The organism is Mycobacterium sp. 852002-51057_SCH5723018 (assembly GCF_001667035.1).
Classification (GTDB): domain Bacteria; phylum Actinomycetota; class Actinomycetes; order Mycobacteriales; family Mycobacteriaceae; genus Mycobacterium.
Genome location: NZ_LZIR01000111.1, coordinates 1 through 113441 on the forward strand (window position 1 = coordinate 1; position 113441 = coordinate 113441).

Annotated in this window: 107 protein-coding genes and 2 pseudogenes (1 of these 109 running past the window's edge); 65 read left to right on the forward strand and 44 right to left on the reverse strand. The window is 68.6% G+C overall.

The annotated features are described in order from the left end of the window. From A5764_RS27775 to A5764_RS22355, 11 genes are all read left to right on the forward strand, one after another. On the forward strand, nt 1–105 hold a 105-nt coding region (locus A5764_RS27775; RefSeq protein ID WP_156664517.1), incomplete at its 5' end, for an MCE family protein. Beyond that, nucleotides 102–1142, forward strand: coding sequence for a virulence factor Mce family protein (locus A5764_RS22310; protein ID WP_067117328.1), 1041 nt, complete (start codon nt 102–104; stop codon nt 1140–1142). The genes A5764_RS27775 and A5764_RS22310, both read left to right, overlap by 4 nt. Further along, nucleotides 1139–2731 (forward strand): virulence factor Mce family protein, encoded by a 1593-nt coding sequence (locus A5764_RS22315; RefSeq protein ID WP_067117331.1) that lies wholly within the window; start codon nt 1139–1141, stop codon nt 2729–2731. Before A5764_RS22310 ends, A5764_RS22315 begins: the two co-directional genes overlap by 4 nt. Next, nucleotides 2728–4317 (forward strand): virulence factor Mce family protein, encoded by a 1590-nt coding sequence (locus A5764_RS22320; protein ID WP_067117334.1) that lies wholly within the window; start codon nt 2728–2730, stop codon nt 4315–4317. The genes A5764_RS22315 and A5764_RS22320 overlap by 4 nt, the downstream gene beginning before the upstream one ends. A 104-nt stretch (nt 4318–4421) precedes the next feature. Then, nucleotides 4422–5582 (forward strand): virulence factor Mce family protein, encoded by a 1161-nt coding sequence (locus tag A5764_RS22325; protein ID WP_067117337.1) that lies wholly within the window; start codon nt 4422–4424, stop codon nt 5580–5582. After that, on the forward strand, nt 5576–7126 hold the full coding sequence (locus A5764_RS22330) for a virulence factor Mce family protein (protein WP_067117340.1): 1551 nt from the start codon (nt 5576–5578) through the stop codon (nt 7124–7126). The genes A5764_RS22325 and A5764_RS22330 overlap by 7 nt, the downstream gene beginning before the upstream one ends. Nucleotides 7127–7176: 50 nt before the next feature. Continuing rightward, nucleotides 7177–8013 carry an Mce protein gene (locus tag A5764_RS22335; RefSeq protein ID WP_369807358.1) on the forward strand — a complete coding sequence of 279 codons (837 nt, stop codon included), beginning with the start codon at nt 7177–7179 and terminating at the stop codon, nt 8011–8013. Continuing rightward, entirely contained in the window at nt 8010–8996 is a 987-nt protein-coding gene (locus tag A5764_RS22340) for an RDD family protein (RefSeq protein WP_067117343.1), read from the forward strand. Before A5764_RS22335 ends, A5764_RS22340 begins: the two co-directional genes overlap by 4 nt. Then, nucleotides 8993–9550, forward strand: a complete 558-nt coding sequence (locus A5764_RS22345) for a mammalian cell entry protein (protein ID WP_067117346.1) — start codon at nt 8993–8995, stop codon at nt 9548–9550. The genes A5764_RS22340 and A5764_RS22345 overlap by 4 nt, the downstream gene beginning before the upstream one ends. Continuing rightward, entirely contained in the window at nt 9517–10236 is a 720-nt protein-coding gene (locus tag A5764_RS22350; protein ID WP_067117349.1) for a mammalian cell entry protein, read from the forward strand. Before A5764_RS22345 ends, A5764_RS22350 begins: the two co-directional genes overlap by 34 nt. Nucleotides 10237–10278: 42 nt before the next feature. Then, on the forward strand, nt 10279–10980 hold the full coding sequence (locus tag A5764_RS22355; RefSeq protein ID WP_067117352.1) for a YoaK family protein: 702 nt from the start codon (nt 10279–10281) through the stop codon (nt 10978–10980). Here A5764_RS22355 and A5764_RS22360 read toward each other — a convergent pair. From A5764_RS22360 to A5764_RS22375, 4 genes are all read right to left on the reverse strand, one after another. Then, nucleotides 10973–12076, reverse strand: coding sequence for a phosphodiester glycosidase family protein (locus A5764_RS22360; RefSeq protein ID WP_231989790.1), 1104 nt, complete (start codon nt 12074–12076; stop codon nt 10973–10975). The two genes, A5764_RS22355 and A5764_RS22360, sit on opposite strands and share 8 nt — an antisense overlap. 67 nt (nt 12077–12143) lie before the next feature. Further along, nucleotides 12144–13550 (reverse strand): YhgE/Pip domain-containing protein, encoded by a 1407-nt coding sequence (locus A5764_RS22365; protein WP_067117358.1) that lies wholly within the window; start codon nt 13548–13550, stop codon nt 12144–12146. A 58-nt stretch (nt 13551–13608) separates the two neighbouring features. Then, nucleotides 13609–14334 (reverse strand): pirin-like bicupin family protein, encoded by a 726-nt coding sequence (locus tag A5764_RS22370; RefSeq protein WP_067117361.1) that lies wholly within the window; start codon nt 14332–14334, stop codon nt 13609–13611. A 9-nt stretch (nt 14335–14343) separates the two neighbouring features. Continuing rightward, a complete protein-coding gene (locus A5764_RS22375; RefSeq protein ID WP_067117709.1) occupies nt 14344–15183 on the reverse strand; it encodes a MarR family transcriptional regulator in 840 nt (279 codons plus the stop codon). Nucleotides 15184–15309: 126 nt separating this feature from the next. Here A5764_RS22375 and A5764_RS22380 point away from each other — a divergent pair, with 126 nt between their 5' ends. Next, nucleotides 15310–16443, forward strand: coding sequence for a dihydrodipicolinate reductase (locus A5764_RS22380; RefSeq protein WP_082951844.1), 1134 nt, complete (start codon nt 15310–15312; stop codon nt 16441–16443). On the opposite strand, the gene A5764_RS22385 is transcribed toward A5764_RS22380, so the two are convergent. After that, nucleotides 16440–17837, reverse strand: a complete 1398-nt coding sequence (locus A5764_RS22385) for an alpha/beta hydrolase domain-containing protein (RefSeq protein WP_067117367.1) — start codon at nt 17835–17837, stop codon at nt 16440–16442. The genes A5764_RS22380 and A5764_RS22385 overlap by 4 nt on opposite strands. Before the next feature lie 2 nt (nt 17838–17839). Next, nucleotides 17840–18945 (reverse strand): annotated as a pseudogene (locus A5764_RS22390) (sigma-70 family RNA polymerase sigma factor). Here A5764_RS22390 and A5764_RS22395 point away from each other — a divergent pair. The 4 genes from A5764_RS22395 to A5764_RS22410 all read left to right on the forward strand — a co-directional run bounded on the left by A5764_RS22395 (nt 18896) and on the right by A5764_RS22410 (nt 23390). Beyond that, nucleotides 18896–19732: an alpha/beta hydrolase gene (locus A5764_RS22395; protein WP_067117372.1), complete on the forward strand. Its 837-nt coding sequence runs from the start codon at nt 18896–18898 to the stop codon at nt 19730–19732. The pseudogene A5764_RS22390 and the gene A5764_RS22395 sit on opposite strands and share 50 nt — an antisense overlap. Before the next feature lie 267 nt (nt 19733–19999). Then, nucleotides 20000–20749, forward strand: coding sequence for a DUF2786 domain-containing protein (locus tag A5764_RS22400; RefSeq protein ID WP_067117376.1), 750 nt, complete (start codon nt 20000–20002; stop codon nt 20747–20749). After that, the gene (locus A5764_RS22405; protein ID WP_067117379.1) at nt 20746–21267 is read left to right on the forward strand and encodes a TIGR04338 family metallohydrolase; all 522 of its coding nucleotides are present in this window, start codon (nt 20746–20748) and stop codon (nt 21265–21267) included. Before A5764_RS22400 ends, A5764_RS22405 begins: the two co-directional genes overlap by 4 nt. Before the next feature lie 47 nt (nt 21268–21314). Then, nucleotides 21315–23390 carry a beta-glucosidase gene (locus A5764_RS22410; protein WP_067117712.1) on the forward strand — a complete coding sequence of 692 codons (2076 nt, stop codon included), beginning with the start codon at nt 21315–21317 and terminating at the stop codon, nt 23388–23390. A 48-nt stretch (nt 23391–23438) separates the two neighbouring features. On the opposite strand, the gene A5764_RS27780 is transcribed toward A5764_RS22410, so the two are convergent. After that, complete coding sequence (locus A5764_RS27780; RefSeq protein WP_082951845.1) at nt 23439–23582, reverse strand: metallothionein; 144 nt, start codon at nt 23580–23582, stop codon at nt 23439–23441. 110 nt (nt 23583–23692) lie between these two features. Here A5764_RS27780 and A5764_RS22415 point away from each other — a divergent pair, with 110 nt between their 5' ends. Beyond that, a complete protein-coding gene (locus A5764_RS22415) occupies nt 23693–24352 on the forward strand; it encodes an O-methyltransferase (protein ID WP_067117381.1) in 660 nt (219 codons plus the stop codon). 23 nt (nt 24353–24375) lie between these two features. On the opposite strand, the gene A5764_RS22420 is transcribed toward A5764_RS22415, so the two are convergent. Beyond that, nucleotides 24376–25359, reverse strand: a complete 984-nt coding sequence (locus A5764_RS22420; protein ID WP_067117384.1) for a nitronate monooxygenase — start codon at nt 25357–25359, stop codon at nt 24376–24378. Between the two features lie 246 nt (nt 25360–25605). Between A5764_RS22420 and A5764_RS22425 the strand changes: the two genes are divergently transcribed. Beyond that, nucleotides 25606–26046: an SPW repeat protein gene (locus tag A5764_RS22425; RefSeq protein WP_067117387.1), complete on the forward strand. Its 441-nt coding sequence runs from the start codon at nt 25606–25608 to the stop codon at nt 26044–26046. A gap of 66 nt (nt 26047–26112) precedes the next feature. On the opposite strand, the gene ilvD is transcribed toward A5764_RS22425, so the two are convergent. Continuing rightward, on the reverse strand, nt 26113–27849 hold the full coding sequence (gene ilvD, locus A5764_RS22430; protein ID WP_067117391.1) for a dihydroxy-acid dehydratase: 1737 nt from the start codon (nt 27847–27849) through the stop codon (nt 26113–26115). A 108-nt stretch (nt 27850–27957) separates the two neighbouring features. On the opposite strand from ilvD, the gene A5764_RS22435 reads away from it, so the two are divergent. The 5 genes from A5764_RS22435 to A5764_RS22455 all read left to right on the forward strand — a co-directional run bounded on the left by A5764_RS22435 (nt 27958) and on the right by A5764_RS22455 (nt 33678). Further along, nucleotides 27958–28260: a metal-sensitive transcriptional regulator gene (locus A5764_RS22435; protein ID WP_067117394.1), complete on the forward strand. Its 303-nt coding sequence runs from the start codon at nt 27958–27960 to the stop codon at nt 28258–28260. A gap of 120 nt (nt 28261–28380) precedes the next feature. Continuing rightward, nucleotides 28381–29613, forward strand: a complete 1233-nt coding sequence (locus tag A5764_RS22440; RefSeq protein WP_067117397.1) for an MFS transporter — start codon at nt 28381–28383, stop codon at nt 29611–29613. Between the two features lie 120 nt (nt 29614–29733). After that, a complete protein-coding gene (locus A5764_RS22445; protein ID WP_067117400.1) occupies nt 29734–30729 on the forward strand; it encodes an Ig-like domain-containing protein in 996 nt (331 codons plus the stop codon). Between the two features lie 116 nt (nt 30730–30845). Next, nucleotides 30846–31442 (forward strand): TetR/AcrR family transcriptional regulator, encoded by a 597-nt coding sequence (locus A5764_RS22450; RefSeq protein ID WP_067117403.1) that lies wholly within the window; start codon nt 30846–30848, stop codon nt 31440–31442. Beyond that, nucleotides 31432–33678, forward strand: a complete 2247-nt coding sequence (locus A5764_RS22455; RefSeq protein WP_067117406.1) for a molybdopterin-dependent oxidoreductase — start codon at nt 31432–31434, stop codon at nt 33676–33678. Before A5764_RS22450 ends, A5764_RS22455 begins: the two co-directional genes overlap by 11 nt. Here A5764_RS22455 and A5764_RS22460 read toward each other — a convergent pair. Further along, a complete protein-coding gene (locus tag A5764_RS22460; RefSeq protein ID WP_067117409.1) occupies nt 33662–35647 on the reverse strand; it encodes a M13 family metallopeptidase in 1986 nt (661 codons plus the stop codon). The two genes, A5764_RS22455 and A5764_RS22460, sit on opposite strands and share 17 nt — an antisense overlap. 42 nt (nt 35648–35689) lie before the next feature. Between A5764_RS22460 and A5764_RS22465 the strand changes: the two genes are divergently transcribed. Together A5764_RS22465 and A5764_RS22470 are read left to right on the forward strand one after the other, a co-directional pair. Then, a complete protein-coding gene (locus A5764_RS22465; RefSeq protein ID WP_067117412.1) occupies nt 35690–36307 on the forward strand; it encodes a hypothetical protein in 618 nt (205 codons plus the stop codon). Beyond that, nucleotides 36304–36993, forward strand: coding sequence for a hypothetical protein (locus A5764_RS22470; protein WP_067117415.1), 690 nt, complete (start codon nt 36304–36306; stop codon nt 36991–36993). Before A5764_RS22465 ends, A5764_RS22470 begins: the two co-directional genes overlap by 4 nt. 6 nt (nt 36994–36999) lie before the next feature. On the opposite strand, the gene A5764_RS22475 is transcribed toward A5764_RS22470, so the two are convergent. Beyond that, nucleotides 37000–37527, reverse strand: coding sequence for a hypothetical protein (locus A5764_RS22475; RefSeq protein ID WP_067117418.1), 528 nt, complete (start codon nt 37525–37527; stop codon nt 37000–37002). Then, nucleotides 37524–40523 (reverse strand): MMPL family transporter, encoded by a 3000-nt coding sequence (locus tag A5764_RS22480; RefSeq protein WP_067117422.1) that lies wholly within the window; start codon nt 40521–40523, stop codon nt 37524–37526. The genes A5764_RS22475 and A5764_RS22480 overlap by 4 nt, the downstream gene beginning before the upstream one ends. A 321-nt stretch (nt 40524–40844) precedes the next feature. Between A5764_RS22480 and A5764_RS22485 the strand changes: the two genes are divergently transcribed. After that, complete coding sequence (locus tag A5764_RS22485) at nt 40845–41396, forward strand: hemophore (protein WP_067117425.1); 552 nt, start codon at nt 40845–40847, stop codon at nt 41394–41396. Between the two features lie 7 nt (nt 41397–41403). Here A5764_RS22485 and A5764_RS22490 read toward each other — a convergent pair whose 3' ends face one another. Further along, nucleotides 41404–42591: a TIGR00374 family protein gene (locus tag A5764_RS22490; RefSeq protein WP_067117429.1), complete on the reverse strand. Its 1188-nt coding sequence runs from the start codon at nt 42589–42591 to the stop codon at nt 41404–41406. A gap of 249 nt (nt 42592–42840) precedes the next feature. Between A5764_RS22490 and A5764_RS22495 the strand changes: the two genes are divergently transcribed. Continuing rightward, on the forward strand, nt 42841–43977 hold the full coding sequence (locus tag A5764_RS22495) for an AI-2E family transporter (protein WP_067117432.1): 1137 nt from the start codon (nt 42841–42843) through the stop codon (nt 43975–43977). A 12-nt stretch (nt 43978–43989) separates the two neighbouring features. On the opposite strand, the gene A5764_RS22500 is transcribed toward A5764_RS22495, so the two are convergent. From A5764_RS22500 to A5764_RS22515, 4 genes are all read right to left on the reverse strand, one after another. After that, nucleotides 43990–46941, reverse strand: coding sequence for an MMPL family transporter (locus A5764_RS22500; protein ID WP_082951846.1), 2952 nt, complete (start codon nt 46939–46941; stop codon nt 43990–43992). A 49-nt stretch (nt 46942–46990) separates the two neighbouring features. After that, entirely contained in the window at nt 46991–47704 is a 714-nt protein-coding gene (locus tag A5764_RS22505; RefSeq protein ID WP_067117438.1) for an NYN domain-containing protein, read from the reverse strand. Beyond that, complete coding sequence (trmB, locus tag A5764_RS22510) at nt 47701–48486, reverse strand: tRNA (guanosine(46)-N7)-methyltransferase TrmB (RefSeq protein ID WP_156664823.1); 786 nt, start codon at nt 48484–48486, stop codon at nt 47701–47703. The genes A5764_RS22505 and trmB overlap by 4 nt, the downstream gene beginning before the upstream one ends. A 200-nt stretch (nt 48487–48686) precedes the next feature. Further along, nucleotides 48687–49232: a hypothetical protein gene (locus A5764_RS22515; protein WP_067117444.1), complete on the reverse strand. Its 546-nt coding sequence runs from the start codon at nt 49230–49232 to the stop codon at nt 48687–48689. Between the two features lie 243 nt (nt 49233–49475). Here A5764_RS22515 and A5764_RS22520 point away from each other — a divergent pair, with 243 nt between their 5' ends. The 3 genes from A5764_RS22520 to A5764_RS22530 all read left to right on the forward strand — a co-directional run bounded on the left by A5764_RS22520 (nt 49476) and on the right by A5764_RS22530 (nt 50365). After that, complete coding sequence (locus A5764_RS22520) at nt 49476–49766, forward strand: hypothetical protein (protein ID WP_067117447.1); 291 nt, start codon at nt 49476–49478, stop codon at nt 49764–49766. Beyond that, entirely contained in the window at nt 49763–50035 is a 273-nt protein-coding gene (locus tag A5764_RS22525; RefSeq protein WP_067117448.1) for a hypothetical protein, read from the forward strand. The genes A5764_RS22520 and A5764_RS22525 overlap by 4 nt, the downstream gene beginning before the upstream one ends. A gap of 87 nt (nt 50036–50122) precedes the next feature. Next, nucleotides 50123–50365: an ANTAR domain-containing protein gene (locus tag A5764_RS22530; protein ID WP_197501673.1), complete on the forward strand. Its 243-nt coding sequence runs from the start codon at nt 50123–50125 to the stop codon at nt 50363–50365. A 421-nt stretch (nt 50366–50786) separates the two neighbouring features. On the opposite strand, the gene A5764_RS22535 is transcribed toward A5764_RS22530, so the two are convergent. The 10 genes from A5764_RS22535 to A5764_RS22570 form a co-directional block, all read right to left on the reverse strand. Beyond that, nucleotides 50787–51239 (reverse strand): hypothetical protein, encoded by a 453-nt coding sequence (locus A5764_RS22535; RefSeq protein WP_067117454.1) that lies wholly within the window; start codon nt 51237–51239, stop codon nt 50787–50789. 535 nt (nt 51240–51774) lie between these two features. Further along, a complete protein-coding gene (locus A5764_RS22540) occupies nt 51775–52032 on the reverse strand; it encodes a hypothetical protein (protein ID WP_067117457.1) in 258 nt (85 codons plus the stop codon). Next, nucleotides 52032–52190: a hypothetical protein gene (locus A5764_RS28540; protein ID WP_156664816.1), complete on the reverse strand. Its 159-nt coding sequence runs from the start codon at nt 52188–52190 to the stop codon at nt 52032–52034. The genes A5764_RS22540 and A5764_RS28540 overlap by 1 nt, the downstream gene beginning before the upstream one ends. Nucleotides 52191–52192: 2 nt before the next feature. After that, the gene (locus tag A5764_RS22545; protein WP_156664817.1) at nt 52193–53386 is read right to left on the reverse strand and encodes a phage major capsid protein; all 1194 of its coding nucleotides are present in this window, start codon (nt 53384–53386) and stop codon (nt 52193–52195) included. A gap of 286 nt (nt 53387–53672) precedes the next feature. After that, entirely contained in the window at nt 53673–53999 is a 327-nt protein-coding gene (locus A5764_RS22550; protein ID WP_067117463.1) for a hypothetical protein, read from the reverse strand. Beyond that, nucleotides 53996–54235, reverse strand: coding sequence for a hypothetical protein (locus A5764_RS22555; protein ID WP_067117466.1), 240 nt, complete (start codon nt 54233–54235; stop codon nt 53996–53998). The genes A5764_RS22550 and A5764_RS22555 overlap by 4 nt, the downstream gene beginning before the upstream one ends. Continuing rightward, nucleotides 54225–54407: a hypothetical protein gene (locus tag A5764_RS22560; protein WP_067117469.1), complete on the reverse strand. Its 183-nt coding sequence runs from the start codon at nt 54405–54407 to the stop codon at nt 54225–54227. The genes A5764_RS22555 and A5764_RS22560 overlap by 11 nt, the downstream gene beginning before the upstream one ends. A gap of 575 nt (nt 54408–54982) precedes the next feature. Continuing rightward, on the reverse strand, nt 54983–56107 hold the full coding sequence (locus tag A5764_RS22565; RefSeq protein ID WP_067117472.1) for an AAA family ATPase: 1125 nt from the start codon (nt 56105–56107) through the stop codon (nt 54983–54985). Nucleotides 56108–56393: 286 nt separating this feature from the next. Beyond that, nucleotides 56394–56738 (reverse strand): hypothetical protein, encoded by a 345-nt coding sequence (locus A5764_RS27785; protein ID WP_082951848.1) that lies wholly within the window; start codon nt 56736–56738, stop codon nt 56394–56396. A 217-nt stretch (nt 56739–56955) separates the two neighbouring features. Further along, nucleotides 56956–57879, reverse strand: a complete 924-nt coding sequence (locus A5764_RS22570; protein WP_231989788.1) for a tyrosine-type recombinase/integrase — start codon at nt 57877–57879, stop codon at nt 56956–56958. A gap of 325 nt (nt 57880–58204) precedes the next feature. Between A5764_RS22570 and A5764_RS22575 the strand changes: the two genes are divergently transcribed. From A5764_RS22575 to A5764_RS22585, 3 genes are all read left to right on the forward strand, one after another. Further along, nucleotides 58205–59293, forward strand: coding sequence for a hypothetical protein (locus A5764_RS22575; RefSeq protein WP_067117475.1), 1089 nt, complete (start codon nt 58205–58207; stop codon nt 59291–59293). Then, complete coding sequence (locus A5764_RS22580) at nt 59290–60849, forward strand: hypothetical protein (RefSeq protein ID WP_197501675.1); 1560 nt, start codon at nt 59290–59292, stop codon at nt 60847–60849. The genes A5764_RS22575 and A5764_RS22580 overlap by 4 nt, the downstream gene beginning before the upstream one ends. A 151-nt stretch (nt 60850–61000) precedes the next feature. Then, a complete protein-coding gene (locus A5764_RS22585) occupies nt 61001–62830 on the forward strand; it encodes a phosphoenolpyruvate carboxykinase (GTP) (protein ID WP_067117481.1) in 1830 nt (609 codons plus the stop codon). Here the strand turns inward: A5764_RS22585 and soxR are convergent. After that, entirely contained in the window at nt 62827–63294 is a 468-nt protein-coding gene (soxR, locus tag A5764_RS22590; protein ID WP_067117484.1) for a redox-sensitive transcriptional activator SoxR, read from the reverse strand. The two genes, A5764_RS22585 and soxR, sit on opposite strands and share 4 nt — an antisense overlap. Nucleotides 63295–63355: 61 nt before the next feature. Here soxR and A5764_RS22595 point away from each other — a divergent pair, with 61 nt between their 5' ends. After that, on the forward strand, nt 63356–64078 hold the full coding sequence (locus tag A5764_RS22595) for an SDR family oxidoreductase (RefSeq protein WP_067117487.1): 723 nt from the start codon (nt 63356–63358) through the stop codon (nt 64076–64078). 11 nt (nt 64079–64089) lie between these two features. Continuing rightward, nucleotides 64090–65133 (forward strand): S-adenosylmethionine:tRNA ribosyltransferase-isomerase, encoded by a 1044-nt coding sequence (locus A5764_RS22600; protein WP_067117718.1) that lies wholly within the window; start codon nt 64090–64092, stop codon nt 65131–65133. A gap of 14 nt (nt 65134–65147) precedes the next feature. Here the strand turns inward: A5764_RS22600 and A5764_RS22605 are convergent, their stop codons facing one another. Further along, nucleotides 65148–65735: a TetR/AcrR family transcriptional regulator gene (locus tag A5764_RS22605; RefSeq protein WP_067117490.1), complete on the reverse strand. Its 588-nt coding sequence runs from the start codon at nt 65733–65735 to the stop codon at nt 65148–65150. Between the two features lie 99 nt (nt 65736–65834). Here A5764_RS22605 and A5764_RS22610 point away from each other — a divergent pair, with 99 nt between their 5' ends. The 6 genes from A5764_RS22610 to A5764_RS22635 all read left to right on the forward strand — a co-directional run bounded on the left by A5764_RS22610 (nt 65835) and on the right by A5764_RS22635 (nt 71134). Continuing rightward, nucleotides 65835–66311, forward strand: coding sequence for a DUF1772 domain-containing protein (locus A5764_RS22610; protein ID WP_067117493.1), 477 nt, complete (start codon nt 65835–65837; stop codon nt 66309–66311). A gap of 54 nt (nt 66312–66365) precedes the next feature. Further along, nucleotides 66366–66683 carry an NIPSNAP family protein gene (locus tag A5764_RS22615; RefSeq protein ID WP_067117497.1) on the forward strand — a complete coding sequence of 106 codons (318 nt, stop codon included), beginning with the start codon at nt 66366–66368 and terminating at the stop codon, nt 66681–66683. Between the two features lie 21 nt (nt 66684–66704). Next, nucleotides 66705–67085: a DUF4267 domain-containing protein gene (locus tag A5764_RS22620; RefSeq protein WP_067117721.1), complete on the forward strand. Its 381-nt coding sequence runs from the start codon at nt 66705–66707 to the stop codon at nt 67083–67085. A 58-nt stretch (nt 67086–67143) separates the two neighbouring features. Continuing rightward, nucleotides 67144–68499, forward strand: a complete 1356-nt coding sequence (locus A5764_RS22625) for an FAD-binding oxidoreductase (protein ID WP_067117500.1) — start codon at nt 67144–67146, stop codon at nt 68497–68499. A gap of 124 nt (nt 68500–68623) precedes the next feature. Continuing rightward, nucleotides 68624–70153 carry a fatty-acid--CoA ligase FadD4 gene (gene fadD4 / locus A5764_RS22630; RefSeq protein WP_067117503.1) on the forward strand — a complete coding sequence of 510 codons (1530 nt, stop codon included), beginning with the start codon at nt 68624–68626 and terminating at the stop codon, nt 70151–70153. A gap of 3 nt (nt 70154–70156) precedes the next feature. After that, on the forward strand, nt 70157–71134 hold the full coding sequence (locus A5764_RS22635; protein WP_067117506.1) for an enoyl-CoA hydratase/isomerase family protein: 978 nt from the start codon (nt 70157–70159) through the stop codon (nt 71132–71134). Here the strand turns inward: A5764_RS22635 and A5764_RS22640 are convergent. Beyond that, nucleotides 71119–71529, reverse strand: a complete 411-nt coding sequence (locus A5764_RS22640; protein ID WP_067117509.1) for a CD225/dispanin family protein — start codon at nt 71527–71529, stop codon at nt 71119–71121. The genes A5764_RS22635 and A5764_RS22640 overlap by 16 nt on opposite strands. Nucleotides 71530–71613: 84 nt before the next feature. Then, the gene (locus A5764_RS22645; protein WP_067117724.1) at nt 71614–72759 is read right to left on the reverse strand and encodes an acyl-CoA dehydrogenase family protein; all 1146 of its coding nucleotides are present in this window, start codon (nt 72757–72759) and stop codon (nt 71614–71616) included. A 71-nt stretch (nt 72760–72830) separates the two neighbouring features. On the opposite strand from A5764_RS22645, the gene A5764_RS22650 reads away from it, so the two are divergent. From A5764_RS22650 to A5764_RS22660, 3 genes are read left to right on the forward strand one after another with little or no spacing between them, the layout of a single operon-like run. Beyond that, the gene (locus A5764_RS22650) at nt 72831–73847 is read left to right on the forward strand and encodes a MaoC family dehydratase (protein ID WP_067117512.1); all 1017 of its coding nucleotides are present in this window, start codon (nt 72831–72833) and stop codon (nt 73845–73847) included. A 25-nt stretch (nt 73848–73872) separates the two neighbouring features. Continuing rightward, on the forward strand, nt 73873–75054 hold the full coding sequence (locus A5764_RS22655) for a CoA transferase (protein WP_067117515.1): 1182 nt from the start codon (nt 73873–73875) through the stop codon (nt 75052–75054). Beyond that, on the forward strand, nt 75048–76352 hold the full coding sequence (locus tag A5764_RS22660) for an amidohydrolase family protein (protein WP_067117727.1): 1305 nt from the start codon (nt 75048–75050) through the stop codon (nt 76350–76352). The genes A5764_RS22655 and A5764_RS22660 overlap by 7 nt, the downstream gene beginning before the upstream one ends. A 7-nt stretch (nt 76353–76359) precedes the next feature. Here the strand turns inward: A5764_RS22660 and A5764_RS22665 are convergent, their stop codons facing one another. Beyond that, a complete protein-coding gene (locus A5764_RS22665; RefSeq protein WP_067117517.1) occupies nt 76360–77262 on the reverse strand; it encodes an alpha/beta hydrolase in 903 nt (300 codons plus the stop codon). A 205-nt stretch (nt 77263–77467) separates the two neighbouring features. Between A5764_RS22665 and A5764_RS22670 the strand changes: the two genes are divergently transcribed. From A5764_RS22670 to A5764_RS22715, 10 genes are all read left to right on the forward strand, one after another. Next, complete coding sequence (locus A5764_RS22670) at nt 77468–79579, forward strand: molybdopterin oxidoreductase family protein (protein WP_067117520.1); 2112 nt, start codon at nt 77468–77470, stop codon at nt 79577–79579. Beyond that, nucleotides 79572–79925: a molybdopterin oxidoreductase gene (locus tag A5764_RS22675; protein WP_067117523.1), complete on the forward strand. Its 354-nt coding sequence runs from the start codon at nt 79572–79574 to the stop codon at nt 79923–79925. The genes A5764_RS22670 and A5764_RS22675 overlap by 8 nt, the downstream gene beginning before the upstream one ends. Nucleotides 79926–79945: 20 nt before the next feature. Beyond that, entirely contained in the window at nt 79946–82477 is a 2532-nt protein-coding gene (gene nirB / locus A5764_RS22680) for a nitrite reductase large subunit NirB (protein WP_255361125.1), read from the forward strand. Further along, entirely contained in the window at nt 82474–82833 is a 360-nt protein-coding gene (locus A5764_RS22685) for a Rieske 2Fe-2S domain-containing protein (RefSeq protein WP_067117526.1), read from the forward strand. Before nirB ends, A5764_RS22685 begins: the two co-directional genes overlap by 4 nt. A 209-nt stretch (nt 82834–83042) precedes the next feature. Further along, entirely contained in the window at nt 83043–83690 is a 648-nt protein-coding gene (locus tag A5764_RS29555) for a methyltransferase domain-containing protein (protein ID WP_067117733.1), read from the forward strand. A 41-nt stretch (nt 83691–83731) separates the two neighbouring features. After that, nucleotides 83732–84919 (forward strand): molybdopterin-dependent oxidoreductase, encoded by a 1188-nt coding sequence (locus A5764_RS22695; RefSeq protein ID WP_369807359.1) that lies wholly within the window; start codon nt 83732–83734, stop codon nt 84917–84919. 1 nt (nt 84920) lies between these two features. Further along, nucleotides 84921–85442 carry a hypothetical protein gene (locus A5764_RS22700; RefSeq protein WP_067117532.1) on the forward strand — a complete coding sequence of 174 codons (522 nt, stop codon included), beginning with the start codon at nt 84921–84923 and terminating at the stop codon, nt 85440–85442. A 45-nt stretch (nt 85443–85487) separates the two neighbouring features. Then, a complete protein-coding gene (locus A5764_RS22705) occupies nt 85488–86693 on the forward strand; it encodes an alpha/beta hydrolase (RefSeq protein WP_067117535.1) in 1206 nt (401 codons plus the stop codon). Nucleotides 86694–86737: 44 nt separating this feature from the next. Further along, nucleotides 86738–88147: a wax ester/triacylglycerol synthase family O-acyltransferase gene (locus A5764_RS22710; RefSeq protein ID WP_067117538.1), complete on the forward strand. Its 1410-nt coding sequence runs from the start codon at nt 86738–86740 to the stop codon at nt 88145–88147. Between the two features lie 131 nt (nt 88148–88278). Next, nucleotides 88279–89070, forward strand: coding sequence for a crotonase/enoyl-CoA hydratase family protein (locus A5764_RS22715; RefSeq protein ID WP_067117736.1), 792 nt, complete (start codon nt 88279–88281; stop codon nt 89068–89070). Here A5764_RS22715 and A5764_RS22720 read toward each other — a convergent pair. Next, complete coding sequence (locus A5764_RS22720) at nt 89067–89657, reverse strand: TetR/AcrR family transcriptional regulator (RefSeq protein ID WP_067117739.1); 591 nt, start codon at nt 89655–89657, stop codon at nt 89067–89069. The two genes, A5764_RS22715 and A5764_RS22720, sit on opposite strands and share 4 nt — an antisense overlap. 99 nt (nt 89658–89756) lie before the next feature. Between A5764_RS22720 and A5764_RS22725 the strand changes: the two genes are divergently transcribed. Genes A5764_RS22725 through A5764_RS22735 form a run of 3 tightly spaced genes read left to right on the forward strand, consistent with a single transcriptional unit; the run spans nt 89757 to nt 92178 of the window. Continuing rightward, nucleotides 89757–90311 carry an isoprenylcysteine carboxylmethyltransferase family protein gene (locus tag A5764_RS22725; protein WP_067117541.1) on the forward strand — a complete coding sequence of 185 codons (555 nt, stop codon included), beginning with the start codon at nt 89757–89759 and terminating at the stop codon, nt 90309–90311. Nucleotides 90312–90367: 56 nt separating this feature from the next. Continuing rightward, nucleotides 90368–91885, forward strand: coding sequence for a class I adenylate-forming enzyme family protein (locus A5764_RS22730; protein WP_067117543.1), 1518 nt, complete (start codon nt 90368–90370; stop codon nt 91883–91885). Beyond that, a complete protein-coding gene (locus A5764_RS22735) occupies nt 91882–92178 on the forward strand; it encodes a hypothetical protein (RefSeq protein WP_067117546.1) in 297 nt (98 codons plus the stop codon). The genes A5764_RS22730 and A5764_RS22735 overlap by 4 nt, the downstream gene beginning before the upstream one ends. A 15-nt stretch (nt 92179–92193) precedes the next feature. Here the strand turns inward: A5764_RS22735 and A5764_RS22740 are convergent, their stop codons facing one another. Beyond that, the gene (locus tag A5764_RS22740; RefSeq protein WP_067117549.1) at nt 92194–93591 is read right to left on the reverse strand and encodes a PE family protein; all 1398 of its coding nucleotides are present in this window, start codon (nt 93589–93591) and stop codon (nt 92194–92196) included. 154 nt (nt 93592–93745) lie between these two features. Between A5764_RS22740 and A5764_RS30170 the strand changes: the two are divergent. Continuing rightward, nucleotides 93746–94029 (forward strand): annotated as a pseudogene (locus A5764_RS30170) (hypothetical protein). Between the two features lie 11 nt (nt 94030–94040). Here A5764_RS30170 and A5764_RS22745 read toward each other — a convergent pair. From A5764_RS22745 to A5764_RS29740, 3 genes are all read right to left on the reverse strand, one after another. Continuing rightward, entirely contained in the window at nt 94041–95495 is a 1455-nt protein-coding gene (locus tag A5764_RS22745; protein ID WP_067117552.1) for a PE family protein, read from the reverse strand. Between the two features lie 307 nt (nt 95496–95802). Next, nucleotides 95803–96369 carry a TetR/AcrR family transcriptional regulator gene (locus A5764_RS22750; protein ID WP_067117555.1) on the reverse strand — a complete coding sequence of 189 codons (567 nt, stop codon included), beginning with the start codon at nt 96367–96369 and terminating at the stop codon, nt 95803–95805. Between the two features lie 89 nt (nt 96370–96458). Then, nucleotides 96459–96590 (reverse strand): hypothetical protein, encoded by a 132-nt coding sequence (locus A5764_RS29740; protein ID WP_255361126.1) that lies wholly within the window; start codon nt 96588–96590, stop codon nt 96459–96461. Nucleotides 96591–96795: 205 nt separating this feature from the next. Here A5764_RS29740 and A5764_RS22760 point away from each other — a divergent pair, with 205 nt between their 5' ends. Continuing rightward, nucleotides 96796–97587, forward strand: a complete 792-nt coding sequence (locus A5764_RS22760) for a crotonase/enoyl-CoA hydratase family protein (RefSeq protein ID WP_067117561.1) — start codon at nt 96796–96798, stop codon at nt 97585–97587. Between the two features lie 17 nt (nt 97588–97604). On the opposite strand, the gene A5764_RS22765 is transcribed toward A5764_RS22760, so the two are convergent. Together A5764_RS22765 and A5764_RS22770 are read right to left on the reverse strand one after the other, a co-directional pair. Next, nucleotides 97605–99071 carry an aldehyde dehydrogenase gene (locus tag A5764_RS22765; RefSeq protein WP_067117564.1) on the reverse strand — a complete coding sequence of 489 codons (1467 nt, stop codon included), beginning with the start codon at nt 99069–99071 and terminating at the stop codon, nt 97605–97607. Between the two features lie 41 nt (nt 99072–99112). Then, the gene (locus tag A5764_RS22770) at nt 99113–99883 is read right to left on the reverse strand and encodes a class I SAM-dependent methyltransferase (RefSeq protein WP_067117567.1); all 771 of its coding nucleotides are present in this window, start codon (nt 99881–99883) and stop codon (nt 99113–99115) included. A gap of 369 nt (nt 99884–100252) precedes the next feature. Between A5764_RS22770 and A5764_RS22775 the strand changes: the two genes are divergently transcribed. Next, nucleotides 100253–101407, forward strand: coding sequence for a glycosyltransferase family 4 protein (locus tag A5764_RS22775; RefSeq protein ID WP_067117570.1), 1155 nt, complete (start codon nt 100253–100255; stop codon nt 101405–101407). On the opposite strand, the gene A5764_RS22780 is transcribed toward A5764_RS22775, so the two are convergent. Beyond that, nucleotides 101391–103097: a hypothetical protein gene (locus A5764_RS22780; RefSeq protein WP_067117573.1), complete on the reverse strand. Its 1707-nt coding sequence runs from the start codon at nt 103095–103097 to the stop codon at nt 101391–101393. The two genes, A5764_RS22775 and A5764_RS22780, sit on opposite strands and share 17 nt — an antisense overlap. Before the next feature lie 21 nt (nt 103098–103118). Further along, a complete protein-coding gene (locus A5764_RS22785; protein WP_197501681.1) occupies nt 103119–104435 on the reverse strand; it encodes a DUF3068 domain-containing protein in 1317 nt (438 codons plus the stop codon). 261 nt (nt 104436–104696) lie between these two features. Between A5764_RS22785 and A5764_RS22790 the strand changes: the two genes are divergently transcribed. Together A5764_RS22790 and A5764_RS22795 are read left to right on the forward strand one after the other, a co-directional pair. Further along, entirely contained in the window at nt 104697–105815 is a 1119-nt protein-coding gene (locus A5764_RS22790; protein ID WP_156664824.1) for an acyltransferase, read from the forward strand. 128 nt (nt 105816–105943) lie between these two features. After that, nucleotides 105944–107290 (forward strand): lipase family protein, encoded by a 1347-nt coding sequence (locus tag A5764_RS22795; protein ID WP_067117745.1) that lies wholly within the window; start codon nt 105944–105946, stop codon nt 107288–107290. Here the strand turns inward: A5764_RS22795 and A5764_RS22800 are convergent. Then, the gene (locus tag A5764_RS22800; RefSeq protein ID WP_067117581.1) at nt 107232–108737 is read right to left on the reverse strand and encodes an AMP-binding protein; all 1506 of its coding nucleotides are present in this window, start codon (nt 108735–108737) and stop codon (nt 107232–107234) included. The two genes, A5764_RS22795 and A5764_RS22800, sit on opposite strands and share 59 nt — an antisense overlap. Beyond that, on the reverse strand, nt 108738–109715 hold the full coding sequence (locus A5764_RS22805) for a phosphotriesterase (RefSeq protein WP_067117583.1): 978 nt from the start codon (nt 109713–109715) through the stop codon (nt 108738–108740). 123 nt (nt 109716–109838) lie between these two features. On the opposite strand from A5764_RS22805, the gene A5764_RS22810 reads away from it, so the two are divergent. The 3 genes from A5764_RS22810 to A5764_RS22820 all read left to right on the forward strand — a co-directional run bounded on the left by A5764_RS22810 (nt 109839) and on the right by A5764_RS22820 (nt 113264). Continuing rightward, a complete protein-coding gene (locus tag A5764_RS22810) occupies nt 109839–111557 on the forward strand; it encodes an acyl-CoA dehydrogenase (RefSeq protein WP_067117586.1) in 1719 nt (572 codons plus the stop codon). Nucleotides 111558–111630: 73 nt separating this feature from the next. Next, nucleotides 111631–112329: a TetR/AcrR family transcriptional regulator gene (locus A5764_RS22815; protein WP_067117589.1), complete on the forward strand. Its 699-nt coding sequence runs from the start codon at nt 111631–111633 to the stop codon at nt 112327–112329. Further along, nucleotides 112326–113264 carry a R2-like ligand-binding oxidase gene (locus A5764_RS22820; protein ID WP_067117592.1) on the forward strand — a complete coding sequence of 313 codons (939 nt, stop codon included), beginning with the start codon at nt 112326–112328 and terminating at the stop codon, nt 113262–113264. The genes A5764_RS22815 and A5764_RS22820 overlap by 4 nt, the downstream gene beginning before the upstream one ends. Nucleotides 113265–113346: 82 nt before the next feature. Here the strand turns inward: A5764_RS22820 and A5764_RS22825 are convergent, their stop codons facing one another. Further along, on the reverse strand, nt 113347–113441 hold the 3' portion of the coding sequence (locus A5764_RS22825) for an NADP-dependent succinic semialdehyde dehydrogenase (RefSeq protein WP_067117594.1). Its footprint extends 1324 nt past the window's final position; the window shows 95 of its 1419 coding nt (coding positions 1325–1419); its start codon lies off the right edge, out of view; the stop codon is at nt 113347–113349.

Below are 113441 nucleotides of genomic sequence, written 5' to 3' on the forward strand. Positions count from 1 at the left end.
TCGGGCAACAGCATCGCGCCGTACAACCACCTAGAAACCGGGTCGCCGTACGCGATGGAGTACGTCTGGGGCCGCCAAGTAGGGGATAACACGATCAACCCATGAAAATCACCGGTACCCTCGTCCGACTCGGCATCTTCTCGGTGGTGCTGCTGCTGTTCACTGTGATGATCATCGTGATATTCGGTCAGATGCGCTTCCAACGCAACTACGCGTACTCGGCCGAATTCACCAACATCAGCGGGTTGCGGCAGGGGCAGTTCGTTCGCGCCTCCGGGGTGGAGATCGGCAAGGTCAGCTCGGTAAACCTGGTCGACGGCGGCAAGCGGGCGCGGGTGGATTTCAGCGTGGATCGCTCCGTGCCGCTGTATCAGTCGACGACGGCGCAGATCCGCTACTTGGACCTGATCGGCAACCGCTACCTGGAGCTCAAACGCGGTGAGGGCGACGGGGCCGACCGCGTCCTGCCGCCGGGCGGGTTTATCCCGGTGTCCCGGACGTCGCCGGCCCTCGACCTGGACGCGCTGATCGGTGGGTTCAAGCCGTTGTTTCGGGCGCTGGACCCGCAGAAGGTCAACACCATCGCGTCGGCGCTGGTGACCGTGTTCCAAGGGCAGGGCGGCACCATCAACGACATCCTCGACCAGACCGCGCAATTGACCAACCAGCTCGGCGAGCGTGACCAGGCGATCGGCGAGGTGGTCAAGAACCTCAACATCGTGCTGGACACCACGGTTCGGCACCGCCAGCAATTCGATCAGACCGTCAACAACCTCGAGGTGCTGATCACCGGGCTGAAAAACCACGCCGACCCCCTGGCCGCCGGTACCGCCCACATCAGCAACGCCGCCGGAACCGTGGCCGACCTCCTGGCCGAGGACCGCGGGCTGCTGCACAAGAGCCTCAACTACCTGGACGCGGTGCAGCAGCCGCTCATCGACCAGCGCGATCAGCTCAACGACTACTTCCACAAGGTCCCGACGGCGCTGAACATGATCGGGCGCGCCATCGGTTCCTACGGCGACTTCGTCAACTTCTACGCCTGCGACATCACCCTCAAGCTCAATGGGTTGCAGCCCGGCGGTCCGATCCGCACGGTCCGGCTGTTCACGCAGCCGACGGGTAGGTGCACACCGCAATGAGGACGCTCGAACCCCCCAATCGGTTGCGCATCGGTCTGATGGGCATCATCGTCACGCTGCTCGTCATCGGCGTCGGCCAAAGCATCACCAGCGTGCCGATGCTGCTCGCCAAGCCGGAGTATTACGGGCAGTTCACCGACTCCGGCGGCCTCAGCAGGGGCGACAAGGTACGCATCGCCGGCATGGACGTCGGCAAGATCGAGGGCATCAAGATCGACGGCGACCACATCTTGGTGAAGTTCAACATCGGCACCGAAAGCATCGGTACCGAGAGCCGGTTGGCGATCAAGACGGACACCATCCTGGGCAAAAAGGTCCTCGAGATCGAGGCGCGGGGATCCGAGAAGCTGCGGCCCGGGGCCGCGTTGCCGCTTGGGCAGAGCACCACCCCCTACCAGATCTACGACGCGTTCTTCGACGCGACCAAAGCGGCCAGCGGGTGGGACATCGACACGGTCAAGCAGTCGCTGCACGTGCTGTCGGAGACGATCGATCAGACCTATCCGCACCTCAGCTCCGCGCTCGACGGCGTGGCCAAGTTCTCCGACACGATCGGCAAGCGTGACGAGCAGATCAAGCACCTGCTCGCCCAGGCCAACCAGGTGGCCAGCATCCTGGGTGACCGCAGCGACCAGATCGACCGGCTGCTGGTGAACACGAAGGTCTTGCTGGCCGCCTTCAACGAGCGCGGACAGGCCATCAACGCGCTGCTGGGCAACGTCGCCGCCTTTTCCGAACAGGTGAAGGGATTCATCAACGACAACCCCAATCTGAACCACGTGCTGGAGCAGCTGCGCATCGTCAGCGACCTCCTGGTTCAGCGCAAGGACGATATCGCCGACGGTCTCACCGAGGTCGGCAAGTTCCTGCCGTCGCTCAACGAGGCGATCGCGTCTGGGCCGTTCTTCAAAGTGGTGCTGCACAACCTGATCCCGGGCCAGATCATTCAGCCGTTCGTCGACGCCGCGTTCAAGAAGCGTGGCATCGACCCGGAGAACTTCTGGCGCAGCGCCGGGTTGCCGGAGTTCCGGTGGCCCGACCCGAACGGCACCCGCCTGCCGAACGGCGCGCCGCCGCCGGCGCCGCCCGTCCTGGAGGGCACCCCCGATCATCCGGGACCGGCCGTCCCGCCCGGATCGCCGTGCTCGTACACGCCGGCCAACCCCGGCGGAAACGTCACCGTCGGCGACGAGGGCCTGCCCCGGCCATGGAACCCCCTGCCCTGCCTGGGCGCAAACATCGGCCCGTTCGGGGGCCCCGGCTTCCCGGCGCCCGTCGACGTCGCAACGTCCCCGCCGAATCCGGGCGGTGTGCCGCCCTTGCCGGGCGTCCCGATCGCGGGCCGGCCGGGTGACCCACCGCCGAACGTTCCGGGCACCCCGGTGCCGCTGCCGGCGCAAGCACCGCCGGGCGCGCGCACCGAGAATCTGGAGCCCGCGGGGCCGACTCCGCCACCGTCGACGTTCGCGCCGGCCCTGCCGCCTGGGCCGCCGGCGCCTCCTGGGCCCGGTAACCAGCTGCCGGCACCGTTCATCAACCCCGGCGGAACCGGAGGCAGCGGCGCAGCGGGAGGGGGTAGCCAGAATTGAGCACCATCTTTGATGTCCGCAACATCCGGCTGCCGCGGATGACCCGGGCGACGATCATCATCGGCTCGCTGGTGATCGTGCTGGCCCTGGTGTTGGCGTTCGTCGGCTGGCGGCTCTACCAGAAGCTGACCAACAACACCGTGGTGGCCTACTTCCCTACGGCCAACGCGCTCTACCCGGGCGACAAGGTGCAGATCATGGGGTTGCGGGTGGGCGCGATCGACAAGATCGAGCCGGCCGGCGACAAGATGAAGGTCACCTTCCACTACGAGAACCAGTACAAGGTGCCGGCCAACGCGTCGGCGGTGATCCTCAACCCGACGCTGGTGGCCTCGCGCGCGATCCAGTTGGAGCCGCCCTACAAGGGTGGGCCGGTGCTGGCCGACAACGCGGTGATCCCCGAGGAACGCACCCAGGTGCCGGTGGAGTGGGACGAGCTGCGCAACAGCATCACGAACATCATCTCCAAGCTCGGCCCCACCCCCGAGCAGCCCAAGGGCCCGTTCGGTGAGGTCATCGAGTCCTACGCCAACGGGCTGGCCGGCAAGGGCAAGCAGATCAACACCACGCTGAACAACCTGTCGCGGGCGTTGACCGCGCTCAACGAGGGCCGGGGCGACTTCTTCGCGGTGGTGAAGAGCCTCGCCCTGTTCGTCAACGCGCTGCACCAGGACGATCAGCAGTTCGTCGCGCTGAACCAGAACCTGGCGGACTTCACCACGCGGCTGGCGCACAACGACACCGACCTGGCCAACGCGATAGAGCAGTTCGACAGCCTGCTCTCCACCGTGCGCCCGTTCCTCGACAAGAACCGCGAGGTGCTGACCCACGACGTCGACAACCTCGCGACGGCGACGACCACGCTGCTTCAGCCGGACCCGCTGAACGGGCTGGAGACCGCCCTGCACGTGCTGCCGACCGCCGCGGCGAACATCAACCAGATCTACCACCCGTCGCACGGCTCGGTGGTTGCCATTCCCGCGATCACCAACTTCGCCAACCCGATGCAGTTCATCTGCAGCTCTGTCCAGGCGGCCAGCCGGATGGGCTACCAGGAGTCGGCCGAGCTGTGTGCGCAGTATCTGGCGCCGATCCTCGACGCGATCAAGTTCAACTACCTGCCGTTCGGCTTGAACATCGCCAACACCGCCGAGACGCTGCCCAAGGAGGTCGCCTACTCCGAGCCGCGGCTGCAGCCGCCCAACGGGTACAAGGACACGACCGTCCCGGGCATCTGGTCACCGGACACGCCGACGTCGCACCGCAACACCCAACACGGCTGGATCGTGGCCCCGGGCATGCAGGGTCAGCAGGTCGGGCCGATCACTTCGGGCCTGCTAACCCCGGACTCGCTGGCCGAGCTCATGGGCGGCCCCAACATCGCGCCGGTGCAGTCGAACCTGCAGACACCGCCGGGACCGCCGAACGCCTACGACGAGGTCCCGATCGCGCCGGTGATCGGCCAGAACCCGCCGCAGGTTCCGATCCCGCCGCCCCCGCCGGGGCCTGAGGTGGTCCCCGGACCGGTCGCCCCGACGCCCGCGCCGGTGGCCGCACCGGCACCGAACGCAGGAGGTGGCCAGTGAGGCGCGTGACGAGCGCGGCAGGCGCGAGGAGTAAGCCGAACAGACGGCCAGTGAGGCGCGTGACGAGCGCGGCAGGCGCGAGGAGTAAGCCGAACAGACGGCCAGTGAGCGCGTTCCGCCTGATCCGCAACCGCGCCTGGAAGGCGCTGGTGCTGGCGGTCGCCGCGCTGGTGCTGAGCTCATGCGGCTGGCACGGGATCTCAAATGTGCCGATCCCGGGCGGTCCGGGCAGCGGCTCGGGGTCGATGACCCTCTATGTCCAGGTGCCGGACACCCTGGCGATCAACGGCAACAGCAAGGTGATGGTCGCCGACGTGTACGTCGGCTCGATCAAGGCCATCAACCTGAAGAACTGGGTCGCCACGTTGACGCTGGGCATCGACAAGAGCGTCAAGCTGCCGAAGAACGCCACCGCCAAGATCGGCCAGACCTCGCTGCTGGGTTCCCAGCATGTGGAGCTCGCCTCCCCGCCCAACCCGTCGCCGCAGGTGCTCAAGGACGGCGACACGATTCCGCTGAAGAACTCGTCGGCGTTTCCCACCACCGAGCAGACCCTGGCCAGCCTCTCGCTGATCCTGCGTGGCGGCGGCATTCCCAACCTCGAGGTACTGCAGAACGAGGTCTTCAACATCTTCAACGGACGGGCCAGCCAGATCCGGGCCTTCCTGGGCAAGCTGGACACCTTCACCGACCAGCTCAACCAGCAGCGCGACGACATCACCCATGCCATCGACTCGACCAACCGGCTGCTGGTCTACGTCGGCGGACGCGCGGACGTGCTGGATCGCGTGCTGACCGACGTCCCGCCGCTGATCAAGCATTTCGCCGACACCAAGCAGCTGCTCATCAACGCCGTCGATTCGGTGGGACGGCTCAGCCAGGCCGCTGACCAATACCTGTCGGAAGCCCGCGGCCCGCTGCACACCGACTTGCAAGCGCTGCAGTGCCCGCTGAAGGAGCTCGGCCGTGCCTCGCCGTACCTGATCGGCGCGCTGAAGTTGATCCTCACCCAGCCGTTCGACATCGACACCGTGCCGAAGCTGTTCCGGGGTGACTACATCAACATCTCGCTGACGCTCGACGTGACCTACAGCGCCATCGACAACGCGTTTTTGACCGGCACCGGGCTGTCGGGGGCCCTGCGCGCTCTCGAGCAGTCGTTCGGGCGCGACCCCGAGACGATGATCCCCGACGTCCGCTACACGCCGAACCCGAACGACGCGCCCGGCGGGCCGCTGGTGGAAAGGGCGGATAGGAATTGCTGACCACCTTCGTCAGACGCCAACTCGTCCTCTTCGGGATCCTGACGGTGATCTCGCTGCTGGTGCTGGGCGTCTATTACCTGCAGATCCCGAGCCTGATGGGCATCGGCCGCTACACACTCAAGGCCGAGCTGCCGGCGTCGGGCGGCCTGTACCCGACGGCCAACGTGACCTATCGCGGCATCACCATCGGCAAGGTCACCGACATCGAACCGACCGAGACGGGCGCCGAAGCCACGATGAGCCTCGACAGCCGCTACAAGATCCCGATCGACGCGATCGCGAACGTGCACTCGGTGTCGGCGGTCGGTGAGCAGTACCTGGACCTGGTGTCGACTGGGCACCCGGGCAAGTACCTCTCCGACGGGCAGACCATCACCAAGGGGACGGTGCCCAGCGAGATCGGGCCGGCGCTCGACACGGCGAACCGGGGGCTAGCAGCGTTGCCCAAGGAAAAGATCGGCTCGCTGCTCGACGAGACGGCACAAGCCGTCGGCGGCCTGGGGCCGGCCCTGCAACGGCTGGTCGACTCCACCCAGGCAATCGTCGGTGACTTCAAGACCAACATCACCAACGTCAACGACATAATCCAGAACTCCGGACCGGTCCTGGACAGCCAGGTTCAATCGAACAGTGCGATCGAGCGCTGGGCACGCAACCTCAACACCTTGGGCGCCCAGTCCGCACAGGAGGACCAGCACCTCAAGAGCCTGCTGTCCCAGGCGGCGCCCACCGCCGACCAGGTCAACTCGGTGTTCAACGACGTCCGCGAGTCGCTCCCGCAGACGTTGGCCAATCTCGAGGTTGTATTCGACCTGCTCAAGCGCTACCACACCGGCGTGGAGCAGGTGCTGGTGTTCCTGCCGCAGGGTGCATCGATCGCGCAGGCGGTCGCGGCGCCGTTCCCCAACATGGCCGCGCTGGACCTGGCGTTGTCGATCAACTGGCCGCCGCCGTGCCTGACCGGGTTCATCCCGGCGTCGGAGTGGCGGTCGCCCGCGGACACCAGCATTCAGCCGCTGCCGACCGGGACGTACTGCAAGATTCCGATGGACACCCCGGCCAACAGCGTGCGTGGCTCGCGCAACATTCCCTGCACCGACATCCCCGGCAAGCGGGCCGCGACGCCGCGGGAGTGCCGCGACCCCAAGCCATACGTGCCGCTGGGCACCAACCCCTGGTACGGGGATCCGAACCAGATCCTGACCTGCCCGGCGCCCGCGGCGCGCTGTGATCAGTCGGTTCGTCCTGGCATGGTGATCCCGGCACCGTCGGTTAACAACGGCCTGAACCCAGCGCCGGCGGACCGTGTCCCGGGGACGCCGCCGCCGACCAGTGACCCGTTGTCGCGGCCCGGATCGGGTACCGTGCAATGCAACGGCCAGCAGCCCAACCCTTGTTCCTACACTCCCAACGGGCCTCCCGCGGCCATCTACAGTCCCCAGAGCGGTGAACTGGTGGGGCCCGACGGAGTCAAATACTCCGTCGAAAACTCGACAAAAACAGGAGACGACGGATGGAAGGAGATGCTGGCGCCAGCCGGCTGAACCCCCCACCGATGCCGAAGTTCCGTCGTCTGCGTAGGCGGCGTTCGAAGATCGATCAGAACCCGGCGGTCGCGGCCGACCAGGCCACCGAGGCGACGACCGAGGATTCGCAAGAATCCGAGGGCGGAGCCGAGGAAACAAGCCCCGAGGCGACGACCGAGGTTTCGCAAGAATCCGAGGACGCAGCCGAGGAAACAAGCCCCGAGGCGACGACCGAGGGTTCGCAAGGATCCGAGGACGCAGCCCAGGAAACAAGCCCCGAGGCGACGACCGAGGACGCGGCTGAATCCGAGGACGCAGCCCAGGAAACAGCCCCCGAGGCGACGACCCAGGACGCGGCTGAATCGGAGGACGCAGCCGACGCCGTAGACACTGGCGACGGGCGCCGTCCGTCGCGCCTGGGCCGCGGGTGGCTCGCCGGCATCGCCGCGGCCCTGGTCTTAGGTGCAGCCGCCTTAGGAGCAGGCGGCTACTTCGCATTGCGCTACCACCATCAAAGCCAGGCCATCGCGCGCAACGACGCCGCGGCGCTCAAGGCGGCGGTGGATTGCGTTTCGGCGACGCAGGCGCCGGACACCAACGCGATGACGGCCAGTGAACAGAAGATCATCGACTGCGGCACGGACGCCTTCCGCTCCCAGGCGGTGATGTACACCAACATGATCGTGCAGGCTTACCAGGCCGCGAACGTTCACGTCCAGGTGTCCGACGTGCGCGCGGCGGTCGAGCGCAACAACAACGACGGTTCGATCGACGTGCTCGTCGCGATGCGCGTCAAGGTGGCCAGCGATCAGTCGCAGAACGAGACCGGCTACCGCCTGCGGGTGACGATGGCGCTGGCCGAAGGCGAATACAGGATTTCTAAGCTTATCCAGGTAACGAAGTGACGGTGGTGGTCGAGGCGACTCCGACTCAGGCCCACGCAACGACCGCAATGCCAGACTCGTCGCGGGACACCTTGGCGCCCTGGCGTTTTCGCGTCCGTGCGTTCGCCGTCGACGTCCTTCCGGCCATCGCCGTGGCGGTGACGATGGCACTGGTCGCGCTGACCGCGTCCCAGCATCCGGTCTGGTGGTGGCTGTGCGTCTCGGTCGGCGCGCTGGCCATCCTCGTGATGTTGGTCGATCGGTTGCTGCTGCCGGCGGTCACCGGGTGGACCCTGGGCCGCGCGCTGTTCGGACTCGCGGTGGTGCGCTCCGACGGGGGAGCCGTGGGGCCGTGGCGCCTGTTGCTCCGGGACCTGGCCCACCTGCTCGACAGCGCGTCGGTGGTGGGATGGCTATGGCCCCTGTGGGATTCGCGGCGCCGCACCTTCGCCGACATGTTGCTGGACACCGAGGTGCGACGCGTGGAAGCCGACGACCCGCCGCCGAACACACGCCGGTGGGCGAGCATCGCGGTGCTGAGCGCCGCCGCGATCTGCCTCGCCGGTGCCGCCCTGAGCTATCTGGTCGTGTACTCCCAAGATCGGGGGAGCGAACAAACTCAGGCGCAGATCGCGACCGAGGGTCCGAAGATGGTCGCGCAGATGCTGACGTATGACCCGAAGACCTTGCACGACGACTTCGCGCGCGCCCAGTCGCTGGCGACGGACAAGTATCGCGGCCAACTCGTCACCCAACAGGACGTCGTGCAAAAGGGCAACCCGGTCATCAACGAGTACTGGCCCACCAATTCGTCGGTCCAATCCGCGTCGCCGGATCGGGCGACGATGCTGGTGTTCCTGGAGGGTAGGCGAGGCGCCGGGCCCGACCAGCGCTACATCAGCGCGACCGTGCGGGTGAACTTCGCCAAAGGCGGCGACGACCGGTGGCGCATCGACGATCTCGCCGTGCTGACCAAGCCAAAACCGCCGGGGAACGGGAAATGAGCCCGCGGCGCAAGTTCTCCCCTGGCGAGCAACCCCTGCTGCTGGCCCGTCCCGTCGAGGAGGATCGGCGGCCGCGCGGCTTGATCCTGGCGAGTTCGGTAGGCGCGGTGGTGATGTCGGCGGCGATCGCGGTGTGCAGCCTGATGCTCGTCTCGCACGAGTCCCGGGTACGCAGCGAGGCCAGACGAACCGAGGTGCTCAACTATGTGACGGGGTTCATGACGCAGTTCACCTCGATTGACCCCTACCACGCCAACGACTATGTGAGCCGGATATTGACCCAGGCGACCGGCGACTTCGCCAAGCAGTACCAGGACAAGGCGAACGAAATCCTGCTGCAGGTCGCCCGAGCCGAACCGGCGACCGGCAGCGTGCTGGGCGCGGGCCTGGAACGCTGGAACGACGATGGCAGCGCCACCGTAATGGTGGCAACGGAGGTCACCTCCAAGTCGGCGGACGGAAAACAGATAAGCGCGAACGCCAATCGGTGGACGGCAACCGCAACCCAGGAAGGGAAGCAGTGGAAGATCAGCAACCTGCTGCAGGTGATCTGACCGCCGACGAGGCTTCGGCGGCGACAACCGAAAAAGCCAAGGCCGAGAGCGACGAAAGCACCGAGGCTACAACCGAACCCGGCGACGTTGCGGCCGACGAGGCCGAGGCGGAGGCCAGCGCCGAGAACGTGAAGGACGGCAAGGACGGTCGCCGGCCCCGGCGCAAGCTGCTGGCCGGGAAGCGGCTGGCCATCGCGATCGCCGTGGCCGCCATGATCTTCGTCGGCTCCGCGGCGTTCGCGGGCGGGGCCGCACAGCCCTACCTGGCCGATCGCGCCACCGCCGCAACCAAGCTGAGGGTCGCGCGGACCGCGGCCAGCGCGATCGCGGCGCTGTGGACCTACACGCCGGAAAACATGGACACCCTCGCCGACCGCGCGGCGGCCTACCTCAGCGGCGATTTCGAGGCCCAGTACCGCAAATTCGTCGACGCGATCGTCGCCCCGAACAAACAGGCCAAGGTCAGCAACCACACCGAAGTGACCGGGGCGGCGGTCGAATCGCTCGACGACCCGAATGCAGTCGTCATCGTCTACACCAACACCACGTCCACCAGCCCGCTGACCAAGAACGTCCCGGCCCTGAAATACCTGTCATACCGGCTGTTCATGAAGCGCACCAACAGTCGCTGGCTGGTGACCAGGATGACTACCATCACCTCGCTGGATCTGACGCCGCACGTATAGCGCGACCGACCCACATCCCGCCGGAACACACTCTCCCAGCCCATGCCCGTTGCCTCACCGGTGTCCGAGCGGATGACCGTCGCGGCGTTGCTGTTGCTGACCTTCGCCACCGGCTTGGCCGACTCGATCAGCATCCTGGTCCTCGGCCACGTCTTCGTGGCCAACATGACCGGCAACGTGATCTTCCTCGGCTTCTGGCTGGCCCCGAGAACGAGCATCGACCTGACCGCGGTCGCGGTGGCCCTGCCCACTTTCGTGTGCACCACCATCCTCAGCGGCCGGCTGTCACGCAATTTCGGTGAGCGAACCCGAGCGTGGATCACCACTGTGCTGGCGACCGAAGTCGTGTTGCTGGTAGCGCTTTCGATCCTGGCCGGCACCGGCGCGCTGCACTACCACGACAACAGCAAGCTGATCATGATCGGCGTCCTGGCGGTGACCTTCGGCCTGCAGCACTCGAGCGCCCGCCAGTTCGGGATTCAGGAGCTCTCCACCACGGTGCTGACCTCAACGATCGTCAGCCTCGGTCTGGACAGCCGACTGGCCGGTGGCACGGGCGCGCGCCAAACGCTGCGCTTCAGCGTCGTTCTCACCATGTGTGCCGGCGCCCTGGTGGGAGCGACCATGTCACGATTCGTCGTGGCGCCGGTCTTCGCGGTCACCGCGGCGGTGGTGGCGACCAGCCTGCTGATCTTTCGTTTCGGGCCGGCTGAGGTGAAAGGCGCTGTGCCGAAGCCTAATTGAAGGCCAGCCAGCTGGGCAGCGCGCGCTCGTGGGAGTCGCAGAGCACCTGCCGGGTGTCGCACGATCCCCTTGGTGACCCGGCACCGGCCCACATGCCGCCGGTGTCGCGCCGCAGCACGATGGCCGACGAGCCACCGCCGTCGAGCAGGACCGCGGTGTCGCTGCCCAGGCCGCGGAAGAGGTCCTGAACGTTGTCCGGCGTGTAGCTGCCGCCCTCGAAGATGTACATCTCGTCCTTTTGCTTCGCGTAGGCGATGGCCGTTCGCGCCGCGCTGGGACCGCCGTCGTGCAGCTGCCCGGTGTTGCCGGGACCCAGTAGCCCGATCCCCGACACCGCGACGAACTTCTCGTTCTTGTTCAGCAGGTCCTCGATCACCGGGGTCGCGGCGTCGTAGTCGTTCTTGCCCCTGGGCCACACCACATACGGCGCGCCGCCCGACGGCAGGATCATCGTCGTCAGCGAACTCCAGCTCTCGCCCCCACCGGAGAGGCCCTGCTTGCCCGGGTAGGCGACCGTGCCGGTGACCGCCTGGTTGGCCCGCCCCTGACCGTGGGTGTTGTCGACGAAGGCGCCCAGCGGCGAGCTGCAACCCGTCTGGCGCCACGAGCCGCCCTTCTGCCCGCGCACGTCGAAGAAGTTGGCATTGATCGCGATCGTCGGTTGCCCCATCCGCTGCCACGCCTGCAGCGGCGGGTAGAGCTCGGATGCCTGCCAAAGTCCCTCGCCGGTGCGGGCGGCTGGATTGTTTTCACAGCGCGCCTGATCACCCTGGTGCGTGTCGACCAGCAGGTGCGGCGCCAGGCGGCCCGCGGCGTTCTTGATGATCATCAGGTGGCCGCCGTTGTCCATCTCGTACCAGCGCCCGCCCGCGTCGAGCAGCGGCGTGGGGTGACCGGGACCGAAGTTGTAGACCAGGTATGCGCCCCTGGTGGTGCTGATCGCGCTGGCGAGCAGGTCCCGCCCATCGGCGGCGCGCGCGACGGGCTGCCCCGTGGTGCCGGTCAGGATCGCGCAAGCCACCAGCGCCGTGCAGCAGGCCGCCAGCCGGCGCAAGCTGGCAGATGGCGTCCGCACGATGGACCTTTCGGCACTGATGTCGAGGCAACCTCACCAGCATCAGGCACACAGGTCACAAAGGAATGACGCTCAGGACCCGCTCGAATTACGTTTGCTCGCTTGCACTTTCGCTGACCGCCTCGCTTGCGGTTTCCCCCGCACCCTCGCGGACGTCTTCGCGCTTGCTGAGGCGCGCCTGGTGCTGGGCCTGGTGTTCCGCGGCGATCGCGTGCTCGACCGCGCCCGGGATTCGGTGGAAACCCTTGCGGTCGTACAGGTGCGTGATGATCCCGCCCAGCGACAGGCCGATCACCAAGCCGACCGCCGTCAACCACAACGCCTGGGACAGCCCGGCGTCGCCACGGCCACCGAGATAGACCAGCGACCGCACGCCCAGGAACACCTGGTGCATCGGCTCGAATTCGGCCAGCCAGCGGAAGAATTGCGGCGTCGCCTCCAGCGGGACGGTGGCGCCCGCCGACGGCAAGCCGAGGATCACGAAGATCAGCATGCTGACCAACAGGCCCATCGAGCCCAGCACCGACAGCAACGAACTCGACGTGATGCCCACCGCGATGATCGCGAAGACGCCATAGGACCACAATTGCCAGCCGAGCGGGATGGGCATGCCGAGGCCGTCGGCAATGGCCAGGTAGACCGCCGACGTCAGCACTGCCAGCAGCGCCATGATGCCCCACTTGAGCAGCAGCGTCTGGAATCGTGAGATCTTCACCTGCTCGGCAAAGCGGTACACCGGCCCCCATTCGGCCGGCACGTAGCCCAGCAGCGCGTCCACCAGGGTGCTGACCACGACGCTGCCGGTGAAGCCCGCAAGCAGCAGCAGGAGCGCGTAATAGAACGCCGACAGCCCGTTGCCGGTGCCGTTCGGCAGCGGGTTGTAGACCGCGGCCTTGACGTCGATCGGATTGGCAATGGCCAGCGCCGAGGCACCGGTGAGTGGTGCCCCGCCGGTCTGGGCCGCGACGTCGGCCGTAAGTCGTTGCCCTACTTTGCCGTTCGCCACCGACATGGCCTGGGTCAGGGTTTGGCCCGCGATGCTGGCCCCCAGGGTGCCGGCCCGCGGGTTGGTTGAGACGGTGATCGAGGGCCTGACCGCACGCCCCGGCGTGACCGCGCTGGCGCCGAATTCACGCAGGTTCGACGAGAAGGTCGGCGGGATCACCAATTCCCCGTACACCTGGGCGGTGTCGAGCTGTCGCTGCGCCTCGTCGTGGGACACCGCCCGGACGTCGAACTTGTTCTTGTCCAACGCGGAGCTCAGTCCGTCGGCGATCTGCGCCCCATAGGGGCCCGCGTCCTCGTTCACCACGGCGATGGGGAAATGCCGCAGGTTGGTCATCGGGTTCAGGATGCCGCCGAGGTACAGCGCGCACAGGGCCGACATCAGGGCCAACGTGACGACGACGGGTAGCGCCCAGAACCGCACGGTCCTAACTGCCTTGACATTCCGGTTCGGGTTAGGCGCCGCGTGCCGCGGCTGCGATTGAGACATGCGGGCTCCTGTCTGTCGTGCCCACTCTAAATGGTCCCCGCGCGGGCGCTTGACGGTCTCAGTCGCCGAGCGTTGCGTGCATCTCCCAGATCAGCAGTTCCGCTCGGTCGCGCGCGGACACCCGACGGGCGTCGGCGTCGGTGAACCGGACCGCGTCGCCCTCGTCGAGGTCACCGATTCCCGCTAGGCTCACCCGGCCCCGGGCGACGAATACGTGCAGGTAGGGCGCCTCGGGGAGGCTCACCGCCGCGCCGGGCCGCAACCGGGTGGCGTACAGGGCGGCGTTGCGGTTGTGCAGTGTGATGGCCGCCTCGTGCCCCGGGATCCCTGAGATGATGGTCACCAGGCCGCCCTCGAGCAGCTCGGAGCTGATTTGGTGTTGTTGGTAGCTCGGGGTGACAGCCGTCTCATCGGGGACGACCCACATCTGGACGAAACGGACCGGCTCCGTGGGGGAATCGTTCTTCTCCGAATGGAGGATGCCGCTGCCCGCCGACATGCGTTGCGCCAGACCAGGATAGATCACGCCGCGATTGCCCGCCGAATCCTGATGTGTCAGCTCTCCCCGCAGGACCCAGGTCACAATTTCCATGTCCCGGTGCGGGTGGCTGTCGAATCCCGTTCCGGGCTCGACGATGTCATCGTTGTTGACCAGCAGCAGCCCATGGTGGGTGTTGTCGGGATCGTAGTGGTCGCCGAACGAGAACGAATGCCGCGACTTCAGCCAGGACGTCGAGGTGACCGCACGGTCGGCCGCACGCCGGATGTCCACGGTGGCAGGCATGCGCTTAGCCTAATCGGGCACTGCGGCCGTGAGCAGTTCCTGCGCGTGCCGCAGCGCATCTTCGAGCGCGGGCAGAGTCAGCCCGGACGGGCGGCCCAGGTGGATTTCGATTTGGTACTCCGGCTGGCCCGCCAGCTGGCCCTGGTGCCCGAAGATCGGGAGCACGACGAATTCCGTTGAGTCCAACTCGGTTTCGAGGACATCGGTGACCGATCGCAGCGTCACCATGGTCATCAGGGTGGTCAGCCGGCGGGTCACCTGCGCGGTCGGTTCCAGCGAGGCCAGCACGTCGGCGAGCCGGTTGTGCAGCGATTGGTGGGTGTCGTCGAACCGCCACGCGCCGTAGCCGCGGGCCCGGATATCGGCGAGCACCCGTTGGTGGCCGCCGATCTCGGAGCGGCTCAGCCTTGGCATCACCCGGTGTAGCCAGGCCTGGACGGAATCGTCGTCGCGCCAGGCCATCGCCACCAGGCCGAACGGCGGGTCGATGGGGAAGCGCTGGCCGACGGCGTGCCCGCCGTCCGTTCCGTGTCCGACCGCGTCCACGGTGGTGAGGTGGCGACCACCGATCCTCGACATCGAGCAGCCTGCGCCGAGCGTGTCATGCAGGAACCGCAGCGCCTGGCGGCCGCGGTCCAGCAGCGGAAACTGCATCCGTAGCCCATGGACCAGGCCGAACAACCCGCTGCCCAGCACATAGCTGCGGTCCTCGCGCCGCGTCACCCAGGCGCGCCGTTCCAGTTCGGCCAGCACCAGCGCACAGGTCGACGTGCTGATGCCGCACGCCTTGGCGAGCTCGGCCGACGTCCGTCCGTCGGCCGAATCCGCCAGCGTGGCAAGCACATCCATCACCCGCCCGGTGGGCGGCGACTTGGCCGTCGGCTCGGCGACCGGCGCGGGCGTTGACGGGACCACCGCGACCTCCCTACGATCCGTCCAAAATGTAAGCTAGTGTGTCCTAATAGTAGGAGAACCGTGATCAAGGTGGGAGTGTGGGGGCCGGGCTCCATGGGCGTGATCGCCTTGCGCGGGGTGATCGACCACCCCGAGCTGGAGCTGGTGGACGTCGTCGTGCACAGCAACGCCAAGGCCGGTCGCGACGCCGGGGAGCTCTGCGGGATCGCGCCGGTCGGGGTGGTGGCCACCCAGGACCCGGCGCCGATGCTCGCCGGTGACGCCGATGCGGTGGTGTATGCCGCCGGCGCCAACCTGCGACCGCTGGAAGCAGTCGAGGACATGGCGTCGATCCTGCGGGCCGGAAAAAACGTGGTGTCCTGCTCCGTGGTGCCGCTGGTGTTTCCCGACGCCGTCAACGCGGCGTTCACCGACCCGCTGCGCCAGGCCGCACTCGAGGGCGGGGCGTCGTTCTTCACCACCGGCATCGATTCGGGCTTCGCCAATGACGTGCTGCCGCTGGCCCTTTCGGGCGTATCGCGGGTCATCGAGTCGATCCGGGTGACGGAGATGTTCAACTACGCCACCTATCCCGACAAGGCCGCGGTCTACGAGATCCTGGGCTTCGGAAAGCCGCCGGAGTTCAGCGCGTTCGCGGCGATGCCCGGCGTGTTCACCTTCGGCTGGGGACCCGTCCTGCACCAGCTCGCCGCCGGGCTGGGCGTCAAGATCGACAACATCGAGGAGGGCGTCGAACGCGTGCCGGCCACCGAGGCCTTCGACACGCCCACCGGCCACATCGCGGCCGGGACGATCGCGGCGATGCGCTCGACGCTCACCGGCTACGTCGGCGACAAGCCGAGGTTCGTCGTGGACCACGTGACGCGCATGCGCGACGACATCGCCCACGACTGGCCGCAGCCCCACATCCGCATCGAACCCAAGGACCTCGGCTACGGGCAGGCGTCGGGCCGCGGCCTGTATCGCGTCGAGATCGAGGGTTCGCCGAGCATGCGCTGCGAATTCGAGATGGCCGAGGACGGCGACCACGATCTCGGCGCGCGGATGGCGGGCGCGTCGCGAATGGTCAACGCCATCCCCGCGGTGTGCGCGGCCCCGCCCGGCCTGCTGTCGGCGCTGGATCTGCCGCTGGTCACCGGGGCCGGACTGATCCGTCCGGTGCCGGGCCCTTCGCCGGATAGCCGACTGTTCTAAGCGCCGGGATACGTCGCGGCGGCGAGTTCGAGGATCTCGGCGCGGTCGTCGGGCAGGATGAAGCCGGCCTCGATCGCCCTGTCGAGTGCCGTCGTGAAGCCGTCGAGGTATTGGGTGGCTCCGCCCGGGTAGAGCCGGTGCAACGTCGCGGGGTCGAAGGGTTCCCCGGAGCCGAAGATCGCCGCCATGATGCTCTCGGTGGCGCCGAGACCGGAGGTGCGAGCGGTCGGCACGTCCACCCATGGGGTTCGCACGCCGCCTTCGGCGAGGCCGTTGGCGTCCAGCTGCGGCCGGGGCTGATCGCCGTCCCGCACGCTGATCGGTGCGGCCTCGGGTGCGGGCTCGCCGGTGCCGACCCAGCGGTTCAGGGCGGCGAGCGCCGCCTGGACCACGTAATGGTGCTGCGGGGCGAAGTTGATGAAGTGCCCTAGTTGTTGGCCCATCAGCATGTTGGTGGGCGCGTAGGCCGCCACGATCGCGTCGATCGGTGCCGAGCCGCTGTCGATGGCCGCGACCTGGATCGTGTAGTTGTCGGCGTGGGCGGCGCCGGGAATCTCCCAGACCCGCAGCCGTTCGGTGTCGGGCTGCCGCGCAAAGTAATAGCCGTGCCGGGGGCCGCCGAACAGGTCGGTTTCGGTGATGACGGCGACGACCGGGACGCGCAGGTCGGTGCGGAACGCGACGGCCCCCGCCGAGTTCGCCTCCGAATCGTCGAAGATGGAAATCCCGTCCAGCGGCGCGGCGGACGCGAACCGGGAATGCACCAAAAAACCGTCGTAGCTCGCGGCGAGCGGATCGACGGCGTTGATGTAGGTGGTCAAGAACATCGCCGATTGCGACTCGCCCACGGCGATCACGTGCCGCGCGCGCAGATCACCCAGCACGCCGTGGTCCGTGGCCTCCCTGACGAGTTGTCCGACCTGTGAGAAGATGTCGTAGCAGAATTCGTCGCCCGGATGACGCAGGGGCGCATAGCGTTTCGGGTCCTGGCTCTTCAACGACATGTCCATACCCAGCAGGCTGACGCCGCCCTCCACCCCGACCCGCTGGGCCGAGACCGCGACGTAGGCGTAGCCGGCGCGGAGGATTTCGCGATGCGCCATCATCCACACGGCCGGAGCATCGATGCCGCCGCTCACGTTGAGCCACTCGACGAGGACCGTTCCGTTGAACCGCGCCCGATCGGTCGGGGTCAGCGCCACGATCCGCGTGGTGTATTCGGCTGTGCCGCTTGGGGCTACGTCCCACCGGCCGTCTCGACCCAGCTCCGACGTCGACGCATAACACGACGCCGTCCCCGAGATGAAGAACTCGGAGGCGACGTAGCCCACGGCGCCGATGTCGAAGGCGCCCAGCAACAAGAGCGGTTTTCCGGGAAGGGGCTCGACCGTCATCGTCACAGCGAACTGGGCAGCCCGAATTTGGCGAACAATGTGTCGTCGAGGAAGGCCACCACGTGTGACACCCCGTCGGTGGTCATGTCCAGCACGTGCAGCTGAAACGGCACGTGCACGTCCCCGTCCCGCATGTACATGGCGGCGGCCGGTTGGCCGTTGGCGATCAGCGGGAGCAGTCGCATGTCGCCCGGCGACTCGGCGGGACACTGCTGATGGATCAGCGTGATGATGGCCCGCGGGCCCTGGTACCAGCCCACGAAAGGCGGCATCTCCCAGATCGCCTCGGCGGTGAAGAGCTCGACCAGGCGGTCGATGTCGTAGGCCTCGAATGCCGCGATGTAGCGGGCCAGCCGGTCCTGCGCTTCCGGTGACTCGGGTGGCGTCAACCGGTCGCCGGAGCTGGGCTGGACCGCTTCCAGCTGGGACCGGGCCCGCTGCAGCAGGCTGTTGACGGCGGTGGTGGTGGTGCCGATTGCCGCCGCCACTTCGGCGGCCTTCCACTGCAGCACGTCGCGCAGCAGCAACACCGCCCGCTGCCGGGGCGAAAGGTGTTGCAGCGCAGCAACAAACGCCAACCGCACCGACTCACGCGACCCGACGATGACCGACGGGTCCGCCGGATCGTCGGTGACGTCCGGCAGCGGCTCCAGCCAGGGCACCTCGCGGCGTTCCACCAGCTCGGCGGCCGGATCCGAGCTGGAGGCTCCCAGTCCCGTCGGCAACGGCCGGCGCTGGCGGCCCTCCAGCGCGCTCAGGCAGGTGTTGGTGGCGATGCGGTGCAACCACGTCCGCATCGACGACTTGCCCTCGAACCGGTCATAGGCCTTCCAGGCCCGCAGCAGGGTCTCCTGCACCAGATCCTCTGCATCGTGCACCGACCCGGTCATCCGGTAACAGTGCGCGAGCAATTCACGACGGTACGGCTCGGCATTGGCGGAGAAATCCCCGCCGACCGCCGGGCCGCCTCCAGGGTTTTCGGTCAGCACGCTCACGGACACGAGCCTACGCAGTGCCTGCGACACGCTAAAACCCTTGAGACATTACGCTGCACGTTAATGACTACGCGCACTGAACGTAATTTCGAAGGCGTCGGTGGCGTGCGCATCGTCTACGACGTCTGGACGCCGGACGCGGCGCCGCGGGCGGTGGTCGTGCTGTCGCACGGGCTCGGCGAATATGCGCGCCGGTATGACCACGTCGCCCAGTGCTTCGGCAAGTCGGGCCTGGTCACCTACGCGCTGGATCACCGGGGCCACGGGCGCTCCGGCGGCAAGCGGGTGCTGGTCCGGGACATCTCGGAGTACACCGCCGACTTCGACACCCTGGTCGGCATCGCCACCCGCGAACACCCCGGCCTCAAGTGCGTGGTGCTCGGGCACAGCATGGGCGGCGGGATCGTGTTCGCCTACGGGGTCGAACGCCCGGACAACTACGACCTGATGGTGCTGTCGGGGCCGGCGGTGGCGGCCCAGGATCAGGTGTCGCCGCTGATGGTGCTCGCCGCCAAGGTGCTCGGTGTGCTGGTACCCGGTCTGCCGGCGCAGGAACTCGACGTCGACGCCATCTCCCGCGACCCCGCGGTGGTGGCCGCGTACAACGCCGATCCGCTGGTGTATCACGGGAAGGTTCCGGCCGGCGTCGGCCGCGCGCTGCTGCAGGTCGGCGAGACCATGCCGCAGCGGGCGCCCGCCCTGACCGCGCCGCTACTTGTGGTGCACGGCGGCGACGACCGGCTCATCCCCGTCGAGGGCAGCCGCCGCCTGGTCGAATGCGTGGGATCCAGCGACGTCGAGCTGAAGGTCTACCCGGGGCTTTTCCACGAGGTCTTCAACGAGCCGGAGCGCGACCAGGTGCTCGCCGACGTGGTCTCCTGGATCTCGAAACGGCTGTGACGGGCCGTCGGCTCTGCCACCGACCCAGTGTCGTATCGCTCCAGTAGTTTTGGCGGCATGACTCGCGCCGGCGACGATGCAGCGCGAAGCGATGAGGAGGAGCGGCGCAGATGACCCCGCCGGCGACGATGCAGAGCGAAGCGATGAGGAGGAGCGGCGCAGATGACCCCGCCGGCGACGATGCAGAGCGAAGCGATGAGGAGGAGTGGCGCAGATGACCGACGCCGGCGACGATGCAGCGCGAAGCGATGAGGAGGAGTGGCGCAGATGACCGACGACAAAATGCTGGCTCGCATCGCCGCGCTGTTGCGTCAGGCCGAAGGCACCGACAACCCGCACGAGGCGGACGCCTTCATGAGCGCCGCGCAACGATTGGCGACGGGGGCCTCCATCGACCTGGCGGTGGCGCGCTCGCACGCGGTCAACCGCTCGCCCGCGCAGGCGCCGACGCAGCGGACCATCACCATCGGGGCCGCGGGCACCAAGGGCCTGCGCACCTACGTGCAGCTCTTTGTGCTGATCGCGACGGCCAACGACGTGCGCTGCGACGTGGCCTCGAATTCGACGTTTCTGTACGCGTACGGCTTCGCCGAGGACATCGACGCCACCCACGCCCTCTACGCCAGCCTGGTCGTCCAGATGGTGCGGGCTTCGGACGCTTATCTTTCCTCGGGTGCGCATCGGCCCACGCCGACGATCACCGCCCGGCTCAACTTCCAGCTCGCCTTCGGCGCCCGCGTGGGTCAGCGCCTGGCCGAGGCCCGCGAGCAGGCCACTCGCGAGGCGACCAAGGATCGCCGTCGCCCGCCGGGAACCGCGATCGCCTTGCGGGACAAGGAGATCGAGCTGCGCGACCATTATCAGAGCACGTCTAAGGCGCGCGGCACCTGGCAGGCGCACCGGGCGTCGGCGGGGTACTCGTCGTCGGCGCGACGCGCGGGTGACCGGGCCGGGCGGCGCGCGCGGCTGGGGAACAGCCCCGAGCTGCCCGGCGCCCGGAGCGCCCTGCGCCGGTGACCCCGGCCGGCGCGCAAGAGCCGTCTACGAGGGATTCCCAGCGCGCGAAGGTCTACGCGGCCGAGGAATTCGTCCGGACGTTGTTCGATCGCGCCGCCGAGCATGGATCCCCCGCCGTAGAGTTCTTCGGCGCGCACCTGACGCTGCCGCCCGAGGGCCGGTTCGGATCGGTGGCTTCCGTGCAGCGCTACGTCGACGACGTGCTCGCGCTGCCAGCGGTCCGGCAACGGTGGCCGCGGGTGCCGCCGCTGCGGGTTCGCGTGCGGCGGGCCGCCACCGCGGCGCACTACGAAAACCACGACGGCGCGGGCGTCATCGCGGTTCCCGACCGCCACACCGGCGACTGGGCGCTGCGCGAGCTGGTGGTGCTGCACGAGGTGGCGCATCACCTGTGCCGGGCCGAGCCGCCGCACGGTCCGCAGTTCGTCGCGACGATCTGTGAGTTGGCCGAGCTGGTGATGGGCCCGGAACTCGGGCACGTGCTGCGCGTTGTGTACGCCAAAGAGGGTGTGCGTTGAACAAACCGGTCGACCCGGATGTCCGGGCGCGCGAGGTCGAGTCGCAGATGACCGACGACGAGCGGTTCTCGCTGCTGGTCGGGGTGATGGGGGCCAGCGAACTCTTTCCGGCGCGCGACGAGCGCATCCCGCCCGGCGTCCCGATGAGCGCCGCGTATGTGCCGGGGGTGCCCCGGCTCGGCGTCCCGGCGCTGCTGATGAGCGACGCGGGCCTGGGCGTCACCAACCCCGGCTACCGACCGGGCGACACGGCCACCGCGCTGCCGGCCGGGCTGGCGCTGGCGGCCAGTTTCAACCCGGCGCTGGCCCGCGCCGCCGGCGAGGTGATCGGTCGCGAGGCGCGCAGCCGCGGGTTCAACGTGCAGCTCGCCGGCGCGATGAACCTCGCCCGCGACCCGCGCAACGGCCGCAATTTCGAATACCTTTCCGAGGACCCGCTTTTGACCGCGACGATGGCCGCGGAATCGGTGAACGGCATCCAGCGCCAAGGCGTCGTTTCGACCGTCAAGCACTACTCGCTGAATTGTAACGAGACCAACCGGCACTGGCTGGATGCAGTGATCGACCCGGACGCGCATCGCGAATCCGACCTGCTGGCCTTCGAGATCGCCATCGAGCGGTCCCAGCCCGGAGCGGTGATGACGGCCTACAACAAGGTCAACGGCGACTACGCCGCGGCGAACGACGTCTTGATCAACGAGGTGCTCAAGGGCGACTGGGGATACCGGGGCTGGGTGATGTCCGACTGGGGCGGCACGCCGACCTGGGAATGCGCGCTCAAGGGCCTCGACCAAGAGTGTGGCCCGCAGATCGACGCGCTGCTGTGGCAGTCGGAGGCGTTCGGTGAGCCCCTGCGGGCCGCCTACGCGGGCGGCGGGCTGCCCGCCGAGCGCCTGTCGGACATGGTCCGGCGGATCCTGCGGTCGATGTTCGCGGTCGGCGTCGACCGGCACCAAGCCACGCTCGCACCGGACTTGGCCGCGCACAACGAGATTGCGTTGCAGGTCGCCCGGCAGGGAATCGTGCTGCTGACCAACCGCGGGGTGCTGCCGCTGGCGCCCGAGTCGACCGCCCGCATCGCTGTCATCGGCGGTTACGCCCACCTCGGTGTTCCGGCCGGCTACGGGTCGAGCGCCGTCGTGCCTCCGGGCGGCTATGCCGGCGTCATCCCGATCGGGGGCGCCGGCCTGGAGGCCGGGATGCGCAATCTTTACCTGATGCCGTCGAGCCCGCTCGCCGAGCTGCGCAAGCAGTTTCCGCACGCGCACATCGAGTTTGATCCCGGCCTCAGTCCGGCGGAGGCGGTGCTGGCGGCGCGGCCGGCCGACATCGCGATCGTGTTCGCGGTGCGCGCCGAAGGGGAGGGCTTCGACGGCGCCGACCTGTCGCTGCCGTGGGGGCAGGACGCTCTGATCGCCGCCGTAGCCGCGGCCAATCCGAACACGGTCGCGGTGCTGGAAACCGGCAACCCGGTGGCCATGCCCTGGCAAGACTCGGTGAACGCCATCGTCCAGGCCTGGTATCCGGGCCAGGCGGGTGGCCGGGCCGTCGCCGAAATCCTTGCGGGCCGGGTCAATCCGTCGGGCCGGCTGCCCATCACCTTCCCGGTCGACCTCGATCAGACGCCGCGCCCGGAACTGTCCGGCGCCGGCGCGCCGTGGGGGGAGCCGACCACCATCGAGTATCTCGAAGGGGCCGATGTCGGGTACCGGTGGTTCGCCAAAGCCGGCCACACCCCGCTGTTCGCGTTCGGACATGGCTTGTCCTACACCAAGTTCGGCTACCGCGACCTGGTGGTCACCGGCGGTGACAGCGTCACCGCCAGCTTCAGCGTCGTCAACCTCGGCGACCGCGGCGGAGCAGACGTGCCGCAGGTGTATCTGACCGCGGCCCCCGGGGAGCAACGCCTGCGGCTGCTCGGCTTCGAGCGGGTCGAACTCGAGCCCGGTGCGACGCGCCGGGTGACCATCGAGGCCGATCCGCGCCTGCTCGCCCGCTACGACGGCGGCGCGAAAGCCTGGCGCATCACGCCAGGCGGTTACACGGTGGCGGTGGGTGCGTCGGCGCTCGCCCTGCGGCTGGCGGCCGAGGTTGACCTGGCCGGCCGTGCGTTCGCGCGCTGATTGGCAACAAAGAGGTGAGGCTCGAACGCACGACCGGCCGGAGTGCTACTAGACCGGGGTCAGTTCGTCGCCGCAGGTGCAGCGGTACGGTTCGCCCCCGCCGGAGCAGTGGCAAGGGGTCTCGATGCGAACGCGACACCCGCAGCCCTCGTGGCCACACGTCAGCAAGGTTCCCGCCTCGTAGTTTGCCATTCGAATCACCCTTCTCTGTCGTTGATTCGTGGTGTGGGAACAACCACCGCCCTCACCATATACCCCCTACCGGTATGCCGTAAAGGGCGGGCCGCATTAGCGTGGACGGTATGACCGAGAACCCCACCCCACAAGACGTCGATGCATTCTTGGACAGCACGGTGGTTGGCGACGATCCGGCGCTGACGGCGGCGCTGGAAGCCAGCAACGCGGCCGGGCTGCCGCAGATCGCCGTATCGGCACAGCAGGGCAAATTCCTGTGTCTGCTGGCCGCAGCGACGCAGGCGCGGCGCATCCTCGAGATCGGCACGCTGGGTGGCTTCAGCACCATCTGGCTGGCCCGCGGCGCCGGCCCGCAGGGACGGGTGGTCACGCTGGAATACGAGCCCAAGCACGCCGAGGTTGCGCGGTCCAACCTGCAGCGGGCCGGCGTCGCCGACCGTGTCGAGGTGATCGTGGGCGCCGCGCTGGATACGTTGCCGACGCTGGCCGGGGGCCCGTTCGACCTGGTGTTCATCGACGCCGACAAGGAAAACTATGCCGCCTACCTCGAGTGGGCGGCCCGGCTGGCGCGTCCGGGCTCAGTCATCGTGGTGGACAACGTCATTCGCGAAGGCAGGATACTGGAACCGGAGTCCGACGATCCCAGGATCTCCGCGACGCGCCAAACGCTGCAGGCTATGGGCGAACACCCTCGGCTGGACACCGCGGTGATCCAGACGGTCGGGGCCAAGCACTGGGACGGGTTCGCGTTCGCGTTGGTGCGTTAGTGGGTGCGGCAGCGGCGGGGCCGTCAGCGCGGGCCGAGCTCCTTGACCGCCTGCTCGGCCGACGTGAGTTCACCGATGCGCAAAGCGGTTTCGCCGGCATACAGGGCGGCGCGATCCACCCAGGAGTCCGGCACGCCGGCGACCGGCGCCAGCGGCGTGAAGAACGGACGGCTCGTCGACTGCAGACGCATCAACGCGCCCGCGTCGAAGTAGCCCAGCACGGACAGCGGGCGGCTGGCCGCGTTGAGGGCGGCAGGCAGCGCCTTGGCCTTCCCGTTGTCGCCGCACCACCGCCGGGTGGCGGCGTTGGGCACGACGCGGTGGCGCAGCGGCCAGCTGAGGCCGAACAAGTTCGTCTCGATGGTGTTGTCGGCGTGCAGGATTCGCCGCTGATATTCCCGGCTCGCGTTGGCCTCGTGCGTCAACAGGAACCGCGTACCGGCGATCACGCCGGTGGCTCCCGCGGTCAGTGCTGCGCCGGTGTCGGCCCCCGTGGCGATTCCTCCGGCCACAAACACCGGACGGTTCCCGGCAGCCGCGAGCGCATGCGGTAGGAACTCCAGGGCCGGCATGGTTCCCACCAGGTGGCCGCCGGCTTCGCGTCCCTGAGCGATCAAACCGTCTGCGCCCCAGGCGACCGCGGCGCGCGCCTGGGTTTCGGTGCCGACCATCACAAAGACGAAGATCCCGGCCCCGCGCAGGTGCTCCACCAGCCGGCGCTTCTCGCCGAACGCCAGCACGACCGCGTCCACCCGGGACTGTACGCACACCGCGACGTGGTGGCGATTGACGAAGTGCATCAACAGGTTTACCGCGACGGCGCGGCCTGGTGCCCGTTCGCGCATTTCCTCGATCGCCGCCCGAAGTTGGCGCGGCGTGACCAGGCCCAGGGTTCCAAGGCCCCCAGCGTTGGCGACCGCGGCCGCCAATGCCGCGCCTGCCAGGCCGCCCCCCATTCCGGCCTGGCCGATCGGAAGGTCGAGCCGCAGCCGGTCGGCAATGTCCATGTCCTGTCACGCTACGCGGCCGGTGAGTACGCGAGCGTGGGGCCTAGGGACGAATTCAAGGCGGCAGATGCCGTACCTAGGGCCCGCACTCGGCGCCCTGGGGTAGCTGCGCATCCAGGTCGAGTCGGGCCGTCGAGGGCCCGGTTCTTCGTTGCTGGCGCGCGGCGATCGAGCGTAATGTCGGGATAGATGGGTGGGTTAACCAATGAGCCCAATTAGCCTGCTGTGTAACGGAAAGGTTGCAAAATGAGTACAGTCCATTCATCAATCGATCACCACCCCGATTTATTAGCTCTGCGTGCCCGCTACGAGCGCGTCGCCGAGTCGATGAGCGCGCACGTCACTTTCGGCCTGGCCTTGCTGACGGCTCTGTATGTGGCTGCGTCACCGTGGATCGTGGGATTCAGCGCGGCGGCGTCGCTTGCGACGAATGACCTTATCGCCGGGATCGCGATGGCGTTCTTGGCATATGGGTTCGCGACGACACTGGACCGGGCGCACGGCATGACCTGGACGCTGCCGGTGCTCGGCGTGTGGGTCGTCGTCTCGTTGTGGATTCTGCCGGGCTTCACACCGACCGCCGGCATGATCTGGTCGAACGTGGTCGCGGGCGTGTTGCTGACCTTCCTGGGCCTGAACGCCACCTACTTCGGCATGCGCACGCGCGAGGCAAGCGCCCACGCATAATTCCGAAGCCCGTTCGGCCACAACTTAATACGCGCCGCCGAGCCGTGCGGACCACGACCGACAGGCCTAGCCGCAGACTGCGCCTATCGCGGCCGAGCTGACCAGCTTGACGTACTTGGCCAGCACACCGGTCTTGTAGCGCGGCGGCGGCGGAGTGAAATTGGCGCGCCGAGAATCGAATTCGGCCGGATCGGTCAGTACGTCCAGGACCTGGGCGGCGACATCGAGCCGGATCCGGTCGCCGTCGCGCAGGAACGCGATCGGGCCGCCGTCGACCGCCTCCGGCGCGATATGCCCCACGCACAAGCCCGTCGTTCCGCCGGAGAAGCGGCCGTCCGTTAGCAGCAGCACGTCCTTGCCGAGGCCGGCGCCCTTGATCGCGCCGGTGATGGCGAGCATTTCGCGCATCCCCGGGCCGCCCTTGGGGCCTTCGTAGCGGATCACCACGGCGTCGCCCTCGGTGATGGTCCCGTCCTCGAGGGCGTCCAGCGCGGCGCGCTCGCCGTCGAAAACCCTTGCCGTGCCTTCGAACACGTCGGAGTCGAAGCCGGCCGTCTTGACCACCGCCCCATCGGGGGCCAGCGATCCGCGCAGGATGGTGATCCCGCCCGTCGGATGGATCGGGTCGCCCAGCGCCCTCAGCACCTTGCCGTCCGGGTCCGGCGGGGCGATGGCGGCGAGATTCTCGGCCATGGTCCGGCCGGTGACCGTCAGGCACTCACCGTGCAGCAGGCCCGCGTCCAGCAGGGCCTTCATCACCACCGGCACGCCGCCGATGCGGTCGACGTCGAACATCACGTGGCGGCCGAACGGCTTGACGTCGGCCAGGTGCGGCACCTTCGACCCGATCCGGCTGAAGTCCTCCAGCGACAGCGTGACGTCGGCCTCGTGGGCGATGGCCAGCAGGTGCAGCACCGCGTTGGTCGAGCCGCCGAACGCCATCACCACCGCGATCGCGTTTTCGAAGGCCTCCTTGGTCAGGATGTCGCGGGCGGTGATGCCGCGGCGCAGCAGTTCGACGACGGCCTGGCCGCTGCGCCGCGCGAACCCGTCGCGCCGGCGGTCGGTGGCCGGGGGCGCCGCGCTGCCCGGCAACGACATGCCCATCGCCTCCGCCGCGCTGGCCATGGTGTTGGCGGTGTACATGCCGCCACACGCGCCCTCGCCGGGGCAGATCGCGCGCTCGATGGCGTCGACGTCCTCGCGGGGCATCAACCCGCGGGCGCACGCGCCGACCGCCTCGAACGCGTCGATGATCGTGACGTCGCGTTCGCTGCCGTCGGACAGCTTGGCGCGCCCGGGCAGGATGGAGCCCGCGTAGAGGAACACCGCCGCCAGGTCCAGGCGCGCGGCGGCCATCAGCATCCCGGGCAGCGACTTGTCGCACCCGGCCAGCAGCACCGAGCCGTCCAGCCGCTCGGCCTGCATCACGGTCTCGACGCTGTCGGCGATCACCTCGCGCGACACCAGCGAGAAATGCATCCCCTCGTGGCCCATCGAGATGCCGTCAGACACCGAAATCGTGCCGAACTCCAGCGGATAGCCGCCGGCCGAGAACACGCCTTCCTTGACCGCCTTGGCGAGCCGGTCCAGCGACAGGTTGCACGGCGTGATTTCGTTCCAGGACGACGCGACGCCGATCTGGGGCTTGGCGAAGTCCTCGTCTTCCATGCCTACCGCGCGCAGCATGCCGCGGGCGGCGGCCTTCTCCAGGCCGTCGGTGACGTCACGACTACGCGGTTTGATGTCGGCATCCCTTTTGGCGGGCGCCGAATCGGTGGTGGGGACCTGGCCAAACTCCATCGTCCAAGTATGCGCGGGCCGGTCCGGCCGCAACTTCGCGGGTCATACCCCGTCGGGGTATGCGGTAGACTCGCTTAACCAGGGCGTAGGGAGGGTTGGACACCGGACATGACGACCGCACACGGATATTCGCAACAGAAGGACAATTACGCCAAGCGGCTGCGGCGCATCGAGGGCCAGGTGCGTGGCATCGCGCGGATGATCGAGGAGGACAAGTACTGCATCGACGTGCTCACCCAGATCAGCGCGGTCAACAGCGCCATGCGTTCGGTGGCGCTGAATCTGCTCGACGAGCACCTGAACCACTGCGTCACGCGGGCGGTCGCCGAGACGGGGCCAGAGGCCCCGGAATTGGCTCAAGCTAAGCTGGCCGAAGCCTCGGCCGCCATCGCGCGCCTGGTACGTTCCTGATCGCGGGCGTGTTGAAACGCTTACTTTGGTGAACCCGTTCCCGCAGTGCGTACCGTAGGGGCAGCGTGATCTAGCAACAGCCTCGCCTCGCCGATCGCCACACCTTGAGCGACCACTGCCATGACAGCCGAAACCGCCACCATCGCCGCGCGAACGTGGACGCCACGGGTCGCGGCGCAGCTGGCTGTGTTGGCGGCGGCCGCCTTCACCTACGTCACCGCGGAGATCCTGCCGGTCGGCGCGCTCTCAGCGATCGCGCGCAACCTGCAGGTCAGCGTGGTCCTGGTGGGGACCCTGCTGTCCTGGTACGCCCTAGTGGCGGCCATCTCGACGTTCCCGCTGGTGCGCTGGACAGCGCACTGGCCGCGGCGGCGCGCGCTGGTGTTCAGCCTGGTCTGCCTGACCGCCTCCCAGGTCATCTCGGCGCTGGCGCCCAACTTCGCCGTGTTGGCGGGCGGGCGGGTGCTGTGCGCGGTCACCCACGGGCTGCTGTGGTCGGTCATCGCCCCGATCGCCACCCGGCTGGTGCCGCCCAGCCACGCCGGCCGCGCCACGATGTCGATCTACATCGGGACCAGCCTGGCGCTGGTCGTCGGCAGCCCCCTGACGGCCGCGATGAGCCTGATGTGGGGCTGGCGGCTGGCCGTGGTCTGCGTCACCGTCGCCGCGGCCGCCGTCACCGTCGCGGCCCGGCTCTTGCTCCCCGAGATGGTGCTGTCCGCCGACCAGCTCAAGTGCGTGGGGCCGCGGGCTCGTCACCACCGCAACCGCCGGCTGATCGTCGTCAGCCTGATCACCATGGTCGGCGTCACCGGCCACTTCGTCTCGTACACCTACATCGTGGAGGTCATCCGCGAGGTCGTCGGCGTGCGCGGACCCAACCTGGCGTGGCTGCTGGCAGCCTACGGGGCCGCCGGGGTGCTCGCCGTCGGTATGGTGGCGCGGCCGCGGGGCCGGCGGCCGCGCGGCGCCGTCATCCTGTGCTTGGCCGGTTTGACGGCCGCGTTCGTCGTGTTGACCGCCCTGGCGTTCGGCCAGGCCACCCCGGCCGCCGCCCTGATCGGGACCGGCGCGATCGTGCTGTGGGGAGCGATGGCCACCGCCGTGTCGCCGATGATGCAATCCGCCGCGATGCGCAACGGGGTCGACGATCCCGACGGGGCGTCGGGGCTATACGTGACGGCGTTCCAGGTGGGCATCATGGCCGGCTCGTTGGCTGGTGGGCTGTTGTACGAGCGCAACATCGCGCTGATGTTGACCGCCTCGGCGGGCCTGATGGGGGTGGCCCTGGCCGCCATGGCGGCCAACCGCCACATGCTCGACGTTGCGCCGCCAAGTTCACGGGATTCATAGCTCGGCAGCTCAGCGACGCCATCGTGGCGCTAATACGGCCGTTGTCAGTAGCCGAAACGGGTAGCTGGCTTTGCGGCTATGCCACACTGTGTTCGAAAGAACGTGACTGGAGGGATGCATATGTTGGGCCGCAGAAGGGGACGCCTTTTCGCCGCTCTGAACGCCGCCGGATTGGCTTCAGCCTTGGGCTTTGCGCTGGTGCTGGGCGCCGGTCCCGCGCTGGCCGACCCCGATCCGGCTCCGGGCGATCCGGGGGCGGTCGCCGCCCCGGGTGGCCCGCCGGTGCCGGCGCCTGCCGCTGACCCGCTGGCGCCCCCACAGCCGCCGTTGTTGCCCTTCCCGGGTGCGCAACCCGTGGCGGCCGGCCCCGCCACCGGGCAGAACCCGGCGCCGTTCACCGGCACCCCGCCATTCGGGCCCCCGGCGTTCGTCCCGAAGAACGGCGCGACGGTGGGCGTCGGCCAGCCGATCATCATCAACTTCCCCGCGCGCGTCGACGACGCGGGCGCCGCCATAGACGCCGTGCACGTGTCGTCGGTCCCGCCGGTGCCCGGCAAGTTCTACTGGATGACCCCGACGCAGCTGCGCTGGCGCCCGTTGAGCTTCTGGCCCGCGCACACCGCGGTGACGGTTGACGCCGGCGGCACGGTGTCCAGCTTCCAGACCGGGGACACGCTGATCGCCACGGCGGACGACGCCACCCATCAGCTGACCGTCACCCGCAACGGCACCGTGGACAAGACCATCCCGATGTCGATGGGCATGTCGGCCGGTAATCACCAAACGCCTAACGGCACCTACTACGTGCAGGAGAAGATGCCCTCGGTGGTGATGGATTCCTCGACCTACGGGGTTCCGGTCAACTCGACGTACGGCTACAAGGTGACCGTCGATCTGGCCGTCCGGTTCGACAACGTCGGCGACTTCGTGCACAGCGCCCCGTGGTCGGTGGATGACCAGGGCAAGCGCGACGTCAGCCACGGCTGCATCAACATCAGCCCCAGCAACGCGAGGTGGTTCTTCGACAACTTCGGCCCGGGCGACCCCATCGTGGTGAAGAACTCGTCCGGCGGCGACTACAAGAAGAACGACGGATCCAGCGACTGGATGACGTAGCCCCCAGCAGACGCAAAGCCCCCATTTCGGTACGAAATTGGGGGCTTTTGCGTCTTCTCGTCCAGGCGGCTCCCGGGGGTTTCGCGGACCGGCCGATTATGTATAGCATCATACATATGCGTAGCCCGCGCGAGCGGATGGTGGTATCGGCCGCCCTGCTGATCAGGGAGCGCGGCGCGCACGCCACGGCGATCTCCGACGTCCTCGAGCACAGCGGCGCGCCCCGCGGGTCGGCCTATCACTACTTTCCCGGCGGGCGGACCCAATTGCTTTGCGAGGCGGTCGATTACGCCGGCGAGCACGTCGCCGGCATCATCACCGAGGCCGAAGGCGGCCTGGAACTGCTGGACACGCTGATCGACAAGTACCGCCGGCAGCTGCTCGACACCGATTTCCGCGCCGGCTGCCCGGTGGTGGCGGTCTCGGTGGAAGCCGGGGAGCAATCAGACCGCGAGCGCATGGCGCCGGTGATCGAGCGCGCCGAGGCGGCCTTCGACCGCTGGAACGACCTGATCGCCCAGCGGTTCGTCAGCGACGGCATGGCGCCGGAGCGGGCCCGCGAGCTGGCGATGCTGGCCACCACCGCGCTCGAGGGCGCGATCCTGCTGGCCCGGGTGCGCCGTGACCTGACGCCCCTTGATCTCATTCACCGCCAACTGCGCGACCTCTTCGTGGCGCAGGCCCCGGAAAGGAACCCCCGCAATGACCGGTGATTGGCAGCCCACGGCCTGCATCCTCTGCGAATGCAACTGCGGCATCGTCGTGCAAGTCGAAGACCGCCGGCTGGCTCGCATCCGCGGCGACAAGGCACACCCGGCGTCGCAGGGCTACACCTGCAACAAGGCGCTGCGGCTGGACCACTACCAGAACAGCGGTGCCCGGCTGACCTCTCCGCTGCGCCGCCGGCCCGACGGCAGCTACGAGGAGATCGACTGGGACACCGCGATCGTCGAGATCGCCGAGGGCTTCAAGCGCATCCGCGACGCCTACGGCGGCGACAAGATCTTCTACTACGGCGGCGGCGGGCAGGGCAATCACCTCGGCGGAGCCTACAGTGGCGCGTTCCTGAAAGCCCTCGGGGCGCGGTATCGGTCAAATGCCTTGGCGCAGGAGAAGACCGGCGAGGCGTGGATCGACGCGCGGCTGTACGGCGGGCACACGCGCGGCGAGTTCGAGCACGCCGAGGTGTCCGTGTTCGTCGGCAAGAATCCGTGGATGTCGCAGAGCTTCCCGCGAGCCCGGGTGGTGCTCAACGAGATCGCCAAAGACCCGGCCCGGTCGATGATCGTGATCGATCCGGTTCTCACCGACACCGCCAAGATGTCCGACTTCCACCTGCGGGTGCGGCCCGGCACCGACGCCTGGTGCCTGGCGGCCCTGGCCGCCGTCCTGGTCCAGGAAAACCTTTGCAACCAGGCGTTTCTCGCCGAACACGTGCACGGTGCCGACGGCATCCGCGCCGCGCTGCGCGAGGTCCCGGTCGCCGACTACGCGCAGCGCTGCGGGGTCGACGAGGAGCTGTTGCGGGCGGCGGCGCGGCGGGTCGGCACCGCCGCCAGCGTCGCGGTGTTCGAGGACCTCGGCATCCAGCAGGCGCCCAACAGCACCCTGTGCTCGTACCTGAACAAGCTGCTGTGGATCCTGACCGGCAACTTCGCGAAAAAGGGCGGCCAGCACCTGCATTCGTCATTGGCCTCGCTGTTCAGCACGGTCTCGGGCCGCACCCCGGTCACCGGCGCCCCGATCATCGCCGGGCTGGTGCCCAGCAACGTCGTCCCCGAGGAAATCCTGACCGACCACCCGGACCGCTTCCGGGCCATGATCGTCGAGAGCGCGAATCCCGCTCACTCGCTGGCTAATTCGGCCGCATGCCGGGAGGCGTTCCAAGCGCTCGAGCTGATGGTGGTCGTCGACGTCGCGATGACCGAGACCGCCAGGCTCGCCCACTACGTGCTGCCCGCGGCCTCCCAGTTCGAGAAGCCGGAGGCCACCTTCTTCAATTTCGAGTTCCCGGCCAACGCATTTCAATTGCGCCGGCCGCTGTTGCAGCCGCTCCCGGGCACCCTGCCCGAACCCGAGATCTGGGCGCGGTTGGTGCGCGCGCTCGGCGTGATCGACGACGCGGACCTGCGCCCGCTGCGCGAGGCGGCGCAGCGCGGCAGGCAGGCCTACGCCGAGGCGTTCCTGGGTGCCATGGCCGCCAATCCGACTATGGCCAAGCTTGTTCCGTACGTCCTGTATGAAACGCTGGGGCCGACGCTGCCAGACGGGCTGGCCGGCGCGGCCGCCGTGTGGGGACTGGCCCAGAAGACCGCGATGACCTACCCCGAGGCCGTCCGGCGCGCCGGCCACGCCGACGGCAACGCGCTGTTCGACGCCATCCTGGACAGCCCGTCCGGGGTCACCTTCACCCGGCACACCTACGAGGACGACTTCGCGCTGATCAGCCACGCCGACCACAAGATCGCCCTGGAAATCCCCGAAATGCTGGACGAGCTAAGCGCATTGGCGGGGGCACCCGCGGAGCTGACCACGCCGGACTTCCCGATCGTGCTGTCGGTGGGGGAGCGGCGCGCCTACACCGCCAACGACATCTTCCGCGACCCGTCCTGGCGCAAACGCGACGCCGACGGGGCGCTGCGCGTCAGCGTCGAGGACGCGCAGGCCCTCGACCTCGTCGACGGGGGCCGGGTGCGCATCAGCACCGCGGCCGGCAGCGCCGAGGCGACCGTCGAGATCACCGAGACCATGCTGGCCGGACACGCGGCGCTGCCCAACGGTTTTGGGCTCGACTACCGCGACGAGGACGGCCACACCGTCGTCCCGGGCGTCGCCCCGAACGCGCTCACCTCAACCGAATGGCGCGACCCCTACGCCGGCACGCCCTGGCACAAGCACGTGCCCGCCAGGATCGAGCCGGTCCTCGCGGGGGTCAGTTCCAGATCCTGACCCTGCGCTGCGGCGTCAGGTACAACGCGTCGCCCTCGGCGACACCGAAGGCGTCGTAGAAGGCGTCCATGTTGCGGACGACGCCGTTGCACCGGAACTCCGGCGGCGAGTGCGGGTCCACCGCCAGCCGCCGGATCGTTTCCGCCTCACGCGATTTCGTGCGCCACACCTGGGCCCAGCCGTAGAACACGCGCTGCACGCCGGTCAGACCGTCGATGACGGGTGCGGCGGTGCCGTTCAGCGACAGCTGGTAGGCCAGCAGCGCGATCGACAGCCCGCCCAGGTCGCCGATGTTCTCGCCGACCGTGAAGGCTCCGTTGACGTGGCGGTCGCCGTCGAGCTCCCTGGGCGTGTACGTGTCGTACTGTTCGATCAGCGCCTTGGTGCGGACGCCGAACTCGGTGCGGTCGTCGTCGGTCCACCAGTCCACCAGGTTGCCGTCGCCGTCGTACTTGGCGCCCTGGTCGTCGAAGCCGTGCCCGATCTCGTGCCCGATCACCGCCCCGATACCGCCGTAGTTGGCGGCGTCGTCGGCCTCGGCATCGAAGAACGGCGGCTGCAAAATGGCTGCGGGGAAGACGATCTCGTTCATTCCCGGGTTGTAGTAGGCGTTGACGGTCTGTGGCGTCATGAACCATTCGTCGCGGTCCACCGGCCCGCCGAGCTTGGCCAGCTCGCGGTCGTGGATGACAGCGTGTCCGCGTTGGTAGTTGCCGTACAGGTCGTCGCGGTCGATCACCAGCGTGGAGTAGTCGCGCCACTTCGCCGGGTAGCCCACCTTGGCGGTGAACTTCTCCAGCTTGATCAGCGCGCGCTCGCGGGTCCGCGGCGTCATCCAGTCCAGCTCGCTGATGGACTGACGGTACGCCGCTTTCAGATTGTCGACCAGAGTGTCGATCCGGGCCTTGGCGTCGGGCGGGAAATGTCGCTGCACATACAGTTTCCCGACGGCGTCGCCCATCACGCCCTCCACCAGCGACACCGCCCGCTTCCAGCGTTCCCGGATCTGCTCGGCGCCGGTCAGCAGGCGGCCGTAGAAGTCGAAGTCGGCGGCGACGATCTCGTCCGTCAGCCAAGCTGTACGGGCGCGAATCAAACGCCAACGTGCCCAACGCTTCCAGTCTTCGAAGTCCTCACTGCCCCAGAGCGACGCGAACGCGGTGAGGTAATCGGGTTGGCGCACAACCACTTCCGCGAGGACTTCCGGACCGCTGCCCAGCGCGGCCGCCCAGCGACTCCAGTCGAAGCCTTCGGCGTCGGTCTGCAGGTCGGCGAAGGTGCGCAGGTTGTAGGTGAGTTCGGCGTCGCGGCGCTTGACCACGTCCCAGTGCGCGGCCGCCAGTTTGGTCTCCAGCGCCACGATCCGGGCCGCGGTCTCGGCGTGGTCACCCGCGTCGCCGCGATAGACCAGGCTGAACATCCGCGCGATGTGTCCCGGGTAGGCCGCCAGCACCTCGGCGTGCCGCTCGTCGCGGAAATACGATTCGTCGGGCAACCCGATGCCTGACTGGCCGAAGTGCACCAGGTAGCGGGCCGAGTTCTTGGCGTCGGTGTCGACGTACATCGCCACGCCGCCGCCCACCCCGGTGCGCTGCAGGCTGCCCATCGCGGCGGCCAGCGCCGACCGGTCCGTGCAGTCCTCCACGAGGGCCAGCTCGTCGAGCAGGGGCTGCACCCCCCGGCGTTCGACGGTGCCCTCGTCGAGGAAACTGGCGTAGAGGTCCCCGATGCGCTGCTGATCGGTCCCATGCGGGGAGCCCGACTCGCTGGCCTCGACGATCAGGTCGCGCACCTGCTCTTCGGCCCGATCGAACAGCTGGCGGAACGCGCCGTCGGTGGCCCGGTCCGGGGGAATCTCGTACTCGGCCAGCCAGCGGCCATTGACATGGCCGAACAGGTCGTCTTGAGGGCGGGCACCGGGATCGACATAGCTCAGGTCGACCCCTGAGCGAATGGCCGCATACGTCACCCCGCCATCCTTCCACCTTCTTTTGGATGCAACGATCGGCCCATGTCCGACGCCGAACCCGAAGACGACGCCGGTCCCGACCCCGCGACGCCCGAAGACGCAGGTGGCCCGCTCTTTTCGGGCTTCGGCATCGCGTCGACCGTGCTGGGCGTGTTGTCGGTCGCCGCGGTGGTGCTCGGCGCGCTCATCTGGTCGGCTCACCGCGACGAGGTGGGCGAGCGCATCTACCTGAGCCGCGTCATGCAGTCCGCCGCCGACTGGACGGGCCTGTTGATCAACATGAACAGCGGCAACATCGACGGCAGCCTGCAGCGGCTGCACGACGGGACGGTCGGAGACCTCAACACCGACTTCGACGCGGCCATGCAGCCATACCGCCAGGTGGTGCAGAAGCTGCAGTCCCAGAGCGCCGGCCGGATCGATTCGGTGGCGATCGAGACGGTCCACCACGACCTGGACAGCCAGCCCGGCGTGGCCCGGCCCGTGGTGACCACCAAGTTGCCGCCGTTCGCCAGCCGGACCGACTCGGTGATGCTGGTCGCGACGTCGGTCAGCGAGAACGTCGGCGCCAAGCCGCAGACGGTGCACTGGAACTTGCGGCTGGCCGTGTCCGACGTGGACGGCAAGCTGATGATCTCCGGGCTGGAATCCATCCGATGAGAAACATCTGGCGGTTGCTCGCCTTCGACATCGTGGCCCCGCTGGCCGCGATCGGCGCGCTGCTGATGATCGGGCTGATCCTCGGCTGGCCGCTGTGGTGGGTGTCGGCGTGCTCGGTGCTGGTGCTGCTGATCGTCGAGGGGGTGGGCGTCAATTTCTGGCTGCTGCGCCGCGACTCGGTCAGCGTCGGCACCGACGACGACGCGCCGGGGCTGAGACTGGCGGTCGTCTTCCTGTGCACGGCCGCCCTGGCGGCGGCCGTGGCGACCGGCTACACGCATTGGACGAAGTCGGACCGCGACTTCGACAACGATGCCCGCGAGGTGGTGCACGTCGCCACCGGGATGGCCGAGGCCATGGCGTCGTTCACGCCCAGCGCCCCGATGAGCTCGATCGATCGGGCGACGGCCATGATGGTGCCGGAGCAGGCGGGCGCGTTCAAGGACCAATACAAGAAGTCCAGCGCCGATCTTGCGCAGCGCAACGTCACCGCACAGGCCGCCACGGCGGCGGCCGGGGTGGAGGCCCTCGGGCCGGCGGCGGCCAGTGTCGCCGTGATCCTGCGCGTGACCCAGGACGTGCCGGGCCAGCCGCCCAGCCAGGCGGCGCCCGCGCTGCGGGTGACGCTGGCCAAGCGCGGCGGCAACTGGCTGGTGTCCGATGTGGTGCCGGTCAATTCCCGGTGACGGGGATCAGTTGGATTCGGCCGAGCGCGCGGACTTCACCTTGACGAATCGATCCGAGAGCCGGCGCATCCGGATCATCAACGCGGCCGACGGGCTGGTGCTGCCGTCGAGGTAGGCGGCCAGCTCCTCGGGCATCGCCCCGATGCGGGACGCGAATTCGTGCTGGGCCAGGCCGGACCGGTCGATCAGCAGCGCCACGTGGCGCGCCACCTCGGCGCGTTCGTTGGCTTCCAGGTGGGTGCGGGCGCGCTCCAGCACCTCCCACAGGGCCTTGGAGATCCCATAGGGTCGCGTGCCCTGCAGCACCTCTTCGACCTGCCGGGCGGTCCGCCCGTACGGGTCGCGCTTGAGCGCGGCGGCGATGCGCTTCCAGGTGGCGATGTCGCCGCCCTGCAGCGCCGAACGGATCGCGGAGGTCGGCCAGAACTCCACCGGCTGGTCCGGGTCTGGCAAGGACCCGCCGCCGGGCGTGCGCTGTTCGCCGGCGGGCCGCTGGGGTGGCGGCGCCGGACGTCGGTCAGATGCCAACGTCACCTCGCCTCCTCCAGCATTGCGACAGCCACCGACAGGCAGCGTTGCCTGACCTCGTCCCAGTCCGCCCTGGCGTCGGGTTCCGACCAGTGATCGTCCCCGAAATCGGAGGGGTGTGGATCCGCGAGCCGACGGACCAACTGCGTGGCGATCCAGTGCGGCCTGGGTGTTTGACAACAGTAATACCTGTCTATCCCGGCCAGCACCACCGCAGCGGTCTCGGGCTCAACCGTTTCGACCATGTCTGCAAAGTCGGCATAATCGCGGCTGCTGTTACGGCACATGATCAGGTAGCCCTTGAGGCGCAGCGCTTCGGCCCCGGTCGGGACGAGCAGCCGGTCACCGGTGGGCAACTGCACGTGCGTGGTTTCTACCGGGCTGCGGCGTTCGAACTGCGGAAGGTCCGCGCCGTGGGCGCCGGTCTCCAGCGCGTCGATGGCGACCGACAGGCGGCCCCGCCACAGCGTGACCGGATGGACGGGGCGGTCGCCGCCGGAGATGGCGCGGGCGATGCCGTTGCGCGACGTCAGGCCGCCGACCAGCTTCTTGGCGCCCGAGTGGGCCTTGGCGTGGCCGTTGGTGGGCGCCGCGGCGCTCTCATCGCCGATGTCGACCTGGTGGGGGATCTGCCCGGGGCCGAGGCCCCGCGCGCCCGTGGCCTCGCCGCTGCGGCCGCAGCCGGTGAACGCCAGCGGGTCGGCCACGCAGATGGCGTCGGGTGCCAGGTGCTTGAGCTTGGCGGCCGACTTGAGCACCATCCGCAGGTCGGCGCTGGGCGGCGTCAGCGCCGAGATGTCATCCGGAATGACCACGACGTCGCCGAGGTCTACCTCGGGCAGCGGCCTGTCGAAGTCGACAGACGGCAACATGCGCGCCAGCCACCGCGGCAGCCACCAGTTCCACTGGGCGAACATCGCCATCAGCGCCGGGACCAGGACGAGCCGCACCACCGTGGCGTCCACCGCGATCGCGACGGCGCACGCCACGCCGATCTCGGCGACCAGCGGCATGCCGGCGAACGCGAAGCCGATGAACACCGCGATCATGATCAGGGCGGCGCTGGTGATCGTCCGGGCGCTGGTGCTCACGCCGTACGCGACCGCGTCGCGGGTGTTCCCGGAGTGCAGGAAGCGTTCCCGGATGCGGGTGAGCAGGAAGATCTCGTAATCCATCGACAACCCGAAGGTCATCGCCAGCACCAGCGGAGGAACGGTGCTGTCGATCGAGCTGGTCCGGGTGAAACCGAGGTCTTGCAACCAGCCCCACTGGAAGACCATCACCAGGCTGCCGTAGGCGGCGGCGACCGACAGCAAGGTCATCAGCACGCCCTTCAACGCCAAGAACACCGAGTGGATCGAGATCAGCAGCATCACGAACGCGATGAGTGCCACGAAGAGCAGCACCACCGGCTCGGTCTGGGCCACCCGGTCGTCGAAGTCCTTGATCAGCGCGGTCGGGCCGCCGACGTCGACCCGAGCGGTCCCAGCGTCGGGAATCTTGGGCAGCTGCGTGCGCATCCACGTGACGGTCTCCCGCGCGCCCATGTCCTCGGGATCCACCGATAGCACCGCCGACAGCAGGGCGCTGCCGTTGTCCTCGGCGAATTGGGGCGGGGACACCGAGACGATGTGCGGAGCGTGAGTCATTCGCTGCCGGATCGCGGCGATGGTCTGGCTGTGCTCGGGCGAGGCCGCGCCGCCGTCGGGAAAGCTGATCAGCACCCGGACCGGGCCCAGCGCGCCGGGTCCGAGCGCTTGGGCCGCCGCGCCCACCCCGGCGCGGATCTCGTGCGAGGAGTCGAACTGCCGCAGCAGGCTGTTGCCCAGCACCATCGAGGCCGCCGGCGCGGCCATCACGAGCAGCACCGCCGACGCGGCCACCGCCGACATCCACGGTCGGCGCATCACCCATCCGATCCAGCGGTTCCAGAACCGGGACTGTGTGCCCTCCGGCTGCCGCGACCAGTGCAGCAGGGCCGACCGCTTGGCCGCCGCCCGGCCGAACGTCGCCAGCACCGCCGGGGTCAGGGTGGCCGCGGTCAGCATTGCCACCGCCACGGCCAGGATGGCCCCGGTGGCCATCGACTTCAGCGCCGGGGTATTGATGACATAGATCCCGGTCAGGGAGGCGACGACGGTCGCGCCGGAGAGCACCACCGCGAGCCCGGAAGTGGCCATCGCGGCGTCCACGGCTTCGGTCGGCTGGCGGCCCGAACGCAGTTCCTCGCGGAAGCGCATCAGAATGAACAGCGAATAGTCGACGGCCAGGGCGATCCCGAACATCGAGACCGTCGAGGTCACGAACACCGACATGGTGGTATAGGCCGACAGCAAGTAGACCAGGCCCATGGTCACCACGACCGTGCAGACGCCCAGGGCGAGCGGGATCGCCGCGGCGGCCAGCGAACCGAACACCGCCAGCAGCACGACCAGGATGATCGGCAGGTTCCAGCGTTCGGCGGCGGCGATGTCGTGCTTGGTGTTGGCCGCGGCGGCGGCGCTGAGCGCGCCCTGGCCGATGACGTAAAGCCGCACGCGGCCGTTCGCGGTCTGGCCGGACTGATCGCCCTTGATGCCGACCCTCTGGCGCAGCTGCTTGGCGATGTCGCTGGTGCCGGAGTTGCGGGCGTCCAGCCGCAGCGACACCACATATGGCCGGTCGGGCTGCGGCGGCCGCTGGGTGGGGTTGGGCACCTCCGTCACGCCGGGAAACTCGCCGGCGATCTGTCGCAGCTGCCCGACCGCGTCGTTGATGTCCTGATAGCTGGCGTCCGGACGGGGGGCCGCGACCAGCGCCAACGAGGACGCCCCCTGGTCGTGGAAGAGCTCCTCGAGCTGGTCGTGCACGGCCAGCGACTGGGAGCCGGCCACTTCGAAGCCACCGCCGGTGAGGTTGCCGGATTGCGTCATCGCCAGATAGATGGCCGGCACCAATGCCAGCAACCAGCCTGTGAAGACCAACCAACGGTATCTACGCAGGCTGCGACTGAGGCGCATCATGAACTGCTGGATCTCTGCACTCCCCGGTGTCTCGCGCGGCGCGTGCAGGCGAGAATACCGCAGCAGCCTGTGGATTATGTCGGGTTATCTGCATCCTGAGCTGCAACGACGCCGATGTTGCCAAGACGCAGCAAACTCGTTGTGAACCGGTGACTAAAAGGAACTGGTCACACGAGTGGCAGCGCCCGGTCGGGGGATGGCAGGATGTCGGATGGCCGCGCGGGGCACGGGGATCTCCGCCACCAAGAGCCTTCTATCGCAGCCGTTTACGAGATGTCGAGCACTCGGCACGTCTTTCGGCGAACTCCTAAGGGGTGATCCATGACGACAGGCACCGCGACCCGGCGCCGCCGGCTCCTCGCCGGGCTGATCGCCACCGCAGCGCCCGCCGCCGCCCTCGCGGTGCTGGCCGGGCCGCCGGCGACCGGAGCCAACGACCCGTGCGCGGCCAGCGAGGTCGCCCGCACGATCGGTTCGGTCTCCAAGTCCATGGGTGACTACCTGGACTCGCACCCGGAGACCAACCAGGCGATGACGACGATGCTGCAGCAGCAGGCGGGGCCGCAATCCGTCACGGGGTTGAAGTCCTACTTCGAGGCCAACCCGAAGGTCGCCGGCGACATGACGTCGATGGCGCAGCCGCTGACCAACCTGTCGATGCAGTGCAAGCTGCCGATCACGATCCCGCAGGCGATGGGCCTGATGCAGCAGGCGCAGGGCGCCGCAGGTGGGCTGCCGGGCGGCCAGGCATCCCTGCCCGGCAACGCCGCCGGCACCCCGCCGGTGGCGACCGCGCCGGCGCCAGGCGCTGCGGGCGGCACGCTGCCCGGCGTCACGATTGGCGGCGCGCCGCGCCCCAGCAACGTCGGCTGAGAGTCGGTTACGCGCCTGCCGACCGGTCGCCGTCCGGGTGGGCCTCCGGCGGCGGGACCGGGCCTTGCAGGGCGCCGTCGCTCTGGTCGGCGGAGGGGTCGCTGAGGTAGCGCACCACGGGCAGCGGCCCGGTGATCGGGTCGTCGGAGTCGGAGTCCGAGACGTTCTCGGTGCGGAACACGAAGAAGAACACCACCCAGCCGACGGCGGAGATGAGCAGCCAGCTGATCAGCCGGTAGAGCAGCATCGCGGAAATGGCGTTCGGCAGGGACATCCCGCTGGACACCAGGCCGGGCACCAGAACCGCCTCGACGACCAGCAGCCCGCCCGGCATCAGCGGAATCGTGCCGACCGCGCGAGCGGCGGCGTAGGCCACCGTCAGCCCGGCGACCGAGGCGTGGTCGCCGGCGGCGTAGGCGGCGAAGCCGAGGCAGGCCACGTCCGCGATCCAGTTGAACATCGACCAGCTGAACGCCACACCCAGGTCGCGGCGGCCCAGGCTGACCGATTCGAGCTGGCTGAGCGTCTCGCGCCACTTGTCCAAACCGGTCTCCGCGGGCTTGCCGCGCACCGAGTTGATCCAGGCCAGAACCCGGCCGCCGATGCCCTCGATCAGCTCCGGGCGCGACGCCACCGCTTGGGCCAGCAGCAACAACGCGACGAAGCCGCCGAGCGTGAACAGCAATGAGAACGGGTTGTTCTTGGCGCCCAGGAAGAACGCCCCGCCCAGGCCGAGCAGTGCCAGCCCCACGGCCTGCAGCACGCCCGACATCACCAACTGCCACGACGCCACCACCGCCGAGGCGCCCCAGATCCGCTGCTGACGGAACAGAAACGTGGCCGACAGCACCGGCCCGCCCGGCAGCGTGGTGCTCAGCGAGTTGGCGGCATAGAACGCGGCCTCCGACCGCAGTTGCTTGACGTGCACGCCGGCCGATCTCAGCAGGGTGCGCTGAATTTGGGCGAAGCTGTGCATCGACGCCGCCGCCGCCAGCACGGACGCGAGCAGCCACCACCAGTTCGCCTCATACAGGCTCGTCCAGGCCTTGGCCAGCTGGTCCCAGCCGAGCGAGACCTCGACAGCAAGCACGATCGCGACGACCCCGAGGATCACCCACCGCACCCACCAGTACTTGCCGCGCGGGGTCGATTCGCGCGCCAAGTCGAGCTTGCGTGGGGGTGCGTCGTGCGGCACGGGGTTTAGGGTAACCGCGCAGGTGGCGCGGCCATCCGGACGAAGCACCGACTGTGTCAGGGTCGTTCTGGGGTCGTAACCGGATCGTGGCGGCCACGGGAACGGCCCAGGGGCCTCCGAGGGGTCTCCGAGGGGTATCCGAGGGGGCCGAGGCGGCTTCCGAGGAACCTCCGAGGGGCAACTGCCCCGTCGCCGAAACGGCCCCCCGCGGCCCCGTCGGAGCAAAGCCGCGCCAGATAGGCTGGCCAGATGCTGGCAAACCCCGACGATGCTGCGGTCGAACCGCTTGTCCGCAGGACCGCGGCCTGGGCGTGGCGGTTGCTCGTCATCCTGGCCGCCGTGGTCGCCGTGCTGTGGGTCGTGCAGAAGCTAGAAGTGATCGTCGTTCCGGTGTTGCTGGCCTTGATGGTGAGCGCTTTGCTGGTGCAGGCGGTCGACTGGCTGGACCAGCGCGGCCTGCCGCGTGGCGCGGCGGTGGCGCTGGTCCTGTTCGGCGGGTTCGCGATCTTCGGCGGCATCCTGGCCTTCGTCATCACCCAGTTCGTCTACGGGCTGCCCGACCTGACCGAACAGGTGAGCCGAAGCATCGACTCCACCCGCAGGTGGCTGATCGAGGGACCGTTGCACCTGCGCGGCGAACAAATCTCCAACGCGGGCAACGCCGCGATCCAGGCGCTGCACAACAACCAGTCCAAGCTCACCAGCGGCGCCCTGGCCACCGCCGCCACCATCACCGAGATGGTCACGGCCGCGGTGTTAGCGCTGTTCACACTGATTTTCTTCCTCTACGGCGGCCGCAACATCTGGCAATACGTCACCAAGATCTTCCCCGTGGGCGTGCGCGGTCGGGTGCGCGAGGCGGGCCACGCCGGATACGGGTCGCTGATCGGCTACGTGCGGGCGACGTTCCTGGTCGCCCTGACCGATGCGGCGGGTGTGGGCACCGGGCTGGCGATCATGGACATTCCGTTGGCGCTGCCGCTGGCCTCGCTGGTGTTCATGGGCGCCTTCATCCCGCTCGTCGGCGCGGTGATCGCCGGGTTTTTGGCCGTGGTGGTGGCGCTGCTGGCCAAGGGCGTCGTCTACGCGCTGATCACGCTTGGTTTGCTGGTTGCGGTGAACCAGATGGAGGCTCATTTGCTGCAGCCGCTGGTGATGGGGCGCGCGGTCTCGATCCATCCGCTCGCCGTGGTGCTGGCCATTTCCACCGGCGGTGTGCTCGCCGGGATCGTCGGCGCCTTGCTGGCCGTTCCGACGGTCGCGTTCCTCAACAATGCGATTCAGGTGCTGCTGGCCCCGGATCCCGCCGCCGAAGCCGAGAAGCAGACCGAGGAGGCCGACGACACGGCGATCGTCGAGGCGGAACCGGACCGCCCGCCCGACTGATTCGCTCAGCGCTTACAGGCGTCCCTCGCGGCGCAGCAAGTCCTGGGCGCTGAGGCCCGCGCCGCCCCCGCCGGCGCGGCGGCGCTGACGTGGGTTGTCGCCGTTCTCGCCTTGTCCGGGGGAGTTGAGCTGCTCGGTGGCCGTACCGGGGTCGTCGGCGTCTGAGCGCCTGATCGGCAGGGCGGTCGTGGGCTCGGCCGGGTCGGAGTTGTTATCGCCGGAGCGGTGGGTCGGGATCGGCATGGCCCGCGTCTCGCCGCTGGACGGCGGCGGTGGAGGTGCCGGGTGCGCCGGCGCGGGGGGCCGTGCGGTGGGCGGCGGGGTAGCGCCGGCCGGGCCGCGCGCCCCGGCGGGGCGCTCGTGGCCGGGTGTGCTCTGGTTGCCGGCGGCCGGGTTGGCGTTGGGGGGAACCGTGAGGCGCGTGGTCGGGGCTTGCGTCGGCTGGCTCGGCTGGGCCTGCAGCCGTGCGGTGTTCGCGGCGGCCGGCGTCGGCGGCTGCGCGGGCCGCGGCTCCGGCGGGGCGGCCGGGCGTGCCACCCGCGACGGCTCCAGCACGCCGGGATGCGTGGGGTCGTGCGGCGGGCGCGGCGTCGCGGCGACCAGGCTGGCCGCGGCGACCGGGGGCCGGGCGGGCCGCCCGTTGAGGGTCGGCCGCTTGCGTTCGTCGGGCAGGTCGATCTCGCCCAGCCCGAGCCGGTTCTGCAGGCGACGGGCCCAGCGCGGGGCCCACCAGCAGTCGTCGCCGAGCAACTTCATCACCGACGGCACCAGGAACATGCGGACCACGGTCGCATCCAGCAATAGCGCAGCCATCAGACCGAAGGCCAGGTACTTCATCAGCACCAGGTCGGAGAACACGAACGACGCGGCGACCACGGCGAGCACCAGCGCGGCGGCGGTGATCAGGCGGCCCGTGGTGGCGGTGCCGATCCGGATCGCCTCGGCTGTGGACATGCCGCGCTCGCGGGCTTCGACCATCCGGGACACCAGGAACACCTCGTAGTCGGTGGCCAGGCCGAAGCCCACCGCGACGACCAGCGCGATCAGCACCACCATCAGCGGTGTCGGCGTGAAGTTCAGCAATGTCGAGAAGTGCCCGTCGACGAAGATCCACGTCAGGATCCCCAAGGTGGAGCCCAGCGTCAGCGCGCTCATCACCACCGCCTTGATCGGCAGCACGAACGATCCGAACGCCAGGAACATCAACACAGTGGTGGCGCCGAGCAATAGGACCAGCATCAGCGGAGCCTTGTCGAACAAGCTGTGGATGCTGTCCTGCTCGAGGGCCGGCGTGCCGCCGACCAGGAGGCTGAGCCCCTTCGGTGGGTTTATCGCCCGCAGTTCGCTGATCTTCTTGGCGGCGTCATTGCGATTGGACAACCCGTTCTGGATCACCCGCACCGTGTCGTCTTTGGGCTGCGACGTCCCGTTCGGTCCGTTGACGCAGGGATTGCCGGCGATCGTCGGGCATGGCCGCTCCTGCCACGTCTTGTCGGTAAACCCGGTGATCGGCGCGAGCTTGTTGCGGATGTCGGCGACCTGCTGATCGGTGACTTTGGTGTGGTTGTCGCTCTTGATCACGACCGTCAGCTGTTCGGTCCGGTACCCGGGGAACAGCTTGTCGAAGTGCTCCTGGGCAAGGCGCACGGAGTTGTTCGGCGGCAGGTACTTCTCGCTCATGCCCCCGAAGGACAGGTTGCCCAGCGGAATGACCAGCAGGATCATGCCGACGGCGATCGGGATGGCGAACGCCAGCGGACGCTTCATCACGAAGTTGACGAGTTTGCCCCAGAAGCCGGCCTCGACCTCTTCGCGGGTCTTGGTCTTCTGCAGCCGGTCCGCGAGCCAGTTGAGGTAGGCGCGCGACACCTTCCAGTTCCGCAGGAACGGCACCCGGAACGCGGTTCGCACACCGAGCGCGTCGACGTGACGGCCGAGGATGCCCAGGCAGGCCGGCAGCAACGTGATCGACAGCAGCGCGGCGAGCCCCACCGCGGCGAAGATCGCGTAGGTCAGCGAGTGCACGAAGCCCTGCGGCAACGCCAGCAGGCTGGCGCTCGAGGCGATGATCAGGACTGCCGAGAAGGTGACGGTGCGACCGGCGGTCATCACCGTGCGTCGCACCGCGGCCTCGGTGTCGTAGCCCTCGGCGATTTCCTCCCGGAACCGGCTGACCACGAAAAGCCCGTAGTCGATGGCAATACCGAGGCCGATCAGCGAGACCACCGGCTGGGCGAAATAGTGCACCGGCCCGAACATCGCGACGAACCGCAGGATGCCCAGCGCGCCCGCGATGCTCAGCCCGCCCACCATCACCGGCAGGCCGGCGGCGATCGCGCCGCCGAACACCAGGAACAGCACAATCGTGACGGCCGGCAGCGCGAGGACCTCCATGCGGCGCTGGTCGGTGGCGATGGTGCCGGTCAGGGCGTTGGCGATCGGCTCCAAGCCGGCGAGTTGGACCGTGCCGCCGTCGAGCTTCTGCAGGTCAGGCGCGATCGCCTTGTAGTTGTTGAGGATGGTGTCGTCGTCGTCGCCCTTCAGCGGGATGCTGACGAAGGTGTGCTTCTTGTCTTCGGTCGCCATCCCCTTGATCAACGGGGGCGCGTCGGCGGGGTTGGCCACCGCCAGCCAGCCCGCCCACCCGACGACCTGGTCGGGATGGTCGTTCTTGAACTTGTTGAGCTCGCCGACGACCTTGTCGTGCCAGGCCGGGTCGTCGACGGTCTTGCCGTCGGGGGCGGTGAAGGTGGCGACGATGTGGCTGGTGCGGTCGCGACCGTAGGTCTTGTCGCCCAACACCGAGGCCTTGACGGACTGGCTGCCGTCGTCGTAAAAACCGCTCTGCGTGACATGCTTTCCCAGGCTGAGCCCGAAGACGCCGCCGCCGAGGCACAGAGCCACCATGACCCCGATTACGATGTACCGGTAGCGGTACACAGTTCGACCCCACCAGGCGAACACGTGAGCTCCTTACTGGATCGAATGTGACCCGCGCATTGGCTTCCCAGTCTCACACACGCGTGATCAACAGGGCGGACAGCGGCCGGAACGGCTGCAGCCACGCCCCCTGGTCAGGCAGCGAATCTAGCCCGATTCGCGGCAACGGCTCCCGGAACACACCCGCGATGTCTTCCAGGTCAACGAAGTCCAAGGTATCCGACGCTAGCGCCCAACTCGAATGTTCGCGAAATCCGATCACCTGAACACCGACCCCGGTGCGTGCGATTTCTTCCAGCGGTTGACGGAACGCCTGCCCGTCGGCGGAGGCCACGACCAGCGCCGCCAGCCCCTCGCTACGGCGCCGTTCGATATGCGCCAGCATGTCGCGGTCGACGTCGCTGTCCTCATCGATCTTCGGCTTGGCGAAGACCGCGAACCCGACGTTTCGCAGCGCGTCCACCCAGGGCCGGACGACGTCGGCGCTGCCCGGCGCGATGTTGGTGAAGACGGTGGCCTCGGGTTCGATCACGACGCCCGGGCGGCTGGCGCTGACCTCCGCCGTGCGCGCCAGCAGCCACCGGCCGAGCGCGTCGAAGCGCGGGCGCTCGAGCGCCGTCGGCCGGCGGCCGAGGATGGATCCCAGGCCCATGTCGAGGTTGGGCGCGTCCCACACCAGCAGGACGCGCCCGCCCGGGGTGGAGAAGCTGTTCAGGCCCTCGGCCGACAGGACCGCCGGCGATTCGAGGGATTCCGGTGCTGCTGTGGTCTCTTCCGTCAGGCTCATGCTCGTCGCCTACTCCAAATGAATTCGGTCACGGCGCTGCCCGCTTCTTGGGCCTTGGTCTCGTACTTGGTGGTGGGGCGGACGACCGAGATCGGCAGCCGGCTGTCCGGGCCCGCGCGGCACAGCCGCGGTTCGGCGTCGCCGACCTCGCTGATCTGCTCGGCGTAGCCGGCGTGGTCCGTCGCGGCGTGCAGGACACCACCAGGGAGTAACCGGTCGGCGATCAGGCCAATCGTGCTGGATTGCAGGAAGCGGCGTTTGTGGTGGCGGGCCTTGGGCCACGGATCGGGAAAGAAGACCCGAACCCCGATCAGCGAGGCCGGTGCAATGAGATGCGCCAACACGTCGATCGCGTTTCCGTGGATCAACCGGATGTTGTCAACCCCTTCGCGGTCGATCGCGGTTAGCAGCTGCGCCAGGCCGCGCCGGTAGACCTCGACCGCGATCACGTCGACGCCGGGCTCGTCCTTGGCCATCGCCAGCGTGGATATGCCGCTGCCGCAACCGATTTCGAGCACCACCGGCGCCTGACGGCCGAACCAGGCACCGGTGTCAAGCGGTTGGCGATCCCCGGAGCCAGCGCCCAGCGAGAGGCCCAGTGTTGGCCACAGCCGCTCCCAGGTCTCGCGTTGGCCACCGGAAAGGGTGGACCGCCGCGAGCGGAAACTCGAGGCGGGGAGCCGACGATGTTCTTCGGTACCCAGGCCAGCCCCCACCTCCGCCGGCGCGTCGGGACACGTCCCGACCCCGGGTTGCGCATGCATTTGTCCATGGTGGCCCATGAACCGCCGGTGTAGCCGCCCCTGGTCCAGATTGATACCCAACAGTTGCCTTGAGACCGGGCTCCTGCTGTATAGGGGGAGGGGGAAACGCCTCGTGCAGCGCGAGCGTATCCGCAGAAATATTTGGTACTAGCTTCCGGCCCGCAGAGCGCAGACGAAGGCCAGCCCCGCCGAGTTAGCTGGGCGGGGCTGGCTAGTGGTTACAGGCCGTAGATGCCTCGCGGGTCGCCCAGCGTGACGAGGAGGTCCTCGGCGTCGGCGCGGGCGGATAGCTGGGCCTCACGAGCCCGCCGTGCCTCGTTCGCAGTGACGGTGGCCCGGTAGCCGTGCCAGCCTGCCCGGAGGGCTACGGCGACGACTGCGGCGACGGTCACGAGGACCGGGTGCGCCTGGACGAACGCGATCACGAGCAGGATCGCCGCGACCCACCGAAAGGTGCGGAACTTCACGGCGAGAACCAAGCCGAGGAGGAGCGAGACGGTGATCATGCGAGCAACCACGATTCGCTCTGCTCGATGTCGTCGAGCGCCCGGTCGATGGACTCCAACTCGGCCGACATCTCCCCGGAGGAGCCGGGTGAGCTCCCTCCGGCGGGCCGCGAGCTTCCAGCGGCGGGCCGCGAGCGCATGCAGGAGCACCTCGCGTTCCTTCGGACTGAGCTGGTCTCCGTCCAGGGCGGTGCCGGCCGGATGGCGCAGCCTCGCGGCGGCCTTCGCGGTGAACGGATCGGTGGTGGTCGTGGTCATGGTTTCCCCTCTCGTTCGGGGCCGGTCCTCTCCGGCCCTTCAAGGAGACTAGGTCGGGCGAACGATAAAAAGGGCGATAACCTGCGAAAACGCGGCCATCGGCAAACGCGGATACGGCTGCCCAGCGGCGCGACTTACAAATCTACGACTCGCCGGGTCGCACCTTCCCCAAAAGGACCTTTCAGCGGATATCTTCACCACCTCGGCCCCACACGGGGGCCGGAGAAACGGAAGGAAACCACGATGACCGACAAAACCTATGCCTCCCGGATAACCGGCGAACGCTATCCCTCCCCCAAGGTCGCAAGTATCAGTGATTGGTGGGCTGAGCAGCAGCAGGAAGCAGCGGAAGCTGCCGACGAGATCGCCAAGGAAGAGGCCCACGCGATCGCCAAGGAAGAGGCCCACGAGGCCGCCAAGGAAGAGGCCAAGGAAGCGTACGACGACGCCTACAAGGAGGCGTACGAGGAGGCCTACAAGGAGGCGTACGAGCGGGCCTACGCCGAGGAAACGGCGAAGCGGTCACGCGCATGAGTAAGCGTGGGGATAAGGGCAGGGGCAAGCGACGGAAGGGCGACGACCAGTTCCGCGCGAAAGCGAAGGCAACGCACCTGTGGGACAACATGACCGCCGGCCTGCAGCAGATAGCGGAGGTGCGGAAAGAGGCCGAGGAAGCGGGGTTAGAGATGCCGGACGATGTACGTCAGCAGCTCGTCGGCATACGACAGCTCCTGCACGACAACGGCCTCCCATGGGAGGAGATCGACGCGACGCCGGGACTGCACCTGCCGTCAGGCGGGTAGCTAGAGCGTAGGTATTGAGTTTGGCGCGGGCGGCGTGCACACTGTGCACAAATTACCCCTTCAAGAAAGCCGGAGCGGGTGGTATCGGTGGCACCGAACGAGCGCATCGAGCAGGGCGCCGTGGCGCTTCTCACGGAACACTTCCAGTTGGATGACGAACAGGCGCTAGGGGTGCTGCGCAAGCTGGCGGAGCGCGCCGAGATGCCAATACGCGAGGTCGCGGAGCTGTTGATCGACCGCGACAAGCTGGGCCGGAAAACTGGGCGGGACAACCTGCTGGCCGTGTACCTAACCGACGAACGTATGAACCCACGGCAGGGCGATAGATAACTCGCCCACGTCATCCATCGTTCCTCTTACAGGGGCTCAGGGTCGCGGTCGTACCGGAACCGGCCCCGGTACTCGTCCAGAGAGAGGACCCTATTCCGGATCGGTCTCCGACTCCCCTAATCGGTAGTCCTCATCTCGGGCTCGCCTGTCGGCCAACGCCGCAAGCTCGTGAGCGGCGGCACCCTCCGGATCGTTCAACGCGGCCCGATCGTGGGCCAGCGCCGCATTTTCGTGCGCCTTAGCGGCGGAGACATGCGCCGCCCGAGCCCGCTCATGCGCCAGTTCGACATCGACTGCTGACACCGGCCGCCCGGACCGAAGCTCAGCCAAGCGAACCTTTAGTTCCTCAACTCGCTCCCTGGCCCGCTCAGCGCGGGACGGCTCGGCCATTCGGCAAGCCTACGCAGCGTCCACGTAATTCTCAGAGTGGTCTGGGGTCGCGGTCGTCCTGGAACCGGCCCCGGTACGCATCGAGGGAGAGGACCGGAGCCGCCTGATCGCCCGGCATGCCGGGGTCGTCCTCCGCGCCCCGAATGCCAAGGAGCCCGTAGAAGCGGGCCTGCTGCTCCAGTAGCCGCCTACAGTTTTCCCACGCCTTGAGCTGCTGCGGGTCACCGGAATCCAACGCCCTTGGCATCAACCGGGATAACAGCAGTTCCGTCCGGAGCACGTAAACCTTGCGGGCCTCCTCGGAGAGCACCTGCCGGTCCGGGCCGTCGAGGGTGAGCTGGCGGCGGATGGCCTGATCGACAGCCTTCCGCGATAGCTGGATCTTCGGATGCTTCGCGATGTCGGTGATGGTCGCCCCGGTCAGGAACAGCCGGAGTATTCGGGCATCCCGAAGCTTCCGGTCGGCTGCATCAACACGCGGCATACCCCAAGTGTGAGGCCAAGATTGGCGAAACTCGCAAAGTCGCACGGTGTGGCGTCAAACCCCTTAAAGCCAGCGGAGATTCAACACCCTAAAACGCCTGGTCAACGACCCTTTTTAGCGTATCGGAAACACCAAGTGCCAGAAGGCATTAAACCGCGACAATCGGGGAGGGATGCCCGGTGCCTTATGCAGTCGGGCGATCGCGCCCTCGCTAGATATTTTGGGCGCCCCGCCCCCAACGGGTGGGGTGCACTGTGTGGGCCGACCGAGGGGCAAGTCTGTGCGGATCGGGACGGCCGGAGCCGCTTTCTTGACCACCGGCCGTGCCCGATCCCCGGTCCATTGCTACCGATCTGGTCACGCTGAACCGTTCCCCCACCACGGGGCATTTGGATGGGGTGCGGGCATGACCGGCGAGGAGGACCCGGTGAGGAGTCCTCGGCCCTCCTCGGGTGTGGCCCCCAGTGCGGTCACGCCCACACCCCGCTCGCCACCGCCCAGGGGAGGTTAAATTCCGGGACGGCGGCGAGGGCTTTCACTTACGGCCCCGAGGCGTGTCGGGCCGTGCTTTCGCGGTGCCCCGCTTAGGCGAGGGCTTCTCCGGCCGTGGCGTCACGTTCAGGACGCACGGTTGGTACTCGACGCCCCAGCCGACGCGACGGGCGCGGACAGCTCCCCGGCTAACGAGGTCATCCAGCTCGCGCATCGTCAGCCCCATCCGGCGGGCACACTCCTCCGCCTCGACCCACTCCGGGTGGGTGTATTCGAGGTCGTTCGGCCGGCGGTCATCCATCACAGGTTCTCCGCGCTGCAGCGGACGCCTGAGCATCCGGCGATGACGTCATGGGCGAGCTGCAGCGCGGACACCGCGTCATCGTGGTCGCCGGATTCATCGCCGTCGAGGTCGTCGTCGTCATCGTCGATGTCGTCCAGGTCGTCGTCGTAGGCCATGATCAGCTGTGGAGGGTCGCTATCGCGAACGCTTTCGGCCTCAAAACGCCTATAACGCAACGCATTTCAGCGCGCATGATGAAAGCGTTTGTCTCGAACAACGATTCGCTCCAATAATTCAAAAGTAGCGACATTGATTCGCGCAAATAAAGGGTTACGGCGGTGCCGAAATCCCCAATAATCGCGGTGCCCTGCGGGATGCTTGGTGAAATAACCCGTTTGATCTGATCGTCAGGTCCAAAGAAATTCGAGCTGTTCCCTACGACCGCGCTCGGATGATCGAAACCGCTTGTTAGCAAACCACCTTGCGCTCCCCAGCGGGTCAGGTCAACGGTCTCCGCATCTGCCGGATTCAAGACGATAGCGTCCGGAGTCTCACCAATGTTCTGCAATTCGGTGAAACTATGGCGGATTGTCGTCAAAATGTCGGTGTCAAAAGCGACTTGGGTGGTGCCGGCCGTATTCAAAATGCCGGTCATTTCCTCGTTCTGGCCATCCCCGGATACCACGGATTGCTCCAGTTTCGCGAGAACTCCTTGCGCCATTTCGCGGCTCAAAAATGGTTGGACCTGCTGAATGTCCATCAGATACCGGGCCGGAATCGGCTCGCTCAAATGCGCAATAACTCGCGCTCGTTCCTGGACGGGCGTCAAAGTGAAAGTGCTGGTTGGCTTTTGCGCCAAATCCGCAACCACCGCAGCGTTATTGACGCGGGCCGTTTCCTGATAAAACTCTAGCGAATTTTGGTCGATCTGAACCCTGGAAATCAGCAGGTCCACGAGCCGGGAGGGCCATTTCATCAGGCTGACGAATGGCGGAACAAGCGATGGAACATCCAAGACGCCGCTGCTAATTGCGCGCTGCTGCTGGTTCCGGGCGATGAGCTGCGTCGCTACCCGCTTCGCCCAGCCGTCAGCTTCCATGCGGGCCGACCGCTCGCCGCCGCCGCCCGCCTTGATCGCCTGGACGAAGGGGTTGTCGCCGCCCGCACGACGGATCTCCGCCCTCTGCTCGGCAATCCGGGCGTCGAGAGCGCGGATCGTGTCCTTGCTGGTCTTGTACATCGCGCCCAACGTGCCGGTCGGGTCGTCCCGCCACCGCTTGTAGCCCAGCGAGCGGGCCTCTTCGAGGCAGGCTTGGGCACGTGCCTCTTCGCCGTCCCTCAGCGTGAGCAGCTTGTTCAACAGGTCTTGCACGATGGGGTCCTTCGTCCGGGGGTGCGCGCAACGCAACACGTTGCCACGCAACGCAATTAGCACATGTCTTTGAATGAGTGACCCGCCATCGCGGCCCCGGCCACACGAAGTCGATCCGCCATCGCGGCCCCGATCAACCTCTTAGAGCTACGTCCGAGCCGGGCGCATCGCCCAGGTGGTTCCCGCAAGCTCTGGCCGTCACGATACGACGGGGCACCGACAACCGGCAAGGGCGCCACGCCGGAAATCCTTGCCCGGAATCCCTTGCGTTGACGTCACTTTGGCGTCATACTCCTGGATTGGCCCTGGCCAGAAGCAAATCCACGAGGGTCTCGCCGAACTCCTCGACCCACACCGCCAGGTACTCCGAGCCCGCGTCGTGAACTCCGGCCAGCAGCTGGCCGATGAGCACCAGGGCCTCGGTGGGCAGCGAATCGGGGGCCGGCCAGTCGGTTACTTGCCCGCCGTCGATCCGGCGCCGTGCCTCGTCCACACAGCAGCGCCACGCCCGGTTGCCCCAGTCGGAGACGGCCGGGTGATCCATCCTGGCAAAAGGCTCGCACCAGCTCGTGAGGCCGGCCACGTCCTCGTCGGTAAGCAGTTGCAGGTTCACTCGTTTCCTCTGTTCGCGGCGATCCGCCGGTCGAGGTCAGCTATGACCACGTTCAGGTCGTTGATCCGGGCTGTGTACGCGGCGTACGCGCGTGCGAGCGGCTCGGGGAGGGAATCCTCCGGCCGAAGCCCGGTTGCCTCGGCAGCGTCCAGCAGAGCCCCACGAAGGCGCATCAACGTCACGCGTTCGGTGTAGGCGGCGTCCCGGCGCCGCCGCAGCTCGCCGTCATCGGTCATCGGTCGTTCCCCTCTCACGTCGTTTCCGTTCGCGTTCGCGGTTCAGGGCCGCCGACGCGGTGGTCTCGCCCCGCAGGACGGCCTGGATCGTGTCGTGGTCGCCCTCGGCGATCAGGTTGCCGAGGGCGCGTCGCTCAGTCGCTCTCTGGGCCTTGGCTTTCGATTTCCGCACGGGTCTCCTTTCGTTGACGTGGTTTCGGTACGCGGCGGCAGCGCACCCGGCCGCGCTGGTCGGTGAACACCAAGCCGTGAGACCCGGTGCAAAATCCGGCCGGGTCGCAGGGGGCTAGGGCGGACGCGGCCAGAGCCTCGGCCACGCTTGCAAATTGCGTCAGTTCGGCGATCGGGCTTGGTGTGACGTCGCCCCGGCCGCTGAACCCGAGCCGCCAACAAATCAAGGTGGCGGCGGTCGGCTCCGGCGGGGGCCCCAGCCTTTTCCGATCCCATGTCCGCCCGCTCACGATGCCCCGCCGGACTTCGGTTGTGTGGTGCACCAAGCGCATCGGTGCGTGCCGGCCACGGCCGCGAACCGTTTGCAGCGGCGGCACAGGCCGCGAGGACAGTCCGGCCGGTGGCCCTGCGTTGCGCGGTGCCACCCGCATTCCGGGCAACGGCCCCGACCGCGAGGAGGGACGAATCCCGCCGTCAGTTCCGTTTGTCCGTCCACCCCCGGCCCTCTTAAAAGGGCCGGGGGTGGACGGACATGTTCACCCGGAAAGTGGACAGGGGTGGACAGACTGGACATGCTCATTCGCCAATTCGCTTGAAGTGCGGTCGTTTGTCGGTGCCTACGTTGACCAGATCGCCGGATTTCAGCAGGTCATCCAGGGCTCGGTGGAACGTTGCGTTCGGCATCTCGGCCGCATTACGAAGCTCGGCCTTCGATGCTCCGGTGACGGAGAAGCAGTGAACAAAGGTGGACAAAAGCCTGTCCGCCCGATCCGGTTTGTCCACCCCCCGGTGGACAGAAATTACGGCACTACCGGTACCGGGCATCGGGTCGATTTCTAGCTCGTGCCGGTCGTTTTCGGGGCCGTCTCGGCGCTTCTCGCGGTCTAGGACGATGACCCCGCCGTCCCGTTCCGTGAGGTACACGGTGTCCACCGCGCCCTCGAACGCCGACGAGCCCCGGAGGGTCTTGCCGTCCTTGCCGGTGTGATGCAGGCCCAGCACGACGCCACGGCTGGCCGGAGTCCGGGCCAGGAGCCAGGTCATCGCATCCACGACGATCCCCACGTCCCTCGCGGAGTTCTCGTCGGCCCCGACCATGCAGCGGGCCAGCGTGTCGAGGATGACGAGCCCGTAGCCGCCCCATTCGATAAGTGCCGCAAGGTTGCCCACGTCGAGAGGCCGGGTCAGGTTGACCGGGTGCGGAAGGATATGCAGGCTGTCGTCCGGGATCGAGGTTTGCCACGCGGTTTCCCAGGCCCGGATGCGGCCCTTGAAGCTGTACGCGCCCTCGCCGGCCACGTACAGGGCACGGCGCTGCTGCACGGGTCGGCCCTGCCATTTCCGGCCGGTCGCTACCGACGCGGCCCAATCCAGCGCGATGAAAGTCTTAGCGGTACTCCACTTTCCGTACAGCAGCGCCGTTGTGCCCTGGTCGAGCACGTTGTCGATGAGGGGCTCCGGATCAGGCAGCTTCAGCAGGTCCGATCGGGTGAGGAGCTTCTCCGCGTATACCGGCTTGCCGTCGTCATCTTCCGGTGGCTCCGACTGTTCCGGCTCCTCGAACGGGCGCTGCGTCGGGATTTCGTCCTCGGCCCCGTTGGTGCCGAACCGGTCCGTGCCGATGCCTCGTTTCGTCCGCTTCTCCGCCGCCTGAGCTGCGATTTCCTCAATACGGGCCTTGGACAGGCCGTCTTTGCTCACTCGGTATCTCCTCGCTGCCGCAGGAGCTCCAACGCGAGTGCGGGGAATCCGTGGCGGGCGAGCCGATCACACGTCTCCGCGCTGATGTGGCGGCGGGCCAGGTCCCGCCACGCTTCTAGCCGAATCGCCGGGTCCGGATCGGAGAGGCTAAGCCGCCCTCGGGGTTCCGGCGTGAGAGGATCAGCGGATAACTCAATAGCCCGATAAGGACTTGGTTCGTCCAAAGTGCCGGGAGGGCCCGCCAGAGGAGAAGTGCCGCTCCGTTTGATGGCGGGCCCTTGGCATGTCACGAGGCTCCCGTCTTGCGGGCCTGCTGCTGGGCTGCTTCGCGGGCGGCTTTCCGGGCCTGCCGGACCTGGGCTGACTTCCAGGCCATCCGTTGGTAGTGGGCTTTCTTGGCGTTCTGCGCGGCCTTGCGGCGGTCCGAGTCGGACATCTCCCCGGCCGGGTCAACCTGCTGCTCCCAGTAAGAATCAGAGGGCGGTGATGCGGCTCGGCCGGGGGCGGTCCGGGCCGAACGGTCCTTCGTGCGGGCCCAGCTGGTGTGTCCTCCGAGCGATCCGGTGAGTCGGGCCTGAGCCGGGGTAAGGGTGCTTCTGGGTGGTTTCTTTTCGGGCGTGCCGGTGGACACGGTGGGTTCTCCCTTGGGATCTGGGTGAACCACCGTCCGGGTAGGACCGGACTCCGGCCTGCGTAAAGCCCACAGTGCTCGGGGGCCAGGCCGTAGCGGGTGCCGGGGCGGGATGAACGGCTAACGGAGAGGGCCGTCCCGCCGGGAATCGGCGCTACGGCGTATACAGTAACGCCCGCAGCGGTATACGGCCCGGAAGGAAACGCTCCCCGGCGGGTCAGATCTCGCCGAGGTTGAGGCGGCGGGACTCCGCTGCGGCCCTCTCCGCTGCACTTGCGTTGGTGTACCTCGCGATCATGGCGTGGCTCGTCCAGCCGGCCACGGCCATCAGCCCTTGCTCGGAGCCCTCAGCGGCGAGCCAGCGGCAGGCGAACGTCCTGCGCAATTTGTGGAGGTGAAAGTCCTTGATGCCAGCCAACTCGGCCCGGTACTGCACACAAAACCGCACGCCGTCGTAGCCCAGGGTCCGGCCTCGGTCCCCCAGCCATAGGTCGTCACGCTCGTGGAGGGGATGTGTGCGGCGTGCACGAAGGTACCGGCTGAGGGCTCGGGCCGTGTGCGGACCGAACGGCGCGATCCGGCCTTTCGCGCCCTTCCCGCACCGGACGAGCGCGAAGCTCTGCTCCGGCTCCAAGTTGAGGTCCCTGAGCTTGAGGGCACAGACTTCCGCCCGCCGCAGCCCCGTCTCCAGCATCAGTCGGATGAGGGCTTCGTCGCGGCGGTCCCGGAACTCCGGCCCCGAGCAGACGGCGATGAGCCGCTTCGCCTCCGCGTCCGAGAGGGCTTCCAAGACCTTCCGGGGCAGCTTCGGCAGCCGGAGCCCGTAGAGCAAATCGGAGTCGATCTCACCCTCCTCCGCGAGCCAGGCAGAGAACCGGCGGACGGCCAGCTGCCGGGCTGCTGCTGAGGAGGCCTGTGCCCCACCCTCCAGCAGGTCGGCGACCCATGCCCGGACGAGTTGCCGGTCTAGGGCCGGTTCCTGCCCGTTGTCCTCGCACCAGCGAACGAACACCCGTACACCCGTCACGTAGTTGTGCAGCGTCGACTTCGACTTGTTCTCGCACTTCATCGCGATCTCCCACTCACCGAGCAGGGAGGCGAAGTCGAGGCGCGGAGTGAGTCTGGCAACGGTGGCGGTCATTGCGGTCGGGGTCCTTCCGGGAGTTGCTCCCGGCCGGTCGGCCGGGCAAAAAATATCCTAGAGTGGTGCGGCGTAGGTCCCCATTTTGAAACGCTTTGGCCTCGTTTCCGCTGGTCACAGGTGTTAGCTATCCACAGGTCTATACCCAACTTTTGCCTTCGGCTGGTAACAGATAACCGGTGGCTCGCATCTCGCCGATGCAAGTGCCACCATTCGGTGGGGCCGTTGCAGGCCCGGCAAACGGGCTCGCCTCGGCGACGACCTTGCTTCCCGCGGAGGCAACGCCGTCTGGACGATCGGGCCGATCGGATCTAATGGGCAGGACATGACGGGACAAGGGCACCACACCTTCGCTGACGAGCTGGCGCGTTTCGCCGCCGCCCGCGCGGACGCGCGCGTGACGGCGATCGCCGAGCGGGCCGGCGCGCCGCTGCGCGCCGTCGTCCACGGACGCCGGACGGTGGGGTGCGGCACGGTGGCGCGGGCCCTGGACCGCGCCGGGGATGCGCACGGGATCGGCGTGACGACCGGGGAAACGCAGGCCGACGTCGTCGTCTACGTCATCGCGGAGGTGGTCAAGCCCGAGGACACCGAGGCGATCGGCGGCACCGGACGGCCGGTGCTCGCGGTGCTGAACAAGGCCGACCTGACCGGCTCCCTGTCCGGGCGGGGCGGTGACGGGCCGATCGCGGCGGCGCGGGCCCGCTGCGCCGAACTGTCCCCGCTCGTTCGTGCTCCCATGGAGCCGATGATCGCCCTGCTCGCGGTCGCCGCGCTCGACGACCTGGACAGCGCGCTGTGGACGGCGTTGACGGCGCTGGCCGCCGACCCCCGCGGCGCCGGCATCCTGGACGGTTCCTTTGCTGGGTTCATGGCAGCGAACAATCCGGTGCCCACCGACGTGCGGGTGCGCTTGCTTGAGACCCTGGACCTGTTCGGCATCGCGCTGGGCATCGCTGCGATCCGGCAGGGCCGGACGCCGGCGCAGGTCAGGGCCCTGCTGCGGCGGATCAGCGGTGTCGACGCCGTGCTGGACACGATCTCCGTCGTCGGCGCCGAGCTGCGTTACCGAAGGGTGCTTCGGGCCGTCGCGGAACTGGAGGCGCTGGCCGTCTGCGATGGCGAGATTGCCGAGGCCGTCGGCGCGTTCCTGTCCCGCGACGATACCGTCGTCGCCCGGATGGCCGCCGCCGTCGACCTGGCCGAGGCGGCCGGGCTGGAGGTGGACCCCGGCAACTGGGACCGCGACGATGCGGCCGCGCACCTGCCGCGTGCGCTGCGCTGGCAGCGCTACAGCCGTGGCGCTCTGGGGCCGGTGAGCGACCTGCACCGGGCCTGCGGCGCCGATATCGTCCGCGGATCGCTGCGGCTGTGGTCGCGGGCCGGCGGGTCGCTGTCCGGGGGTCTCCGGTGAGCGACGACCCGGCCGCCCAGGTGGACGCGCTCGTGGCAGCGGTCGGGCCGCGGCTGGAAGCGCCAGCGATCAACCGGCGCGACGTGGTGTTGGTGACCGGCCCGTGGCTGGCGGGGGTCACCGCGGTGGTCGCGGCGCTGCGCGAGCGGCTGCCCCAGCACAAGTTCGTCGAGTCCACGGAGCTCGGGCCCGGCGATGCGCCGATCGCGGTGGCGTTCGTGGTTTCCGCGGCGGCCACTCTGACCGCCTCGGACTGCACACTGCTGGATGCCGCCGCCGAGCACACCGACACGGTGATCGGCGTGGTGTCCAAGATCGACGTGCATCTCAACTGGCCGGAGGTGGTGGCCGCCAACCGCGACATCCTGGCGGCGCATGCGACCCGCTACGGCCAGGTGCCGTGGGTGGGTGTGGCCGCGTTGCCCGACCTCGGTGAGCCCATCGTCGACGACCTGGTGGAAACCGTCGCGGCGCGACTGGCCGAACCCGAGATCCCACGGCGAAACAGGCTGCGCGCGTGGGAATCTCGGCTTGAGACGGTCGCCCGGCGGATGGACCGAGACGCCGAGGGTGCGGGCCGGCGGGCCCGGGTTGACGGGTTGCGCGAGGAGCGCAGCACCGCCCTGCGCCAGCGTCGTCAGGCGAAGACTGAGCGCACGATCACCCTGCGCGGCCAGATCCAGCAGGCCCGGGTGCAGTTGTCCTACTTCGCGCGCAACCGCTGCTCGTCGTTGCGCACCGAGCTGCAGGAGGACGCCGCGGGTTTGTCCCGACGCAAGATGGCCGGCTTTGAGGCGTATACGCGCGGCCGGGTCGACGAGGTGGTCGCCGAGGTGAGCGCGGGAACCAATGCGCAGCTCGCCGACGCCGCGCAGGTCCTGGGTGTGCCGGTGACCCTGCCAGCCTCAAAAGTCGCTGAAAATACCGTAACCACGGAGAAGCTGCCGACCGTCGACGTCCCACCGCCGCCGCTCAAATCGCGGCGGCAGGAGACCTGGCTGATGATGCTGCTGGGCGCGGGATTCGGGCTGGGTGTGGCGCTGACGCTGAGCCGGCTGGTGGGTGGCCTGGTCGCGCGGCTGAGCCCCGCGCTCGCAATAGCCGGGGCCGCGGCGTGCGTGGCGATCGGGCTGGCGGTCACGTTCGTGGTCATCCACATCCGCGGCCTGCTGCGCGACCGGGCGTTGCTGGACCGGTGGGCGGGCGAGGTGACGTCGTCGCTGCAGTCGGTGGTCGAGGAATTGGTCGCCACCCGGGTGCTGGCGGCCGAGTCGATGCTGAGCAGCGCGCTGATCGCCCGCGACGACGCCGAAAACGCCCAGGTCGCCGACCAGGTCAGCGGGATCGACAGCGAGCTGCGCGAGTACGCCATCGCGGCGGCTCGGGCCGCGGCGGTGCGCGACAGGGAGATGCCCACGGTTAAGGCCGCACTGGACGCCGTGCGTGCAGAGCTAGGAGAACCGGGTATACCCCCACCCGAAAGCCCCGATCCCGACGCGGACGGGGGCGACACCGACAAACCGGCTTCAAGGAGCGCGAATGGCGATGATTCGTGACGTTCGGTGAGGTTTCTGAATCGTTGTTGTGAGAAGGCTTATACCCGGCCGGGACCTCCCCGACAAGTCGCCCACGATAACCTGTAGTTAACGCCACCATGTAAACAGTTGTGTGGGCGAATGCATACCCGAGAACCCACAGGAGAGTTCGATGACTTCAGCGACCATCCCCGGTCTGGACAGCGCGCCTACCAATCACCAGGGCCTGTTGGCGTGGGTAGAGGAAGTCGCCGAGCTGACCCAGCCCGACCGGGTGGTGTTCGCTGACGGCTCCGACGAAGAATTCCGGCGGCTGACGGACCACCTCGTCGAGGCGGGCACGTTCAAGCGGCTGAACCCCAAGAAGTACCCGAACTCGTTCCTGGCGCTGTCCGATCCGTCCGACGTGGCCCGGGTGGAGTCCCGGACATTCATCTGCTCCGAGCGGGAGATCGACGCAGGCCCGACCAACAACTGGATGGATCCCGCCGAGATGCGGTCCACCATGACCGACCTGTACCGCGGCTGTATGCGCGGCCGCACCATGTATGTGGTGCCGTTCTGCATGGGCCCGCTCGGCGCGGAGGACCCCAAGCTGGGCGTGGAGATCACCGACTCCGAGTACGTCGTCGTCTCGATGCGCACCATGACCAGGATGGGCAAGGCCGCGCTGGAGAAGATGGGCGACGACGGGTTCTTCGTCAAGGCGCTGCACTCCGTCGGGGCCCCGTTGGAGCCCGGCCAAGAGGACGTGCCGTGGCCCTGCAACGACACCAAGTACATCACCCACTTCCCGGAAACCCGCGAGATCTGGAGCTACGGCTCGGGCTACGGCGGCAACGCCCTGCTGGGCAAGAAGTGCTACTCGCTGCGCATCGCGTCGGCGATGGCCCACGACGAGGGCTGGCTCGCCGAGCACATGCTGATCCTCAAGCTGATCTCCCCGGAGAACAAGGCCTACTACTTCGCCGCGGCGTTCCCGTCGGCGTGCGGCAAGACCAACCTGGCCATGCTGCAGCCGACCATCCCCGGCTGGCGAGCCGAAACCCTCGGCGACGACATCGCCTGGATGCGCTTCGGTAAGGACGGCCGGCTGTACGCCGTCAACCCCGAGTTCGGCTTCTTCGGCGTCGCACCCGGCACCAACTGGAAGTCCAATCCCAACGCCATGCGCACGATCGCCGCCGGCAACACGGTTTTCACCAACGTCGCGCTGACCGACGACGACGAGGTGTGGTGGGAAGGCCTGGAGGGCGAGCCGGATCACCTGATCGACTGGAAGGGCAACGACTGGTACATCCGCGAGACGGAAACCAAAGCCGCCCACCCGAATTCCCGCTACTGCACGCCGATGTCACAGTGCCCGATCCTGGCGCCGGAGTGGGACGACCCGCAGGGCGTGCCGATCTCGGGCATCCTGTTCGGCGCCCGCCGCAAGACCACGGTGCCGCTGGTGACCCAGGCCCGCGACTGGCAGCACGGCGTGTTCATGGGCGCCACCATGGGCAGCGAGCAGACCGCTGCCGCCGAGGGCAAGGTCGGCACGGTGCGCCGCGACCCGATGGCCATGCTGCCGTTCCTGGGCTACCACGTCGGTGACTACTTCCAGCACTGGCTCGACCTGGGCAAGAACTCCGATGAGTCCAAGCTGCCAAAGGTGTTCTTCGTCAACTGGTTCCGCCGGGGCGACAAGGGCGAGTTCCTGTGGCCGGGCTTCGGCGAGAACAGCCGCGTGCTGAAGTGGATCGTCGACCGCATCGAGCACCGGGCCGGCGGCCAGGACACCCCGATCGGCATCGTGCCTAACGCGGCGGACCTGGACCTGGACGGCCTCGACGTCGAGGGCGAAGACGTCGCCAAGGCGCTCGCGGTCAACGCCGACGAGTGGCGCCAGGAACTGCCGCTGATCGAGGAGTGGTTCGAGTTCGTCGGCGACAAGCTGCCCACCGGCGTCAAGGACGAGTTCGAGGCGCTCAAACAGCGCCTGTCCGAATCGGGCTAGCCGCCAATCGCCTGCCGCCGCAACGACTTCGGCAGGTACACCGCGCCCGCTCCCGCGCCGGCCGCCCTGTCCGCCGGATTGGAGATCGCGCAGCGCCTCAATGACAGGCAGCCGCAGCCGATGCACGAGTCCAGGTTGTCGCGAAGCGCCATCAGCCCGGCGATCTGGTCATCCAGGCGTGCGCGCCAAGACTTGGAGAGCCGGGCCCAGTCGGCGCGCGTCGGAGTGCGACCGTCGGGAAGCGTGCCCAGCGCCTCGGCGACCTCATCCAGGCTCAATCCGACGTTGCGGGCGGCCCGGATGAAGGCCAGGCGCCGCAGCATCTGCCGCTCGAATCGTCGCTGCCCGCCGGCGGTCCGCGTCGCCGTGATGAGACCCTGGCCCTCGTAGAACCGGATCGCCGAGGGGGCGAAGCCGCTGCGACGGGCGATCTCGCTGACGGTGAACAGGTCCCGCTTATCCATTGCGGCCTCCAGCAATTCGGTACTTGACTTAAAGTTTACTTCAACTACCAGTATGGGCCGTATGACTCAATCTCAATCCCGGCCCGTCGCAATCGTCACCGGCGCATCCCGCGGCTTCGGAAAAGCCGTTGTCGCCGCCCTCCTCGACCGCGGGTGGGCCGTGGCCGGTGACGCCCGCCGCGCCGACGAACTGAAAACAACTGCCGCAGAACTAGATTCAAGCCGATTCATCGCATTGCCCGGCGACGTCACCGACGCGTCGCATCGCGACGCGCTGGTCAGGGCCGCGACCGGGGCCGGCGCCCTTCGGCTGGTGGTGAACAACGCCAGCCGGCTGGGGCCCAGCCCGCAACCGACACTGGCCGAGTATCCGGCGGACGAGTTGTGGGCCGTCTACCAGGCGAACGTGTTCGCCCCGCTGGCGCTGATCCAGGCCACGCTGCCGGCGCTTGCCGACAACGCGGGGGTCATCGTCAACGTGACCTCGGACGCCGCCGTCGAGCCCTATCCGGGGTGGGGCGGATACGGCTCGTCGAAGGCCGCGCTGGACCAGCTGTCGGCCGTGCTGGCGGCGGAGGTCTCGGTGGTGCCTGCCGTGGCGGTGTACGCGTTCGACCCCGGAGACATGCGGACCGAAATGCATCAGGCCGCCTTTCCCGGTGAGGACATCTCCGATCGCGCCGAGCCGGAGACGAAGGTTCCGGCGTTGCTGCGCCTGCTGGACACCAGGCCGCCCGCCGGACGGTACCGGGCATCCGACCTGGTCCTGTCCGGGGCGCGATGATGGCTCCCCCGATGAGTCCGCGCACGGTCTTCGAACGTCCGGCGGGCTCGGACGCCGTCGAGCCGCCGGAGGCGCACGGGATTGCGCGCGACGCGGTCAAGCTGCTGGTCGCCCGGCCCGGCGGGGTCAGCCACGCCCGGTTCGCCGACCTCGGCGATCACCTGCGACCGGGCGATCTGCTGGTGGTGAACAACTCCGCCACCCTGCCCGCCGCGGTAGACGGCCACCGAGGCGGGCGGCTCGTCGCCGTGCACTTCTCGGTGGAGCGAGCCGAGAAGCTCTGGGTGGTGGAACCGCGACCGGCGGGGGACGCCCGCGGCCACCTCACCGACGTCCGGCCCGGCGAACGCATCGAGCTGCCCGGCGGCGCGGCGGTGGTGATCGCGTCGTCCTACCCCGAACCCGGCGTCGAGGGCGCGCGGCTGTGGACCGCGCGGGTGATTCTGGAAGGCAGTCTCGCGTCGTACCTGGCCCGGCACGGCCGGCCGATCCGATATTCCTACGTGCCGCGGCCCTGGCCGCTGCGCTACTACCAGACCGTGTTCGCCCGCCTTCCGGGCAGCGCGGAAATGCCCAGCGCCGCACGGCCTTTCACCGCCGATCTGGTGACCGACCTGGTCTCCCGCGGTATCGGGATCGCGCCGATCACGCTGCACGCCGGGGTGTCGTCGGCCGAAGCCGGCGAGCCGCCGACCCCGGAGCGGTTCGAGGTGCCGGCCGCGACCGCGCGGATGGTCAACGCGGCGCGCACGGGCGGCGGCAGGGTGATCGCCGTCGGCACCACGGTGACCCGGGCCCTCGAGTCGGCCACCGACTACGGCGGCCTGGTACGGCAGGCCGGCGGTTGCACCGATCTGGTGCTCGGCCCCAACCGCCCGCCCCGCGCGGTCGACGGCCTGATCACCGGGTGGCACGACGCCGGCGCGTCACACCTGTTGCTGCTCGAGGCGATCGCCGGCCCCGACCTGGTCGCGATGGCCTACCGGGAGGCGATCACGCACGGCTACCTGTGGCACGAATTCGGCGACAGCGCCCTGCTGCAGCCGGAGCGCTGAGCACGGGTGCGGTCTCAACCTTCTCGTTTGCCGCTGAATTGTTCGACCAACAATTGGAGACGGTCCGAGTCGTAGGCGGGACGTAGCCGTCCGGTGCGGCTGAGCGTCACCAGCCCGTGCAGCGCTGCCCAGAAAACTTCGGTGAGCGTGTCGGCGTCCTGTCCTTCGGCCACCATGCCGACCGCCTCATGCAACGCGGCAAAGGCCGCCGAAAGCTGAGGCGGTGCGTCTTGGGCGGCGAAGCGCAAGCTGGTCGTCCGGGTGAACATCGCGTCGTAAACCGCCGGGTTGTCGCGGGCGAAGTCCAGGTAGGCGTGGGCGATCCGGGTCAGGGTGTCGCTGGCCACGTTGTCGATGTCGGAGTGGGCGGCCCGAATCGCTTCGGCGAGCTCGTCGAACCCGTCGAGCGCAACAGCGTCGGCGATTTGTTCCATGCCGGCGAAATGCTTGTACAAGACAGGCTGGCTGTATTCGATCTCGGTGGACAGCCGACGGGTGGTGACCGCATCCCAGCCTTCGGCCTCGGCCAACTTGCGAGCCGTCGCGACTATCAGCCGACCTCGGGCAGACCGCTCACGCTCACGGCGATCCTTGAGAGACATACCCTATCGTATCACAGCTAGAAAAACTAGCAATGCTATTGACGCGCGCGCCGTGGGGGGGTTAGCGTTGCTAGCGGATATGAGGGAAGGAGTTACGACATGGACTTGGACCTCTTCACCCGTGCCGCCGCACTGATCGCGGTGTTGGGCGCCGCGGTGGTCTACGGCACCGACGTGTTCTGCGCGATGGTCATGCGACCGGCGTTGGCGTCGGTCGACGACGCTGCCCTGGTCGCGGTCATGGGACGCGTGCACCGATACGGAGACCGGCGCATGCCGGTGCCCGGGGTGCTCGGGGTCGTGGCCACCGCGGTGAGCGCGGTGCTGGCCGTGGTGGCCGCACACTGGGCGCAGGCGATCCCGGCCGGTGCCGCGCTGGTGCTGCTGGTGATCTGGCTGGTGCTCTACACCCAGGTGAGCGCACCCATCAACAGGCAAATGACAGCGGCCGCCGACGCGGGCCAGGCGCTCCCGAACGGGTTTGCGCTGCAAGCGAAGTGGGACTCGATCATCAATGCTCGCGCGGTGCTGCAAGGTCTGGCAGTGACCGCCTTATGCGTGGTGTTGATGATCTGACCGCCTCGCCCGCAGCTCTACACAGCCGAATTCAACTGAAGGAGCACGACTTCGATGTTTCAGCTCAGGATCTACACCCTGCGATCGCCGGAAGCTCTGCAGCGGTACGCAACGGTTCACTGGGCCCGCCACCTGGCGACCTTCCCGAAGTTCGGAGTCACCACCCACGGTGTGTGGACCGAGCGAAGCGGCGGCGCGAATCGAGTCGTCGCGCTGATCGGCTACCCACCGGGCGCCGACACCGAACAACTCACCCGGCACATCATGACCAGCCCGGAATTCGGCGCCGACATGGCCGGCTTCGACGTCGACGACATCGTCGACGTTCGGTCGATACTGCTTGACCCGACATCGTTTTCACCGATCCACTAACGAACCCCAGGAGTGTTCGACATGACCGTCACCATCATCGGCTACACGCTCGCCGGACTGCTCGCCGCGGGCATCATCTTCATCGGCGCACGCTTCCTCGTCGCGCCGCGCGTCGCCGCCGCCGGATACGGCGTGCTACCGGATCTGGACCAGCCGTACGCCGGCGCCTACTTGAGCGTCAAGGGCGTGCGCGACATCGCAACGGGGGTGGTGGTCATCATCCTGATGGTCGCGGGCGCGACCCACCTCGTCGGCTGGGTGATGTTGGCCGCCACGATCATTCCGCTGGCCGATACGGCGATCGTGCTCCGCAATGGCGGCTCGAAGTCGATCGCCTGGGGAGTCCATGGCGTCACCGCCGTCGTCATGCTCATCACTTCCGCTCTCCTGCTCGTGCCCTAGAGAGACGAAACGCTGCCCGCCACCTCACGAAATGCCCGCGAGGTTTGAGTAGGACAAAATGACCGAGATGAGAGCCGATCTGTTGTCACCGCCGGGGAGCGCCGCATACCGGGCCGCGACCAACCCGCACAACGCCACGGTGGTGCAGCGTCCGGCCATGGCGGCTCACCCGCGCAGCGCCGACGAGGTCGCCCACGCCGTGCAGTGGGCCGCGCAGCGCAACCTGGGGGTCGCCGTACAGGCCAGCGGGCACGGCGCGGGTGCGCCGATCGAAGCCGATCGGCTGCTGGTGGACACTTCGGGATTGAACGCGGTCCGCATCGACGCGCAGGCACGCGTCGCCCACGTCGGGGCCGGCGCGACCTGGTCGGCGGTCAGCGCGGTGGCCGAACGCGATGGGCTGCTTGGACTGGCCGGCACCTCGCCCACCGTGGCCGTCGCCGGCTACACATTCGGGGGCGGAGTCGGGTTCTTGACCCGCCCGTACGGGATGGCCAGTTCGGCGCTACTGGCCGTCGATTACGTCGATGGCAACGGGCAGATTCGACGGGCGGCAGAGGACGCCGCCGACGCCGTCGACCGCGAGGCGCTGTGGGCGTTCCGGGGCGGCGGTGGGGTCGGCCTGGCCACCGCGCTGACCGTCGAACTCGTGGCGCCCCCAGGATTGTGGGCCGGTTATCAACTGTGGAGCATCGATGCGCTTGGGCCGGTCGCCGACGCCTGGGTGAGCGCCATGGGGCAGATCGGTGATGCGCTCTCGACAAGCATCAGTGTGCTGCACACGCCGCCGGGCGCCCCCATGTTTCCCCCCGCGCTGCAAGGTGTACCGATCGTGCATCTGGCTTTCGCCTCACCGCAGGGCCCCGACGCGGCCGGCCCGTTGCTCCGCGCGCTGCGGGCCGCGCCGGCGCCAGTGGTGGACAGCAGCTGGGCGCCCGCCGACGCGGCCCGGCTTGCCCAGATTCACCTCGACCCACCCAATCCGGTTCCCGCGCTGGGCCTCGGCCGATGGCTTGGGCCCAGCGCGCCGGCCGTGGCGGCTGGTGTGTTGGGCACCGCGGCCGCGGCCGACTCGCCGGTCGCGGTCGTCGAGTTGCGCAACGTGGGCAATCACGCGCACACGCGCGACGGCGCGACCACCGCGGTACCCGGACCCTTCCTGCTGCACGCGGTGGGCGTCGCGACCGAGCTCGCCTCCCGCTCGCGCACCGAGGATGGGTTGGCACGAGCGCGCGCCGCCGCGCGGCCGGCCGACCTCGGACGCGCCGCCGCGTCGTTCGCCGACGGCCGTGGTGCGATCGCCGACGGGCTGGACCATTCAGATCTGCAGCGTCTCGCCGGTATCAGCACTGCCCTCGACCCCGACCAGCGACTCGCCCCGTCGCGAGTGCTGGCCGGCTTGAATGACGTGTGACAGCAGGGCGGCGGGTCTTGGTAACGGCGAGTTCGGCGGTCCGGATGTCCTTGTTGACCGGTGTGACTGCATGCCGACCGGCCACTTAACACCCGTCAAACTTCGGCGGCGGTACAGTCGGCGCATGCAGATTCGCCCGCATATCGGCGCCAACAAGCCCGCCATAATCCTGTACCCGTCGGGGACCGTCATCACATTCGACGACCTGGAGGCCCGGGCCAATCGGCTGGCGCATCGCTTCCGTCAGGCCGGGCTGCGCGAGGGGGACACCGTCGCGATCCTGATGGAGAACAACGAGCACATCCACGCGGTGATGTGGGCGGCCCGCCGCAGCGGTCTGTACTACGTGCCGATCAACACCCACCTGACCGCCGCCGAGGCCGCCTACATCATCGACAACAGCGCCGCCAAGGCCATCATCGGCTCGGCGGCGCTGCGTGACACGTGCGCCGAACTGCGCGACAACCTGCCCGGCGGGCTGCCCGATCTGCTGATGCTCGCCTCCGATAAGGAAAGGGCCGACCTGCCCGGCTGGGAACGCTACCCGGAATGCGTTGCCCGCCAACCAGACACGCCGATCGACGACGAACTCGAGGGCGACCTGCTGCAGTACTCGTCGGGCACCACGGGCCGGCCCAAGGGCATCAAACGCGAACTCCCGCATGTCTCTCCGGCCGAGGCGCCCGGCATGATGTCGGCCCTGGTCGGGTTCTGGATGAACCCCGATACGGTCTACCTGAGCCCGGCCCCGCTCTACCACACCGCGCCGTCGGTGTGGTCGATGACCACGCAGGCCGGCGGCATCACCACCGTCGTCATGGAGAAGTTCGACCCCGAGGGCGCGCTGGACGCCATCCAGCGCTACCGGGTGACCCACGGCCAGTTCGTGCCGGCCATGTTCACGCGCATGCTCAAACTGCCTCAGGCGGTTCGTGATTCCTACGACCTGTCCAGCCTGCAGCGGGTGATGCACGCCGCCGCGCCGTGCCCGGTCGAGATCAAGAAGCAGATGATCGACTGGTGGGGTCCGATCGTCGACGAGTACTACGCCTCCTCCGAGGCGATCGGGTCGACGTTGATCAGCGCCGAGGACTGGCTGGCGCATCCGGGTTCGGTCGGTAAGCCGATGAACTGCCAGATCCACATCCTCGGCGAGGACGGGACCGAGTTGCCGCCCGGGCAGGCCGGCGAGATCTACTTCGAGGGCGGGTTCAACTTCGAATACCTCAACGATCCGACGAAAACCGCCGCCTCGCGCGACCGGCACGGCTGGGCCACCGTAGGCGACATCGGCTACCTCGACGACGATGGCTACCTGTACCTGACGGACCGGCGCCACCACATGATCATCTCCGGTGGGGTGAACATCTACCCGCAGGAAGCCGAGAACCTTCTGGTCACCCACCCGAAGGTGTTGGACGCGGCCGTGTTCGGCGTGCCCGACGACGAGATGGGGCAGCGCGTGATGGCGGCCGTGCAGACCGTGGACCCCGCCGACGCCACCGACGGGTTCGCCGACCAGCTGACCGCGTGGCTGCGAGACCGCTTGGCGCACTACAAATGCCCGCGCAAGATCGCCTTCGAGGCGCAGCTGCCGCGCACCGACACCGGAAAGCTCTACAAGAACGGGCTGATCGAGAAATACTCGGTGTGACCCATGCTCCGGGTGGTTGACCTATCGGGCGCTCCCGATGCCGACGTCGCATCACCGCCCGGCGTGACCGTCGCCGTCGGCGCGGCCGCCGACATCGCGGCGGCCGAGTCCTGGCTTGGCACAGCGACTTTCACGCTGACCGAGGAAGCCTGTACCGACCGCAGGGTGATCACCGTCGATTCGGTGCCTGAGGCGGTGGCCGAACTGACCGAGCGCTGCCGGCGCTGGCCGCACGCCAGCAGCGTGTGCGACGACGTGCTGCGCTCGGTCGATCCCGGCGGCCCGACACTGGCAGCAGTGGTGACCGAGTCGTTGGCCTATTCGACCCTGCAGGCCGGCCCGGAGTTCGCGCGCTGGCTGGACGAGCGGGGGCCGGCCCGAATGCCCGAGATCGCCGATCCGGTGCTGGCGCAGCGCAACGGCGACACGGTGCACGTCCGATTCAACCGGCCGCAGCGCCACAACGCGTTCTCCACGGACGCGCGCGCCGCGCTGCTCGAGGCGCTGACCGTGGCGCTATTGGACCCGTCGGTGACACGAATAGTGTTGAGCGGCAACGGGCCGTCATTCTGCAGCGGCGGAGATCTCGCGGAATTCGGCACCTTCGCCGACCCGGCGAGCGCGCATCTGGCCCGCACCCGGCACAGTCCCGCCCTGGCGCTCGACGCGCTGACCGCCAGGCTTGGCCCGTCCTGCCGCGCCGAGGTTCATGGCCGGGTGATGGGCAGCGGATTGGAGATGGCGGCCTTTTGCGGATGGGTTGAGGCGCACGAAGATTCGGTGTTCGGGCTACCCGAACTGGGGCTGGGTCTCATTCCCGGCGCCGGGGGCACCGTCAGCGTCACGCGGCGGATCGGCCGCTGGCGGACGGCGTATCTGGTGCTGTCCGGGCGCAGCGTCGGCGCCAGTACCGCGCGCGCGTGGGGGTTGGTGGACGCGACTTACGTTGGCGCCCAAGGGGGGTCTCAGAAGCCTGAGTAGGTGGTGCTGGTGGTGGACGGGATGGACGAGACAATCGCCGCGAACATGGCGAACCACAGAATGACACCGATGACATAGGCGGCCACACCCACGACTGCGCCGATGATGGCCCACTTCTTGGCGTTGTCGGCCGAGGCCTGCGCCTCGGCGTACCGCCCCTGGGCCCACTGCCCGGAGACCCTGGTGGAGTACACGAGCGAGACGATTCCGAACGGGAGGCAGCACAGGACGGTGACCAGGATGGCCCAGACGAGGTAGTTGTCCGGCTCGCGTTGCGCCGGCCAACCCGGCTGCGGGGCCGGGTAACCGGCCGGCGGCGGCTGGCCTTGCCAAGCCGGCGGCTGTTGGCCCTGCCATTCCGGGGAACCTTCGTACGGCCCAGGGGGATAACTCATGGCAGCTGCCTTTCGTTGGCTTTGCTGGTGTGAGAAGTCAGGCAAATATACAGCACGCACCTACGTCAAACTGGGAGATTTGCTTCAGATCCCGCCCCGGGCGACCAGCTGCCCGGCGATGACATTGCGCTGAATTTCGTTGGTACCCTCGCCGACGATCATCAGCGGCGCGTCGCGGAAATAGCGCTCGACATCGTATTCGGTGGAGTAGCCGTAGCCGCCGTGGATGCGCACGGCGTCCAGGGCAATCTCCATCGCCACCTCGGAGGAAAACAGCTTGGCCATGCCGGCCTCCATGTCGCAGCGTTCGCCGCTGTCGTAGCGCTCGGCGGCATAGCGGGTGAGCTGACGGGCGGCGGTGAGTTTGGTGGCCATGTCGGCCAGGTAGTTGCCAATCGCCTGGTGTTTCCAGATCGGCCGGCCGAAGCTTTCCCGCTCCCGGGCGTAGGCCAGCGCGTCCTCGAGCGCCGCCGTGGCCACGCCCAGGGCGCGCGCAGCTACCTGAATGCGGCCCGTTTCGAGCCCCTTCATCATTTGCGAAAAGCCCTCGCCCAGCCGGCCCCCCAGCACGGCCGACGCCGGCGCGGAAAAGTTGTCGAACGACAGCTCGCAGGATTCGATGCCCTTGTAGCCCAGCTTGGGCAGGTCGCGCGACACCGTCAGGCCCGGCCCGTGCTCGACCAGCACGATCGAGATGCCCCTGTGCCTCGGGGTGGCGCCCGGGTCGGTCTTGCACAGCAGCGCGATCAGGCCGGAACGGCGCGCGTTGCTGATCCAGGTCTTGGAACCGTTGATCCTCAGCCCGTCCGAGCCGTCGGGCACAGCGGTGGTCGTCATGTTCTGTAGGTCCGAGCCACCTCCGGGCTCCGTCAACGCCATGGTGGCGCGCAGCTCGCCGGTGGCCATCGCCGGCAGGTAGGTGCGCTTTTGTTCCTCGGTGCCGAACAGCGTCAAGAGCTTGGCCACCACCGTGTGCCCGCCCATCGCGCCGGCCAGGCTCATCCAGCCGCGCGCCAACTGCTCGGTGACCCGGACATAGCAGGGCATCGACACCGGCGACCCGCCGTATTCCTCGGGAATGGCCAAGCCGTAGATGCCGATCCGCTTCATCTGCTCTATCCACGCCTCGGGATAGGTGTTGGCGTGCTCGACCTCGCGGACGCCGGGCTTCACGTCGCGGTCGATGAACGCCCGCACCGTGTCAACCAGCATGTCCTCTTCGTCGTTCACCTCACCGCTCACTTGTGAGACCACCCTCCGCGTTTGACCCCCTGTTCGACAGCCTGCCAGCATGTGGCGTTGTGACCAGAAACGGGTATGGCCGGATCCGCGAGGGCGGCCCCTACTTCGACGATCTGTCGAGAGGTCAGGTCTTCGACTGGGCCCCGGCGATGACGCTCTCGGCGGGGATGGCCGCCGCCCACCAGGCGATCCTGGGCGATCGGTTGCGGCTGGCCTTGGACACCGACCTGTGTGCCGCGGTGACCGGCGCGCCTGGGCCGCTGGCACATCCGGCGCTGGTGTGCGACGTCGCCATCGGACAGAGCACCCTGGCCACCCAACGGGTCAAGGCCAACCTGTTCTACCGCGGCCTGGTGTTCCACCGCTTCCCGGTCATCGGTGACTCCCTCTACACCCGCACCGAAGTGGTTGGGCTGCGGGCGAATTCACCCAAGCCGGGCAGGGCGCCGACGGGAATGGCGGCGCTGCGGATGATCACCATCGACCAGGCCGATCGGCTGGTTCTCGACTTCTATCGGTGTGCGATGCTGCCGGCGAGCCCGGACTGGAATCCCGACAATGGATCGGAGGCTCCAGGCGACGACCTGTCCTCGATCGGTGTCGACGTGCCCGGCCCAGCGTCCGATCCGACCGCGCGGTGGGACGGCGACGCGTTCCGGAACAAGGTGCCCGGCCCGCATTTCGCGACGGGCCTGACGGGCGCGGTGCTGCGCAGCACCGGTGACGTGGTAAGCAGCGCACCGGAACTCGCCCGTCTCACCTTGAATGTCGCTGCCATACATCATGATTCACGGCCCGGCGGACGCCGGCTGGTGTACGGCGGACACGCCATCGGGCTGGCCCTGGCGCAGGCGTGCCGGCTGTTGCCCAACTTGGCGACGGTGCTGGGGTGGCAGTCCTGCGATCACACCGGCCCGGTGCACGAGGGGGACACCCTCTACAGCGAGTTGCACGTCGAGTCCGCCGAGCCCGGCGGCGTCCTTCGGCTGCGGTCCCTGGTCTACGCCGTCGGCGAGCCCGACGGCGAGGCCGACCGGCCTGTGCTGGACTGGCGGTACAGCGCGCTGCATTTCTGAGCCGCGCTGCGCGCACAATGGTGGCGTGAGCTCGGCTTCGTTCAAGTGGGGTAGTAGCGGACTGGCCTATCTGACTGGCTTGCCGGACGCGCCGCCCGACTTCTCCCGCGCGAACGTGCTGACCCGCGCCGACGAGGTGGCCGCGGCAGTCGGTGCGCGAATCGGAATCGCCGTCGACGCGCCGACCCTGCTGACGGGCCGGGCCGCGTTGCTCGGCTTGAGTCGCGCCGGCCGCGTTTCGGCCGGCGGCGCCACCCGGTTGCTGGCGGCCCGAAACGGCTGGTGCGCTATCACGCTGTCGCGCCCCGACGACGTCGCCGCCGTCCCCGCCGTGCTGCAGGCCGACGACGTGGCCGCCGACCCCTGGCCGGCGCTGCAACGTTGGGCCGCAACGCAACCGGTGTCGGCGATCATCGAGCGGGCGGGCTTGCTCGACATCCCCGCCGCGGGCCTTGGCGAGGCCACGCCCCGGCCGCCGTCGATACGCCGAACCGCCGCCACCGCGTCCGCGCGGGAGCCGACCGGCCTGCTGGTGGCCGACCTGTCGTCCATGTGGGCGGGCCCACTGTGCGGGGGGCTGCTGGCGCGCGCGGGCGCAACCGTCGTCAAGGTCGAAAGCCCGCGGCGCCCGGACGGCACCCGAGCGGGCAGCCCGGCCTTCTTCGACTGGGTCAACGCCGAAAAGCTTTCCTACAGTGTCGATTTCGATAACCAGACGGACGAGCTGCGCGAGCTGCTCGCCGCCGCCGATATCGTAATCGAAGGCTCGCGGCCGGCGGGGCTGGCGCGGCGGCGGCTCGGCCCGGAGCACGTCGCGCCGCGCGCCGGCCGAATCTGGTTGCGCATCACCGGTTACGACGATCACAGGCCGGCCTTCGGTGACGACGCCGCGGTGGCCGGTGGCCTGGTCGGTACGGCCGCGGGCGAACCGGTGTTTTGCGGTGACGCCGTCGCCGACCCGCTGACGGGGCTGGAGGCCACGATGGCGGTGGCGCAATCGCTCGGCCGGGGCGGCGGCGAACTGATCCACGTGTCGATGGCCGGCATCGCCGCGACCTACGCGGCGCTGCCGACCGGGGCGTCCGTCGCAGCGGATCCGGCCCCCCCGCCGCGGGACCCGGCGCCATCCAGGCCGGCGCCCCGGCTGGGCGCCGACAACGAGGCCGTGCGCCGGTTGGTGACCGAAAGGCGATGCGCCCCATGCTGATCAAGCGTGCCGCGTTGCTGGACGGAACGATCACCGACATCCGGGTCGGCGACCGGATCGACGAGCTGGGTGACGGCCTCGCCGCCCGCCCGGGGGAGGGCGTGCTCTACGCCGGCGGCGGAACCGTCCTGCCTGGGTTGCACGACCACCATGTGCACCTGCGTTCGGCGGCATCGGCGATGGACTCCTTTTTCGTCGGTCCGCCCGGGGTCACCACCGAAGCACAACTGACCCAATTGCTGTCGAACGCCACCCCCGGTCCCGACGGGTGGATTCGCGCCGTGGGCTACCACGAGTCCGTCGCCGGGGAGCTGGACCGGTCCGCCATCGATGCCGTGGTGCGCAAAGTCCCGGTGCGCATCCAGCACCGCAGCGGCGCGCTGTGGATCCTCAACTCCGAGGCGCTGGGCCGGGTCGGCCTGGCCGAACATCCCGACGGGCGCCTGCGCAGCGCCGAGGGGGGGTGGTCGGACGCGCTGCAGCGGCGCGAATCCGACCTGGCGGAGCTCAGCCGCCGAATCACCGCCTACGGCGTCATCGGCGTCACCGACGCCACCCCGAACCTCGACGCCGATGACGTGGTTTCGCTCCTGGTCGCGCACCGTCGCGGCGAATTTCGCCCCCGGACGAGCTTTTTGTCCCCCGGCAAGATGATCCTGCACGACGACCGCCTCGACCTGGACGCGCTGATCCAGTGGATCACCGACCGCCACCGCTCCGAGCAACCGGTCGCCGTGCATTGCGTGACCGCGGCGCAGCTCGTGGTGGCCATCGCCGCCCTGCGCGCCGCCGGCAGCCACCCGCTGGATCGCATCGAGCACGCCGCCGTGGTGCCGGACGACAACCTGCCCGACCTCGCCGAACTCGGGGTCACGGTGGTCACGCAGCCCAACTTCGTCGCCGAGCGCGGCGATCAGTACCTCGCCGACGTCCCCGCCGCCGAGCACGACCAGCTATGGCGGGTGGCATCTTTGCTGAACGCGGGGGTCCCCGTGGCGCTGTCCACCGACACGCCTTTCGGCCACGGCGACCCGTGGACCGCGATGCGTGCGGCCGTGTACCGCACCACCCCCAGCGGCGCCGTTCTCAACGCGAACGAACGTGTCTCGGCGCGACAGGCTTTGACGATGTTCCTGGGCCGGTCGGACCGGCCGGGCCGGGCGCGAACAGTCGAACCCGGCCAGCCGGGGGATCTGTGCGTTCTGTCCGAGCCGCCGGCGACGGCCCTGGCCGATCTCGACGCCGGCATGGTGGCGGCCACGGTCATCGGCGGCGAGCTGGTTTACTTCGCCATGTGACCGGCGATCAGCCCGCCGGCGCGAGCGCGGCGCGCAAACCGTCGCACTGGCTCTCGAAAAACCGTTGCGACACTTGGGCTTTGGGCGCGACCGCATCGAAGCCGTGGAAGGCGCCCGGAACGATCTCGACGTGGCACGGCACCCCGGCGTCGCACAGGCGTCCGGCGTAGGCCAGGTCTTCATCGTGGAACAGGTCGTGGGTGCCGACGCCGATCCACGCCGGCGGCAGCCCGCTGAGGTCGTCGCGGCGCCCGGGGACGGCGGCCTGTGGGTCGGCGCCGCCGAGGTAGGCGGTCCAGCCGAAGTGGTTGCTGCGCGTGCTCCACAACCGGTGGTTCGGGCTCGCGGCGCTCGCTGAACTTCGGTCATCCAGCATCGGGTAGGCCAGCAGCTGGAATACCGGGGTGATCTCGCCGCGGTCCCGCGCCAGCAGGGCCAGCGCCGCGGCCAGGCCGCCGCCGGCGCTGGCGCCGCCGATCGCCAGCCGCCCCTCGTCCACCGCGGGCAGCACGGCCAACCAGGCCAGCGCCGAGTAGCAGTCTTCCAGCGGGATGGGATACGGGTGTTCCGGCGCCAGGCGGTATTCCACCGACGCGACCGTGATGCCCAGCCTCTTGCAGAACCGGCGGCACAGCCGGTCGTCCTGCTGGGCCGTGCCGATGACGTAACCGCCACCGTGAAGCCACAGCAGCGCGGGCGTGGGCTCGGTTGCGCCGAGCGGACGGAACAGCCGGACGCCGGCCCCGGACTCCAGCGCGATCACCTCGACGCCGGATGCGTCGGGTTGGCGAAACCGCCCCGTCAGGCCGCTCAGGGTCCGCACGATCGGCAGGGTGCGGGGACCGATGATGTGGCGCGGGGCGATCCGCGCGACGCGGCGTAGGTCGGGGTGAACATCGTTGTTCGGCATCGGACAAGTATTGCTGACGACACGACGCCAGCGAGGGCAGGACCGTGAGCCCGCGGTAGTCCTCCGGACAATCCACCGAAACGATTGCGCAACACGGGCGCCGTAGTTTCGGGCGGTAAGTGGCCGATCGGGAGGCGACATGGGAGGAACATCCAGCCGAGCCGGCCGAAGGCGTGCCGGCTCATCTGCTAAGCGGTGATCGTCAATGGCGTCGGTGCCGACGAAGACTCATTGCCCGTATTGCTCGCTGCAATGCGGGATAACCCTCGACGTATCGGGCGGAACGGTCGCGCTGTCACCCCGGGGTGACTTTCCGACCAACCGTGGTGGCCTGTGCGCCAAGGGGTGGACGGCAGCAGAGCTGCTGGGGCACCCGGAACGGCTGACCCGCCCGCTGGTTCGCGACGAGCGGGGTTCGCCGCTGCGTCCGGCGACCTGGAACGAGGCGCTGGAACGGGTGGTCGCGGCGTTTCAGAAGGCCCAGCAGGATCATGGCCGCGACGCAGTGGGATGCTTTGGCGGCGGCGGCCTGACCAATGAAAAGGCCTACCAACTAGGCAAATTCGCCCGCGTGGCGCTGCGCACCTCGGCGATCGACTACAACGGTCGGTTCTGCATGTCCTCGGCCGCCGCGGCGTCGAACCGTTCGTTCGGTATCGACCGCGGATTGCCCTTTCCGCTGGCCGATATCGCGCGGGCCGACGTGATCCTCCTCGTCGGCGGCAATCCCGCCGACACCATGCCCCCGGCGATGCAATATTTCGACGAGGGCCGCGCCCGCGGCGCCAAGCTCATCGTGGTGGATCCGCGGCGCACCGCGACGGCCGGCCGCGCCGACCTCCATCTGCAGCCGGTTCCCGGAACGGATCTGGCCCTGGCAAACGGCATGCTCAACGTCTGCGCCCGGGAAGGGCTCATCGACCACCGATACGTCGCCGAACGAACCGTCGGATTCGAGGTGGTGCGCCGCGCCGTGCGCCTGTATTGGCCGGACCGCGTGGAACGGATCACCGGTGTTCCCGAGAACGACATCGTGACCGCCGCTCGGATGCTCGCCAACGCCGGTCACGCGATGATCCTGACCGCCCGCGGCGCCGAGCAGCACAGCTCGGGCACCGACACGGTGCAGGCCTTCATCAATCTGGCCCTGGCACTGGGATTGCCGGGCCGTCCATACAGCGGTTTCGCGACCATCACTGGTCAGGGCAACGGGCAAGGCGGGCGCGAGCACGGGCAGAAGTGCGACCAGCTACCCGGCTACCGCAAACTCGACGACCCCGAGGCGCGCGCTCATGTCGGACGGGTATGGGGCATCAACCCGGCCGACCTGCCGTCGTCGGGTCGGTCGGCCTACGAAATGCTCGGCGGCATAGGCACCGCCGGCGGGGTGCGCGCGCTGTGGGTGATGGCCTCCAATATCGTTGTCTCTGCCCCTAATTCGCTCCACATCGTCGACAAGATCAAGGAACTGGATTTCCTGGTGGTCTCCGACATCTTCTTGTCCGAGACCGCCGCGCTGGCCGATGTGGTGCTTCCGTCAACGCAATGGGCCGAAGAGTCGGGAACCATGACCAACCTGGAAGGCCGGGTGGTGTTGCGTCAAGCGGCCGTCACGCCGCCCCGTGAGGTCCGCAGCGACCTCGACGTCATGGCCGACTTGGCGAAGCGCCTAGGGGTACACGGGTTTTCGGCCGACTCCCAGGAAGTTTTCGAAGAACTGACCCGCGCGAGCCAAGGCGGCAGGGCCGACTACCGGGGAATCAGCTACGAACGCATCGCCGCCGGCGACGGGGTTTTTTGGCCCTGCCCGTCCCCCCTATATCCCGACACCCCGCGGCTGTTCGTCGAGGACTTCCCGACGCCGGACCGGCGGGCCCACTTCCATCCCGTCGAGCAGCTGGGCGCCCCGGAAGTGCCGGACGACGAATTCCCGTACTACCTCACGACCGGCCGGCTGCTGCGGCACTACCAATCCGGCACCCAAACGCGCAGGGTGGCCACGCTCGCCGAGGCCGAGCCGGAGCCGGTGGTCGAGTTACACCCGACACTGGCGCAACGCCTCGGCGTCGGCACCGGCGACGCGGTCCGGCTGACGACGCGCCGCGGCGCGGTCGTCATGACGGCGCGAACGAATAGCGGTATCCGCCCGGATACCGTCTTTGCACCGTTCCACTGGGGCGGTGCGGCGGGCATCAACCGGCTGACCAATCCGGTTCTGGATCCGCATTCACGGATGCCGTCGTTCAAAGTCTGCGCGGTCTCCGTGTCTCGCGCGGAGGCGGCAGATTCACTGGAAGGAGATGGGACGCATGGGTGACGACAGCACGCCGCGCTTTTTGCAGGGACAGTTCACTTTTCACGGAAAGGGCTACGACTCACCGTCCCTGCTCGATTCGTCCCTGCGCTATGCCGTGCCGGCCGGGGCGATCACGCAACCCGTCTACTTCCGCGGCGGCAACAGCACCGACGAGCTGGTCACCGTCGTCCTGATGCGCGACGGCGCCCCGATGCGGTACTTCCCCATCGGCGCCAAAGACGCTGTGCACGTTCCGCTTCGGGTGGTGGAAGACCTGATCGCCGATACCGTCCTCGAGGTGTTCGTCGCGGCGCCCGACGGATTGAGCGGCACGGTCTTCGTCGACATCGGCCTGGTCGAGATCTGAATCGGAATCGAGGTTTTTTCGTGATCACACTGGCCCAACCCGAAACGAACGGTCACACCCCGGTCGGCCTGGCCACCTTGGTCGTCGTCGGTAACGGCATGGCGGGCGCGCGCGCCTTGGAGGAGATCCTCGCCCGCGGCGGCAATGAGCGGTTCGCCATCACCGTGTTCGGCGACGAACCGTACGGAAACTACAACCGGATCCTGCTGTCCAACGTGCTGGCCGGCTCCGACGACGCCGGCGAGATCTACCTCAACCCGGTGGACTGGTACGTCGAGAACGGCATCGACTTGCGCGCCGGGGTGCGCGTGGTGCGAATCGACCCATTCGCGCGCCTGGTGCACGCCGACGACGGCACGACCATCCGCTACGACAAGCTGATCCTGGCCACGGGCAGCAGGTCGTTCTATCCCCCGGTCGACGGCATCTGGCAAGACAACAAGACCCTGGCGCCGGGGGTCTTCGGATTCCGAACGATCGACGATTGCCAGGCCATGATCGAATTCGCCGAAAAGCGAAGCGAAAGCCCCGAAAAGGCTGTCGTCGTCGGGGGCGGGCTGCTCGGTTTGGAAGCCGCGCGGGGCCTGCAGAACCGGGGGCTGCGGGTCGGCGTCGTGCAGGGCGGGCCGACGCTGATGAACGCGCAACTCGACGATCAGGGCAGCGCCATCCTGCGGCGGCTGGTAGAGGCGCTGGGCATCGAGGTGCACACCGGCAAGAAAACCACCCGGATGCTCACCGAGGGCGGCCTCCCGTCGGGGATCGAATTCGCCGACGGCAGCCGATTGCCGTGCGACATGGTGGTGCTGGCCGCCGGCATCCGGCCGAATGTCGGGCTGGCCGTGCGCGCCGGCTTGACGGTGGAACGCGCGATCGTCGTCGACGATCACATGCGGTCGATCGACCACGACGACATCTACGTCGTGGGGGAGTGCGCGCAGCACCGCGGCCAGGTCTACGGCCTGGTCGCGCCGCTGTGGGAGCAGGCCGGTGTGCTCGCCGATCACCTGACCGGCGCCGATCCCCGTGCGGCATACCATGGTTCACGGACGGCCACCAAGCTGAAGGTCGCCGGCGTCGACGTGGCGGCGATGGGGGTGAAGACCCCGGAACGCGACGACGACGAATTCGTGCAGTACTCCGAGCCCAGGCGCGGCGTCTACAAGACCGTGGTGGTGCGCGACGACAAGCTGATCGGCGCCACGCTGGTCGGCGACGTCAGCAAGGTGGCGTTCCTGATGCAGGCGTTCGACCGCGGGCTTCCGCTGCCGCCGGAACGGGTGTCGCTGATGTTCGACCTCGGCGCCCCGGACGCGGCCACCGGCGCGGCCGAGCTGGCCGACGATGCACAGGTGTGCAACTGCAACGGGGTCAGCAAGGCCGCGATTGTCCGCTGCGTCAACGACGGGCAGACGTCGGTGGAAGGGGTGATGTCGGCGACGCGGGCGGGCAAGGGCTGCGGCTCGTGCAAGGGGCTGGTCGCGCAAATCGTCGAGTGGGCTGCCTCAGAAGCCGGGTCCGCGGTATCGCAAGACGCCGCGGCGAACTGGTACGTGCCGGGAATCCCCTATGAGAAGCCGGAATTGATGCGCAAGATCCGCGAGCTCGAGTTGCACTCGGTGTCCTCGGTGTTCGCCGCGCTGGCACCGGAGGGTCGCGAAGACGCCGGCTCGAAAATGGCGCTCGCGTCCCTGCTGCACATGATGTGGGGCGACGAGTTCGTCGACGAAGCCGACGGCCGGTTCATCAACGACCGGGTGCACGCCAACATCCAGCGTGACGGAACCTTCTCGGTGGTGCCGCAGCTCAAGGGTGGGGTGACGAGCTCGGAGCAGCTGCGCAAGATCGCCGACGTGGCCGACAAATACCAGATCCCGATGATCAAGCTCACCGGCGGCCAGCGCATCGACCTGCTGGGGGTGCGCAAGGAGGACCTACCGTCGGTCTGGGCCGACCTGGGGATGCCGTCGGGCTACGCATACGGCAAAAGCTTCCGGACAGTGAAAACCTGTGTGGGAAGCGATTTCTGCCGCTACGGGCTGGGCGACTCGACGGCGCTGGGCATCGCGATCGAGGAGCGCTTCCAGGGCATCCCCAGCCCTGGAAAGATGAAGCTTGCGGTGACCGGGTGTCCGCGCAACTGCGCCGAGGCCCTGTGCAAGGACGTCGGTGTGGTCGCCATCGAGGGCGGGCAATGGCAAATCTACATCGGCGGCGCGGCCGGCTCGCACGTGCGCAAGGGTGACCTGCTGACCACGGTGGACACCGCTGATGAGGTCATCGCGATCACCGGCCGGTTCCTGCAGTACTACAGAGAAAACGCCAACTGGCTCGAACGCACTTACGACTTCGTGCCTCGGGTGGGCATCGACCGGATCCGCGATGTTGTGGTCGAAGACAGCGACGGTATCGGCGCCGACCTCGATGCGCGCATGCAGAAATCGGTCGACTCCTACCGGGATCCATGGGCCGAGAGCCGAAACTCCGCTATGCCCAACCGGTTCCGCTCTTCCCTCCCGCTGATCCCGCTGCCGCAGGTGCCGGTGCGATGACGGAGATCCCGTTGGGCCCGGTGGGCGAGGTTCCGGTGGGCGAGAGCCGCGCCTACGCGGTCGAAGGCCGGCAGATCGTTGTCTTCCGCCTGCGCGACGGCTCGCTGCGTGCGCTGGACGCCGTATGCCCGCACCGAGGCGGCCCGCTGGCCGATGGTCTGACGGACAGCCGGGTCGTCGTCTGCCCGTTGCACGGCTTCACCTACGACCTCGCGACAGGAGAAGAGGTCGCTAACGGCGGCGCGCCGGTGGGTGCCTATCCGGTGCGGTGCGACGACACCGGAACGATCTACCTGAACCTGGTTGACGGCCGAGCCGGTCAACCGCAACGCAACGGCGCGGTTTGCCGCCAATAGGATTTCCCTAGCTCCCCTGGCCATCCACGCGCGCGTCGGCACCGAATCACTCGCGTGGAACCGTCGATAGCCCGGCCTGGGCCGGCTTGCTTAGCAAAGTGAGGATCGGGGTATCGATCCCGGTGATCGAAATGCTGGCCTATCCCGTGGATATCAGCATGTCGGCGATGCGGGTCCGTTCTGGCCGTGCACGATGCGAAAGGCGTGACATGCTGGGGCATCTCTACGATCGGGCGCTCGGCGGCGAACGCTGCTGGATCCGCCATGAGGACGGCGAAATCCGGCCGCTGCCGGCCCACCGGTGGTTGGCGGACCGATGTCCCGAGTCCCAAGGCGCCATCGATGAGGTCTTCGACGACACGGTCGCGCGGATGTGCGCGGGCCCCGCGATTGAGCTGGGGTGCGGTCCCGGGCGGTTGGTCGCCAGGCTCATTCGGCGGGGGATACCGGCGCTCGGCATCGATCGGTCCGCGGCGGCGATCCGCCTGGCGGGTCGCGGCGGGGCGCCGGCGCTGCTGGGCGACGTGTTCGGTCCGCTGCCAGGAACGGGTCAGTGGCAGACCGTCCTGCTGATCGACGGCAACGTCGGCCTCGGCGGCGATCCGCGGCGGATCCTGCGGCGCGCCGCCGAGCTGCTGGCCCGCGGGGGGCGCTGCGTCGCCGAGTTCGACGCCGACGTCACCGGCGTCCGCGCGCGATGGGTGCGGCTGGAGTCGGGCCGCGAGGTCGGGCCCTGGTTCCGCTGGGCGTCGGTCGGCGTGGACAGCGCCGCCGCCCTGGCGGCGCAGGCGGGCCTGAGGCTGACCGGCGTCCGCCCGATCGGCGGCCGGGTGATCGCGACCTTGGCCGCCTCGTGAGCAAGTTCCGCAGCCCGCTGCGGGGACCGTGGCTGACGTCGGTGTTCGGCCTGGTGCTGCTCGTCGCGCTGCCGATCGTGATCATCACCGGGCTGCTGTCCTACATGGCCTACGCGCCCCAGCTCGGCCAGGCGATCCCCGCGGATGTGGGCTGGCTGCGGCTGCCCGGCTTCACCTGGCCCACCCGCCCGTCGTGGCTGTATCGGCTGACGCAAGGGCTGCACGTGGGCCTGGGCCTGGTGATCATTCCGGTGGTGCTGGCCAAGCTGTGGTCGGTGATCCCGCGGCTTTTCGTGTGGCCGCCAGCCCGCTCGATCGCCCAGGCGCTGGAACGAGTGTCGCTGCTGATGTTGGTCGGCGGCGCGCTGTTCGAGATCGTCACCGGCGTGCTCAACATCCAGTACGACTACGTCTTCGGGTTCAGCTTCTACACCGGCCACTATTTCGGTGCGTGGGTCTTCATCGCCGGGTTCCTGATGCACATCACGCTCAAGATTCCCCGCATGGTCACCGGGCTGCGGTCGCTACCGCTGCGAGAAGTGTTGCGCACCAACCGCATCGACACCCGCCCCGAAGCACCCGATCCCGACGGGCTGGTGGCGAGCGATCCCGCCGAGCCGACGATGAGCAGGCGCGGCGCGCTGGGGATCGTCGGCGCGGGGGTGCTGCTCATCGGCGCGCTGACGGTGGGCCAGACCCTCGGCGGGGCCGCCCGGGGCGCGGCCCTGCTGCTGCCCCGCGGGCGCGGCATTCGTGATCCCCGAGGCGACTTCCCGGTGAACAAGACCGCCGTCGCCGCAGGAATCTCGCGCGAAAGTGTCGGCGCCGGTTGGCGATTGACGTTGCGCGGCGGGCCCTTCGAGGTGGTGCTGGATCGCGCCGCGCTGGCCGGCATGCCACAACACACCGCGCGGCTGCCGATCGCCTGCGTCGAGGGGTGGTCGACCGTGCAGACCTGGAGCGGGGTGCGGCTCGCCGAACTCGCGCGGCTGGCCGGAGTGCCCGAGCCGCGCACGGCGCGCGTGGCGTCGCTGCAGCGAGGTGGTGCGTTCGGGGCGGCGACGTTGCAGGCCAACCAGATTCGCGATCGCGACGCCCTGCTCGCGCTGCGGGTCAACGGCGCCGACCTGCCGTTGGATCACGGCTACCCGGCGCGCATCATCGTCCCCGCGCTGCCCGGCGTGCACAACACCAAATGGGTCGCGTCCGTCGAGTTCGAGCCGAGCTGAAATGCCGCGAGTACCAAGCCGTTTCACGGCGATCTACGGATCCGGTCGGCTGCATCTGCTGACGATGGTGTCCGGTCTCGCCCTGCTCGGCTACATCCTGGCCACGTTCACGCCGGCGACACTGTGGGATCCGGGCACCTGGTGGCACTCGATCGCCCTTTGGTTCGCGGCCGCCGTGATCGCCCACGACCTGCTGCTCTTCCCGCTCTACACACTGGCCGACCGGGCGCTGTTCACCCGGGCGCGCCCGGTACGGCGCGGTAACGTCAGCGCCCGCAACCATATTCGGGTCCCCGCCCTGGGTGCCGGGCTCACCCTGCTGGTCTTCCTTCCCGGCATCATCCAGCAGGGTGCCCCGACCTATCAGGCGGCCACCGGACAAACCCAGCAGCCGTTTCTGGGCCGGTGGCTGCTGCTCACCGCGGTGATGTTCGCGGTCAGCGCGCTCGGCTACGCCGCGCGCCTCGTCGTGGCCGGCAGGCGGGCCACAGGCGCGGCTGGCCCGCCTCCCGACACCCACTAACGGAAACGTCAGTTTCGAACGTCGGCGCGGGGGTACGCTCGGTACATGACGGCGACGACGCCCCGCATGACACCCTGCGTTAAACGGTTGCTGCGGGCTGGTCCCGCCGACTACATGCTGGCCTTAAGCGTGGCGGGAGCTTCGCTGCCGGTCGTCGGTAAGCGCCTGGAGCCGCTGGGCGCCCTGACCGCCATGGGCGTCTGGGGCGTGCGGCACGCCCCCTCTGCCCTCTCCGCAATGACCAGGGACCTGCTGACCCCCGGCATCAACGACACGCGCCGACGGGACCGGGAAAGCACCCATGAGGTGTCCCTCGCCGCGCTGCGAGGGGTGGTCTCGGCCGCAGACCTCGATCTGGAATGGCCCACCGCGGAACGGACGCCGCCGATCTGGGATGCGATGCGCCAGCGGCGCTACCTCTACCACCGCGCCGTCCACTACGGGAACAGCCCCGCGCAGGTGCTCGACGTCTGGCGCCGCAAGGACCTGCCCGCCCAACCCGCGCCGGTGCTGATCTTCGTCCCGGGCGGCGCCTGGGTGCACGGCAGGTGCATGGGGCAGGGGTCCGCGCTGATGTCCCGGCTGGCCGAGCAGGGCTGGGTGTGCCTGGCCATCGACTACCGGGTCGCCCCGCACCACCGCTGGCCGCGTCACATCACCGACGTCAAGACCGCCATCGCGTGGGCGCGCGCCAACGTCGACAAGTTCGGCGGCGACCGCAATTTCGTTGCGGTAGCCGGCTGTTCGGCCGGCGGACACCTGTCCGCGCTGGCCGGGCTGACCCCCGACGATCCAGCGCACTTGGGGGAGCTCCCCGAGGGCGCCGACAGCTCGGTGGATGCGGTGGTCGGGATTTACGGCCGCTACGACTGGGAGGACCGGTCCACCCCCGAGCGTGTCCGGTTCGTCGACTTCCTGGAGCGGGTGGTGGTCAGGAAGTCGATCGCGCGTCACCCCGAGATTTTCCGCGACGCGTCACCGATCGCCCGCGTCCACCGGAATGCGCCACCATTCTTGGTGATTCACGGCAGCAAGGACAGCGTCATCCCGGTCGAGCAGGCGCGGACCTTCGTCGAACGGCTGCGGGCGGTCTCGCACTCGATGGTCGGTTACCTGGAGTTCCCTGGCGCGGGTCACGGGTATGACCTCATCGACGGGGAGCGGGCCGGCGCGGCGGCGCACGCCGCTTCGCTGTTCCTGAACCAGGTCTACCGCACCAAAATGCAGATCGGCACCAAAGAGGTTATCTGAGCTCTCGCCGCTGGGTATGGTCCCTCTATGGGTGAGGGGCAGCGGTGAAACGGCTGAGCGGCTGGGACGCGGTACTGCTGTACAGCGAGACGCCGAACGTGCACATGCACACCATCAAAGCCGCCGTGATCGAACTCGATCCGGACCGGCGCGACTTCGACATCGAAGCCTTTCGTCAGGTCATCGCGGGACGGCTGAACAAGCTCGAGCCGTTCTGCTATCAGCTCGTCGAAATCCCGTACAGCCTGCACCACCCCATGTGGCGGGAACAGTGCGAGGTCGACCTCGGCTACCACATCCGGCCCTGGCGGCTGCCCGCCCCCGGCGGTCGGCGTGAGCTGGACGAGGCGATCGGGCAGATCGCCGGCACCCCGCTGGACCGGTCGCGGCCGCTGTGGGAGATGTACTTCGTCGAGGGTCTGGCCGATCACCGCATCGCCGTGGTGGGCAAGATCCACCACGCGCTCGCCGACGGCGTCGCCTCGGCAAACCTGCTGGCGCGCGGCATGGACCTGCAGCCCACGCCGGAGGGACGCCCGTACGTGTCCGACCCGCCTCCCACCACACGCCAACTGATCACATCGGCGTTCGCGGACCACATGCGCCACGTCGGGCGACTTCCCGCGACCATCCGCTACACCGCCCAGGGGGTGGGCCGGGTCCGGCGCAGCTCGCGCAAGCTCTCCCCGGAACTGAGCCGGCCGTTTGAGCCGCCGCCCACCTTCATGAACCACAAGATCACCCCCGAGCGCAGGTTCGCCACCGCCACCTTGGCGCTCGCCGACGTCAAGGAGACCGGCAAGCGGCTCGGGGCGACGATCAACGACATGGTCCTGGCCATGTCGACCGGCGCGCTGCGGACGCTGCTCCTGCGCTACGACGGCACGGCCGAGCCCCTGCTGGCGTCGGTCCCGGTGAGCTTCGACTTCTCCCCCGAGCGCATCTCCGGCAACCGGTTCACCGGCATGCTGGTTGCCCTGCCGACCGACTCCGACGACCCGCTGGAACGGGTGCGGTGCAGTCACGAGAACGCCATCTCCGCCAAGGAAAGCCACCACCTGATGGGGCCAGAGCTGGTCAGCCGCTGGGCCGCCTACATGCCGCCGGGGCCCACCCAGGCCTTCTTCCGCTGGGCATCGAGCCGCGACGGGCACAACAAGATCCTGAACCTGAACATCTCCAACGTTCCGGGTCCGCGCGAGCGCGGCCAGGTGGGCGGCGCACTGGTCACCGAGATCTATTCGGTGGGGCCGTTGACCGCCGGCAGTGGCCTCAACATCACCGTGTGGAGCTACGTCGACCAGCTCAACATCTCGGTGCTGACCGACGGCGCCACCCTCAAGGACCCGCACGAGGTGACCGAGGCAATCGTCTGCGACTTCATCGAAATACGCAGGGCCGCAGGGCTTTCCGAAGAGCTTACCGTCGTCGAGACGGCGATGGCGCCCGCCTGATCTCCCACTTCACCGGTCGCGCTCCCCATCCGCGGTAACGGGACTCTCGCCTGACGCTAATGCCGTTCCGGTCGGCCGTTACGATCGGTCGGATAACGCACCGCCCACATCCGAAGGAGCTGCGCAGCACCGTGAGCACTGGGAACGAAGAGGCCACCACCGAAGAACCCGAAGTCCTGGTCGAACAGCGGGATCGGATCCTGATCATTACCATCAACCGGCCGAAGGCCAAGAACGCGGTCAACGCCGCGGTGAGCCGCGGCCTGGCCGACGCCATGGATCGCCTCGACGGCGACAACGGCCTGTCGGTGGGGATCCTTACCGGCGCGGGAGGCTCGTTCAGCGCCGGCATGGACCTCAAGGCGTTCGCGCGCGGCGAAAACGTCATCGTCGAGGGCCGTGGCATGGGCTTCACCGAACGTCCGCCGGTCAAGCCGCTCATCGCGGCGGTGGAAGGATACGGCCTGGCCGGCGGCATGGAACTGGCGCTGGCCACCGATCTGATCGTGGCGGCCAGGGACGGGGCGTTCGGCATCCCCGAGGTCAAACGTGGACTGGTTGCCGGCGGTGGAGGATTGCTGCGGCTGCCCGAGCGCATTCCCTATGCGATCGCCATGGAGCTGGCGCTGACCGGTGACCAGCTGCCGGCCGAACGCGCGCACGCGCTGGGGCTGGTCAACGTCCTGGCCGAGCCGGGGAAGGTGCTGGACGCGGCGATCGCGCTGGCCGAGAAGATCACCGCGAACGGGCCGCTCGCGGTGGCCGCCACCAAGCGGATCATCGTCGAGTCCCGCGGCTGGAGCCGCGACACCATGTTCGCCGAGCAGATCAAGATCCTGGCCCCGGTGTTTTCCTCCAACGACGCCCGGGAGGGCGCGGTCGCGTTCGCCGAGAAGCGTCCGCCGCGCTGGACGGGCACCTAGCCCGTCAGGTAGCGCTGCACGGCCGGCCCGAGCCACGCCACCAAATCGTCGATCGAGGTGGATGCGATCGGCTCGATCTTCAGCTGGTAGCGCGCGAACGCCAACCCGGCCAGATGGCTGGCCACCAGCTCCACTCGCAGCTCGGCATCGGCCACCCCGAATTCGGCCGCGACCCGCTCGGCAATGGGGCCGGCGAGGCTGTCGTGCAACACTTTTCGGGCCTGAGGCTGGATGGCCGCCGAGCGCCACAGCGTCAAGAATGGTTCGAAGACGCCGCCTTCCTCCCAGTGCTCGAGGAACCGGCGGACCAGCCTCGGACCGACCTGTGCGGTCCCCTCGTCGAGCAGCGTGGCCAGCTGGTGCAGCGGGTGCTCGGGCCCGGTGAGCGCGGACGCGGTGAACAGCCCCTCCTTGCTGCCGAAGAAGTAGTAGACCATCGCGACGTCGACACCGGCGTCGGCGGCGATCGCGCGCACGGTAGCCCCGTCATATCCGTCGCGCATGAAGCGTTCGCGCGCCGCGTCGATGACGCGCTGCCTGTTCTGCTGACCGGTGCGCCAGCGGCCCGCCCGCCGGGGTTCCGACATGCGCGCAAGCATACTTCAACAAGCGTTGACCTATGTCTCGAGGCGGGCGTAATGTCGGATTTGTTCAACGATTGCTGAAGTATCTGTTGGAGGTCTGACATGGTGACCAGCACGCGACGACGCCTTTGGTGGCGCCACCTGATGTCCGTCCTGCTCTTCCCGGTGACGGTCACGCTCGTCGTCCCGGCCCTGATCGTGCTTCCGGCCGGCGTGCGCGACCCGCACCACGGTGCCGCGGTGACGGCCGGGCTGATCGCGGTCGGCTGCCTGCTGATCGCCGCCGGTTTGGGCCTGATGGTGTGGACGAACGTGCTGTTCGACCGGGTGGGCGAGGGGACGCTCGGTCTGGGCAATGTGATGGGCGAGCCGGTCCACCTCGTCGTGCGGGGGCCCTACCGGCACGTGCGCAACCCGATGATCACCGGCGTGCTCTGCATCCTGCTCGGGGAGGCGGCCATTACCGCCTCCGGCGCCCTGCTCGGGTGGTTCGCGATCTTTCTCGCGTTCCAGGCGACGGCCATTCGGTTCTGGGAAGAGCCCCATCTCGTACAGCGCTACGGCCGTGAGTATGTCGACTACCGGCGTAACGTTCCGCGCTGGATCCCCCGGCTCTCCGCCTGGGACCCAACCCCGGCGGCCCGCAGTGATGCGTAGATGACTTACACTGTCGCCTAGATTTGTAACGGGCGGGGAGCCACGAAGGGTCGAAGATGAGCATTTCGTTGCTTCTGGAGATGGCCGCGTCGAGCAACCCCGACCGCACGGCCATCGTTTCTAGGGAGTCATCCGGCTCCCTGCGGTTGACGACGCAGCAACTCAGCGACCTCGCCGACGGGGGCGCCGGTGTGATCGCGGGATCGGGCGCCAAGCACGTGGCCTACGTGGGCACCGGCGGAGCGATGCTGCCGGTGCTGATCTTCGCTGCCGCGCGCGCCGGGCTGACCTTCACCCCGCTCAACTACCGGCTGTCCGCCGACGGCATCCAGGCACTGATCGAGCGGCTGCCCGGACCGCTGGTGATCGTCGATGAACGCTACCGAGACATGCTCGGGGATGCGTCCGATCGGGTGATGTGCTCCGAGGAGTTCCTGACGGCCGCGCGCGGCACCGACCCGGCTGCCGAATTCCCCGATCCGGAGTCCGTCGCGATCGTGCTGTTCACGTCCGGCACCACGTCGCAACCCAAGGCCGTCGAGCTGTCGCACAACAACCTGACCAGTTATGTGACCGGGACTGTTGAGTTCGAGTCGGCCGATCCCAGTGACGCCGCGCTGATCTGCGTGCCGCCCTACCACATCGCCGGGGTCGGCGCCGCGCTGTCCAACCTCTACGCCGGCCGAAAGATGGTGTATCTGCCCAACTTCGACGCCGAAGAATGGGTGCGGCTGATCGAGGCCGAGAAGGTGACCACCGCGACCGTGGTGCCCACCATGCTGGACCGCATCGTCAGCGTGCTGGAGTCCGGCGGCCACACGCTGCCGTCGCTGCGCAACCTGGCCTACGGCGGCTCCAAGGTAGGCCTGCCGCTGGTTCGCCGGGCGCTGGAACTGTTGCCCCACGTGGGGTTCGTCAACGCCTACGGGCTGACCGAGACGAGCTCGACCATCGCGGTGCTGACGCCGGACGACCACCGCGCGGCGCAGGCGGCGTCTGCGCCCCACGCCGCCAAGCGGCTGGGCTCGGTGGGACGGCCGGTGCCGGGCATCGAGCTGCAGATCCGCGACGAGGACGGCAGGGTGCTCGGACCGGGGGAGACCGGCGAGCTGTTCGTCCGGGGCGAGCAGGTCTCGGGCCGCTACACCGGGATCGGCTCGGTGCTCGACGAAAACGGTTGGTTCCCAACCAGAGACATCGCCATGCTCGACGGGGAGGGCTACCTGTTCATCGGCGGGCGCAGCGACGACACCATCATCCGCGGCGGGGAAAACATCGCGCCCGCCGAACTGGAGGAGGTGCTCATCGAGCACTCGCACGTCCACGACGTCGCCGTGGTCGGCGTCGAGGATCCGCAGTGGGGCCAGTCGATCGTCGCTGTGGTGGTGCCGGCCGCGGGCGTCGAGCCCGATCCCGAGGAACTGCGCGAGCATGTCCGCAAGAATTTGCGGGGGTCGCGGACGCCCGACCGAGTAGTGTTTCGCGACGAGCTGCCGACCACACCCACCGGCAAGGTACTTCGCCGCGAGATAGTGGAGATGCTTCAAGAGGACGCGAAAAGGACAAGCGCATGATCAAGAACGGAACCCGCCTCGCGAGCCAGGTGTGTGACACCCAGGTCATCGTGGTGCGGAGCGCCGACAGCCTCGACGACCTGCGTTGCGGTGGCGCGCCCATGGTGCCGATCGGCGGCGAGCGGTCCGGAGAGCTCGACCCGGCCTTCGCCGACGGCACGGTGATGGGTAAGCGCTACGTCGACGAGACCGGCGCCGAGGTGCTGGTCACCAAGCCCGGCGCCGGAAGTCTGAGCGTGGGCCAGACCGCGCTGCAGCTCAAAGAGGTCAAGCCGCTGCCGGCCAGCGACTGACGGAAGGCCGCCTAGCTAGGGCCCCGCCTGCCCGTTAAGCCCGGGCACCCCGAGCAACAACCCGCCATTGCCGCCCTGCCCGACGGTGCCGCCGGCCACGGTGTTGCCGCCGGCCCCTCCGTTGCCGATCAGCTGGGCATCGCCGCCGGCGCCCCCGGTGCCGGGCACGGCGCCCGGCCCGGCGCTGCCGCCCACACCGCCGTTGCCGATCAGGACGGCACCGGTCCCGCCGTGACCACCGGTGCCGCCGGCGAAGGTCGCGCTCAGACTTGCACCCCCGGCGCCGCCGGACCCGCCGCTGCCGAACAGCCCGACGGCGTTGCCGCCAGCGCCGCCGGCGCCGCCCTGGCCGCCGGATCCACCGCCGTCGCCGCCGTCGCCGCCGTCGCCGAAGAGCATCCCGCCGTTGCCGCCGGTGCCGCCGGCCTGACCCCCGCCGCCACCGGCAAAGCCTCCGCCGACGCCGCCGTGGCCGCCGTGGCCGATCAGCCCGGCGTTTCCGCCGTTGCCGCCGGGATTGTTCTGGCCGCCGCCGCCGTTGCCGCCGTTGCCGCTGAGCAGTCCGCCGGCGCCGCCGTTGCCGCCGACGGCGCCGAAGCTGCCAATTCCGGCGTCGCCGCCGTCGCCGCCGGCGCCGTGCAAGATGCCGCCGCGACCGCCCTGCCCCCCAGCGCCGGAGGCGGCGCCAATCGGATCCCCATTGCCGCCGTTGCCACCGAGGCCGCCGTTGCCGAATAAGCCGATGGCGTCGCCGCCGGCCCCGCCGGCGCCAGCTCGAATGTTGTTAGTGGCGCCCCCGTTGCCGCCCGCGCCGCCGTTGCCGAACAGCAGGCCGCCGGTGCCGCCGGCACCGCCGACGGTTGTGCCGTTGCCGCCGGTGCCGCCCTTGCCGCCATTGCCGATCAGCCCGGCGGCCCCGCCGGCGCCCCCATTTTGGCCGACCGCGCCCGAGCCCCCAGTGCCGCCGTTGCCCCACAAAATCCCGCCGGCGCCGCCAGCTTGGCCGGTTCCCGCGGCCCCATTGATGCCGTTGCCGACCAAAGGGCGCTGCAAGAGCAGTTCGGTGGGCGTGTTGATGGCGTTGAGGACATCCTGTTGCAGGACCTGCCACGGGTTAGCTGTGGCCGCGGCGTTGGCTGCCTCGGTGCCGGCGTACACGCCTGCACCAGTGTGCAGGGCCTGCACGAACTGCTGATGAAACGCCTCGGCTCGGGCGCTGAGGGCCTGAAACCCCTGGCCATGTGCGCCGAAGACGGCCGCCACCGCGGCCGACACCTCGTCGTTTCCGGCCGCCAGCACCTCCGTGGTCTGAACGGCCGCAACGGAATTGGCCTCGCTGATTCTGGATCCGATACTCGCCAAATCCGTGGCGGCCACCGCCAACAGATCGGGTTGCGCGATCAGGAATGACATATCCGCACCTTCCACCGGCGTCTTTCGGCCCGGTGGTCGCCCAAACCAGCGGTTCATCTAGCCCTGCGGTAAGAAACCATTGGTACCGTAGCCGCTTGGAAACATACCGATTTTCTGGCCAAATCTCCACTGCAACCGCACATGTAATGCACATCTGTCACCGTTGCGCCGTGCGACTACCAGGCTTGCAGCCGGCAGAAAGGTCGTGCTATTCGTGCGCGCCTATTACGGCGCACGAATTCCCTTGCCGACGCGGATTCGAGCTGGTAGCCAAGGAGGCGCCGCGGGTCGTACTCGTCGACGCACCGTGATGGGCAAGCGCTACGTCGATGAGACCGGGGCCGAGGTACTGGTGACCAAGCCGGGCGCGGGAAGCCTCAGCGGCACTGCGACGCGCTGCAGCTCAAAGAGGTCAAGCCGCTACCGGCCAGCGACTGAGGGTTCCGGGGCTAGGGTCCGGCCCGCCCGTTCGCCCCGGGCACCCCGAGCAACGCGCCGCCGCCGCCGCCTTGCCCGACGATGCCGTCTACGAAATAGCTGTCACCGCCGCGGCCGCCGTTGCCGATCAGCTGGGCATTGCCGCCATCGCCGCCTCTTGACGGGGCACCAGGGGCGTCGATGTCAGCGGTCCCGGAACTCCCGCCGGGGCCGCCGTTACCGAGCAGGGCGGCATTGCCGCCGCGGCCGCCGGGGCCGGCCAGCGCTCCGCTGCCCCCGGTGCCGCCGGCGCCGCCCTGGCCGAACAGCCCAATAGCGTTGCCGCCGGCGCCACCGGTCCCACCAGGGGCGGAGAAGGATTGCCCCCCATTGCCGCCGCCACCGCCGTCGCCGAACAGCGCCCCACCGAGGCCGCCGGCGCCGCCGGCGCCGCCGCCGAGGATAAAGTTACCGGTGTCTTGCCCGCCGTCGCCGCCACGACCGCCATTGCCGATCAGCCCGGCATTCCCGCCGATGCCGCCATGCCCATCAGTACTGGCGACGCCGGCGGCGCCGCCGGCGCCGCCGTTGCCGCTCAGCATCCCACCGGCCCCGCCGTTCCCCCCGACATTGCCCAGATTGCCGATCCCGGCGGCGCCGCCCGCACCGCCGTCGCCGTTTAACAGGCCGCCGTGGCCGCCCTGTCCCCCGGCACCCCCGGTATTCAGGTTTACGGTACTGGTTGCGGAGCCGCCGGCGCCGCCGGCGCCGCCATGACCGAACAGTCCGATCGCGTCGCCGCCGGCGCCGCCTGTGCCGGCGACACCAGCAATCCCGCTTACTCGCCACGGCCCACCGGGGCCGCCCGGGCCACCGTTGCCGTACAACAGTCCTCCGGTGCCGCCGGCCCCGCCGTTGGCGTGGCCGGTGGAGGTGGTGATCGCACCGCCCGCGCCGCCACGGCCGCCGCCACCGATCAGCCCGGCGGCCCCGCCGGGGCCACCGGACTGGTTTGGCGCGCCGGAACCGCCGTCGCCTCCGTTGCCCCATAACAGGCCGCCGGCTCCACCGTTTTGCCCGGTTCCCGGCAGTCCGTTGGTGCCGTTGCCGATCAACGGACGCTGCAACAGCAGTTCGGTGGGTGTGTTGATCGCGTTGAGGACGTCTTGCTGCACGATCTGCCACGGGTTTGCCGTGGCAGCGGCGTTGGCAGCTTCGGTGCCGGCATACGCGCCGGCGGCCGCGTTCAGCGCCTGCACGAATTGCTGATGAAACGCGGATGCTTGGGCGCTGAGGCCCTGAAAGTCCAGGGCGTGCGACCCGAACAAGGCCGCCACGGCTTCCGATACCTCATCGGCGCCCGCAGCCAGCACGTTTGTCGTTGGGAGCGCGGCGGCCGCATTGGCCTCGCTGATTGTCGATCCGATATCGGCCAAACTCGTTGCGGCCGTGGATACTACGTCCGGTACCGCGAATACATATGACATTCCGCGCCTCCCGCTGGTGTAGCGGCGTCTCGGCGACCGTCAGCGGCTTGGTGATCGCCGAGCCTGCGTTATGGATTCAAATCGTAGCGCGATCATCGAAAGCTCATGATGGGATCAGAGCGAATTCCTGATCGCCGCACCGCAATCACGCATACATCGCATGCTTCAAGCAATTACGCCATGCCGCTCTAAGGTACGCACACCGAACACCAAACCAGCTAAGGTCAAACTCATATGTTAGGCCGGTGTTCGTCGGCGGCACCGAAGAGGTCAACCGCTACCGGCCGTGCCGGTCGCCGCCCGCGCGCTACTGCCCGATCTTGTTGCGAATGACGAATTCCCTTGCCTTGACGAGGAATTCGAGCTGGTCGCCGACCTGACGCAGCGGGTCGACGCTGTGGGTCGAGCGGGCCAGCACGATGGCGCCTTCCAGGGCGGCGATCGACGTCACCGCCAGCGAGGCGGCATCGTCGTCGTCGAAGCCGTCGTTGACGAATGCGCGGGTGAGGGCGGAACACCAGCGGCCCAGGATGGCGCCGGCCTCGCCGGACAAGTTGGGGTCGCCGCAGTCCGAGCCGATGGCCGCCGCCACCACGGGGCAGCCGGCGGCGAAGTCGCCCTCGGTGAGCAGCCGCTCCCAGTATTCGACGAATTCGCGCAGCAGGGCCCGGGCGCCCCAGCCGGCCGCGTCGTCGATCATCGCGGTGATGGACTCACCGGAGTACTGCAGCGCCTCGGTCAGGATCTGATTGCGTCCGTCGGGAAAGTGGTAGTAGACCGAGCCGCGCGGCGCCCCGCTGCGGGCGAGCACCTCGTCGATGGTCACCCCGGCGGCCCCGCGCTCGCGCATCACCTGGGCGGCGCTGAGCAACATCTTCTTGCGCGTGTCACAGCGCCTCGTCGGCGCGGCCTCCGGCTTTGCGTCGGTGATAGTTGGCACCGTCGTACCCCCCGCAGCCGGCGTCATGCAGCGTGCGAATGCCGCAGTACCGGCCAGTGCATGCTACGCGGGCTGAAGTGGAAGGGCGGACGCTTCAGGTCCGGCATCTGGCGGGTGAATTGGTAGCCCGCGACATTGAGCTCGATGATCCACATGATTCTCTCCCGGGCCTGGGTGCGGCCAATGATTATGCTGAGAAGCATATAAAACATCAGTCAAGTAAGCAAATCTATTCCCTAAGTAAATTTGTCAGCTCTAAAGATGGAACTCAGCCGCTGTCGGCGGTCCCCTTCCGCGAGAACAGTGGCCCTAGTTTTATGCTCTTTTGCATAATCCTTGGCCCTGCGGTTCACTGTGCCGATGGACCCGACCCTCGACACCGTGTCGCTGCAGCGCGACGGACACGTCCTGCTGATCGGCCTGAACCGGCCGCACAAACGCAACGCGTTCGATCGGGCGATGCTCGCCGACCTGGCCCGCGCTTATGGGCTGCTGGAATCCGACGCCTCCGCGCGGGCGGGCGTCCTGTTCGCGCACGGCGACCACTTCACCGCCGGCCTGGATCTCGTGGACGTCGGCCCCGCCATCGCGAGCGGGGAGTTGCCCATGCCGGGCGACGGCCGGGACCCTTGGCGGCTGGACGGGCCTTGGACCAAGCCGGTGGTCGCCGTCGCCCAGGGCTGGTGCATGACGCTGGGCATCGAACTGCTGCTGGCCGCCGACATCCGCATCGCGGCGGCCGGGACCCGGTTCACGCAGCTGGAGGTGCAGCGCGGGATCTACCCCTTCGGCGGTGCGACGATCCGGCTGCCCCGCGACGCGGGGTGGGGCAACGCCATGCGCTGGCTGTTGACCGGAGACGAGTTCGACGCCGCCGAGGCGCACCGCCTCGGGCTGGTCCAGGAGGTCGCCGACGACGCGGCGGCGGCCCTGGCCCGGGCCCGCGAGATCGCGCACACCATCGCCGACCGGGCCGCGCCGCTGGGCGTGCGAGCCACGCTGGCGTCGGCGCACCTGGCCCGCATGCAGGGCGAGGCGGCCGCGATCGAGCGGTTGCGCCCCGACGTGGCCGCCCTGTTCGCCAGCGAGGACGCCGCCGAGGGCGTGCAATCCTTCGTCGAGCGCCGGCAGGCCCGCTTCCAGGGCCGCTAGAGTTTTGCTCGGCCTCGCTACTCGAGGGTGTAGCCCATCGGCATCAGCACGCTCTTCTGCAGCGTGAAATGCTCGACGCCTTCCGGCCCGTTCTCGCGGCCGATGCCGGAGTTCTTGTAGCCGCCGAACGGGCAGCAGGGGTCGAAGGCGTACCAGTTGACCGCGTAGGTCCCGGTCCGGATCTTCTCCGAGATCTCGATGCCGCGCGGTACGTCGGAGGTCCATACGCTGCCGGCCAGGCCGTACACCGAGTCGTTGGCGATCTTGATCGCGTCCTCCTCGCTGTCATACGGGATGATGCTCAGCACCGGCCCGAAGATCTCCTCCTGGGCGATGGTCATCTTGTTGTCGACGTCGGCGAAAACCGTTGGCTGAACGAAGAACCCGTCGTTCAGGCCCTCGGGACGCCCGCCGCCGCAGACCAGCCGGGCGCCCTCCTCGATGCCCTTGGCGATGTAGCCCTCGACGCGGGCGCGCTGCTTCTCCGAGATCAGCGAGCCGATCTGGGCGGCGGGGTCCGACGGTGACCCCACCGGCAGCGCCTGCACGAAACCGGCCACCGCATCGACGATTTCGTCGTACCGCGAGCGCGGCGCCAGGATGCGGGTCTGGGCCACGCAGGCCTGCCCGGTGTTCATGATCCCGGAGAACACCAGCATCGGGATCGCGGCGGCGAGGTCGACGTCGTCCAGGACGATGGCCGCCGACTTGCCGCCGAGCTCCAGCGTGCAGGGCTTGAGCATCTCCGCGGCGCGGCGGCCGATTTCCTTGCCGACGGCGGAGCTGCCGGTGAAGGAGAAGATGTCGACTCCCGGGTTGGAGGTCAGCGCCTGGCCGGTCTCGATGCCGCCGGGGACCACCGACAGCACGCCCTCGGGCAGGCCGGCCTCGGCGAACGCCTCCGCCAAAGCGTTGGCGCTGAGCGGGGTTTCGGCGGCGGGCTTGAGCACCACCGTGCACCCCGCGAGCAGCGCCGGGCCCAACTTGTTGACGGCCAGGAACAGCGGCACGTTCCAGGCCACGATGGCGCCCACCACGCCGATCGGTTCGCGATGGACGATGGTCTGGCCGTAGGCGCCGTTGCGGATCTCGCGCCACTTGACCTGATCGACCGCGGGGCCGGCGAAGAAGTTCATCGCCCCCATCGAGCTCATCCAGTGCATCGTTTCGATGCCGGTCGGCGGCTGGCCAGTCTCGCCCGCGAGGAGCTGGGTGAACAGCTCCTTGCGCTCCTCCATCAACTTGAGCGCGTTGGCGATGACGGCCGCGCGCTCCTTCGGTGGCGTCGTAGGCCAGGGACCGTCGTCGAACGCCGCCCGGGCCGCGGCGACCGCGGCGTCGACGTCGGCCGCGCCGGCCAACGGCACCTTGCCGACGTACTCGCCGGTGGCCGGACAGTGCACCTCGATGACTTCCGAGGTCGACGGTTCCGTCCACCTGCCGCCGATGAAAAGTTTGTCGTATTCGGTCTTAACGTCGGTCATGGCGCCACCCTACCCAAGCCGAAGCAAAACGAGAACATGTTTCATTCTGGGCGCCGCAGCACCAGTACTAGATTGCTCACCACGAACTCGCGCAGCGCGGGGACCGATGTCAGCCACCACGCCCATCGTGGGTGGTAGCGGGGAAATGCCGCAGTGAGCGCGCCCGTGCTCGCCGCCCAGTCCAGGCCTTCGGCCGCGGACACTGCGAACAACGACGACCCGTAGTTGTTTTTGGCCGGATGACCGTGTTTGCGGGTGTAGCGCGCGGCGGCGCGGGCACCGCCCAGGTAGTGGGTCAGGCCCATCTCGTGACCCCCGAAGGGGCCCAGCCACACTGTGTAGGACAGCACGGCGAGCCCGCCCGGTTTGGTCACCCGCAGCATCTCGCCGCCGAGCTGCCACGGCCGCGGCACGTGCTCGGCGACGTTGGAAGACAGGCAGATGTCCACCGAGGCGTCGGCGAACGGCAGCGCCATGCCCGACGCCCGGACGAACCCGGCGGTCACTCGAGGGACAGTCGGCCCCGCCGCGTGCATCTCGCCAGGGTCCGGTTCGACCCCGATGTAGCGGACACCGGCGTCGGCGAACGCCGCCCCGAAATATCCCGGGCCGCCGCCGATGTCGAGCAGCGTGCGGCCCGCCGGTGGCTCGCCATGGATTCCGAGCCACAGGTCACCGACCATCGCCGCGGTGTCGGCAGCCAGTGCGCCATAAAAGCGGTCCGGGTCGGTTTGCTCGTAGCGGAACTCCGACAGCAGCCGCAGCGACCGGGCCAGCGTCGCCCGCCGCGCGAAAACGTCAGTGACGGCCACCGGCCAACCCTACGGCCGGAGCGAAGTGCGCCGGGCAATTCACAGGGCCACACCGGTCCCTTGGCTGGGGATGGCGCACAATTTGTCCACCTCGTAGCGACAGCGTGGCCCCGTCGCCTCGTTTCCCCGAGTTTGTCGCTGTTAGGTGGACAAACGACACCCGTCTCCCGCCAGTGGCCAGTGTGGCCGGTGTGACCAAACCGCAGGCGTCCTAGCGCGGCGCGCATCGTCGCCGGGCTAGGGTCTGATTGCCCGCCTCCTCCTCGCGCCGCTCCGCGGCGCGCATCGTCGCCGGGCTGGGTCTGATTGCCCGCCTCCTCCTCGCGCCGCTCCGCGGCGCGCATCGTCGCCGGGCTAGGCTGGCGAACAATGTCTGCTCTCCGCACCGTACTGCTGTTGTGCTGGCGCGATACCGGCCATCCGCAGGGCGGCGGCAGCGAAGCCTACTTGCAGCGCGTCGGCGCTCAACTGGCCGCGTCGGGGGTCGCCGTCACGCTGCGCACCGCCCGCTATCCGGGCGCACCGAGGCGAGAGGTGATCGACGGCGTCAACATCAACCGCGCCGGCGGCCGGTACACGGTCTACGTCTGGGCGTTGCTGGCCATGGCGCTCGCGCGCTTCGGACTGGGTCCGCTGCGGCGGGTCCGGCCCGACGTGGTCGTGGACACCCAAAACGGCCTGCCGTTCCTGGCCCGGCTGGTGTACGGCCGGCGGGTGGTGGTGTTGGTGCACCACTGCCACCGCGAGCAGTGGCCGGTGGCAGGGCCGGTGCTGGGTCGGATCGGCTGGTTCGTCGAGTCGACGGTGTCGCCGCGGGTGAACCGGCGCAACCAGTACGTGACGGTGTCGCTCCCGTCGGCCCGCGATCTGGTCGCGCTGGGCGTCGGCAGCGGGCAGATCGCGGTGGTGCGCAACGGCCTCGACGGGGCGCCGGCGCAATCGTTGTCCGGCCCGCGCTCGGCGGCACCGCGCGTCGTCGTGCTGTCGCGGCTGGTGCCGCACAAACAGATCGAGGACGCGCTGGAAGCGGTGGCGGCGCTGCGCTCGCGCATACCGGGCCTGCACCTCGACATCGTCGGCGGCGGCTGGTGGCGGCAGCGGCTCGTCGACCACGCGCAACGGTTGGGCATGTCCGACGCGGTGACCTTCCACGGTCACGTCGACGATGTGACCAAACACCGTGTGCTGCAAAGCGCCTGGGTGCACGTGCTGGCCTCCCGCAAGGAGGGATGGGGGCTGGCCGTCGTCGAGGCGGCCCAGCACAAGGTGCCCACCATCGGCTACCGCTCGTCCGGAGGGCTGTCCGATTCGATCGTCGACGGGGTGACCGGGATGTTGGTGGACGGCCACGCCGGGCTGGTGGACGGCCTGGAACGGCTGCTTTCCGATCCGGTGCTGCGCGATCAACTCGGCGCCAAGGCGCAGGCGCGCAGCGGCGAGTTCTCCTGGACGCAAAGCGCCGACGCGATGCGCAGCGTCCTGGAGGCGGCGCAGGCCGGCGAGTACGTCAGCGGCGTCGTCTAGCCAGGCGGCGCACCCAACCGACCGTCATCCCGGCGGCACCCACGATCAGCAGCACCAGCCACGCCAGGTGGGCGACCACCGTCGCGCGGCGACGGGCAGGTGGCGCGCCAGGGGTCTCGCCGCCGAGACGGTAGAGCGCGAACTCCCCGTCGCGATAGACCGGCCGCAGCGCGTCGAGGGTGCGGGCGGACGCACCCATGTCACCGGCGCTGTCCGACTCGACGACCAGCCACCCCACGCCGGCCGGGGCCAACGCGGCGGGATCGGGCCCGGCCAGCAGCAGATCCTGCACCGCCCGCGCGCGATCGCCCTCCCCGGGCACGGTGACGCCCGAGACGGCCAGGTCCCCGGTGGTCAGCACGTCGGCGCGCACCCAGCGCGGCAGCGGATCGAGCACCGGCGCGGGGCCGGACCAGGAGAAGCGCCGCATGGTGCCGGCTGGCAACACCGCCACCGGCCGCGGATCGGCGTTGATCGCCGCCGCCACCGCGGCCCACCCGGGCGGGTAGCGCACCGGCGCAACCTTGCCCCACACACCCCAAGCCAGGTCCGGCAGCGCCAGGAGCAGCGCGAGGCAGCACACCGCCGCCGCCGCGAAAGGCCTCAGCCACCGTCGCAGCGTCACCACCGCGCCGGCTGCGGCGAGCGTGTATCCCGGCATCGCCAGCGCCACCCACTTCTGCCCGTCGCGCAGCACCCCGAAGGCGGGCGCGGCGTCCACCACCGCCCGCAGCGCGTGCATACCGGGGCCGGTGGCCAGCGCGGCCGGCACCAGCACCGACACCGCCGCCAGCGCCAGCAGCGGCACCACCGCCCTCCGACGCAGCACCGCCGGCAACCCGGCCGCCACCACGCCCAGCAGCACCACCGCCGAGCAGACCGCGAAAAGCGTTGTCCGCGCGCCGGGTACGGCCTCGCCGTTCCAGATCCCGCCGAGGCTGGCCAGGCTGGCGAGCGTGCCCAGGCCGGGCTCGGCACGCGGCGCGAACGCGGTCACCCCGAGCGCGATCCCCGCCGCGTGCGCCTGCAACGACGAGCCCACCACCGACGCGGTCAGCCAGGGCAGGGCCGCCACCAGCGCGGCACCCAGCGCCGCCGCGGCGCACTGCCAGCGCGGCCTGGACCCCGCCGCCGCCTCGACCGGGGCAGCCGCGCACACCAGCGCCACCGCCGCGGCCAGTAACAAACCGGTCGGGGTCAGCCCGGCCAGCGCCACCCAGAACGCCAGCGCGAACCACCCGTTATCGCTGGCCGTCCGCAGCCTCAGCATCGCCGTGGCCACCCAGGGCAGGCAGCCGTAGCCGACCAGCAGGCTCCAATGCCCCTGCAGGAGCCGTTCGGCCACATAGGGATTCCAGATCGCCAGCGTGATCGCGACGAACTCGCCCGCCGCGCCGGCGCACGGCAGCGCCGTGGAGACCAGCCGGGCCGCACCCCAGCCCGCGAGCCACAGCCCCGCGACGAGCAGCGCCTTGACCACGATGCCGCCGTCGACCAGATGTGACGCCAGCGCGACGGCGAAATCTTGAGGTGTCGCCCGCGGCGCCGACGTCAACCCCAGCGCGCCATCGGAGAGATACGACCGCGGCGTCGACACCGCATCGCGCAGCAGCAGATACCCGGGCGCCAGGAGCGGCCCCACCACCAGCAGCGCCAGCACCAGCGCGTACCCCGGTCGGGCCCAGCGCACGGTTAGCGCACCCGGGGGGAGCTAGGCGCGTTCGGGCGGGCCGGGGGAGGCGCCCGGCGGTTCCGGCGGTCCGGCGTCGGGCGGCCCGGACTCGGGCCCGGGCTTGGCCGGCTCCTCAGAGCCGACGGTGGGCGGCTCCGAGCCGGGCGGATCCTCGCGCGCGGGGCGCTGCGTGGGCAGCTTCTCGGTCTCGGCCTCGGCGCCGGACACGGGTTCTTCGAGCCCGTCGCGGCCGAAGAACTCCTGATCGGTGCGGTCCAGGCCCGGGTCGGTCAGCGCGCTCTCGGTCCGCAGGCTGAAGGATGCGAGTATGCCGCCGCCGATGAGCGCGATCAGGCCGATGGCGGTGAAGGTGATCGGCAGCACCCGCGACCACAGCGCCAGCCGGTCGCGCTCATCGCGGGCCGCGTTGACCTGGGATTCGACCGTGTCCTCGGTGGAGGTGACCTTGTAATCGGCCAGCGTCATCTCGGGCTTGAGCGGATCGCGGGCGAAGTAGTGGTTGGCGTGTTCGGTCTGCTTGACGATGGTCCCTGACACCGGGTCCACCCAGAATGTGCGCTGCGCCGCGTAATAACGGGTCATGGTGATCTGCTCGTTCGGATCGCCGCCCTGGACGCCCCACATCGCCGCCGACGTGGTCTGCTTGGCGTCCTCGTTACCGGCTAACAGCGACGGGTAGGCCACCGGGGCCACCAGCCTGCCGTCGGCGTTGTAGCCGACGTTCTGCGTGAAGCGGTACGTGGTCAGACCGTTGACGTCCTCTTGGGTGTCGTAGTTGACGTCAAAGGGCTTCTGCGCGATCGGGTCGAAGTAGGGGTACGTCTTCTTCTCGGTGTGGAACGGGAAGCGGTAGGACAGCCCGTCGTGACGGAGCGGCATCGCGGTGGGCGGGTTCTCATCGCCGAATGCGCGCGGCTTCTGCACCGACCCCCCGGTGTGGGTGTCGTCGGAGACGGCCATCGCCGTCCTGCGGTTGAGGGTGACGGTGTCGACCATCGCCAGCAGCAGCCCGCTGTCCTTCTGCTTGTCGGTGCGCCGCACCGAGGTGCCCACCTGCAACGTGACGACGTCGGCGTTGGCGGGCGATTCGACGCTGACCTGCTGCTGGGACACCAGCGGCACGTTCTGGTTGACGACCAGGTGGTCGCCCGACAGCGACCCGGCGTCCAAAGCGGTTCCGGAGCCGTCGCTGATCAACGTGGCGTCGAGGTTGAGCGGAACCTTGGTGATCCTGCTGCTGGTGTACGTCGACAGCAACAGCGCGGCGATCAGCAGGGCTGCTCCGAGACCGATGACCGCGCATGCGGCATAGCGCAACATGACTGCTCGGTTCACGTTGCTGTGTCCTCCTAATGGTCCCCAAAAGATCCTCAGACCCGTCGGCCGCGACCCGCTCCGACATGACCAAGCAGCGAGGCAAACCCGTTCGACCCTAACAGGGGAATTTAAGGTGCCGGTTTAGCAACCCATTGCCAGCGTCCGGTGTACCGGATTCCCCCGGCAACACGCGAGGTCGCATTCGAGGGCACACTGTTGGGCGTGACCGAGGGCCAGCAGGTGGGAGGGATCCGCAGCTTCCTGCCCGCCGTCGAAGGCATGCGCGCCTGCGCCGCGATGGGCGTGGTCGTCACGCACGTCGCCTTCCAGACGGGGCACTCCAGCGGCGCCGCAGGCAGGCTGTTCGGCCGCTTCGACCTGGCCGTGGCGGTGTTCTTCGCGCTGTCGGGGTTCTTGTTGTGGCGCGGGCACGCCGCGGCGGCACGGGGTTTGGGATCGCGCCCCCGTACCGGCCACTACCTGCGGTCGCGTGCGATGCGCATCATGCCGGCCTATGTGGTTGCGGTCGTCGTGATCCTGACCCTGTTGCCCGATGCCGATCACGCCAGCCCGACGGTGTGGCTTGCCAACCTGACCCTCACGCAGATCTATGTCCCGCTCACACTGACCGGTGGCCTGACCCAGATGTGGAGCCTTTCCGTCGAGGTCAGCTTCTACCTCGCCCTGCCGATTCTGGCTTTGCTGGCGCGCCGGCTGCCGGTCGCGGCGCGGGTGCCGGCGATCGCCGCGCTCGCGGCGCTCAGTTGGGCCTGGGGCTGGGTGCCTCTCTTTTTGGGGCACTCCGATCCTGGGGTCAACCCGCTGAATTGGCCGCCGGCCTTCTTCTCCTGGTTCGCCGCCGGGATGCTGCTGGCCGAGTGGGCCTACAGTCCGATCGGCCCGGCGCACCGGTTGGCGCGCCGCCGCGTGCCGATGGCGGCCGCGGCCCTGCTCGCCTACCTGGTGGCGGCCTCGCCGCTGGCCGGCCCGGAGGGCCTGGTGCCAGGCACCGCCACCCAGTTCGCGGTGAAGATGGCGATGGGCGCTCTGGTGGCGTTCGCGCTGGTGGCCCCGCTGGTGCTGGACCGGCCCGACACGCCACACCGGCTGCTGGGCAGCACCGGCATGGTGACGTTGGGGCGCTGGTCCTACGGCCTGTTCGTGTGGCACCTGGCCGCGTTGGCGATGGTGTTCCCGGTGCTGGGGACGTTCCCGTTCACCGGCCGCATGCCGATGGTGCTGGTGCTGACGCTGATCTTCGGTTGGGCGATCGCCGCCGTCAGCTACGGGCTGGTCGAGTCGCCCTGCCGGGAGGCGCTGCGCCTCTGGGAGAAGCGTCACCAGCCGGTGCAGGCGCGCCAGGCTATCGACGCTGAGGCTGACGCGATCGCGCCGTGAATTCGATCTCCGTGGATTCGATCTCTGTGCCCCCGAAGCCACAGGATCTCTCAATGCGGTACCGCGGGTATCAAACCGGCGATTCTGGGTAACCTGCCGTGTGATCTGGTTTGGGGGAGGCCTTCACGATGACCAACCGCATCACCGCCACAGGGGTAGTAGCGGGTCCGCCGCACGAGGAGCTGCGTCGCGGGGAGCCTCCGCTTACACCCGATGAGGACCCGTTCTACCAACCGCCGCCACGGTACGAAAAATCCCGACCCGGCGCCATTTTGCGCTCGCGCGCCGTCGAGCTCGGGTTCCTGGGTGTGCTCCCGCAGGGCTTCACCGCCACCCAGCTCCTCTACCGCAGTACGAACCTGCACGGCGGCCCCGAGGTGGCCGTGACCACTGTGCTGGTGCCAGAGCAGCGTGATACCCAGTCGCCGTGTCCGGTGCTGTCGTATCAGTGCGCCATCGACGCGGTCGCGTCGCAGTGCTTTCCGTCGTATGCGCTGCGCCGTGGGGCAGGAGCAATCGGAGCGTTCACGCAAGCGGAATTCCTCCTCGTGGCGGCGGTACTGGCCGAAGGCTGGGCGGTCTCGATACCCGACCACGAGGGCTGTCACGGCATGTGGGGTGCGCCGCGTGAGCCCGGCTACCGCATTCTTGACGGTCTCCGCGCCGCCGTGAGTTGCGAACGACTGGGGTTGTCACCGGCCGCCCCGATGGGCCTATGGGGTTATTCGGGCGGCGGTTTGGCCTCCGCATGGGCGGCCGAGCTGTGTGCGGACTATGCGCCGGAACTCAACATCGTCGGCGCCGTGCTGGGCTCACCGGTCGGTGACCCCGGAAGCGTCGCTCGCCGGCTCAACCGCTCGTTTTTCGCCGGGCTGGCCGCGCTGATGATCGCGGCGCTGACCGACGTGTTCCCGGAAGCGCAGCGGGCGGTCGACGAGCATGCCACCGACGAGGGCACCGCACTGCTGGACGAACTGCGGACCATGACCACAGCCCAGGCGGTGTGGCGGCTGCACCATTCCGACATCGGTTCGTACGTCGACGTGTCCACCGACGAACTGTGGGACCTCCCGGACGTGCGCCACATCTTCGCGGAGACCAAGCTCGGCAAGACCCCACCCACGCCACCCGTGCTGGTCGTGCAGGCGGTGCACGACAGGATCATCAGCGTCGACGACATCGATCAGCTCGTCAAGAAGTACGCGACCGATGGGGTAGCGGTCACTTATCATCGCGATCGATTCTGCGGTCACCTGCTGCTGCACCCGCTGTCCGCGCCGATGACGTTGCGATGGCTGCGCGACCGGTTCACCGGCAAGCCGCTTGACAAGAACAAGACGCGTACTGTCTGGCCGACGGTGTTCAACCCGTCGACCTATCTGGGCATGCTCAGGCTCGGCGTCATCACCGCGAAAGTCATCCTGGGCCGGCCCGTCGAGCGTCGCCCGCTGTCCAAAACCGACGACGTGCCATGATCTCGGCGCGCACCGCCGACCGCCGCGCCTTGCCGGCGTCGTCGCGCAGCGGCGTGTCCACGAATTCTATGAAGTCCGGGGTGGGCGGCACCTTGTAGGACGAAATACGTTCCTGCAGAAAGACTTTCAAGCCGTCAGCGTCCAGCGCGGACCCATCGGCGGTGTGCACCAGGGCGTACGGCACCTGACCCAGGTCGTCGTGCGGAATGCCGACTACCAGGCACGACAACACCTCTGGGTGCGCCGAGAGCGCGTTCTCGATTTCGGCGGGGTAGACGTTGCGGCCGCCGACGGTGAACATGTCGACCCGGCGGTCCGACAGGTAGAGGAACCCGTCTTCGTCGAAGTAGCCGAGGTCGCCCAGCGAGTCCCAGCCGTCGCGCGACTTCGCCGTGATGCCGATGTAGCGGTAGGTCGGCGCGCTGCCCGGGCTCGGTCGCATGTAGATCTCGCCCACCACCCCGGGCGGGCAGGGGTTGCCGTCGTCGTCGAGCACCTTCATCTCCCCGGCAACCACGACGCCGACCGAGCCGCGGTGGGTCAGCCACTGGTCGCCGGAGATGAAGGTGAGCGCCTGTAATTCGGTGCCGCCGTAGAGCTCCCAGACCTTTTCGGGGCCGAGCAGGTCGATCCAGGCCTGCTTGACGGCCGGCGGGCACGGTGCGCCCACATGCCAAAACCGCCGGATCGAGGACAGGTCGTAGGACGACGGGTCTTCGCGGTAGACGGGCAGCGTGCGCTGCATGATCGTGGGCACCGTCGTCACGAACGTGGCGCGATGGTCGGTGATCAGCCGGAGGAACTGGTGCGGGTCGAACCGGCTCATCAGCACGAGGTGATGGCGCATCACCAGCGCGATCGTCGCGGTGGTGAAGCCGGTGTTGTGAGACAGCGGCACCGGCACCAGCGTGGTGTCGCCCTCCTGCGCGCCCAGGGGATAGCCGACGGCGGGCGGTATGCGACTGTCACCGCCGGACTCGATGAGTTTGGGGCGGCCCGTGCTGCCGCCCGACCCCATCGCCTTCCACACCGGCGAAACCGCCTCCGGCAAACGGGCGTCGGACAGTGCCGGGTCGGGCACGAAACCCGCTGGCGCACAAGGTATTCCAGCATGCTCGCGGCCCACCACCAAGGCGGGCGGCCGCAGCTCCAGCAGGCCCTGCAACTCGGCGTCGGGCAACCGTGCCGACAGCGGCTGGGGCACCGCCCCCAGCTTCCAGCACGCCACCGCGGCCTGGATCCACTCGATCGAGTTCGGCAGCACCATGGTGACGTAGTCGCCGACGCCCACGCCCCGCTCGGCGTAGGCCCGCGCCAACCGGTTCGTCGAGGCGTCGAGCTCGGCGCGGGTGATGGTGCGCCCGTCGCAGGTGACCGCGGGCTCGTCGGGGGCGAGTTCGGCCAGCGCCGAAATCTGCGAACCGATCGGCGGGACCGGCTCGGTCATTTAGTACGCGCCCTGTCGCTCGAAAATGCGGCGCGGGTTGTCGACCAGCATGGTGTGCAGCTGCTCGTCGGTGACCCCGCGCTCCTTGAGCGCGGGGATCACGTCGTTGTGGATGTGCAGGTAATGCCAATTGGGCGCGGCCACCGCCAGCAGGTCCTCGGGTATCGCGTCGAAGTAGCAGTTGGCGTCGTGGGAGAGCACCATCTTGTCGGCGTGGCCGCGCTCGCACATTCGCGCCACCGTGTTCACCCGGTCCTCGAACGGCAGGTACACGTCGATGCCGAATCGGTCCATCCCGATGTAGGAGCCGTTACCGATCAGCTCCTCCAGGTAGTCGAGATCGGTGCTGTCGCCGGAATGCCCGATCACCACCCGGGTCAGGTCCACGCCCTCCTCTTCGAAGATGCGCTGCTGCTCGAGCCCGCGCCGCAAACCCGCGTGGGTGTGGGTGGAGATCGGCACGCCGGTGCGCTTGTGGGCCTGCGCCACCGCGCGCAGCACCCGCTCGACGCCGGGGGTGACGCCGGGCTCGTCGGTGGCGCACTTGAGGATGCCCGCCTTGACGCCGGTGTCGGCGATGCCCTCCTCGATGTCGCGGACGAACATGTCGGTCATGACCTCTGGGCCGTCCATCGGCGTGCCCGGGCCCAGGTAGTGGAAACGGAACGGGACGTCGTTGTAGGTGTAAATCCCCGTCGCCACAACAATATTCAGCTCCGTGGCCGCCGCGACGCGCGCGATCCGCGGGATGTAGCGGCCCAGTCCGATCACGGTGAGGTCGACGATCGTGTCCACCCCGCGGGCCTTCAGCTCGTTGAGCCGGTTGACGGCGTCGGCGACCCGTTGTTCCTCGTCGCCCCAGGCTTCGGGATAGTTCAGGGCGATCTCGGTGGTCATGATGAACACGTGCTCATGCATGAGCGTCACGCCGAGATCGGCGGTATCGATGGAGCCGCGGGCGGTATTGAGTTCTGACACGTGACTGACTCTAAGGCGACTCAGTGGTCGACCGACAGTGCGTTTTCTCCGGTGTGCCCCGACGGCCGCGCTATTGCAGTACCGTCACCTTCGTCTCGATACGAATCCCTTGGGAGTCACGCGATGTTGCTCAATCCCAATCACTTGCAGCGCCAATACCCAGAGCGTCGCTCGGGGGAGATCATGGCCGCGACGGTCGACTTCTTCGAGTCGCGGGGCAAGGCTCGGCTGAAGTCCGACGACCACGACCGGGTTTGGTACTCCGACTTTTTGGACCACATCGGCCGCGAGCGCATCTTCGCCTCCCTGCTCACGCCGTCGGCATACGGCGCTTCTGCAGAAATGGCCTGCCGCTGGGACACCTACCGAATCAGCGAGTTCGCGGAGATCGTGGGCTTTTACGGGCTGAACTATTGGTACCCGTTCCAGGTCACCGCCCTGGGGCTGGGCCCGATCTGGATGAGCGCCAACGAGGACGCCAAGCGCAAGGCGGCGGCCCAGCTGGAGGCCGGCGAGGTGTTCGCCTTCGGCCTGTCCGAACAGGCCCACGGCGCCGATGTCTACCAGACCGACATGATCCTGACGCCTTCCGATGGCGGCTGGACCGCGAACGGCGAGAAGTACTACATCGGAAACGCCAACGTGGCGCGGATGGTCTCCACCTTCGGCAAGATCGCCGGTACCTCGCCTGACGAAGACGAGTACGTCTTCTTCGCCGCCGACTCCCAGCACGACCGCTACGACCTGATCAAGAACGTGGTGAACTCGCAGAACTTCGTCGCCAACTACGCGCTGCGCGACTACCCGGTCACCGAGGCCGACCTGCTGCACCGGGGCCCGGAGGCCTTCCACGCCGCGCTCAACACGGTCAACGTCTGCAAGTACAACCTCGGCTGGGGTGCGATCGGCATGTGCACGCATGCCATGTACGAGGCGGTCACGCACGCCTCCAACCGCATCCTGTACGGGACCGTCGTCACCGACTTCAGCCACGTGCGCAGGCTGCTCATGGATGCCTACGTGCGGCTGGCCGCCATGAAGCTGGTCGCCACCCGCGCCTGCGACTACATGCGCGGCGCGTCGGCGGCCGACCGCCGCTACCTGCTGTACAGCCCGCTCACCAAGGCGAAGATCACCAGCGAAGGTGAGCGGGTCATCATCGCGCTGTGGGACGTCATCGCCGCCAAGGGCGTCGAGAAGGACACCATCTTCGAGGCCATGACCCGCGAGATCGGGCTGTTGCCGCGGCTGGAGGGCACCGTCCACATCAACGTCGGCTTACTCGCGAAGTTCATGCCCAATTTCCTGTTCGCCCCCACCGGCGAGCTGCCCGTGATCGACCGCCGCGACGACGCGGCCGACGACACCTTCCTGTTCGCCCAGGGGCCGACGGGTGGCCTGGGCAAGGTGCGCTTCCACGATTGGCGCCCGCCATTCGTGGCTTTCGCCCACCTGCCCAACGTCGCGCTGCTGCGCGAACAGATCGAGGTGCTCGCCGAGATGCTGGCCAGCGCCACGCCGGATGCCATGCAGCAGAAGGACATTGACTTCGCCTTCGCCGTGGGCCAGCTGTTCGCGACCGTGCCCTATGCCCAGCTGATCCTCGAGGAGGCGCTGCTGTCGGGAGTGGACGAGGCGTTGCTCGACGCGATCTTCGCCGTGTTGGTCCGCGACTTCAACGGCTACGCCGTCGAGCTGAACGACAAGCCGGCGACGACCGAGGCCCAGGCCCGGTTCGCGACCCGGATGATCCGCCGTCCCGTGCACGACCCCGCTCGCTACGACCAGGTCTGGAAGGAACGCGTGCTCCCGCTCGACGGCGCCTATCGGATGCGGCCTTGACGCCCGTGGAGCTCTTGACTGTGAGCTAGCCCACCGTAGAATGACCAGTGGTCATCGATGCTAGGAGGCCGCAATGCCGACGGTGACTTGGGCACGCGTGGATCCGGCGCGCCGGGCGGCCGTTATCGAGGCCGCCGAAGCCGAATTCGGCGCACACGGGTTTTCCCGGGGCAGCCTGAACGTCATCGCACGCAAGGCCGGAGTCGCCAAGGGCAGCCTGTTCCAGTACTTCGCGGACAAGCGTGACCTCTATGCGTTCATCGCCGACATCGGCAGCCAGCGGGTGCGCGCCTACATGGAGGACCTGATCCGCGAGCTCGACCCGAGCCGGCCGTTCTTCGAATTCCTCACCGAGCTGCTCGACGGCTGGGTCGCCTATTACGCCGAACATCCGCGCGAACGCGCGCTGCACGCCGCGGCGACGCTGGAGGTCGACACCGAGGCCCGCGTCAGCGTGCGCAACGTCATTCACCGGCACTACCTGGAGGTGCTGCGACCGCTGGTGCACGCCGCGCAAACCCGCGGTGACCTGCGCCCCGACGCCGACACCGACGTCTTGCTGTCGCTGCTGCTGATGATCTTCCCGCACCTCGCCCTGGCTCCCTACATGCGCGGCCTGGACCCCGTCCTCGGGCTCGACGACCCCACACCGGAGCAGCCGGCGCTGGCCGTGCGGCGCCTCGTCGCCGCGCTGGCCGCCGCCTTCTCGGCGGATGCGCCCGGCTACCCAGCCGTCAACTCAGCCCCGAAACGATCCGAGGAGGTCACATGACGCGTATACGTTCGGGCTCGATGGTCGCGGGCGGCCTCAACTGGGACAGCCTGCCACTTCGGCTCTTTGCCGGCGGCAACGCCAAGTTCTGGGATCCGGCCGACATCGACTTCTCCCGTGACCGCGCGGACTGGGAGGCGTTGTCGGACGACGAACGCGACTACGCCACCCGGCTGTGCGCCGAGTTCATCGCGGGGGAGGAGGCGGTGACCGAGGACATCCAGCCGTTCATGTCCGCGATGCGGGTCGAGGGCCGGCTGGGCGACGAGATGTATTTGACGCAGTTTGCGTTCGAGGAGGCCAAGCACGTCCAGGTGTTCCGCATGTGGCTCGACGCCGTCGGGGTCACCGAAGACCTGCACGCCTACCTCGACGACATCCCCACCTACCGCACCATCTTCTACGAGGAGCTGCCGGACTGCCTCAACGCGTTGTCGGTCGATCCTTCCCCGGCCGCCCAGGTCCGGGCGTCGGTGACCTACAACCACATGGTCGAAGGAATGCTGGCGCTGACCGGCTACTTCAGCTGGCACAAGATCTGCGCGGACCGCGGCATCCTGCCCGGCGTGCAGGAGCTGGTCCGGCGCATCGGGGACGACGAGCGGCGCCACATGGCGTGGGGCACCTTCACCTGCCGGCGCCACGTCGCCGCCGACGACGCCAACTGGACGGTGTTCGAGACCCGCATGAACGAGCTCATGCCGCTCGGCTTGCGCCTCATCGAAGAGGGCTTCTCCCTCTACGACCCGATGCCCTTCGGCCTGTCGGTGGACGAGTTCATGGCCTACGCCTCCGACAAGGGGATGCGACGCTTCGGCACCATCGCCAGCGCGCGCGGGCGTCCGGTCGCCGAGATCGACCTCGACTACTCGCCGCTGCACCTCGAGGACACCTTCGCCGACGAGGACGAAAAGACGCTGGCCGGCGCCCATTGAGCGCGCCGAGTGTGGGCCCTACGTAGGTGGATCGCCTCGGATTCGTCCGTAGGCCCCACACGCGGCGGTTAGCGGTAACGCGTCACTCGACCTTCTTGCCGCCGCCGGAATCGCCGCTCTCGGCCGAGCCCACCCAGACGGTCTTGGCGTTGCAGAACTCGCGGATCCCGAGGCCCG

What these genes read in the sequence shown, in the direction of transcription:
- A5764_RS22800 (WP_067117581.1), bottom strand. Translation starts at nt 108,737, where the DNA reads ATGACCGAGCCGGTCCCGCCGATCGGTTCGCAGATTTCGGCGCTGGCC.
- A5764_RS22625 (WP_067117500.1), top strand. Translation starts at nt 67,144, where the DNA reads ATGACCGAGATGAGAGCCGATCTGTTGTCACCGCCGGGGAGCGCCGCA.
- A5764_RS22600 (WP_067117718.1), top strand. Translation starts at nt 64,090, where the DNA reads ATGAGTCCGCGCACGGTCTTCGAACGTCCGGCGGGCTCGGACGCCGTC.
- A5764_RS22395 (WP_067117372.1), top strand. Translation starts at nt 18,896, where the DNA reads ATGACTACGCGCACTGAACGTAATTTCGAAGGCGTCGGTGGCGTGCGC.
- A5764_RS22595 (WP_067117487.1), top strand. Translation starts at nt 63,356, where the DNA reads ATGACTCAATCTCAATCCCGGCCCGTCGCAATCGTCACCGGCGCATCC.
- fadD4 (WP_067117503.1), top strand. Translation starts at nt 68,624, where the DNA reads ATGCAGATTCGCCCGCATATCGGCGCCAACAAGCCCGCCATAATCCTG.
- A5764_RS22450 (WP_067117403.1), top strand. Translation starts at nt 30,846, where the DNA reads ATGCGTAGCCCGCGCGAGCGGATGGTGGTATCGGCCGCCCTGCTGATC.
- A5764_RS22760 (WP_067117561.1), top strand. Translation starts at nt 96,796, where the DNA reads ATGGACCCGACCCTCGACACCGTGTCGCTGCAGCGCGACGGACACGTC.
- A5764_RS22310 (WP_067117328.1), top strand. Translation starts at nt 102, where the DNA reads ATGAAAATCACCGGTACCCTCGTCCGACTCGGCATCTTCTCGGTGGTG.
- A5764_RS22790 (WP_156664824.1), top strand. Translation starts at nt 104,697, where the DNA reads ATGCGCGCCTGCGCCGCGATGGGCGTGGTCGTCACGCACGTCGCCTTC.
- A5764_RS22670 (WP_067117520.1), top strand. Translation starts at nt 77,468, where the DNA reads ATGGCGTCGGTGCCGACGAAGACTCATTGCCCGTATTGCTCGCTGCAA.
- trmB (WP_156664823.1), bottom strand. Translation starts at nt 48,486, where the DNA reads ATGGGCCACCATGGACAAATGCATGCGCAACCCGGGGTCGGGACGTGT.
- A5764_RS22795 (WP_067117745.1), top strand. Translation starts at nt 105,944, where the DNA reads ATGACCAACCGCATCACCGCCACAGGGGTAGTAGCGGGTCCGCCGCAC.
- A5764_RS22810 (WP_067117586.1), top strand. Translation starts at nt 109,839, where the DNA reads ATGTTGCTCAATCCCAATCACTTGCAGCGCCAATACCCAGAGCGTCGC.
- A5764_RS22520 (WP_067117447.1), top strand. Translation starts at nt 49,476, where the DNA reads ATGACCGACAAAACCTATGCCTCCCGGATAACCGGCGAACGCTATCCC.
- A5764_RS22400 (WP_067117376.1), top strand. Translation starts at nt 20,000, where the DNA reads ATGACCGACGACAAAATGCTGGCTCGCATCGCCGCGCTGTTGCGTCAG.
- A5764_RS22685 (WP_067117526.1), top strand. Translation starts at nt 82,474, where the DNA reads ATGACGGAGATCCCGTTGGGCCCGGTGGGCGAGGTTCCGGTGGGCGAG.
- A5764_RS22605 (WP_067117490.1), bottom strand. Translation starts at nt 65,735, where the DNA reads ATGTCTCTCAAGGATCGCCGTGAGCGTGAGCGGTCTGCCCGAGGTCGG.
- A5764_RS22820 (WP_067117592.1), top strand. Translation starts at nt 112,326, where the DNA reads ATGACGCGTATACGTTCGGGCTCGATGGTCGCGGGCGGCCTCAACTGG.
- A5764_RS22635 (WP_067117506.1), top strand. Translation starts at nt 70,157, where the DNA reads ATGCTCCGGGTGGTTGACCTATCGGGCGCTCCCGATGCCGACGTCGCA.
- A5764_RS27780 (WP_082951845.1), bottom strand. Translation starts at nt 23,582, where the DNA reads ATGGCAAACTACGAGGCGGGAACCTTGCTGACGTGTGGCCACGAGGGC.
- A5764_RS22355 (WP_067117352.1), top strand. Translation starts at nt 10,279, where the DNA reads ATGCCCGTTGCCTCACCGGTGTCCGAGCGGATGACCGTCGCGGCGTTG.
- A5764_RS22365 (WP_067117358.1), bottom strand. Translation starts at nt 13,550, where the DNA reads ATGTCTCAATCGCAGCCGCGGCACGCGGCGCCTAACCCGAACCGGAAT.
- A5764_RS22480 (WP_067117422.1), bottom strand. Translation starts at nt 40,523, where the DNA reads ATGATGCGCCTCAGTCGCAGCCTGCGTAGATACCGTTGGTTGGTCTTC.
- A5764_RS22415 (WP_067117381.1), top strand. Translation starts at nt 23,693, where the DNA reads ATGACCGAGAACCCCACCCCACAAGACGTCGATGCATTCTTGGACAGC.
- A5764_RS22815 (WP_067117589.1), top strand. Translation starts at nt 111,631, where the DNA reads ATGCCGACGGTGACTTGGGCACGCGTGGATCCGGCGCGCCGGGCGGCC.
- A5764_RS22570 (WP_231989788.1), bottom strand. Translation starts at nt 57,879, where the DNA reads ATGACCGCCACCGTTGCCAGACTCACTCCGCGCCTCGACTTCGCCTCC.
- A5764_RS22610 (WP_067117493.1), top strand. Translation starts at nt 65,835, where the DNA reads ATGGACTTGGACCTCTTCACCCGTGCCGCCGCACTGATCGCGGTGTTG.
- A5764_RS22700 (WP_067117532.1), top strand. Translation starts at nt 84,921, where the DNA reads ATGCCGCGAGTACCAAGCCGTTTCACGGCGATCTACGGATCCGGTCGG.
- A5764_RS22620 (WP_067117721.1), top strand. Translation starts at nt 66,705, where the DNA reads ATGACCGTCACCATCATCGGCTACACGCTCGCCGGACTGCTCGCCGCG.
- ilvD (WP_067117391.1), bottom strand. Translation starts at nt 27,849, where the DNA reads ATGGAGTTTGGCCAGGTCCCCACCACCGATTCGGCGCCCGCCAAAAGG.
- A5764_RS22540 (WP_067117457.1), bottom strand. Translation starts at nt 52,032, where the DNA reads ATGGATGACCGCCGGCCGAACGACCTCGAATACACCCACCCGGAGTGG.
- A5764_RS22440 (WP_067117397.1), top strand. Translation starts at nt 28,381, where the DNA reads ATGACAGCCGAAACCGCCACCATCGCCGCGCGAACGTGGACGCCACGG.
- A5764_RS22735 (WP_067117546.1), top strand. Translation starts at nt 91,882, where the DNA reads ATGATCAAGAACGGAACCCGCCTCGCGAGCCAGGTGTGTGACACCCAG.
- A5764_RS22315 (WP_067117331.1), top strand. Translation starts at nt 1,139, where the DNA reads ATGAGGACGCTCGAACCCCCCAATCGGTTGCGCATCGGTCTGATGGGC.
- A5764_RS22730 (WP_067117543.1), top strand. Translation starts at nt 90,368, where the DNA reads ATGAGCATTTCGTTGCTTCTGGAGATGGCCGCGTCGAGCAACCCCGAC.
- A5764_RS28540 (WP_156664816.1), bottom strand. Translation starts at nt 52,190, where the DNA reads ATGGCCTACGACGACGACCTGGACGACATCGACGATGACGACGACGAC.
- A5764_RS22665 (WP_067117517.1), bottom strand. Translation starts at nt 77,262, where the DNA reads ATGCCGAACAACGATGTTCACCCCGACCTACGCCGCGTCGCGCGGATC.
- A5764_RS22465 (WP_067117412.1), top strand. Translation starts at nt 35,690, where the DNA reads ATGTCCGACGCCGAACCCGAAGACGACGCCGGTCCCGACCCCGCGACG.
- A5764_RS22505 (WP_067117438.1), bottom strand. Translation starts at nt 47,704, where the DNA reads ATGAGCCTGACGGAAGAGACCACAGCAGCACCGGAATCCCTCGAATCG.
- A5764_RS22615 (WP_067117497.1), top strand. Translation starts at nt 66,366, where the DNA reads ATGTTTCAGCTCAGGATCTACACCCTGCGATCGCCGGAAGCTCTGCAG.
- A5764_RS22575 (WP_067117475.1), top strand. Translation starts at nt 58,205, where the DNA reads ATGACGGGACAAGGGCACCACACCTTCGCTGACGAGCTGGCGCGTTTC.
- A5764_RS22485 (WP_067117425.1), top strand. Translation starts at nt 40,845, where the DNA reads ATGACGACAGGCACCGCGACCCGGCGCCGCCGGCTCCTCGCCGGGCTG.
- A5764_RS22525 (WP_067117448.1), top strand. Translation starts at nt 49,763, where the DNA reads ATGAGTAAGCGTGGGGATAAGGGCAGGGGCAAGCGACGGAAGGGCGAC.
- A5764_RS22455 (WP_067117406.1), top strand. Translation starts at nt 31,432, where the DNA reads ATGACCGGTGATTGGCAGCCCACGGCCTGCATCCTCTGCGAATGCAAC.
- A5764_RS22725 (WP_067117541.1), top strand. Translation starts at nt 89,757, where the DNA reads ATGGTGACCAGCACGCGACGACGCCTTTGGTGGCGCCACCTGATGTCC.
- A5764_RS22640 (WP_067117509.1), bottom strand. Translation starts at nt 71,529, where the DNA reads ATGAGTTATCCCCCTGGGCCGTACGAAGGTTCCCCGGAATGGCAGGGC.
- A5764_RS22675 (WP_067117523.1), top strand. Translation starts at nt 79,572, where the DNA reads ATGGGTGACGACAGCACGCCGCGCTTTTTGCAGGGACAGTTCACTTTT.
- A5764_RS22515 (WP_067117444.1), bottom strand. Translation starts at nt 49,232, where the DNA reads ATGACCACGACCACCACCGATCCGTTCACCGCGAAGGCCGCCGCGAGG.
- A5764_RS22775 (WP_067117570.1), top strand. Translation starts at nt 100,253, where the DNA reads ATGTCTGCTCTCCGCACCGTACTGCTGTTGTGCTGGCGCGATACCGGC.
- A5764_RS22445 (WP_067117400.1), top strand. Translation starts at nt 29,734, where the DNA reads ATGTTGGGCCGCAGAAGGGGACGCCTTTTCGCCGCTCTGAACGCCGCC.
- A5764_RS22555 (WP_067117466.1), bottom strand. Translation starts at nt 54,235, where the DNA reads ATGACCGATGACGGCGAGCTGCGGCGGCGCCGGGACGCCGCCTACACC.
- A5764_RS22385 (WP_067117367.1), bottom strand. Translation starts at nt 17,837, where the DNA reads ATGACGGTCGAGCCCCTTCCCGGAAAACCGCTCTTGTTGCTGGGCGCC.
- A5764_RS22370 (WP_067117361.1), bottom strand. Translation starts at nt 14,334, where the DNA reads ATGCCTGCCACCGTGGACATCCGGCGTGCGGCCGACCGTGCGGTCACC.
- A5764_RS22585 (WP_067117481.1), top strand. Translation starts at nt 61,001, where the DNA reads ATGACTTCAGCGACCATCCCCGGTCTGGACAGCGCGCCTACCAATCAC.
- A5764_RS22705 (WP_067117535.1), top strand. Translation starts at nt 85,488, where the DNA reads ATGACGGCGACGACGCCCCGCATGACACCCTGCGTTAAACGGTTGCTG.
- A5764_RS22740 (WP_067117549.1), bottom strand. Translation starts at nt 93,591, where the DNA reads ATGTCATTCCTGATCGCGCAACCCGATCTGTTGGCGGTGGCCGCCACG.
- A5764_RS22750 (WP_067117555.1), bottom strand. Translation starts at nt 96,369, where the DNA reads ATGTTGCTCAGCGCCGCCCAGGTGATGCGCGAGCGCGGGGCCGCCGGG.
- A5764_RS22765 (WP_067117564.1), bottom strand. Translation starts at nt 99,071, where the DNA reads ATGACCGACGTTAAGACCGAATACGACAAACTTTTCATCGGCGGCAGG.
- A5764_RS22470 (WP_067117415.1), top strand. Translation starts at nt 36,304, where the DNA reads ATGAGAAACATCTGGCGGTTGCTCGCCTTCGACATCGTGGCCCCGCTG.
- A5764_RS29740 (WP_255361126.1), bottom strand. Translation starts at nt 96,590, where the DNA reads ATGTGGATCATCGAGCTCAATGTCGCGGGCTACCAATTCACCCGCCAG.
- A5764_RS22345 (WP_067117346.1), top strand. Translation starts at nt 8,993, where the DNA reads ATGAGCCCGCGGCGCAAGTTCTCCCCTGGCGAGCAACCCCTGCTGCTG.
- A5764_RS22375 (WP_067117709.1), bottom strand. Translation starts at nt 15,183, where the DNA reads ATGGATGTGCTTGCCACGCTGGCGGATTCGGCCGACGGACGGACGTCG.
- A5764_RS22745 (WP_067117552.1), bottom strand. Translation starts at nt 95,495, where the DNA reads ATGTCATATGTATTCGCGGTACCGGACGTAGTATCCACGGCCGCAACG.
- A5764_RS22420 (WP_067117384.1), bottom strand. Translation starts at nt 25,359, where the DNA reads ATGGACATTGCCGACCGGCTGCGGCTCGACCTTCCGATCGGCCAGGCC.
- A5764_RS29555 (WP_067117733.1), top strand. Translation starts at nt 83,043, where the DNA reads ATGCTGGGGCATCTCTACGATCGGGCGCTCGGCGGCGAACGCTGCTGG.
- A5764_RS22435 (WP_067117394.1), top strand. Translation starts at nt 27,958, where the DNA reads ATGACGACCGCACACGGATATTCGCAACAGAAGGACAATTACGCCAAG.
- A5764_RS22495 (WP_067117432.1), top strand. Translation starts at nt 42,841, where the DNA reads ATGCTGGCAAACCCCGACGATGCTGCGGTCGAACCGCTTGTCCGCAGG.
- A5764_RS22720 (WP_067117739.1), bottom strand. Translation starts at nt 89,657, where the DNA reads ATGTCGGAACCCCGGCGGGCGGGCCGCTGGCGCACCGGTCAGCAGAAC.
- soxR (WP_067117484.1), bottom strand. Translation starts at nt 63,294, where the DNA reads ATGGATAAGCGGGACCTGTTCACCGTCAGCGAGATCGCCCGTCGCAGC.
- A5764_RS22425 (WP_067117387.1), top strand. Translation starts at nt 25,606, where the DNA reads ATGAGTACAGTCCATTCATCAATCGATCACCACCCCGATTTATTAGCT.
- A5764_RS22410 (WP_067117712.1), top strand. Translation starts at nt 21,315, where the DNA reads ATGACCGACGACGAGCGGTTCTCGCTGCTGGTCGGGGTGATGGGGGCC.
- A5764_RS22535 (WP_067117454.1), bottom strand. Translation starts at nt 51,239, where the DNA reads ATGCCGCGTGTTGATGCAGCCGACCGGAAGCTTCGGGATGCCCGAATA.
- A5764_RS22660 (WP_067117727.1), top strand. Translation starts at nt 75,048, where the DNA reads ATGCTGATCAAGCGTGCCGCGTTGCTGGACGGAACGATCACCGACATC.